Below are 115,343 nucleotides of genomic sequence, written 5' to 3' on the forward strand. Positions count from 1 at the left end.
CTGAAAGCATCTAAGCACGAAACTTGCCCCGAGATGAGTTCTCCCTTGTCCCTTGAGGACACTAAAGGAACGTTGAAGACTACGACGTTGATAGGTCGGGTGTGTAAGCGTAGCGATACGTTGAGCTAACCGATACTAATGAACCGTGAGGCTTAACCTTACAACGCCGAAGCTGTTTTGGCGAAGAGAAGACGAACAATATTCAGCCTGATACAGATTAACAGAATTTGCCTGGCGGCTTTAGCGCGGTGGTCCCACCTGACCCCATGCCGAACTCAGAAGTGAAACGCCGTAGCGCCGATGGTAGTGTGGGGTCTCCCCATGTGAGAGTAGGACACTGCCAGGCATCAATTGCGTGAAGAGGCCATCCGGAAGGATGGCCTTTTTGCGTTTTTGTCCCTTCGAAAACCTCTTTTTTATCACCTGCATATCGCTCAGGATCATGATCTTGCTAACCAAATACGTGATCTGAATCCCATATTGAAAAGTAACAATTATGTAACATAATTGTTTGCTAATCGTATTGTCTTTGTGACGTGTCACGCCCGACGGACGAGCTATCACTCTATGCAGGAGTACTACTACAATGACCGAAACGAGCGTAACTGCGCGTGACTCAGGAACGGCCAGCGATACAAAACGGCGTGTATGGGCTATTGTCGGCGCCTCTTCAGGCAACCTGGTAGAGTGGTTTGATTTCTACGTTTATTCGTTTTGTTCTCTCTACTTTGCCCACATTTTCTTCCCGGCAGGTAATACCACCACCCAGTTGCTGCAAACCGCAGGCGTATTCGCAGCAGGCTTCCTGATGCGACCCATTGGCGGCTGGATCTTTGGTCGTATTGCCGATCGTCGGGGCCGTAAAACCTCGATGCTTATCTCAGTTTGTATGATGTGCTTCGGGTCACTGGTTATTGCCTGTCTTCCGGGTTATGACACGATTGGGACCTGGGCTCCGGCACTGCTGTTACTGGCCCGCTTATTCCAGGGCCTGTCTGTGGGCGGTGAATACGGCACCAGTGCAACCTACATGAGTGAAGTTGCAGTAGAGGGACGTAAAGGGTTTTACGCGTCATTCCAGTACGTGACGCTTATTGGGGGGCAGCTTCTTGCGCTACTCGTGGTGGTCGTACTGCAACAGGTGCTGAGTAATGAGGAACTGCGAGCCTGGGGCTGGCGGATCCCGTTCGCGCTGGGTGCGGTTCTCGCCGTGGTGGCACTGTGGCTACGTCGTCAGCTTGATGAAACTTCGCAAAAAGAGACGCGAACCCTGAAAGAAGCAGGATCCTTTAAGGGGCTGTGGCGTAACCGGAAGGCTTTTTTAATGGTGCTGGGCTTTACCGCCGGCGGTTCGCTGACGTTTTACACCTTCACCACCTATATGCAGAAGTATCTGGTGAATACGGCGGGTATGCATGCCAATACCGCAAGCCTCCTGATGACCGCAGCGCTGTTTGTCTTCATGCTTATCCAGCCTTTAATTGGTGCGCTCTCGGATAAAATTGGTCGCCGTACCTCAATGTTGATCTTCGGTGGACTGGCAACGCTCTTTACGGTACCGCTGCTGTCGGCATTGCAGAACGTAACCTCTCCGTATCTTGCCTTCGTACTGGTGATGTGTGCGCTGATTATTGTCAGCTTCTATACCTCCATCAGCGGTATTCTGAAAGCCGAGATGTTCCCGGCGCAGGTCAGGGCGTTGGGAGTAGGCTTATCTTATGCCGTGGCTAACGCTCTGTTTGGTGGATCGGCGGAATATGTGGCGCTGTCGCTGAAATCGGTAGGTTTTGAGTCGGCGTTCTTCTGGTATGTCACGCTGATGGGCGCACTGGCGTTTGTGGTATCCCTGCTGCTACATCCCAAGGGGAAAGGTCTGCGCCTGTAGGTGTTTCCTGTAAAAAAGCCCCGAAGTTCGGGGCTTTTTTCATTACAGAATTCGGCTGATAAGTTTATCAATACGAATACGGCGTAGTCGGCGGATAAGTTTCCGCACCTTCACCGGGTAATCGGCAATGCTTTGCAGATCCCGATAGTGGTTCACGACGGTGGTATGTTTGCGGATCAGTTCCAGCTCGTGCTGACGCACACTCGCAAGCTTATGCTTAGGATCGTGGATAAGAATGGCGTTTTCCAGGTCAAGGCGCCATGCTCGCGGGTTCAGGTTGTTCCCGGTGAGCAGCATCCACTCGTTATCCACCCACATCCCTTTCAGATGGTAGGTGTTGTCATCATCTTTCCATAAGCGCACAACCAGTTGATCGGTATTGACGTAATACTGCAGGCGGCTCAGGAAACGGCGCAGGTTGATCTCATACAGATACGGTAACGCACCGATGATTTTAAAAGGCTCATTTTCCGGGATATAGAAGTCGTTCGCCGTCTTATCCCCGACGATGATCTCCACCTTTTTGCCATCGCGCAGCAGCGAAATGATATTACGCACCAGGACGGCAGGCAGGTTGAAGTACGGCGTGCAGATGGTCAGCTTATGTTCAGCGCACGGCATCAAATGGAAAATGGTTTTATTGAGCACGCTCGATTTGCCAAGCCCCACCAACGGGGTGACAGAAAGCTGGTCGTTATCCGCATCGCCATGGAACACATAACCGGAGTCGCGCAGATCCTGGCGATAAAGGCGTATATCGTTCTTAATATCCGGGCTTTTGGCGCGTTCGGCTACGTCGAGGCGATTCACACCGCGCCCGGCAACCAGGTTACGGTCTGCCCACTCGAACATGATGTTAGCCAACTGCGGATTACGGATGCAGTGGTAACGGTCGTAACGGTATTTGTCGTGCTGATGCAGGTAGACGTCATTGAGACTGGCGCCGCTGTACATCACGCTGTCATCGATGATGAATCCTTTAAAGTGCAGTACACCCAGCGCTTCACGGGTATTCACCGGAACGCCGTATACCGGCACATCCACGCCCGGATTTTCCTGGACCATGCGATAGTACCAGTCGGCGTTGGTGTTCGCAGCGGCGGCTCCGATACGGCCACGCTGCGCACGGTGCCAGTCAACCAGCACGCGGACATCTAATTCAGGACGCTGACGTTTCGCGTCGTAGAGGGCTTGCAAAATACCTTTCCCGCCATCGTCCTGCTCAAGATAAAGGGCAACGATGCAAATACGGCGAGTGGCGCTGGCGATTTTCGCCAACAATGCTTCCCGAAAATCCGCAGGAGCATAAAAGAACTCGACATCATCAACTGACTGAGAGAGCTTAGGTAGTTGAGCAAGGTGTTGTTGATGTTTATTACGCTTAAATTTTGACAACATCACAGTGCGTTTCTTCTCTGTTTATTGAGGGGTCTTCTGTACTATGCAGACGACAGAAGCGGGTAATAATACCACCACTACCCGCGAAAGTGGTCAACATTTCCAGCAGCTTACTCACGATTCTCATCAGAAGTCAGCCTGAGCGACAAGCCGACAATCCCGTCTTCCAGCTGGATATCGACGTGAAAACCCAGCTTGCGCGCTAGCGCAATCATTCCCTGATTGTTCGGCATGGTAATACCGTTCAGGCGCTGTAAACCGTGCTCACGTGTATAGGCAATGAGTTTTTCCAGTAGCTGCCGGCCGAGCCCCAGCCCTTTGAGGTCTGAGCGCACCAGCACGGCAAACTCGGCGTCAATATTATCCGGATCGGAAATCGCACGCGACACGCCGAGGATCTCGGTTATCTCTCCAGATTGTCTGACGGCGACAAAGGCCATTTCTCGATCGTAGTCGATCTGGGTCATATTGGCTAAGTCGTCGTGGGTAAATTCGTTGATCTCACTGAAGTAACGATAATAGAGATCTTCTTTAGTGACCTGTGAGATAAAGCGCTGCAGGGCGGGTTCATCTTCCGGCAAAATCGGGCGGAACAGACAGCGATCCTTGTCCTTCAGAGTTATCCACTCTTCCAGCTGTTGCGGATAGGGACGAACCGCCAGCCGGCTCTCAGCATCCCCGGTGAAGGGGGCTATCTCCAGCGTTACATCAAGTGCGGTGAACTCGTTACCGGAGGCGAGAAGCGGGTGGATGTCCAGCCGCTGGATCTCCGGGCAATCGACAATCAGGTTCGACACCTGCACCAGGAACTGGCTGAGTCCTGGGATATCCAGCGTGCGTAACGCGCTGCGGCCACGGATCTTTTTGCCTTTAATTGCCTGGATCACCAGATAACGCGCCAGGTTCATGTTAAGCGGCGGCAGCGCCACGGCAGCCTGATCGCGCGCGCGCCACTCGACGCCCCCTTCTCCCAGCATGATCAGTGGGCCGAAGACCGGATCCTGTTCCACGACGACCCGTAGCTCCTGGGCACCGGCACGGTTGGCCATGCTTTGCACCAGCAGACCATGAATGCGCGCCTGCGGCCAGGTGAGTTTAACTCGGTCGATGATGGCGTCCGCCGCCTGCTGCACCTCTGTGGCGGTTCGCAGATACAACATGACCCCCTGAACTTCCGATTTATGCGGAATATCCGGCGAGCGCAGCTTGACCGCCACCGGGTAACCAATCTGTTCGGCAATATGAACGGCTTCGGCGCTGTCGGTTGCGATCCAGGTGGGAAGAGTGCTGAGCCCATAGGCTTTCAGCACCGGCTGGACCTCATGGGTATCCAGGGATGAGGCGCCATCGGCCAGCGCCCGCTGGATCAGTTTGTGTGCTTCCGCGGTGTTAGCCTTCAGGTTCAGCGGCAGCGTTGGCGTTTCACGCAGCTGTTTCTGGTTACGCCGGTATTCCACCATGTGCATGAACGCGGTGATGGTCCCTTCCGGTGTACGATAAGTAGGGATCCCCGCGTCGCTGAACAAACGACGAGCTTCCTGTGAGGAGAACTCTCCGCACCAGTTGGTCAACACCGTAACGTATTTACCACGTGGATGGTTTTTCAGTACCTCAATTAGTGCGAGTGCACTTTCTGTACCCGGCGCGGCGGCGCTGGGTGAGTGAATGACCAGCAGCGCGTCGTAGTCCTGGCTGTCGAGCAAAATGTTGAGCGTAGTGCGGTAGTGCTCACTACTGGCATCATCGCGCAGATCCAGTGGATTGGCTGCCTCTACGCTCTCGGGCAACGCTTTACGCAGGCGATCGCGAGTTTCATCGCTGAGCGTGGCAAGCTTGCCGTTGCGTGACCACAGCTCGTCCAGCGCCAGGGCGGCAGGTGCCGCGCCGTTGCTGACTATCATCAGCTTGTCACCGCGCAGCGGGCGCATATGGCTCAGGGTTTCGACGGCGGAGAAAAGCTCGTGAGTGTTCTGTACGCGCAGCAAACCGGCGCGCTGGATAGCGGCATCCCAGGCGGGATCCATTCCGGAATTCACGTGCAGCAACCGCTGTGCTTCCGGGCTGCGGCCGCTCTTGATAACCAGAATCGGTTTATTGCGTGAGGCGCTTCGCGCGGCAGAGACAAAGCGGCGAGCATCGCTCAGATGCTCCAGATACAGCAAAATGGCGCTGGTTTTACTGTCGCGGGCAAGGAAATCAAGCAGGTCGTCAACGTCTATGTCCAGGCTGTCACCGAGGGCGATAAACCAGGAGAAGCCCATTTCGCGCTGCTGTGCCCAGTCGAGAATGGTGTTGGAAACGGCGGCAGACTGAGAGATGAACGCCAGCTTGCCACGGCGGATTGGTACTGGGGAGAAACTGGCGTTAAGACCCTGCCAGGGGGCCAGTAGTCCTAAACTGTTTGGCCCCAGAAGCCGCATCTGATAGCGACGAGCGCAGGCCTTCAATTCAGCAAACTGTTCCGGTGGGGAAGAGAGAATAATGCAGGTCTTACAGCCTTTTTCGCCCAGCGCTTCCAGTAGCTCAAGGTTACGCTTCGCATGAGTACAAAGTACCGCCAGGTCGGGGGTGAACGGCAGGCTTCGAATATCGGGCCAGGCCAGTACTCCGTGAACGGCTTTCCAGTTCGGTGTAACCGGGAGCACCGGGCCGCTAAAGCCACCCGAGAGCAGGTTGCGCATCATCAGATACCCCGCTCGCTGGGGTTTCATTGAGGCGCCAATCACGGCGATAGACTTAGGTCGAAGTAGCGCTTCCAGCCCACGTTGGCTCATACCGGTCTTCCTTTGCGTAGTGACCGAATGATTCTAAACGCTTTCTTCCACTTCTGCTGTGATGCTTCCCTTATGCTGCGTTTTTCCTGCCAGATAACGGGTACGAAAACGCGTAAAGTGGTCGCTGAGGGATGAGGCGGCTTCGGTGTCTTCCGCCAGCGACAGCAACGCCACGGCGACTTCCGCCGTGCAGTACTGGCCATCCGCATGGGCTTCACGCAGGTGATAAGCCGTGACCCGCGACAAATCAACCGAGATAATCGGCAAATTATCCAGATACGGACTCTTGCGGAACATCTTTCGCGCTTCGGTCCAGGTACCGTCGAGCATAATAAACAGCGGCGGTTTGCCTGAAGGGGGGGCTGCGATGACGCTGCGCCCTGCGTCGGCATAAGAGGCCGGGAACACCACCATTGGCTGATAATCCGGATGGCGGATAAGTTCCAGCAGCGCTGCGGGTGGCTCGGTGCGCGACCACTGGAAGGCTTCGGTATCTGGCAGAATGTCCGCAATCAGACGGCCAGTATTGCTGGGTTTCATCGGTTCAGTATCGAACATCACCAGGCAAAAACGGCTGCGGGCAGGCTGCGGTGAGATAGTTTCACACAGGCATTGTTTTAGCGGCAGCAGACAGCGCTGGCAGCGGCGAATGCGGTTGCCACGGGCAAGGAAAGGGCGGGTTGCTCGTGCAAGACGTTCAGCACGTAACCGGAGAACAGCGTTATCTATCATGGGAATTCTGGCAGGAAAAACGCTATTGTCGCAGAGGTTAAAACGGGGCACAAGTTGTGCCCCGAGAGGATTATGCCTGAGTGGCTTCGTTCAGCCATTCGTCGAATGGCCCTTTTGGTACGGCGCCGTTCAACATGTCGAGGACTTCGCCGTTTTTGAAGACCATAATGGTCGGGATGCTGCGAATGCGGAAACGGGCGCTCAGCTCCGGCTCGGCCTCGGTATTGACCTTCACGAAGCGGATTTTGCCGCTGCGCTCTTCGGCAACGTCTTCAAAAATAGGCGCAAAACTGCGGCACGGGCCACACCATGGTGCCCAGAAATCGACCACGACGGGCAGGTCGTCTTTCAGCAGCTTATCAAGGGTTGCGCCGGTGGCATTAATCACGTCGCCGTCAAACAGCTCGTGACCACAGCGTCCACACTTCGCGGTATCGTTAATACGATCGTCCGGGATGCGATTGAGCGCCTGACAGCTGGCACAAACGGTATTCATAGCTAACCTCTGGCTTATTGGGAGACGAACTGGCATTGCTGCCAGGATGTTTCTGTAATGTTACATATTATCAGCGAGTGACGCCCAATGAACAATGTGGTTTATTCGATGAGTACAATAGTCAGGGTCTTTTGTATGAATTAATGGCGAAGTGAGGATACATCGGGTAATCTTCGCGCTTCGCGCAGCGCAGGTAGGAGAATAAAGATGAGCGACGAACTGAAGAATAAAAGCGGCAAGGTCAAAGTGATGTATGTCCGCAGTGATGATGACTCGGATAAACGCACGCAAAATCCGCGTACCGGTAAAGGTGGCGGCCGTGCTGGCACATCCCGTACTGAAGGCGGTCGTCGTCCTAATCGTGAGGGGAAACCCGCACAGCCTGCTCGCGAGCGTAGCCGCGAACGTAACAACGACCGTGGTGAACGCGGCGGTGACGCCTCTCCGTGGCGTACCGTTTCCCGAGCACCGGGTGATGATGCTCCGGCAAAACCGGATCACGGCGGGATCAGCGGCAAGAGTTTTATCGATCCAGAAGTGCTGCGTCGTCAGCGCGCTGAAGAAACCCGTGTATATGGCGAGAACGCCTGTCAGGCCCTGTTCCTGAGCCGCCCGGATTCTATCGTACGTGCCTGGTTTATCCAGAGCGTAACGCCGCGCTTCAAAGAAGCCCTGCGTTGGATGGCGGCAAACCGTAAAGCATATCACGTGGTTGATGATGCCGAGCTGGCGAAAGCCTCCGGCACTGAGCACCACGGCGGCGTGTGTTTCTTAATCAAAAAACGTAACGGTACCACCGTACAGCAGTGGGTCAGCAAAGCGGGCGAAGAAGACTGCGTACTGGCGCTGGAAGACGTAGGCAACCCGCACAACCTTGGCGCGATGATGCGCAGCTGCGCGCACTTTGGCGTGAAAGGTGTCGTGGTTCAGGATGCCGCCCTGCTGGAATCCGGTGCGGCTATTCGTACTGCAGAAGGTGGCGCAGAGCACGTTGAGCCGATCACGGGCGACAGCTTTATCGATACGCTGAGTGAATTCCGCAACGCGGGCTACACCATCGTTTCTACTTCCAGCCACAAAGGCACGCCGCTGTATCAGGCGACCCTGCCGAAAAAAATGGTGCTGGTACTGGGTCAGGAACGTGATGGCCTGTCCGAGGCGGCAATCTCCAGCGCTGATCTGAGTGTCTCCATCGAGGGCACCGGCAACGTCGAGAGTCTGAACGTCTCCGTCGCCACCGGCGTACTGCTCGGTGAGTGGTGGCGTCAGAACAAAGCCTGATAAGAAAAGCCAGCGATAACGCTGGCTTTTTTTTACCCTTCGTTTGCCGGTAGCACCGGCATCCAGTCAATTGGCATTTCACCCCGCTGCGACAGCCACTCATTCGTCAGAACAAAATGGTTTGAACCGAAGAAACCGCGGTGCGCCGAGAGCGGTGACGGGTGTGGCGCTTTCAGCACGTGGTGACGCTGCTGGTCGATAATGGCCCCTTTCTTCTGCGCGTGTGAACCCCACAGCAGGAACACCACGCCTTCGCGATGCTCGTTAATCAGGCTAATCACTTTATCGGTAAACGTCTCCCAGCCCAGAGAGGCATGGGAATGCGCCTGTCCGGCACGTACGGTCAACACGGTGTTCAGTAGCAGCACGCCCTGGCGTGCCCAGCTTTCCAGATAACCGTGGTTTGGTCGGGTAAAGCCGGGGATCGTCGCCTCAAGCTCTTTATACATATTGAGCAAAGAGGGTGGGGTAGCGACACCTGGCTGTACGGAAAACGCCAGCCCGTGCGCCTGGTTTGGGCCGTGATAAGGATCCTGACCCAGGATAACGACTTTTACCTCACCCAGTTCCGTATAACGAAACGCGTTAAACACATCTTTCTGCGGCGGGTAAATGGTCATCCCGGACTGGCGCTCGTTCGCAACCGTCTGCAGGGTGTTTACAAAATAGGGCTGCTGTTTTTCGTCAGCAAGGACATCGTGCCAGGTTAAAGAGGTCGTCATCACGCGCTCCTGAAAGGGGGAATGGCGATAGCTTAACTGCTTCTTTCGGCATAACAAAATCCGCACCAGCAAAACATCATGATTAGCTTAAAAAAATTTGAAAACTTATGAAAATATTTGTGTGACCGGGATGGCGTAACTTGATGTAAAACAACTATTTCCGCTTATGACCTTTTTTGTGGTGTGGTTTTTATTGATTTAAATCAATGAATGCAGGCTAATCGACTGTTATACATACACTCAAGCAATAATGGTTTTACCAATTGGCCGCGCAGGCCAATAGAACGAATATGTTGAGCCCAAGGGAGGCATTAAATGATTACCGGTATCCAAATTACTAAAGCAGCAAACGACGATCTCCTGAATTCATTCTGGCTGCTGGACAGCGAGAAAGGTGAAGCGCGTTGCCTGGTGGCAAAAGCGGGTTTCGCGGAAGACCAGGTGATTGAACTCAGCAAACTGGGTCAAATCGAATATCGCGAAATTCCAGTAAACGTACAGCCGGAAGTGCGCGTGGAAGGTGGTCAGCACCTGAACGTGAACGTTCTGCGTCGTGAAACTCTGGAAGATGCCGTTAAGCACCCGGAAAAATATCCGCAGCTGACCATCCGTGTTTCTGGCTACGCAGTGCGTTTCAACTCACTGACTCCGGAACAGCAGCGCGACGTTATCGCTCGTACCTTCACCGAAAGCCTGTAATTTTTCAGGTGACGGAATGAAAAACGCCGGGAAATCCCGGCGTTTTTTTATTCTTCAGTTGTCGGCGTTGGGGTGCCGCTACCGCTCGGCTTACGACGTTTACCAATATTCCTGGTATCACGATGGCGCTGCTTCACGCGCGGCTTCTCTTTGCTCTCTTTTTTCTTCTCTTCGCGTTTGGCGAGCACTTTCTTCGACGGCTTGCCCTGCAGTTTTTCGCTCGGCACGCGGGTGGTCGGACGCAGCTCATCGATAACGCGGGACTTCAGCGGCTCTTCGACGTAGCGGCCGATTTTACCTAGCAGCAGGTGATCGTGCGCTTCTACCAGCGAGATAGCGGTACCTTTGCGACCAGCTCGGCCGGTACGGCCAATACGGTGCAGATAGGTATCGCCGGTGCGCGGCATATCAAAGTTAAAGACGTGGCTGACGTCGGCGATGTCGATGCCGCGGGCGGCAACGTCGGTGGCAACCAGCACGTTCACTCGTCCATCGGTCAGACGCTTAATCGCTTCGTTACGCTTTGCCTGCACCATCTCTCCTTCGAGATAGCAGTTGTTAATCCCCGCTTCGCGCAGCCAGGTCGCCAGCTCATGCACGCGCTCGCGTTTACGCACGAAGACGATAGAGCGGGTTGCTTCCGGCTGTTTCAGCAGGTGAACCAGCAGCGCGGTTTTGTGTTCAACGTTGTCGGCACGATAGTACCACTGGTGAATTTTCTTGCGCTCGCGGGTAGACGGCGTTGCGGAAACTTCGACCGGATCCTCCAGCAGACGCTCGGCAAAATCTTTGATAGCGTCGCCTTCAAGCGTGGCGGAGAACAGCAGGGTCTGCTTGCGCCAGCGGGTTTCTGCGGCGATATATTCGATATCCTGAGCAAAGCCCATGTCCAGCATACGGTCTGCTTCATCAAGGATGAGCGTCTCAACCGCGCGGCAGTCGAAGTTTTCCTCTTTGATGTACTGGATAAGGCGCCCGGTGGTGGCGACAACGATATCCTGGTTTTCGCTGAACACTTCCGCGTGGTTCATAAACGCGACGCCGCCGGTAATGGTGGCGATATCAAGATGCGTATTGGCGGCTAATTCACGCGCATGGTCAGCAACCTGCATCGCCAGCTCACGGGTCGGCGTCAGGATCAGAATGCGCGGCGGCCCGGATTTTTTACGCGGAAAGTCGAGCAGGTGCTGCAACGCGGGCAGCAAAAATGCCGCTGTTTTACCGGTACCGGTCGGCGCAGAACCGAGGACATCACGGCCATCGAGCGCAGGCGGTATAGCGGCAGCCTGAATGGCGGTCGGGCGAGTGAAACCTTTATTCTGGAGGACATCCAGAAGGCTTTCGTCGAGTTCGAGTTCGGAAAAAGTCGTTACAGTCATGATCTACCTCTGTGTGGGGCGCTGATTATAGACGTTACGGCTGTAATGTTCATCTGTTTGTGTGGCTATCGGTTCTCAGGTATTGTGCATAACCCTAAGCTAATACTGATTTACCCGCCAGGTGCCTGATATGTCCCAGTCTAAATCCACGCTGCGTCGTAATGGATTTACCTTCAAACAATTTTTCGTTGCTCACGACCGCTGTGCCATGAAGGTCGGAACCGACGGTATTCTGCTCGGCGCATGGGCACCCATCGCCCGGGTTAAACGGATCCTCGATATCGGTACCGGCAGCGGGCTGCTGGCACTGATGCTGGCGCAGCGTACTGATGCCAGCGTCACGCTTGATGCCGTAGAGCTGGACGACGGCGCGGTGATGCAGGCGGTGGAAAATATCGCTGAATCTCCGTGGGCTTCACGCATCAACGTCCATCATGCCGCTATTCAGCGCTGGATCACTGAACAAAATAGCCGTTATGACCTTATCGTCAGCAACCCGCCGTACTATGAGCAGGGCGTAGAGTGCGCCACGCCAGAGCGCGAGCAGGCTCGGTATACCACCACGCTCGATCACACCACGTTGCTAAACTGTGCAGCGGATGCCATCACCGAGGAGGGCTTCTTCTGCGTGGTACTGCCGGAGGCGATTGGTGCGGAGTTTACCCAAAAAGCTGAGTCACTGGGCTGGAATTTGCGTCTGCGCACCGACGTTGCGGAAACTGAATTAAAACTTCCGCATCGGGTGCTGCTGGCGTTCTCACCACAGGCCGGTGAGGTGTTCACCGACCGGCTGGTTATCCGTGGGCCAGAGCAGCAGTACTCCGAAGGGTATACCGCACTGACCCAGGCATTTTATCTGTTTATGTAGTTTGGCGGTGCCAGTACTGACGGCCCGGAGTCTGCTAACTGCTGCGGGTGATCGAGGGTAAAGTGCAGCCCTCGGCTCTCTTTGCGCATCATCGCGCAGCGGACAATAAGCTCGGCAACCTGCACCAGATTTCTCAGCTCCAGCAAGTTGTTCGACACGCGAAAACGCGCGTAGTACTCATCCAGCTCCTGCTGTAAAAGCGTAATGCGGCGCAGCGCGCGCTCCAGACGTTTTGTGGTACGCACAATACCGACGTAATCCCACATGAACAGCCTCAGCTCGTGCCAGTTGTGCTGGATCACCACCAGTTCGTCCGGATTCTCCACCCGGCTTTCATCCCAGTCGGGCAGGGCATTTTCCGCGCGGATATCAGACAAACGTTGTTTGATGTCCTCCGCGGCGGACCAGCCGTAAACCAGGCACTCAAGCAGTGAGTTTGACGCCATTCGGTTTGCCCCGTGCAGACCGGTGTAGCTCACCTCGCCAATGGCATACAGCCCGTCGACGTCGGTTCGTCCGGCATCATCAACCATCACACCGCCGCAGGTGTAATGTGCCGCGGGAACAATCGGCATAGGTTCTTTGGTGATGTCGATACCCAGCCCCAGCAGCTTGTCGTAAATCATCGGGAAATGATGACGGATGAACTCCTCTGGCTGGTGGCTGATATCCAGATACATACAGTCAGCGCCGAGGCGCTTCATCTCATGGTCGATAGCTCTGGCGACAATATCGCGCGGTGCCAGCTCGCCGCGCTCGTCGAAGTCTGGCATAAAGCGGGTGCCGTCAGGACGTTTCAGCACAGCACCTTCACCACGCAGTGCTTCGGTGAGCAGGAAATTTCGCGCCTGTGGGTGATAGAGCGCTGTTGGATGGAACTGATTAAATTCGAGGTTAGCGACCCGACACCCGGCGCGCCACGCCATCGCGATGCCATCACCTGAAGAGATATCCGGATTCGTGGTGTACTGATATACCTTCGATGCGCCACCGGTCGCCAGCGCAACGGATCGCGCCTGACAGGTTTCGACCTTCTCGGCATTGCGGTTCCAGATCCACGCGCCCACGACGCGTCGATGCCCCGGCAGGCCGATTTTATCGGAAACAATCAGGTCAACGGCGTTATGCCTTTCAAGAATGCGGATATTCGGGTGTGCCAGCGCTTTGCTGACGAGGGTGGTTTCCACCGCTTTGCCGGTGGCGTCGGCGGCGTGAAGAATGCGTCGATGGCTATGGCCTCCCTCGCGGGTCAAATGATAACCCGGCTCTCCGTTCGCCTGAACGTGGGTATCAAAGGCCACCCCCTGGTCAATAAGCCACTGTACGCAGGGTTTAGCATTGCTGGCGACAAACGAGACGGCATGGCGATCGCAAAGGCCAGCTCCCGCCACCAGGGTGTCATCAACGTGTGATTCAATGCTGTCAGTTTCATCAAACACGGCGGCGATGCCGCCCTGGGCGTAGAATGTCGAGCCTTCACTGACGGGACCTTTGCTCAGCACAATGACAGAGCTGTGTTCGGCAAGGCGCAGTGCCAGCGATAATCCTGCGGCGCCGCTGCCAATGATTAGGACATCACAAGCATGATCAGGGGTAGTATTCATGATGGTTGTTTAATTTACTAAACACGGTTTGGCGAGCATAGCACCATGTTGTCGGAATCAGCACACTTTTTTTCCTGGTTAGGTTAAAAAGGCTAAACAGCGTAGGTGTGATAGAAGGTATGTAAAATAAAGAAAATATTTTGCGAAGCAGATCGTTAGCTTCAGTTTTTATGATGAAATAAAGCCTGTCTTACGCTACTCTGCTGGCTTATTGCGGGTTTTCATCGCAATCTGACGCATGTTAAGGGTTGGTGGACTTATAATGAGAGATAATGAGCGGTCTGCGGACTATTAACAAAAAAACTAAGGCGTAACGGAACTTTATGATTATCAGAAACTCTAACCGGTTGCTTGCTCATGATGCAGTGATGGGATGGCATTCTGATTACGCATGGGAATTTGATTTGGGGAGATATTACCTCGGATGAGCGAGCAGTTAACGGATCAGGTCCTTGTTGAACGGGTCCAGAAGGGAGATCAGAAAGCGTTTAATCTGCTGGTAGTTCGCTATCAGCATAAAGTCGCGAGCCTGGTTTCCCGCTATGTACCGTCGGGCGATGTGCCTGATGTGGTGCAAGAGTCTTTTATTAAGGCCTATCGTGCGCTGGATTCTTTCCGGGGAGATAGTGCTTTTTATACCTGGTTGTATCGTATCGCGGTGAACACCGCTAAGAACTACCTGGTCGCTCAGGGTCGACGCCCGCCATCCAGTGATGTTGATGCTATTGACGCAGAAAACTTCGAAAGTGGCGGTGCGCTGAAAGAAATTTCGAACCCTGAGAACTTAATGTTGTCAGAAGAACTGAGACAAATCGTTTTTCGTACCATTGAGTCGCTTCCGGAAGATTTACGCATGGCGATAACCTTGCGGGAGCTGGATGGCCTGAGCTATGAAGAGATAGCCGCTATCATGGATTGTCCGGTGGGTACTGTTCGTTCGCGTATCTTCCGGGCGCGAGAAGCTATTGATAATAAAGTTCAACCGCTAATCAGGCGTTGACGATAGCGGGATACTGGAAAAGGTATTTAGGCATGCAGAAAGAAAAACTTTCCGCTTTAATGGATGGTGAATTGCTGGATAACGAGCTGCTCAACGAGCTGAGTCGTTCTCCTGAGATGCAAGAAACGTGGGCAAGTTATCATCTCATCCGTGATTCGCTGAGAGGCGACACCGGTGATGTGCTCCATTTTGATATCTCCTCCCGCGTAATGGCCGCCATTGAAAGCGAACCGGCACGTCTGTCTACACCGCTGATCCCTGAAGCGCAGCCTGCGCCACACCAGTGGCAAAAAATGCCGTTTTGGCAAAAAGTGCGCCCGTGGGCCAGCTCACTCACCCAAATGGGCGTTGCTGCCTGCGTATCGCTTGCAGTCATCGTCGGTGTGCAGCACTATAACGGCCAATCTGAATCTTCCCAGCAACCTGAAGCACCGGTATTCAATACATTACCGATGATGGGCAAAGCCAGCCCGGTCAGCCTGGGCGTACCTTCTGAAGCGACGACGGCCAGCACTGGCCAGCAACAGCAGGTACAGGAGCAGCGTCGCCGCATTAATGCAATGCTGCAGGACTACGAATTGCAGCGTCGTTTGCACTCCGAACAGCTTCAGTTTGAACAGGCACAAACCCAGCAAGCGGCTGTTCAGGTGCCAGGATATCAAACTCTAGGAACGCAATCGCAGTAATGAAGCAACTTTGGTGTGCCATGTCCCTTGTGGTTGGTAGCCTGTTCTTCTCCGTCAACGCCTCGGCAGATGTCTCGTCCGGGGCGTTGTTGCAGGAAATGAACCAGGCCAGCCAGTCACTCAATTACGAGCTGTCTTTTGTCAGCATCAGCAAGCAAGGCGTTGAGTCGCTGCGCTATCGTCATGCTCGTCTGAATAATCAGCCACTTGCTCAGCTATTGCAGATGGACGGTCCCCGCCGTGAAGTAGTGCAGCGTGGGAACGAAATCAGCTACTTTGAGCCGGGGCTTGAGCCTTTCACGCTGAACGGCGATTACATCGTCGATTCGCTGCCGTCGCTGGTTTATACCGATTTCAAACGTCTGGCGCCTTACTACGACTTCATCTCCGTCGGGCGGACGCGTATTGCCGACCGGCTGTGTGAAGTTATCCGCGTTGTGGCGAAAGACGGTACCCGCTATAGCTACATCGTCTGGCTCGATTCCGAAAGCAAACTGCCGATGCGCGTCGACCTTCTCGACCGCGATGGTGAAACCCTCGAGCAGTTCCGGGTGATCGCGTTTAACGTCAATGCTGCCGTTAGCGACACGATGGAAAGCCTGTCGAAGGCCAACCTGCCGCCGCTGCTTTCGGTACCGGCAGGCGATAAAGTCAACTTCAACTGGGCGACAACCTGGTTGCCTCAGGGCTTTAGTGAAGTCTCCAGTAGCCGCCGTACGCTGCCGACGCTGAACATTCCGGTTGAGTCTCGCCTGTACTCTGATGGCCTCTTTAGCTTCTCTGTGAATATCAGTCGCGCTACCCCTGCCAGCAGTGAGCAAATGCTGCGTACGGGTCGCCGTACGGTGACGACGTCCGTGCGTGATAATGCTGAGATCACCATCGTTGGTGAAATTCCACCGCCGACGGCGAAACGCATTGCCGACAGTATCAAATTCAAGGCTGCGCAATGATTAAAGAGTGGGCTACGGTCGTCTCCTGGCAGGGGGGGATCGCACAGGTAAGCTGTGACGTGAAAGCCTCCTGCAGCAGCTGCGCATCGCGGGCAGGCTGTGGCAGCCGGGTATTGAATAAGCTCGGTCCGCAGACCAGCCATACGATTACCGTGCCGAGCGAAGCCCCGCTTGTCGTTGGGCAAAAAGTGGAGCTGGGCATTGCCGAAGGCAGCCTGCTGACCTCGGCGCTGCTGGTGTATATGTCACCGCTGGTGGGGTTGTTCCTCGTCGCTGGCATTTTCCAGATGCTGTTCCAGAGCGACCTTGCCGCACTTTCCGGCGCCGTACTCGGCGGCGTTGGTGGCTTCTTGCTGGCGCGAGGTTTATCGCCTAAGCTTGCCGCCAGAGAGGCGTGGCAGCCCATTATTTTAAGCGTGGGATTGCCACCAGACCTCGTCCGTGTAGATACTTCACCTGCAGATTCAGGCCAGTGATTGCGCTGGCTTTATGAGTTTTTACTACCCGCTTCTGACACCATCTGTTGTTCCCGCTAACCTGACTGTAAGAGCATTTCCTGGTTGTGGTGATGTAGTGTAGAATGCGGCGTTTTCGAACGACAAAACGTCAGGCACAGTACAGCGGCCTCCAGGTATTCGTAAGGCATAAATAATTAATATATGAAGAACATACGTAACTTTTCGATCATTGCTCATATCGACCACGGTAAGTCGACGCTGTCTGACCGCATCATTCAGATTTGCGGTGGCCTTTCTGATCGCGAAATGGAAGCGCAGGTTCTCGACTCCATGGACCTGGAGCGCGAGCGCGGCATCACCATCAAAGCGCAAAGCGTGACACTCGATTTTAAAGCCGCCGACGGCGAGACTTATCAGCTTAACTTTATCGACACCCCGGGCCACGTGGACTTCTCTTATGAAGTTTCTCGCTCCCTTGCGGCGTGCGAAGGCGCACTGCTGGTGGTTGACGCAGGACAGGGCGTAGAAGCCCAGACCCTGGCCAACTGCTATACCGCGATGGAAATGGATCTGGAAGTGGTTCCGGTTCTCAACAAAATTGACCTGCCAGCCGCCGATCCCGATCGCGTAGCGGAAGAGATTGAAGACATTGTGGGTATCGATGCTCACGATGCGGTGCGTTGCTCTGCGAAAACCGGCGTTGGCGTACAGGACGTTCTTGAGCGTCTCGTCCGCGATATCCCGGCACCGGAAGGCGATCCGGATGCACCGCTGCAGGCACTGATCATTGACTCCTGGTTCGACAACTACCTGGGCGTTGTCTCCCTGGTGCGTATTAAAAACGGCACCATGCGTAAGGGTGACAAAATTAAGGTGATGAGCACCGGTCAGGTGTACAACGCCGATCGTCTCGGCATCTTTACGCCGAAGCAGGTCGATCGTACCGAGCTTAAGTGCGGCGAAGTAGGCTGGCTGGTTTGTGCGATTAAAGACATCCTGGGCGCGCCGGTGGGGGATACCCTGACCACGGCACGTAATCCTGCTGACAAAGCGCTGCCGGGCTTTAAAAAGGTGAAACCGCAGGTCTACGCGGGTCTGTTCCCGGTAAGCTCTGATGACTACGAAGCCTTCCGTGATGCGCTGGGTAAACTCAGCCTGAACGACGCCTCTCTGTTCTATGAGCCGGAAAGCTCGACGGCGCTGGGCTTCGGCTTCCGCTGTGGCTTCCTCGGCCTACTGCACATGGAGATTATCCAGGAGCGTCTGGAGCGTGAATACGATCTGGATCTCATCACCACGGCGCCGACCGTAGTGTATGAAGTGCAGACCACCAACAAAGAAGTTATCTACGTAGACAGCCCGTCCAAGCTGCCGCCGCTGAATAACATTGATGAGCTGCGTGAGCCTATCGCTGAGTGTCACATGCTGCTGCCGCAGGAATTCCTCGGCAACGTGATCACCCTGTGTATCGAGAAGCGTGGCGTTCAGACCAACATGGTTTACCACGGTAACCAGGTGGCGCTGACCTACGAAATCCCGATGGCGGAAGTGGTGCTCGACTTCTTCGACCGTCTGAAGTCCACCTCCCGCGGTTATGCGTCGCTGGACTACAACTTCAAACGTTTCCAGGCGTCCAACATGGTGCGCGTCGATGTACTGATCAACGGCGAGCGTGTGGATGCGCTGGCGCTGATCACGCACAACGACAACGCGCCATACCGCGGTCGTGAACTGGTTGAGAAGATGAAAGAACTGATCCCACGTCAGCAGTTCGATATCGCGATTCAGGCGGCCATCGGCAACCACATCATTGCTCGTTCTACCGTGAAACAGCTGCGTAAAAACGTACTGGCTAAGTGCTACGGTGGTGACGTGAGCCGTAAGAAAAAGCTGCTGCAGAAACAGAAAGACGGTAAGAAGCGAATGAAGCAGGTCGGTAACGTCGAACTGCCACAGGAAGCATTCCTCGCCATTCTGCACGTCGGTAAAGACGGTAAATAACCAATAAGGAGTTGGCATGGCGAACATGTTTGCCGTAATCCTGGTGATCGCAACCCTGGTGACGGGGTTGTTATGGTGCCTGGATAAGTTCATTTTCGCACCGAAACGCCGCGAACGTCAGGCCGCGGCGCAGGCGGCAACCGGCGATCAGCTGGACAAGAAAACCCTGAAGAAAGTGAGCCCGAAACCGGGCTGGCTGGAAACCGGTGCTTCGGTGTTCCCGGTGCTGGCGATCGTACTGGTGGTGCGCTCATTTATCTATGAGCCTTTCCAGATCCCGTCAGGTTCGATGATGCCAACCCTGCTGATTGGTGATTTCATTCTGGTTGAGAAGTTTGCTTACGGCGTTAAAGATCCTATCTACCAGAAGACGCTCATCGAAACCGGTCATCCGAAGCGCGGCGATATCGTGGTATTCAAATATCCGGAAGATCCGCGTCTCGACTATATCAAGCGTGCAGTCGGTTTGCCGGGCGATAAAGTGAGCTACGATCCGGTGGCGAAGGAAGTGACTATCCAGCCAGGCTGCCTTTCAGGCCAGGCCTGTGGCAACGCGCTGCCGGTGACGTATTCCAACGTGGAGCCGAGCGATTTTGTACAGACCTTCGCTCGTCGTAACGGCGGAGAAGCAACCAGTGGATTCTGGCAGTTGCCAAAAGGCGAGAGCAAAGAGAACGGTATCCGTCTGAACCAGCGTAAAGAGACGCTGGGTGAGGTGACTCACAACATTCTGACGGTGCCAATCGCGCAGGACCAGCTGGGGATGTACTACCAGCAGCCAGGACAGCCTCTGGCAACCTGGATTGTTCCGCCGGGACACTACTTCATGATGGGTGATAACCGCGATAACAGCGCCGACAGCCGTTACTGGGGCTTCGTCCCGGAAGCTAATCTGGTGGGTAAAGCGGTTGGTATCTGGATGAGTTTCGACAAGCAAGAGGGTGAATGGCCGACTGGCGTTCGTCTGAATCGCATTGGCGGTATCCATTAATCCATCGCTTAACGTTCACGTTGCCGTCAAAAAGGCGGCAACGTGAATTATTTAAGATATATATCCCTCCGAACTAACGACATCCCCCACGGTTACGTATAGAATATTCCCCCGAAACTTTAGGTTGTCTCCCCTTCGGGAGCCACGGCACACGAAACCGCGTTGGTTCTTTATTTTCAGGTCGGTTTCGTGTGCTGCATTTTTGACGCATTCATTTATTGGTATCGCATGAACCCCATCGTAATTAATCGGCTTCAACGGAAGCTGGGCTACACTTTTCATCATCAGGAGTTATTGCAACAGGCATTAACCCATCGCAGTGCCAGCAGTAAACATAACGAGCGCCTGGAATTTCTCGGTGACTCCATTTTAAGTTATGTCATTGCTAACGCGCTGTACCACCGCTTCCCGCGCGTCGACGAAGGCGATATGAGCCGGATGCGCGCAACGCTGGTTCGCGGCAACACGCTGGCAGAAATTGCCCGCGAGTTTGAACTGGGCGAGTGCCTGCGCTTAGGGCCTGGCGAACTGAAGAGCGGCGGCTTCCGTCGTGAATCGATTCTGGCGGATACCGTAGAAGCCTTAATTGGTGGCGTGTTCCTTGACAGCGATATTCAGACCGTCGAGCAACTGATCCTCTCCTGGTACCAGACCCGTCTGGACGAAATTAGCCCGGGCGATAAACAAAAAGATCCGAAAACCCGTTTGCAGGAATATTTGCAGGGTCGCCATCTTCCGCTGCCGTCGTATCTGGTGGTGCAGGTTCGTGGCGAAGCACACGATCAGGAATTTACTATCCACTGCCAGGTCAGTGGCCTGAGTGAACCCGTCGTAGGTACCGGTTCCAGCCGTCGCAAGGCGGAGCAGGCTGCCGCCGAACAGGCGCTGAAAAAACTGGAGCTGGAATGAGCGACGAAAACGAAAACACATATTGCGGATTTATTGCCATCGTAGGTCGCCCTAACGTTGGTAAATCCACCTTACTGAACAAACTGCTTGGGCAGAAGATTTCCATTACTTCCCGTAAAGCGCAGACCACGCGTCACCGCATCGTGGGGATCCACACGGAAGGGGCTTATCAGGCCATCTACGTTGATACCCCGGGTCTGCACATGGAAGAGAAGCGTGCTATCAACCGCCTGATGAACAAAGCGGCCAGCAGCTCTATCGGCGACGTTGAGTTGATTATCTTCGTAGTGGAAGGTACCCGCTGGACACCAGACGACGAAATGGTGCTGAACAAGCTGCGTGAAGGCAAAGCGCCGGTTATCCTCGCGGTGAACAAAGTGGATAACGTGCAGGAAAAAGCGGACCTGTTGCCGCACCTGCAGTTCCTCGGCAGCCAGATGAACTTCCTCGATATCGTACCGATTTCAGCAGAAAGCGGACTGAACGTGGATACCATCGCCAACATCGTGCGTAAGCATCTGCCGCAGGCGATTCACCACTTCCCGGAAGACTACATCACCGATCGTTCTCAGCGCTTCATGGCCTCTGAGATTATCCGTGAGAAGCTGATGCGCTTCCTCGGTGCTGAACTGCCGTATTCTGTTACCGTTGAAATTGAACGTTTCCAGACCAACGAACGCGGTGGCTATGACATCAACGGCCTGATCCTCGTTGAGCGCGAAGGGCAGAAGAAGATGGTTATTGGTAACAAAGGTACCAAGATAAAGACCATCGGTATTGAAGCCCGTAAGGATATGCAGGAGATGTTCGAAGCGCCGGTTCACCTCGAACTGTGGGTGAAAGTGAAATCTGGCTGGGCCGACGACGAACGCGCGCTGCGCAGTCTCGGTTACGTAGACGACCTCTAAGTAAACCCCGATGGAAGGCTGGCAGCGCGCTTTTGTCCTGCATAGTCGTCCCTGGAGCGAAACCAGCCTGATGCTGGACGTCTTCACGGAAGAGTCGGGTCGCGTGCGCCTTGTTGCAAAAGGCGCACGTTCAAAACGTTCAAATCTGAAGGGCGCCTTACAGCCCTTCACGCCGTTACTCGTTCGCTTTGGCGGGCGCGGTGAAGTCAAAACCCTGCGCAGTGCCGAAGCCGTTTCTCTGGCACTACCGCTGACCGGCATTGCCCTCTACAGCGGCTTATACGTCAACGAACTCATTTCTCGCGTGCTCGAACAAGAGACGCGCTTCTCTGAACTCTTCTTCGATTACCTGTACTGTATCCAGGCCCTGGCGGGTGTCAGCGGTTCGCCGGAGCCGGCGCTGCGTCGCTTTGAGCTGGCGCTGCTTGGGCACCTTGGCTACGGCGTTGATTTTCTGCACTGTGCGGGCAGCGGTGAGCCGGTGGAAGACACCATGACCTACCGCTATCGTGAAGAAAAAGGCTTTATTGCCAGTGTGGTCATTGATAACAGCACGTTTACCGGGCACCATTTAAAGGCACTCGCCAGCCGCGAGTTTCCGGATACCGACACCCTGCGCGCGGCGAAACGCTTTACGCGCATGGCGCTAAAACCCTGGCTTGGCGGCAAACCGCTGAAAAGCCGGGAGCTGTTTCGGCAGTTCACTCCAGCGCTGCGGGTGAAGGAACAGGATGCACCAAAACCAAAATGAAAAATTCGAGGATTGTCATGGCTGAATTACTGTTAGGCGTCAACATCGATCATATTGCCACCCTGCGCAACGCGCGCGGCACTGCGTATCCAGACCCGGTGCAGGCTGCATTTATTGCCGAGCAGGCAGGTGCAGACGGTATCACCGTGCACCTGCGTGAAGACCGTCGTCACATCACCGATCGCGACGTCCGCATTCTGCGCCAGACCCTCGACACGCGTATGAACCTGGAGATGGCGGTCACGGAAGAGATGCTGGCGATCGCCTGCGAAACCAAACCGCATTTCTGCTGCCTGGTTCCGGAGAAGCGTCAGGAAGTGACCACGGAAGGCGGCCTCGACGTTGCCGGTCAGCTCGATAAAATGCGTGATGCCTGCAAGCGCCTGGCCGACGCCGGGATCCTTGTGTCACTGTTTATCGATGCCGATGAGGCACAGATTAAAGCCGCTGCGGACGTTGGCGCACCGTACATTGAAATTCACACCGGCTGCTACGCCGATGCCAAAACCGACGCCGAACAGGCGCAGGAGCTGGCTCGCATCGCTCGTGCCGCTCGCTATGCCGCAAGCCTGGGCCTGAAGGTTAACGCCGGACATGGCCTGACCTACCACAACGTGAAAGCCGTAGCGGCGCTGCCGGAAATGCACGAACTGAATATCGGTCACGCCATCATTGGTCGCGCGGTGATGAGCGGCCTGAAAGACGCTGTGGCTGAAATGAAGCGCCTGATGCTGGAAGCCCGTCAATAATGGCGATTCTGGGCCTCGGCACCGACATCGTTGAAATTGCCCGTATTGAAGCGGTGATCGCCCGAAGTGGCGATCGCCTCGCCAGACGCGTACTGAACGACAATGAGTGGCAAATCTGGGAAACGCATCAGCAGCCGGTGCGTTTTCTGGCAAAGCGCTTTGCGGTGAAAGAGGCGGCGGCGAAAGCCTTCGGTACCGGCATTCGCAACGGGCTGGCGTTCAATCAGTTTGAAGTTTACAACGACGAGTTGGGTAAACCGAAGCTGCGTCTGTGGGGAGAGGCAAAGCTGCTGGCAGAACGTTTAGGTGTCGCCAGCCTGCATGTTACCCTGGCGGATGAACGTCACTACGCCTGTGCGACGGTGATTATCGAAAATTAGATTTTATCGGCGTGGTGCAGCACGACAAACTTGTCCCATAGCTGCTCTTCGCTTTCAACGTGTGCCGGATCTTTCAGAATGGTATTGGGGATCGGGCACACTTTCTGGCAGGTGGGTGTTTCGTAATGCCCAATGCACTCCGTGCAGCGATCGCTGTTAATCTCATAAATGCTCTCGCCCATCGAAATTGCCTCATTCGGGCATTCGGGCTCGCACATATCGCAATTGATGCATTTTTTGGTGATTAACAGCGCCATCAGGAATTTCTCAGAAACAACACAAACAGGGCGGGCATTATACGCCCATTCTCTGTTCAGACCAGTTTTTTCACCAGTGCTTCGCTATGGCGAATGCGTCCCGGCGCATGTTCAAGATCCTGCTGAACCAGCGCCATAAACAGCAGATCGGTCAGCATCATCTGGGCGCTGGTGGAGGAGATAGCGGCGCTGCGCGTCGCCTGCTCTTCGGCAATGGTGTACAGACAGTGGCTGGCGCGTTGCTGCAGGGCGTTAGGAGAAAAGCCGGTGATCGCCAGAATCTTTCCACCTACCTGTAGCGCTTCATCGGCGGCAAGGTTGATCTCGCGACGTTCGCCGGAGTAGGAAATAGCCACCAGCAGAGAGTCAGGATCCATTGCCTGAACCACCGCCAACAGGGCGTGCATATCCTGCTCTGCCACCGCGTTGAGGCCAATTTTCATCAACTTCCAGCTAAAGTTGCGTGCAACAAGACCCGATGCGCCGATGCCGGTCACAATAATACGGCGGGCATTGCGCAGAAGCGCGACGCTTTCCAGCAGCTTATCTTCGGTATTCACGTCGAGTGAGGCATGCATTGCCGCCACGTTATCGTTGATGAGCTTTTCACCCACCAGGCGCAGCGGATCGTCGCCGCGAATCTGGTTATGCACCGGCACCGAGTGCGGATTCGGGTTGCTGGCAAGCGCTTCGCTCAGTGCCAGCTTCAGCGCCGGAAAGCCTTTAAAGCCTAATTTTTGGGCGAACTTGACGACGCTGGACTGGCTGACGCCAGCCTCGGCGGCCAGCTGCTGAGAGCTGAGGTGACGCGCGTGGTCAGGCTGGGTGAGGATAAAATTCGCCAGCTTTTTATCGCTCTGCGCCAGGCTCGGATAGCGCTGCCGGATGCGGATTAAACAATTCATTGACGCTCCACAGATCGTGCCTGTCAGAATTTTTTATTCGATTATAAGGGATAAACAAGAATAATGACATTGTGTTACGTTTGCGCAAATGTGAGGTTAACTATGCCAGGATGTGTTTCAATCCTGGCAAACTGATTTAGCAATGGAGTTTGAGCCGTCCTATGCGTCGCGTTGTGTTTTTCGATCTTGATGGAACCCTGCATCAGCAGGATATGTTCGGCAGCTTTATGCGCTATCTGCTTCGTCGGCAGCCTCTTAACCTGTTGCTGGTGATCCCGCTTTTGCCGGTCATTCTGCTGGGGCTTTTATGCCAGGGTCGCGCTGCGCGCTGGCCAATGAGTCTGCTGCTGTGGGCCAGCACCTTCGGCCATAGCGAGGCGAGCCTGAAGAAGAAAGAAGCGCAGTTCGTTCACTGGTTCCGCCAGCACGTCGTCGCCTTCCCGCAGGTGCATGCCCGGCTGACCAATTATCTGACCGAGTCCGATGCCGACGTCTGGTTAATTACCGGTTCGCCGCAGCCGTTGGTGGAGCAGGTCTATTTTGATACCCCATGGCTGCCGCGCGTGAATCTCATCGCCAGCCAGATTGAGCGCAAATGCGGTGGCTGGGTGCTGACTATGCGTTGCCTTGGCCACGAGAAGGTCGCACAGCTGGAGCGTAAAATCGGCGCTCCGCTGCAGCTTTACAGCGGCTACAGCGACAGCAATCAGGATAATCCGCTACTCTTTTTCTGTCAGCACCGCTGGCGGATCACGCCTCGTGGTGAGCTGCAACAGCTGGAATAACATCACCCGTGATACTTCAAGCCGAATTATTCAGGGAAGATTGTGTATAATGCGCCCCGCCAAAATTTCTGGAGTGCCTGAGACGTGTCCGACAATGAACTGAACCATGAATACTGGATGCGCCACGCGCTGGGGCTGGCAAAGCGAGCCTGGGAAGAGGGTGAAGTTCCGGTAGGCGCGGTGCTGGTGCACAACAATCAGGTGATTGGCGAAGGCTGGAACCGCCCGATCGGTCGTCACGACCCGACGGCCCATGCCGAAATCATGGCGCTGCGCCAGGGCGGTTTAGTGCTGCAAAACTACCGTCTCACCGATACCACCCTGTATGTGACTCTTGAGCCATGCGTAATGTGTGCCGGGGCGATGGTACACAGCCGCATCGGCACCCTGGTATTCGGCGCCCGAGATGCTAAAACCGGCGCGGCCGGTTCGCTGATGGATGTCCTGCATCACCCGGGAATGAATCATCGGGTAGAGATTGTTGAAGGTATTCTGAGTGAAAGCTGTGCGGCAATGCTGAGTGATTTCTTCCGCCAGCGTCGGGCGGAGAAAAAAGCGCTGAAGAAGGCGGCAGATCCCGCCGCGGGGGATCAGTGACGCGGCACGTCCACGATCATATTGGGCACTTTCACCTGGATCTGCCCCGAATGTTCGTCCGGGAATAGCGACAGGAAAGGCAGCACCCCGGCGCTTCTCTGATTCAGCTCCTCTACCGATACCGCAGGATAATCTTGCGCAATCCGCATGGCCTGCTCCGCTTTCTTCTCTTTCTCGATCAGATAGCCGACCAGGCTTATCTGGTATTTACGGATGTTCTCAACGTAAGCGTAAGCCTCGTGTCCACGAGCGTAGCCATAGGTTAACCTGCTGTAGTACGGTTTCAGGCTGAGCAGCGGCAGGCGCTGCTTCACTTCCGCCCAGCTGTCCGGATTCCCTTTTTGTTTCGCCGTCAGCGCCCGGGCATCCAGCATATGTGCGTAACCCATATTGTAGGCCGCCAGCGCAAACCAGATCCGCTCATCCGGCGGTACGGTGTCCGGCACTTTGGTCATCATGTCCTGCAGATAACGCATTCCGCCGCTGATACTTTGCTCGGCGTCGGTACGATCGGTCAGCCCCAGGCTCTGTGCGGTATTTTTGGTCAGCATCATCAGGCCGCGAACCCCGGTTGGAGAGGTTGCTAACGGATCCCAGTGTGATTCCTGATAAGAAATCGCCGCCAGCAGGCGCCAGTCAATCTCCTGCGCGTACTTCTCAAACATCGGTCGCAGGTCGGGGAGGGTACTGTCTACCGCCCGCAGGAAGGTGCGGGTATCGACGTAGTCAAACCCGTCTCCGTGACCGAGGTATTTCTCTTCAAGGCGGGCTAAGGTACCGTCTTCATTAATGTTATTAAAGAAGTCGAGCATGGCGGCCGGAAGCGTATTGTCTTCGCTGCGAAGCGTAAACCAGGTGACCGGCTGTTCGTCGGTGACGTCGAGTGCGACGGCAAGTTCCGGATGCACTCGCTGGTACAGGCTGATGGCAACGGAGTCGGCAATGGTGTAGTCGAGTTTACCTTCTATCACGTCGTCCATTAACGCGACGCTGCCGCGTTTGTCATCCACGGTCCACGACAGGCGCGGGTACTTTTTCTCTTTCAACGCCTGCAAATCATTGATCGCCACGTGGCCGGGGGCAATGGTCAACTGCTGCGCGGTCACGTTCTCAAGCGAGCGCGGGCGGTAGTTCCCCACCTTATAGACCAACTGCTGGGAAACGGAGTAATACGTCGGACCGGCCTGGTAGTTTTTCAGGCGCTCAACATTATACACCAGCCCCGCGGCCAGCATATCGGCCCGGTCGTGGTCGAGATCGTCAAACAACTGGCTGATGTTTTGCCGTACGGTCACTTTCAGCTTCACGCCGAGGTAATCCGCAAACTGTCGGGCCAGCTCGTAATCGAGGCCGGAGTCTTTGTCGTTGATGTTGGTCCAGGTGAGGGGAGAGACGATGGTACTGACGCGCAGCTCCCCCCGCGACTGGATAGCGGCGATACGGTTGTCGGCTTTGCCGAACCAGGGGATAGAAGGCCATAAGGCCGCTGCCAGCAGCAGTGTAACAATGCCGATAAGCAGATAATTAATCTTTAATTTTTTCAATTAGTTAATTCTCTGCGCTGAAGTGTCGTCAGTCAGCAGTTACCATAGTGATGGCCTGGGAGTGAGAGTCATGTGGACGGCATTTTGCTTAACAATAAGACAGTTGGCAACTTATTCCGGGGATTAGTCACACCAATTGTCAAAATGACAGCCTGATTTTATTTCGACGCAAACGGTTACGTAGCCGCCCAGGATCCTCTATAATGGCGCCCGTTTTCCCCTTGCGTACACTGAAACCCAGAAGACGAGAGACTTAATGATGGAAATTCTGCGTGGTTCGCCTGCACTGTCTGCATTTCGTATCAACAAACTGCTGACGCGCTTCCAGGCCGCCAATCTGCCGGTAAGCAATATATATGCTGAATATGTCCATTTTGCCGAGCTTAGCGCTCCGCTCTCCGGTGACGAGTTCTCCCGACTGGAGCGTCTGCTTCAGTATGGCCCGAAGCTTAGCAGCCATACTCCTTCAGGAAAGCTGCTGCTCGTTACCCCTCGCCCTGGCACTATCTCCCCCTGGTCTTCCAAAGCAACTGACATCGCCCACAACTGCGGACTGGAGCAAATTGCTCGTCTGGAGCGCGGTGTTGCCTGGTACATTGAAGCCTCGACGCTCAGCACGGAACAGTGGGATGCGGTGGTCGCAGAACTACACGACCGGATGATGGAGAGCACCTTTACCTCTCTGGAAGCGGCGCAGAGCCTGTTTGCTCATCATCAGCCGGCTCCGGTTGCCAGCGTCGATCTGCTGGGTCAGGGGCGTCAGGCGCTGGTGGATGCCAACGTGCGCCTGGGGCTGGCGCTGGCGGAAGACGAAATTGATTACCTGCAGGACGCCTTCGTTAAGCTGGGCCGCAACCCGAACGATATCGAACTGTATATGTTTGCGCAGGCCAACTCTGAGCACTGTCGCCACAAGATTTTTAACGCCGACTGGATTATCGACGGCGAAGAGCAGCCAAAGTCGCTGTTCAAAATGATTAAGAACACCTTTGAGAAAACCCCGGAGCACGTGCTCTCCGCTTATAAAGATAACGCCGCGGTGATGGAAGGTTCTGATGTGGGCCGATTCTTTGCCGACCACGAAGCCGGGCGCTACGACTTCCATCAGGAGCCGACGCACATTCTGATGAAGGTGGAGACGCATAACCACCCGACGGCTATTTCGCCGTGGCCGGGTGCGGCGACGGGCTCCGGCGGTGAAATCCGCGATGAAGGGGCGACCGGACGCGGTGCCAAGCCAAAAGCGGGCCTGGTGGGCTTCTCGGTGTCTAACCTGCGTATCCCGGGCTTTGAACAGCCGTGGGAAGAAGATTTTGGTAAGCCGGAGAGGATCGTTACCGCACTCGATATCATGACCGAAGGTCCATTGGGCGGCGCGGCGTTCAACAACGAATTCGGTCGTCCGGCGTTGAACGGTTATTTCCGTACCTATGAAGAGAAGGTGACCAGCCATAACGGCGAAGAGCTGCGCGGCTACCACAAACCTATCATGCTGGCGGGCGGTATCGGCAACATTCGCGCTGAGCACGTGAAGAAAGGCGACATCCCGCCGGGCGCGAAGCTAATTGTCCTCGGTGGTCCGGCGATGAACATCGGCCTTGGCGGCGGTGCAGCGTCTTCTATGGCTTCCGGCCAGTCCGACGCCGATCTCGATTTTGCTTCCGTGCAGCGCGACAACCCGGAAATGGAGCGCCGTTGCCAGGAAGTTATCGACCGCTGCTGGCAGATGGGCGACGCCAACCCGATCCTGTTCATTCACGATGTCGGTGCGGGCGGTTTGTCTAACGCGATGCCGGAGCTGGTGAGCGACGGGGGGCGCGGTGGCCGCTTTGAGCTGCGCGACATCCTGAGCGATGAGCCGGGTATGAGCCCGCTGGAAATCTGGTGTAACGAATCCCAGGAACGCTACGTGATGGCGGTCGCAGCCGACCAGCTCCCGCTGTTTGATGCGCTGTGCAAACGCGAACGCGCGCCGTACGCGGTGATCGGTGAAGCGACGGAAGAACTGCACCTGACGCTAAACGACAGCCACTTCGATAACCAGCCTATCGATATGCCGCTTGATGTGCTGCTCGGTAAAACGCCGAAGATGACCCGCGATGTCACCACGCTTGCTGCAAAAGGCGAGCAGATTGACAGAAAAGGCATCACCGTGGCTGACGCGGTTAATCGCGTACTGCATCTCCCGGCGGTGGCCGAGAAGACCTTCCTCGTCACCATCGGCGACCGTACCGTTACCGGCATGGTGGCGCGCGATCAGATGGTCGGGCCGTGGCAGGTACCGGTAGCCAACTGCGCGGTGACTACCGCAAGCCTCGACAGCTACTACGGCGAAGCGATGGCGATGGGCGAACGAGCCCCGGTGGCGCTGCTCGACTTTGCCGCCTCTGCCCGTCTGGCGGTGGGGGAAGCACTGACCAACATTGCGGCGACGCAGATTGGCGATATCAAACGTATTAAGCTCTCTGCCAACTGGATGGCCGCCGCGGGTCACCCGGGCGAAGATGCAGGTCTGTATGAAGCGGTTAAAGCGGTGGGCGAAGAGCTTTGCCCGGCGCTGGGGCTGACCATTCCGGTGGGTAAAGACTCGATGTCGATGAAAACCCGCTGGCAGGAAGGCACTGAAGAGCGCGAGATGACGTCACCATTGTCGCTGGTCATCACCGCATTTGCCCGCGTTGAAGACGTGCGTCGTACCGTTACGCCGCAGCTTGCCACTGAAGACAACGCCTTACTGCTTATCGATCTTGGCAACGGTCGCAACGCGCTGGGCGCAACAGCGCTGGCGCAGGTGTACCGCCAGCTGGGCGATAAGCCTGCCGACGTGCGCGACGTGGCGCAGCTCAAAGGTTTCTTCGATGCCATGCAGGCGCTGGTGGCCGGGCGTAAGCTGCTGGCTTACCACGACCGCTCTGACGGTGGTCTGCTGGTGACGCTTGCCGAGATGGCCTTCACCGGTCACTGCGGCGTTGAGGCCGACATTGCCGCGCTTGGTGAAGATCGTCTGGCGGCGCTGTTCAATGAAGAGCTGGGGGCGGTGATTCAGGTGCGGGCGGCGGATCGCGAAGCGGTAGAAACGCTGCTGGCATCCCATGGCCTGCAGAACAACGTTCATTACCTCGGTAAAGCGGTGGCGGGCGATCGCTTCACCCTTACTGCCAACGGTCAGCCGGTGTTCAGCGAAAGCCGTACCACGCTGCGTATGTGGTGGGCTGAAACCACCTGGCAGATGCAGCGTCTGCGTGATAACCCGGAGTGTGCGGATCAGGAGCACGAAGCCAAACGCCATGACAACGATCCGGGTCTGAACGTTAAGCTCACCTTCGACATCAACGAAGACGTTGCGGCACCGTATATTGCCCGCGGCGCACGTCCGAAAGTCGCGGTTCTGCGTGAGCAGGGCGTGAACTCACACGTTGAAATGGCGGCGGCGTTCCACCGCGCTGGGTTCGATGCCATCGACGTTCACATGAGCGACCTGCTGGCCGGGCGCACCGGTCTTAGTGATTTCCATGCGCTGGTGGCCTGCGGTGGCTTCTCATACGGCGACGTGCTGGGCGCAGGCGAGGGCTGGGCGAAATCTATCCTCTTCAACAGCCAGGTGCGCGACGAGTTTGAAACCTTCTTCCATCGTCCGCAGACGCTGGCGTTAGGTGTGTGTAACGGTTGTCAGATGATGTCTAACCTGCGTGAACTGATCCCGGGCAGTTCGCTGTGGCCGCGCTTCGTGCGTAACCACTCCGACCGCTTTGAAGCACGCTTCAGCCTGGTGGAAGTTACCAACAGCCCGTCTCTGCTGCTGCAGGGGATGGCCGGTTCACAGATGCCGATTGCCGTTTCTCACGGTGAAGGGCGTGTAGAAGTACGCGATGGCGCACATCTCGCCGCGCTCGAAAGCAAAGGGCTGGTGGCGCTGCGCTATGTCGATAACTTCGGTAACGTGACAGAAACCTATCCGGCGAACCCGAACGGTTCCCCGAATGGCATCACCGCGGTCACCAGCGAAACGGGCCGCGTCACCGTGATGATGCCGCACCCGGAACGCGTATTCCGTACCGTGGCAAATTCATGGCACCCGGAAAACTGGGGCGAAGACAGCCCGTGGATGCGTATCTTCCGCAACGCACGTAAACAGCTGGGCTAATAGCCTCCTGGAAGACAAAAGCCTCTGACCTGGTCAGGGGCTTTTGTATTTGTGATGCTTAAGCGAAACCACTGTCGGGAAATTGCGACATCGGCAGAAAATGAGTGTCTCTATTTTGCGACATATAACTTGTTGTTTTTATTTATATTATAATTGTGCGTCTATAAGCGTCGCTAATTGGCGACGCATTGATTAAAAATCAATCTCTTCATTGATTTGCTGAATTTGATATAAAATACATATATATCATGATGTTAATAAATTGTTTTGTAATGTGGCACGTATAGTGCATAATCCTGCGCAGTGGCTCATTCACCTTCTTATGTCAGCCCCTTCGGGACGTGCTACATAAACTTCGAATGACGCACAAAAAGGTGCCTGCCGTCCAACATCTGATATCAGCTACGCTATATCAACCTCCGGGCGAAACGTCGAGTTAGGCACCGCCTTATTTCATGACAAAGCCGGGTTTTTACCCGGCTTTGTTGTATCTGCAGTACATCCTCAGTTAACCTTCCAGCATGCTTCTACGTTGAGACAATCTCATTGAAACGCTGGTCACTTTTCCCCCGTTCGCTGCGTCAGCTGGTTATGCTGTCATTTATCCTGATCCTGCTACCGTTGCTGGTCTTAGCCTGGCAAGCGTGGCAGAGCCTGAACGCCCTGAGCGCGCAGGCGGCGCAGACGAACCGCACCACGCTGATTGATGCGCGACGTAGTGAGGCGATGACTAACGTGGCGCTGGAAATGGAGCGTAGCTACCGGCAGTACTGCGTGCTGGACGACGCGACCCTTGCGAAGGTGTATCAGAGCCAGCGTCGTCGCTATGCCGAGATGCTGGAAGCGCACGCGGGCGTACTGCCTGACGATAAGCTCTATCAGTCCCTGCGTCAGGATCTTGACGCACTGGAACAAATTCAGTGTAAGAACAGCGGCCCCGACGACGCTTCGGCGGCACGGCTGGAGGCCTTCGCCAGCGCTAACACCGACATGGTGCAGGCCACGCGTACGGTCGTGTTCTCGCGTGGGCAACAGCTACAGCGGGAAATCGCCGAGCGCGGACAGTTCTTTGGCTGGCAGGCGCTGGTACTGTTTCTGGTGAGCCTTGCGATGGTGCTGCTGTTTACCCGCATGATCATCGGCCCGGTCAAGGGCATTGAGCGAATGATCAATCGCCTCGGAGAAGGGCGCTCGCTTGGCAACACGGTAAGCTTCAAAGGGCCGCGCGAGCTGCGTTCGGTCGGGCAGCGGATCGTCTGGCTGAGTGAACGCCTTGCCTGGCTTGAGTCGCAGCGGCATCAGTTTTTACGCCACCTGTCGCACGAGCTGAAAACACCGCTTGCCAGTATGCGTGAAGGCACCGAACTGCTGGCCGATCAGGTGGTTGGCCCGCTGACCACCGAGCAAAAAGAGGTGGTCGATATTCTGGATGACAGCAGTCGTAATCTGCAGAAACTCATCGAGCAACTGCTCGACTATAACCGCAAGCTGGCCGATAGCACGGTTGAGCTGGAGTCGGTGGAAATCGCGCCGCTGGTGGAAATGGTCATCTCCGCCCATAGTTTACCGGCGCGGGCTAAAATGATGCATACCGACGTGGCGCTGGATGCACCAGTCTGTCATGCCGAACCGATGCTGCTGATGAGCGTGCTGGATAATCTCTACTCCAATGCGGTGCACTACGGGGCTGAATCCGGTAACATTTACATCCATAGTCGCGCGATAGACGATCGGGTACGTATCGAAGTGGTGAACACCGGAACCCCGATACCCGACGCCGAACGCGCCATGATTTTTGAGCCATTTTATCAGGGAAGTCATCAACGTAAGGGTGCCGTCAAGGGCAGTGGGCTGGGGCTAAGCATCGCCAGAGACTGTGTGAAGCGTATGCACGGTACACTGACGCTGGTGAATGGCGTGACCGGCGATGTCTGTTTTCGCATCGAACTCCCGGTTCGCGGGCCGGAATAAATAATCGAATGAATTACAGTCTGGTGAACATGTCTCAATTCTTAGCGTCTGTTTTTAACGCGGTGCGTTTGCGCCGCTTGTGGTTGCCTGGTGTATCGGGCCTGCTGCTGGCGGGCTGTGTCTCTGGCATAAATCATCATGCGTCAGATGCGCTGGAAGAGAAGCTGCCGCAGCAGCAGCTGGCTGATTTTCTGTCAACGGACTGCGCGGATATCTGGTCGCTGAGTGGTGAAGTGACCGTTAAAAACCCGCTCTACTGGCTGCGCGGCATGGACTGTGCCGACCGGCTGACGCCGGAGCAGTCGCGTACCGAAGCGCGTATGCTCGATAAGAGCAACTGGCAGGAGGCGTTCAAGCGCGGCATCCTGCTGGGCAATGCCAAAATAACCCCGGTTGAGCGCCGCGGACTGGTTACCCAGGTCGACGCGTTGAACGGGCAGATCCCTTCGCAGGTACGCCCGCTGTATCAGCTCTGGCGCGACGGTCAGGCCCTGCAGCTGCAGCTCTCTGACGAACGCTCCCGCTATGCCAAATTGCAGCAGTCGAGCGACGGTGAGCTGGATACGCTGCGCCAGCAGCAACAGCATCTGCGCACCCAGCTTGACCTCACCACCCGCAAGCTTGAAAATCTGACGGATATCGAACGCCAGCTCTCCACCCGCAAACCGGCGGGTAGTTTTAATCCTGATGCCTCCCATACCGGAGATACCACGCCTGCGGCAAAAGATGATGCAGCGCAACCCGATGAGGATAAACCATAATGAGTCGTACACCTGCTCGCCTGCTGCTGGTTGATGACGATCCTGGGCTACTGAAGCTTCTGGGGATGCGCCTCACCAGCGAAGGTTACAGCGTGGTCACGGCCGAAAGCGGCCAGCAGGGATTGCGCGCGCTTGGCCGGGAGAAAATCGACCTGGTTATTAGCGACCTGCGAATGGATGAGATGGACGGCCTGCAGCTGTTCGCCGAGATCCAGAAGGTTCAGCCCGGGATGCCGGTGATTATCCTCACCGCGCATGGTTCAATCCCGGAGGCGGTCAGCGCCACCCAGCAGGGGGTATTCAGCTTCCTGACCAAACCGGTGGATCGCGACGCGCTGTATAAAGCCATCGACGAGGCGCTGGAACAGTCTGCTCCGGCGGCCGATGAGGCGTGGCATGAAGCTATTGTCACTCGTAGCCCGCTGATGCACCGCCTGCTGGAGCAGGCGCGAATGGTGGCACAGTCAGATGTCAGCGTGCTGATTAACGGTCAGAGCGGTACCGGGAAAGAGATCTTCGCCCAGGCTATTCACAACGCCAGCCCGCGCGGCAAAAAACCGTTTATTGCTATCAACTGTGGCGCGCTGCCGGAGCAGCTGCTGGAGTCTGAACTGTTTGGTCACGCCCGCGGGGCGTTTACCGGCGCGGTAAGCAATCGTGAAGGGCTGTTTCAGGCTGCGGAAGGCGGCACGCTGTTCCTCGATGAAATTGGTGACATGCCGATCCCGCTGCAGGTGAAGCTGCTGCGTGTTCTGCAGGAGCGTAAGGTCAGACCGCTTGGCAGCAACCGCGACATCGACATCGACGTGCGGGTTATCTCGGCAACGCACCGCGATCTGCCGAAGGCGATGGCGCGGGGGGAATTTCGTGAAGATCTGTTTTACCGCCTCAACGTGGTGAACCTGAAGATCCCAACCCTTGCACAGAGAACCGAAGATATTCCGCTGCTGGCGAATCATCTGCTGCGCCAGTCTGCAGACAGACACAAACCCTTTGTGCGGGCATTTTCCACCGATGCGATGAAGCGCCTGATGGCCGCAAGCTGGCCGGGTAACGTGCGCCAGTTAGTCAACGTGATTGAGCAGTGCGTAGCGCTGACTTCTTCACCGGTCATCAGCGATGCGCTGGTGGGGCAGGCGCTGGAAGGCGAAAACACCGCGCTGCCCACCTTTGTTGAAGCGCGTAATCAGTTTGAGCTGAACTATCTGCGCAAATTGCTGCAAATCACGAAAGGCAACGTTACCCACGCGGCACGTATGGCAGGTCGCAACCGGACGGAGTTCTACAAACTGCTGTCCCGCCACGAACTCGATGCCAACGATTTTAAAGAATAGCCCCGCAACCTGGCTGCGGTTATGATACCGTGAGCAATCGGTTACGCGTATAACAACAGGAACACCATGAAAAAGATTGATGCGATTATTAAACCCTTCAAGCTCGATGATGTACGTGAAGCGCTGGCGGAAGTTGGCATCACCGGGATGACCGTGACGGAAGTGAAAGGCTTTGGTCGTCAGAAAGGCCACACCGAACTGTATCGCGGCGCTGAGTACATGGTCGACTTTTTGCCGAAGGTCAAAATTGAAATTGTGGTGACTGACGATATCGTCGATACCTGCGTGGACACCATTATTCGCACGGCGCAGACCGGCAAAATTGGCGATGGTAAGATCTTTGTCTTTGACGTGGCGCGCGTTATCCGTATCCGCACCGGCGAAGAAGACGACGCGGCTATCTAACAGCGCTAACAGATTTGTAGACTCGGGTAAGGCACCACTGCCGCCCGGCGAAATAAAAAGCCCCTCGGTAGAGGGGCTTTTTACATTACAGTACTTTATGCGGGCCGAAGCATTCGTAGTGAATGTTCTCGTTTTTCACGCCCAGTTCAACCAGCTGCTTCGCGGCGAACTGCATAAAACCGACCGGGCCGCAGAGGAAGAACTGGGTCTGCGGATCGGAGAACTGACCTTCCAGCGGGCTTAGCGCCATCATCCCTTCGCTGTCATAGCGATCGCCCGCCTGCGGAGCGCGATACCAGGTGTGTGCGTTAAAGTTTGCCAGTTTGCTGCCGTGTGCGGCCACTTCATCGGCAAAGGCATGGACTTCACCATTTTCAGCCGCGTGGAACCAGTTAACCTGCGCCTGATGACCATTTTGCGCCAGGGTGTCGAGCATCGCCAGCATTGGGGTCTGACCTACGCCAGCAGAGATAAGCGTCACCGGGGTACCAGGCTTAACGCTCATAAAGAAATCACCTGCCGGAGCGGCCAGATGCACGACATCACCGACGTTGGCTTCGTTGTGCAGCCAGGTTGAAACCTGCCCACCGTCTTCGCGTTTCACCGCAATGCGATACCCCTTGCCGTCCGGTTTACGGGTCAGTGAATACTGACGGATTTCCTGATGCGGAAAACCTTCCGGCTTCAGCCACACGCCCAGATATTGGCCCGGCTGGTAATCTGCCACTGGCTTGCCGTCGACCGGTTCGAACTCAAAGCTGGTGATAAGCGCGCTGCGCGGCGTTTTGTTGACGATACGAAACGCGCGAGTCCCTTCCCAGCCGCCCTGTTTATCGGCGTTCTGTTGATAGATTTCTGCTTCGCGGTTGATGAACACGCCCGCCAGTACGCCATAGGCTTTACCCCAGGCATCCAGCACTTCCTGACCCGGGCTGAACATCTCGTCGAGAGTGGCCAGCAGATGACCGCCGACAATGTTGTACTGCTCTGGCTTAATCTGGAAGCTGGTGTGCTTCTGGGCAATCTTCTCTACCGCGGGCAGCAAAGCAGGCAGATTTTCAATATTGCTGGCGTAGGCGGCAATGGCGTTGAACAGCGCTTCACGCTGGTCGCCGTTACGCTGGTTGCTCATATTGAAGATCTCTTTCAGCTCCGGGTTATGGCTGAACATGCGGTCATAAAAGTGGGCGGTGAGTTTTGGTCCGGTCTCAACCAGTAAAGGAATGGTGGCTTTCACGGTAGCGATGGTTTGAGCGTCGAGCATGTCTGCTTCCTTGTGTGTATTCTTAATGGTGTATTTTAAATGCATCTTATAAAAAATAACCCTGTGTTGTAAATGGTTCTTTGTAACTTTGCGCTTCATTGGTTACAACATGAAAAATACACATCACAAACCTGAAAAGAATTCCCTTGAAAATGAGAAGTGCTTTATTCGTCAGGCCTTTGTTCTATCAGTGCGTAATCGTTTGCGTAAAATCCTTTGTCAAGACCTGTTATCGCAGAACTAATCAGTTATACTGTGGGCCGTTGTCCAAACTGGACCCCTTTCCAGGGTTGAAATTCTATCGTTAGCTGAGTCAGGAGATGCGGATGTTAAAGCGTGAAATGAACATTGCCGATTATGATGCCGAACTGTGGCAGGCTATGGAGCAGGAAAAAGTACGTCAGGAAGAGCACATCGAACTGATCGCCTCCGAAAACTACACCAGCCCGCGCGTCATGCAGGCTCAGGGTTCTCAGCTGACCAACAAATATGCTGAAGGCTATCCGGGCAAACGTTACTACGGTGGTTGCGAGTACGTAGATATCGTTGAGCAGCTGGCTATCGACCGTGCGAAAGAACTGTTTGGCGCAGACTACGCTAACGTGCAGCCGCACTCCGGTTCTCAGGCTAACTTCGCGGTCTACACCGCGCTGCTGCAGCCGGGTGACACCGTTCTGGGTATGAACCTGGCGCAGGGTGGTCACCTGACTCACGGTTCTCCGGTCAACTTCTCCGGTAAGCTGTACAACATCATTCCTTACGGCATCGACGAGTCCGGTAAAATTGACTACGAAGACATGGCCATGCAGGCTCAGACCCACAAACCGAAGATGATTATCGGTGGCTTCTCTGCTTACTCCGGCGTAGTTGATTGGGCAAAAATGCGTGAAATCGCTGACAGCATCGGTGCGTATCTGTTCGTCGATATGGCGCACGTTGCGGGTCTGATTGCCGCAGGCGTTTATCCGAACCCGGTTCCGCACGCTCACGTTGTGACCACCACGACCCACAAAACCCTGGCGGGTCCACGCGGTGGCCTGATCCTGGCGAAGGGCGGCGACGAAGATCTGTATAAAAAACTGAACTCTGCCGTGTTCCCAAGCGCGCAGGGCGGTCCTCTGATGCACGTTATCGCGGCGAAAGCGGTAGCGCTGAAAGAAGCGATGGAGCCAGAGTTCAAAGTTTACCAGCAGCAGGTTGCTAAAAACGCCAAAGCGATGGTGGAAGTGTTCCTGAACCGTGGCTACAAAGTGGTGTCTGGCGGTACTGAAAACCACCTGTTCCTGCTGGATCTGGTTGATAAGAACCTGACCGGTAAAGAAGCTGACGCTGCCCTGGGCCGTGCCAACATTACCGTGAACAAAAACAGCGTGCCTAACGATCCGAAGAGCCCGTTTGTGACCTCTGGTATCCGTATCGGTTCTCCGGCAATCACTCGTCGCGGTTTCAAAGAAGCGGAAGCGAAAGAGCTGGCTGGCTGGATGTGTGACGTGCTGGACAACATCAATGATGAAGCCACCATCGAGCGTATCAAAGGTAAAGTTCTGGATATCTGCGCCCGTTTCCCGGTGTACGCATAATTCTGGCTCTGCCATAAAAAAAGGCCGCGAAAGCGGCCTTTTTTAATATTAACGTCTATCAATCGATATGGCACCAGGGCCGGTTATCGCGAGCAGAATAAACGCCCCGGCAATGCTGATGTTCTTGTAGAAATTAATCATGTTTGGTAGCACCGCATCACCGCTCATATCCCAGTAGTGGTGACCAATGATCGCGGTGCCGATGGTGTAGAATACGAAAATCACCGCCAGCGGGCGGGTAAAGAAGCCCAGGACAATAAGAATGGCTGCCGGCACTTCCATGATGATGGCGATAATCGCTGCAAGCATCGGCATCGGGGCGCCAGAGGCCGCCATGTACTGTACCGTACCGTCAAACCCGGTGAGCTTAGGGTAACCGAAAATAATAAACAGCAGCACGATGGCAATACGCGCTATCAGCAGTAACAGATGGCGTGACTGACCAAATTCGAAGTAACGAAGCGAGTTCATAGCAGGTCCATCCTGTAAACGTGTGTAATTTAAACCTAATACACATTTTCCCGCTTCGCCATGCTGTGTGAAGAGTTATCCCTCTCCCGCCAGGAGAGGGAAGGGTAAGGATGAAGCACTAAGGTGTCTGACGCAGCGTTAAGCCCACGTCGCCACCAGGGTGTACCGCCAACAGGCTCTCTTTCGAATAGCCGCTCTCGTTCATCAGGCACACGCAGGCGGCGTCGAAAATCGCCAGTACCAGCAGGATTGAGGTGGTCGCCAGCATGTCGAGCGGATCGGCCTCGCGCTGAACACCCGTTGAAATCACCAGTCTGGAAGCCTGGGCTATCGCCGATGCCGGGTTTTCCGTCACACTGATAACCGGCACATGGCGGCTTACCAGCCCCGGCAACAGTCGGGTGAGCTCGTCGGAGTTACCGCCACGCGACAGCATAATGACCAGATCGTCGGCCTGCAGAAAACCCAGATCCCCATGAGCGGCGTCGGTGGCGCTGAGATAAATCGCCGGGCGCTCGACGCAGGCGAGCATATGAGCAATCTTGCGGGCGGCAATGCCAGAAGTGCCAACGCCGGTGACCACAATTTTGCCTTTACAGCCGCGCAGCTCCGCCATCAGCGATTGCCAGAGTGGCTCACTCAAATGCTGCCCAAGGCCCGCCAGCGCCTCGCTGTAGAGCTGCCATGTTCCGCTGGCCTGTTGCCATGCGCTGGTCATGCTCCCTCCTGCATCAGCTGACGGTACTTCATGTGATCCTGATACATCTCATGGAACACCTGATACTTACGGTCATAGTACTGCTTGATGCGGTTCGTCTGCGGGGTCACCGTTTTGCCAATGCGACTCATCGCCGACATGGCTTCCGGGAAGGAATCAAACACCCCGGCTGCCACCGTTCCCATCATCGCACCGCCGAGCAGCATGGCCTCGCTCTCTTCCGGCAGCAGCATGGCGCAGCCAGTGGCGTTGGCGTGCTCCTGAACGAAGATCGGATTCTTGGTCCCACCGCCGCTCGCCATAACGGTATCGATGGCATAGCCGCTCTGATTCATGGTTTCAATAATATGGCGGGTCCCGAGGGCGATAGCCTGGATAGTTGCCAGATAGTGCAGCGCCATATCTTCCGGCGTGCGCGACAGTTTCAGGCCGGTCATGGTGCCGGTCAGGGTCGGGTTTGCACGCGGCGAACGGTTGCCGTGGAAGTAGGGCAGAATGTGAATATCGCGGGTCAGGAAGGCAATATTCTCCGGTTCGCCCGCCATTTTACGCAGCAGCGCATTCAGCACCTCATAGATGGTCTGCCCCTGCGCTTTGGCCTGCGCCAGCAGCGTTTCGTAGCACGGGTGCGACTGAATAATATGGTCGATGAGCGCCCCGGTGGCGGACTGACCGCCTTCGTTCAGCCAGTAGTCTGGCAGCACGGCGGAGTAATAAGGCCCCCAGACGCCACCAATAAAGCGCGGTTCTTTGGAAATGGCCATATGCCCCGTCGAGGTGCCGCCAATCAACGCGATACGGCGGTCGAAATCAGCCACCTCTCCCGATACGCCGCAGGCGCCCAGCGTGCCGAGCGTCCCGGCGTGGGCATCAATAATGGACACGCTGACTGCGGTACCGGGTATCAGCCCCATTTCGCTGGCCGCACGCTGGGTCAGACCGTGACCGAGCGGCTCGCCCATGGTTTTTACATAGCGGCCAATTTTTTCTGCGTCGTGCTCGAGCAAATCTTCCAGCCCAATCTGGCGGAAGTAGCTCGCGTCCCACTTATCTTCATGGCCCATGTAGGTCCACTTACAGACGGTGGAGCACAGCGAACGTGTGTCGTCGTTGGTGGCGCGCCAGGTGAGGAAATCAGGCAGATCGAAGTAGTATCCGGCGTTGGCCCAGGTGTTCGGCATGTGCTGTTTCAGCCACAGCAGCTTCGGCGTCTGCATCTCCGGTGAAATAATGCCGCCTACGTAATCCAGCACGCGGTGGTGCAGGGCGTTGATGCGGTCGGCCTGGGCGATGGCGCGGTGATCCATCCACACAATAATGTTCTGCTCGCTGCGCCCGGATGGGCTGATGGTCAGCGGCTTGCCCTCTTTATCGAGCACTACCAGTGAACAGGTGGCGTCGAAGCCCAGGCCTTTGACCTGGATAGGGTTGATATCTGCCTGATTCACCGCGTCGCGCACGGCGTTACACACGGCCTGCCAGATGTTATCCGAGGATTGCTCAACGAAATCTGCCTGCGGACGGTAAATCTCGATGCTACGGCTCGCCTGGCCCACCATTCTGCCGTTCAGGTCAAAGACCCCTGCGCGGGCGCTTCCGGTACCTACATCCACACCAATGAAATAACTCGCCATAATTCTTCTCCTGAAATCAGGCTTTACGATTCTGTAATGCGATAAAGAGGATCAGCACAGCGCCCCACAGCGCCATGGTCAGATAGCTGCTGATCCCCAGCAAATTAAAGCCGCTTTCCAGCATTTGCAGCACAATCAAGGCCAGCACCAGACCAATCACCCGGCCAAATCCGCCGTCCGGATTGATGCCGCCCAGCACGGAGGCAAGGATGGTGACCAGCAGGTAAGATTCGCCGTAACCCGCTTTAGCAGAGTTGAATTTTGCCATCATCAGAATGGCCGCCACCCAGCCCATCAGCGCCGAAATGATATACACGGCAATCTGCACGCGGACAGTGTTGACGCCGCTGTAGCGGGTGGCCTGTTCGTTCGAGCCGACCAGATACAGGCTGCGCCCAAGCGTGGTGTGCTCCAGCAGTACCCACAGCAGCACCGCGACCAGTAAGAACAGCAGTAGCGCGACGGGAATACCCAGCACCATTGCACTGCCGAAGAACTGAATCACCGCCGGGAAGCCGGAGATGACGGTGCCGTTAGAGAGCAGAATGTTAAGCCCGGAAATCAGCGTCATGGTGCCGAGCGTGGCAAGAATCGGCGAGACGCCCACCCAGGCAATCAGCGCGCCGTTCAGGGTGCCGATGGCGACTGCCACCAGCAGGCCAGCGAGCAGCGCGAGGACGATAAACAGTGGGTTATCCGGCTGTATGACAATGACCGCTGCCATCGCCAGCGAACAGGCGTTGGCCCCGGCGATGATCGACAGGTTGATCCCGCCGGTCAGCATGGTCACCCCCATCCCCAGCGCCAGCATGCCCAGAATCGGCAGCTGTGAGCTGATGGACTGGAAATTGGCAACGCTGAAGAAGCGGCCACCCAGCAGCAGTGAAAAGGCGACGGCAACGACGATAATGATCACGCACTGCAGGCGGATGATGGCATCACCGGGTAATAATCTGGCGAACGTTTTCATCTCAGAGCTCCCTTGCAAGTTTGCGTTTTTCATTCCAGGCCGTGGCGCTGATGCTGACCAGGATAATGGCGCCACTGAAAACCGTGTGCCAGTAAGACGAGACGCCGAGCAGCGTCAGACCATTTTGCAGGAAGGCCAGCAGGATAACGCCAAGCAGCGTGCCGATGAGCGTACCGCGCCCGCCGCTCATACTGGTTCCACCCAGCACTACCGCCGCCAGCACCGTCAGTTCATAGCCAAGCAGTGAGTTAGGGGCCACCGACTGGGTTATCTGCGCCTGTACTACAGCGGCAATCCCGGCGAGGATCCCCATATAGCCATACACACAAAAATGCAGCTTTAGCAGGTTCAGCCCTAAACGTGAGGCGGCGTCGCGGTTGCCGCCCATGGCGTAAATCTGCCGTCCGAGACGGGTGCGGTTCATCAGTACGGCGGTGAAGATAATGGTGCCCGCAAGGCACAGCAGGGGCAGCGTCAGACCGTAGTCATAACCATCCGCTGCGGTGAAGGAGAACCAGTTGATGCCGGTCATAAACCAGTCCGGGAAACCGTACAGCCAGGTGCCCTTGGTCACGTACACCAGCATGCCGTAATAGACGTTAAGCGTGGCGATAGTAATGATGATCGCCGGGACGCGCAGCCAGTACACCAGAAAACCGTTCACCAGCCCCAGCAGTAGCCCGACGCCCACGGCAATCAGCAGCGCCAGCGCAAAATTACCCCCGTGGGCAATCACCCAGGTTGCCATTACGTACTGGGCGATAGCGGTCATTGCCGGGAAGGAGATATCGATTCCACCTGAAATCAGCACCACAAACAGCCCACAGGCGAGAATGCCAAGAATGGCATAGCTGGTGGCAACATCCGTCAGGTTACCGAGTGATAAAAACTCGTCGGTGCCCGCACTCAGGCCCACGGCAAGCGCAACCACCAGCAGGCCGAGCCAGAATTCGTGATGCCCCAAAAGGCGTGAAAAACGTGCGTTATTCATTGACCACCTCAGCAATATCCTCTTCACGGCAGCGATGAGGATTAAATTCCGCCACCAGCTCACCACGGCGCATGACCAGCACGCGGTGGCTGTTGTAATAGGCCTCCGGGATCTCATCGCAAATCATCAGCACCGCCATACCCTGTTCGGCAAGGCTGCGGGCAATCTGATAGATCCCCTCTTTGTTGGCGATATCGACGCCAACGGTGGGGGAGTCGAGGATCAGGATCTGCGGTTTTGTGGCAACCCATTTGGCGATAGCAATACGCTGGGCGTTACCGCCGGAAAGTGTTTTTACCGGTAACTGTGGGTCGGAGACTTTAATATTCAGCTCGCGAATCAAATCAGCGACCAGAGTCTGCGCTTTCTGGTGATCGAGCAGGCCGCTGCGGGTATGAAGCTTGTCGAACACCGTCACGATGGTGTTGTCGTAGATAGACTGCTCCATGATAAGGCCCTGGGTCAGCCGGTCTTCCGAGACGTAGCCAATGCCGTGTTTGATAGCATCGTGGTTATTGCGAAGCGTCACCGGCAGGCCGTCGATACGCATCTCACCGCTTTCCGGGTGGGTCATACCAAACAGACTCAGGCACAGCTCGGTGCGTCCGGCACCCAGCAGGCCAACGATGGAAACAATCTCACCGCGTCTCAGCTGAAGATTGATATTACGGTATTTACCTTTCCGGCTAAGACCGCGCAGCTCCAGCAATGGCTGCTGATCAACCAGCGGTTTTTCCGGCAGCGGGCTGTAGTGGAAGCGCTGTCCGGTCATCAGGAAAGCCAGCTCGTGGCTGTCGAGATCCTGAGCCGGCCAGGTGCCAACCAGTTTTCCGTCGCGCATTACGCTAATGCGGTCTGCGACTTCCATCACCTCATCCAGACGATGGCTGACGAACACCACGCAAATACCGGCGGCTTTAAGTTCGTTGACCACCCGCAGCAGGCCGTTTACCTCCTGGCGGGTGAGGGAGGCGGTGGGTTCATCCATTATGACCAGACGCGCGTCGGCGGCAATCGCCCGACAAATCGCGACCAGCTGGCGGTCGGCAATCGACAGTTTTTCTACTTTTTTATCTGGATCGATGTTCACGCCAATGCGTTGCATCGCTGCCAGTGCCTGTTTTTTCATGGCACCAGGGCGTACCCAGATATCACCGCCCGGCAGATACCGGTTCACGGCGATGTTTTCCGCGACGCTAAAATTGGGGAACAGTGAGAGATCCTGATAGATAACCTGAATACCGTAATGGGCGGACAGCGACGGTGTCAGGTGGTGAAACAGTTTACCGTCAAGCTGGATCTGCGCCCCTTTCTCCGGATGATACACTCCGGAAATAACTTTAATGATCGTACTCTTACCGCAGCCGTTCTGCCCTGCCAGACAGTGAACTTCACCTTTTTTCAGCGTCAGGCTGACGTTATCCAGCGCCAGCACGCCCGGGAATTGCTTGCTGATATTCTCAAGAGTGATAAATGCGGTGGTGTCTGTCATGGACAATACCCCTGCAAGCGCCCCGAGGGGGCGCTAATGTGAGTCCTGATAGTGATTGCCGGCCGGACGGCCGGCGTTGTGGTTCCCTGGTGTGGGCAGTAAGCCTCAGAAACCGAGTGATTGTGCGTTATCTTTGGTGACTTCGAGGATCTTGTTAAAGCGGATCACTTTCTTCTCCATGTCGACGTCGGCTTTCCCTAAACCTTCGATACTCAGATCCTTAGTGACGGGTTTACCCTGCAGCAGCTGATCGGCCACGGTAACCAGCGCGAAACCTGCATCTTTTGGATCCCACAGCAGTGCTTTCTTGATGTCGCCACGAACGAGGTAAGGCGCCGCCTGTCCAGGCATGGCAATGCCGACAACCGCGACCTTATCCTTCGCCCGTTTCTTCTGTACGGCCTGACCGGCACCGATAGGGCCGAGCGAACCGAAGCCGATGATGCCTTTCATCTGCGGATAGGTCTTCATCAGATCAAGCGTGGTGGAGTAGGACTTATCAATGCTCTCCGCCACCGGCAGACGTGAAGTCACTTCAAACATCTCCGGATACTTCTCTTTCTGGTACTTAATTGCAGAATCGGCCCACGCGTTGTGCAGCGGCACGGTTAACGACCCAACGTAAATGGCGTAACCCCCTTTGCCCCCCATGTCTTTCGCCAGCTCATCGACGTTAGCCTGCGCGTATTTCTCGCTGTCGATGGTCTCGATATCCCACTGACCAATCTGCTGGTCCGGAGATTCGTGAGTCAGCACGACAATGCCTTTATCGCGGGCTTTTTTCAGCACCGGCTCAAGCACTTTGGCATCGTTCGGCACCACGATAATGGCGTTAACGTTCTTGGCGATAAGGTCTTCAATAACCTTGACCTGCTGCGCCGGGTCAGGCGTCGAAGGACCTGTCTGATAAGCGTTAACATCGAGCTTTTTCGCTGCTTCGTTAACACCTGTTTCCATACGGTTAAACCACGGAATACCGGTGACTTTCGCCACCACCGCGATTTCATATTTTTCCGCCGCAAAGGATGGACCGGACAACATGCAAGCAGAAACCAGAGTGGCACTGAGTAATGCGAGTTTGAATTTCATAGTTGTACCTTTTGGGGAGACAGAGGCATGTCACGGACGCGAGGTTATCAACGAAGGGAAGTGGAAATGAATCCTGATTTTCAGGAATGTGACGCATGCCCAAAGTTGTGATCTTATGGGAAATACATAGTTAAATATTGGTTAAATTTGGCGATAATCTTATTCTTATCATGGGTATTAATGTTGCATTAAACGGTTATTTAAACATTTAATTAACAATCTGTTATCAAATTTAGCTTAGGTCGTAGTCATGAACTGCCGTCTGACGGCAGTTCATGAGATAAAATGTTTCTAATTTGTGAACTGAATCGAGACAAGGGAAGTGTCAGTATTACGCCTCATCATTAAGTTGTGACTCGACGTACAGATAGCCGATACCCAGGATCTGCTGCGCACGGCTCAGTTTGCCAAAGCTGATGCGCGTGGCTTTGCTGCCAGGACTGTCATCCCGATCGAAGGGATTAAAGCCGATTTGCCGGATGATGGTGTGGAGCCACTCCTCACCAAACGAACAGCTACGCCCATACAACCAGATCTGGTTAATATTCAGAATATTAAGGAAGTTATACAGGCTGAGCCCGACAGCATTGGCGGCATTCTCTACCCATGCCTGAATCCGCACGTCGCCGCCGCGCCAGGCTTCAAGCAGCGCGCTGGTGGTCAGCGCATCCGGGTTGAGAGCCGGGTTGGGCTGCGTTTTCAGCCATACGCGCGCCTGCTTTTTCAACGCACTAAGCGAGGCGACCGTCTCCAGACAACCGTAGCGGCCGCAGTCGCAGGCGCTGCCGTCCGGGTCGACGATGGTGTGGCCAATCTGGCCGCTGCCGTAGAGGCTCCCGCGCCACACCTGGTCGTGAATGACGAACGATGAACCAATCCCGTAATCGACGTTGATAACGCAAAAATCCCGAAGCCCGGCCGGGTTTTGCCACTTCTCCGCCAGCGCCAGCATCACGCAGTCGTTGTCCAGACGAACCTGAACGCCGAGGCGCTCCTCCAGCAGATACTTCATTTCCACCGGTGTTTTCCAGCGCCCCTGCGGCATGGTTTGCGAAACGCCGGTGACCGGATCCACCTGGCCATGAACCCCAAGCGCGAGGTTGATGCGCTGCTCCGGATAGCGCTGGCGGTAGTGACGCCAGTGTTGGGCGATGTTGTCCAGAAGCTCCCGCGGCGACTCGGCATTAAACGACTGACGGCCCGGCTCTCCTACCGGCAGCAGACGCGCATCGGCGAGCTGGCTCTCAATGCTGGTGGGCGTAATGTTCATACACAGGGTCCACGGACCGGTGAGCGGGATCTGGAAGCTGCCGCTGTTGAGGCCACGGGCGCTGAGATTTTCCGTCGAGTGGCTGATGCGCCCCTCATCCATCAGCTCCTGCAGAATGTTGCTCACCGCCGGAATAGACAGCCCGGTAAGCTGCGCCAGCTGTGACTTTCTGAGCTGTTTTTCCCGCCACAGGTGGGTCAGGAAAATCGCTTTGTTTACCTGCCGTACACGGGCGTTATTTAAACCAGGTCGCAACATACACTTAACTCCCTTAACTGTAATGCGTGAGCATCGCCTGTTTCCTGCGCAATGTTGCCCACTACACTCGCCGTATCATTTCATTTCACTTTACTTTATTTAGTGGAGAGCAGCATGTACGGTTCAGTAAAAGTGTGGCAGGAGACGCTTTCACTCCCCACGTGGACAACCGGGGCGGAAGACACCAACCCGATGTTTCTGGAAAAACGCGTTTATCAGGGTTCTTCCGGCGCGGTCTATCCCTACGGCGTTATCGATACGCTGACCGGCCAGCGCGAAATGCGCGAATACCGGGCCGTGTGGATGGAGAACGATTTTATTCGCGTCATGCTGTTACCAGAGCTTGGCGGACGCATTCATCGCGCCTTCGATAAGGTGCAGCAGCGCGATTTTGTCTATTACAACGAAGTTGTGAAACCGGCGCTGGTCGGTCTGCTGGGGCCATGGATCTCCGGCGGTATCGAATTCAACTGGCCACAGCACCATCGACCGACCACCTTTATGCCGGTCGATTTCACTATCCAAAGCCGTGAAGGTGGCGCGCAGACGGTGTGGATGGGCGAGGCCGAACCGATGCGCGGCCTGCAGGTAATGACCGGCTTCACGCTCTACCCGGATAAAGCGCTGATTGAAATCACCGGCAAAGTGTTCAACGGCAACGCCACACCGCGCCACTTCCTGTGGTGGGCGAACCCGGCGGTGAAAGGGGGCGACGACCATCAGAGCGTGTTCCCACCGGACGTTACCGCGGTCTTTGACCACGGCAAGCGCGACGTCTCGGCGTTTCCGATTGCGACCGGCACCTACTACAAGGTGGACTACTCGGCCGGGGTGGATATCTCCCGCTACAAAAACGTCCCGGTACCGACTTCCTACATGGCGGAGAAATCCGACTACGACTTCGTGGGGGCTTATCACCACGGCGAACGCGGCGGTCTGCTGCACGTCGCCGATCACCACATCTCTCCGGGTAAAAAGCAGTGGTCATGGGGCTACGGCGACTTCGGTCAGGCGTGGGATCGTAATCTGACCGATGAGAACGGCCCGTACATTGAGCTCATGACCGGCGTTTTCACCGATAATCAGCCTGATTTCACCTGGCTTGCCCCGTATGAAGAGAAAGTCTTTGTGCAGAACTTCCTGCCGTACAGCGAACTGGGCACGGTGCAGAACGCCAGTACCACTCTGGCAATCAAACTTGAGCGTGAGGGGGGGCAGCTCCGTCTCGGGGTTTATGCCATTGCGTCGCTGAATGACGTTGTGGTCGAACTCAGCGCCGATGATTCACCGCTGTGGGAAATGGCGCTGTCGCTTAAGCCGGGTGAAAGCTGGCAGGAAACCCTCGATGACCGCTGGCCGCAGCGGCTGACGCTCAGCGTTCGCGCGGCAAACGGCGACACGCTGCTTGACTATCAGGAACATATCGCAGAAGAAACACCGCTGCCGGATCCCGCCAGCGCCCCGGCGATGCCCGAAAACATCAGTAACCTTGATGAGCTCTATTTCATTGGTCAGCATCTGGAGCAATACAACCACGCCAGCCGCTTTGCCGCAGATTACTATCGTCGGGCGCTGGAGCTGGACCCGCAGGATTATCGCAATAACGTGGCGCTCGGCACCCTGGCGCTGAACAGCGCCGACTGGCTGCTGGCGGAACAATGCGCGCGAGCAGCGCTGGCGCGGGCGCATCGTCTGAATAAAAACCCGCGCGATGGCGAGGCCAGTATGCTGCTGGCGGCGGCGCTGGAGCGCCAGGGTGACGATGCGACGGCTCGCGAACACTATTTTAAAGCCAGCTGGAGCGGGAACTGCCGCGATGCGGCCTGGTGGTCGCTGGCGCGTCTTGCAGCGAAGACGAACCACTGGCAGGAGGCGCTGGCGCATGTTGAGCAGAGCCTGCAGTTTAACGGCAGCAACACGCTGGCGATGGGCCTGAAGGCGCTGGCTCTGGCGCAGCAGCAGAGCAAGGACGCTGCGCTTACGTATATCGCCGGTGCGCTTGAGCAATATCCTCTGAACTACACGCTCTATTACGCCCGCTGGGCCATCAGCGGTGAAGCATCGGCGCTTGCGGCGCTGCGTAACGTTACCGGGCAGCGCGGGGCTAACGCCTGTCTGCTGGCGGGCTGGCTGAGCTCTCTTGGTCAGTATGCTGCCGCTCGCGAAATGCTTGCCGCGCTCGAAAGCCCGGAGACGCTGCCGCTTCTCTGGCAGGCGTCGCTGACGGACGAAGTCAGCGTGCGTCAGCAGCTCATCGCTGAAGCGGAAGTCCGCCACGGCAGCCGGGTGCGTTTCCCGAACTCACTTGATGAAGTACAGATGCTGCAGGCGCTGGACGATGCACCTTTCGCCCGCTATCTGCTCGGCTGTTTCTGGTACAGCAAACGACGCTATGACGCTGCGGTGACCTGCTGGCGGGCAACGCTTGAGCAGCGTCCGGACTTCGCACCCGCTCATCGTCTGCTCGGCATTTATGCCTGGAACAAAAATCAGGATGCTCGCCAGGCGCAGGCGGCGATGCAGCGTGCGGTAGAACTTGAGCCGGATAACGCCCGCTTCTTGTTTGAACTCGATTTCCTTAACAAACAGCTCGGTGAGCCGATGGAAACTCGCCTGGCTCGTCTGGAAAGTAAGCAGTCGGTGGCGCTCAAGCGTGACGATCTGACCGCCGAACTGCTGAGCCTGTGGAACGGCAGCGGCAACTATGCGGCGGCGGCACAGGTGTTGCAGGCGCGCGAGTTCCACCCCTGGGAAGGGGGCGAGGGGAAGGTGACGGGTCAGTATCTGCTGAACCAGCAGCACCGGGCGCTGGAAGCGATAGCGGCCGGGGAGTGGGGCACCGCGCAGTCGCTGCTGACCGCGGCGCTGCGTTACCCGCATAACCTGGGCGAAGGGCGTTTGCCGGGGCAAACCGACAACGATATCTGGTATCTGCTCGGCTATTGCGCTCTGCAGGCCGGAGAACAGGAGCTTGCGCAGCATCACTTCCGCCAGGCGTCCCTGGGTGACGGAAGCCTCGACGCCGGTCGCTATTACAACGACCAGCCGGCGGATTATCTCTTCTGGCAGGGGATGGCGCTGCGGGCATTGGGCCACCATGCGCAGTCCAAACGTCTGTTCCGTGGCTTTGGTGAATGGGTGAGCGCGCATCAGGATGCCATTCCGGATGCTGACTTCTTCGCGGTCTCTCTGCCGGATCTGGTGGTGCTGGATACGCCGCCTTCTCATCGCCACCGTCAGCACTGCCTGTTTATCGAGGCGCTTGGCTACCTTGGCGAAGGAAATGTCACCGCCTGCGAGGACGTCATGACGCGCCTGTTGGCGATTAACCCGGCTCATGACAAAGTGCATTTGCTTCGCCATGCGCTGATCTGCGGAATTTTCGCATAACACATCACGTGGGCGAGGCCGGTTCTCGCCCACCACCCTCTGTTACCTGCGTTTCCCTATAAAATAAGAGGAACATCTATGAACAATGCGCAGACACAACTCAATATGGGCTACGTCTGGACGATTTGTCTGGTCGCCGCCTGCGGTGGATTACTGTTTGGTTACGACTGGGTCGTGATTGGTGGGGCAAAACCGTTTTATGAAGCCTGGTTCTCGATTACCGACCCGGCGCAGTCAGGTTGGGCGATGAGCTCGGCGCTGGCCGGATGCGTGTTCGGCGCGCTGATTTCCGGCTGGTGCGCCGATAAACTGGGGCGTCGCCTGCCGCTTATTTTCTCGGCAATTTTATTCAGCGCCTCGGCGCTCGGCACCGCCCTTGCCAGCAATTTCGACATGTTCATTATCTACCGCATCGTCGGCGGCGTTGGGATCGGTCTTGCCTCAGCCCTCAGCCCGTTGTACATCGCGGAAGTCAGCCCGGCGGAAAAGCGCGGACGTTTTGTCGCCGTTAACCAGTTGACCATCGTGATTGGTGTACTGGCGGCGCAGCTGGTGAATCTGATGATTGCCGATCCGGTGCCGGGTGGCGCAACTCAGCAGATGCTGGTGGAAACCTGGAACGGCCAGGTAGGCTGGCGCTGGATGTTCGGTGCCGAGCTGGTTCCGGCGCTGGCATTCCTGGTGCTGATGTTTTTTGTGCCGGAATCACCGCGCTGGCTGATGAAGGCCGGGAAACCAGAACGAGCCAGAGCTATGCTGGAGCGTATTGGTTCAAAAGCCTATGCCGCGCAGACGTTGCAGGAGATAGGACAGACGCTGCAGCAGGATAATCACAAGGTTGCGTATTCCACGCTGCTGCAGCCGCAGATCAAGCCGATTGTTATCATCGGTATGGTGCTGGCGGTGTTCCAGCAGTGGTGCGGGATCAACGTTATTTTCAACTATGCGCAGGAGATTTTCGCCTCTGCCGGGTTTGACATTAACGGCACGCTTAAGTCGATTGTGGCAACCGGGATCATCAATCTGGTCTTCACCATTGCCGCGCTGCCGCTGGTGGATAAGATCGGCCGCCGCAAGCTGATGCTGCTGGGCGCGTCTGGCCTTACCCTCATTTATGTGCTGATAGCGGGTGCGTATGCGATGGGCGTGATGGGCTGGCCGGTGCTGGTTCTGGTGCTGGCGGCGATTGCCATTTACGCCCTGACGCTGGCGCCGGTAACCTGGGTGCTGCTGTCAGAGATTTTCCCGACCCGCGTGCGGGGTCTGGCGATGTCGCTCGGTACGCTGGCGCTGTGGGTGGCCTGTTTCCTGCTGACATACAGCTTCCCGCTGCTGAACGCGAGTCTTGGGGCGGCCGGGAGCTTCCTGCTGTACGGCGTTATCTGCGCGATGGGTTATCTGTACATCCTGCGTCATGTTCCTGAGACCAAAGGCGTCACCCTTGAGGCGCTGGAAGCCCGCCTGGCCAGGCTGCATCAGAAACCCACCTCTGGCGTGAACCGGGAATCACTGCGCTGATGAGCGAGATTATTACACTGGAAAACGCGCATCTGCAGATGCGCGTTGATCCGCAGGGGGGCAGGGTACTGAGCCTGTTCTCCCGTACCTTCCAGCGTCCGGTATTGTACGAGGCCGCCGAGCCGGGTGCGCTGTTCCCCATGCTGCCGTTGGCAAACCGGGTGGCCGAGAACCGTTTCTGGCTACAGGGGCGGGAAGTCATTTTGCCGCAAAGCCCGGCTGACGCACAGTTTTTCCTGCATGGTGATGGCTGGTTAAAGCGTTGGCAGGTGGTGGCCCAGAGCGCCGATGGCTGTGAGCTGCAGATTGAAAGCCAGCACGACTGTGGCTTTGATTACCAGGCCCGGCTTCGCTACACGCTGACTGAAAACGCCTTGCAGGCCGAACTGCACCTCACTCACCGGGGTGAACGCCCGATGCTCTATGGGTTAGGTTTTCATCCGTGGTTTCCGTTTTCATCGGGCACCCGGGCGCAGTTCAGCGCCAGCGGTTACTGGCCGGAAGGGGAGGATCATCTTCCTCGCGAATGGCAGCCGATACTGCCGCCTGCGGCCGATTTCAGCCAGCCACAGTCGGGATGTGATGAATGGCTTAACGTCTGTTATTCCGGCTGGAACGGACAGGCTCGCCTGCTGGATGATGTGATGTGCATCACGCTTCTCGCGCAAACTCCGTGGCTGATGCTGTTCAGAATGTCGGGTCAACCATTCCTGTGCCTCGAGCCGCAGAGCCACCCGGTTAACGCCCACCGTCAGCCGGGTCAGCCGGGTTTGTTGATGCTGCAAAAGGGCGAGTCGGCCCGCTTTGCGATGACGATAATGGCTACTTCAGCAGCATAATCGTGTTAATCCAGTGTTAATCAGCATCTTGCGCCCGCCAGTGTTTATCGCCAGACTATCGCCACCATCTGGGAGGGAATCATGGTCTTGCACTCCACGCGCTGGCTGGCGCTTAGTTACTTCACCTACTTTTTTTGCTATGGCGTTTTTCTACCGTTCTGGAGCGTCTGGCTTGCCGGAACTGGTTTGACCCCGGAGACTATCGGCGTGCTGCTTGGTGCCGGACTGGTCGCCCGTTTTCTGGGAAGCCTGCTGATTGCCCCTCGGGTCAGCTCCCCTTCACGTCTGATTACCGCCCTGCGGGTTCTTGCTCTGTTGACGCTGCTGTTTGCCCTCGCTTTCTGGGCGGGAACCCAGGTCGCGTGGCTGATGGTGGTGATGGTCGGTTTCAACCTCTTCTTCTCACCGCTGGTACCGCTCACCGATGCGCTGGCAAATACCTGGCAAAAGCAAATCACCATGGACTATGGCCGGGTACGGCTATGGGGATCCGTCGCTTTCGTGATTGGTTCAGCGCTGACCGGAAAACTGGTGAGCATGTTCGATTACCGGGCGATTCTGGCGCTGCTCAGCATTGGTCTGGTATCGATGCTGCTCGGCATGCTGCTGCGTCCGTCGGTGGCGCCGCAGGGTGAAAGTCATCATCACGAAGAGGGGGCTGGCCCCGACTGGCGGTTGCTGATAACCCAGAATGGGCGTTTCCTCGCTTGTGTATGTTTACTGCAGGGCGCACACGCGGCCTACTATGGCTTCAGCGCGATTTACTGGCAGGAGGCGGGCTACTCGGCCTCGGCGGTGGGTTATTTGTGGTCGCTGGGCGTGGTGGCGGAAGTGGTTATCTTCGCGCTGAGCAAGAAAGTGTTCCGTCGCTTCAGCGCCAGCGACCTGCTGCTGCTCTCCGCCGTTTGCGGCATTGTGCGCTGGGGACTCATGGGCTGGACCACCGAACTGCCGTGGCTGATTGTGGTGCAAATCCTCCACTGCGGTACTTTCACCGTCTGCCATCTGGCGGCGATGCGCTACATATCGGCGCGCCAGAGCCGGGAAGTCATTCGCCTGCAGGCGGTGTACTCCGCGGTGGCGATGGGGGGGAGTATTGCCGTGATGACCGTTTTCGCCGGGTTCCTCTACCAGCATTTACATCAGGGCGTGTTCCTGGTGATGGCGCTGGTGGCCGTTCCGGCACTGTTTGTCCGCCCGAAAGTGGCGGCAGTCTAGTCATCCCGATGCTATGCATGGCTCTTATCCGTGCATAGCATCCTCTGTGCTAATCATTTTCCATCGTTTGTGAAAAATCATTTGATTGAAAGTTCCAGTAATTTCCCACGGTTTACTTTGACAACGCCTTCCTCTTTTAAAATGCAAATAGCCTTATGAATTGAACTACGGGAGATATGGCTTCGACGTAGAATGAACGAGTAAATTGATGTCTGGGTCCTCGACTCAGTGCTCATTTCCCAAATATATTTCAAGTGCTGAACAACGATACTATATACATCTTTTTGTTCGATCATGTTGGATCGGCGATACCATTGGTATATTGAATGAGTCAGCAAGTCAAAGGCATAGCCCCATAGATCTTTTTCATTAAATATAGCATTGGTGTCATGTATTGATAAACTCCACATCTCGCAATCCGTATCGCATCTGAAATAGTGAGTTTTTTCTTTCATCTTCATCTGCAGTAATCCAAGAATTGCTGGGCCAGTGACTGTGTTGGTTAAGACGTCATCAGACTTTCTGTAAACATTGACACTTCCCTGAATCAGGTAAAATATCTGCTGATGGCTCTCAACATCAAAACGCTGTCTTTTCTTTCGGTAAATCAGACATGATGACCCACAGTCCTTAATTGCCTCGCCAATAATAGTTATGGCTTCATTTTTCTCGGGCATAATACAATCCTTATTTCCTTACGCTTCCACAACTTGCGTAATTACTCTGTCAAAATAGGTGCCCACCAACAATCATTGGTATGAAGGAACTATGCGCCGCAGTTCATCCTGGCAAACACGCTATCAGGGGGGTTATGAGGAAGGAGTCCCTTCCTTGTAAAGTTGTAAATTTAATATGTGTTTCATGGGGTATATTAGAAGATGTGTATATAGTGTGTGCTTTACTACGCTGGGGAAGTCTAACCATTTTTTTTGGTTATTCCAGATATAATTATGTTCAAAATAACACAATAAATGACTATTCAAGAATAACGTTCTTTGCATGTTTGAATTGGTTCTTTTTTTAATTAATAAATAAAGTCTCAGTAACTGATTGTTTTTTAAAGTGACAGTATGTTTGCAAATAAACATTGTGTTGGGTTATGAAAGTAATGTAATTAAGAAGGATAGCCAGGTTGGTAAGTGAAATTATCAACTGCTTTTAAGGTGTAAGGTGAGAATAATTCTTAGTCAATAACACTAAGAGATTAGACCTCCGTCCATTCATTGTGAGTGGGTAAGACTATCTCTGATTAGTGACTACATCATCCGTATGACGAAAGCTCATATTTCATTAAAAATATATGTATTTTTAGATAGTGATTAACATGTTTATTTTTAGTCAATGGTCGTAATGGCGGGATGAGACCTCGTTTTTAACAGATCGATTTGTTTTATTTTATACAATTGAGGAATTGATGTGACTCTGACAAGTATAGTGGAACAAGATAAGCTATTACCTGAATAAATTTTGTGACTCAGTGCAAAGTAATGCACAGAAATAAGCGAAGTTGTAATGATTTAAATGTTTACATTAACTTGTTGGTAGGTTATCTCAAAAATATGAAATATACGGTGGAAAAATTAATCCCGGAATCTATGATCCGTAACCGCGTCATCGAACTGGGTCGTCAGATTGAAAAGGATTATAGCGGCGAAGACAACAATTTAGTGGTTTTGGGATTGTTGCGTGGCTCATTCATCTTTATGGCAGATCTCTCTCGCCAAATTGGCGTAGGGCACAGCATCGATTTCTTGACGGTTTCGAGTTATGGGGATGGTATGTCTTCCTCGCATAAAATCGACATTATCAGAGATTTAAGTGAAGAGATTCAGAATAAACACGTACTCATCGTAGAAGATATTATAGACACGGGGATCACCCTGAGTCAGGTCTGCGACTACTTGATGCAAAAAAGACCAAGGTCGTTAGAAATTTGTGCGTTGTTTAATAAACCATCACGGCGAGTAATCAATGTTGAGGTCAAATACATTGGCTTGAGTATTCCAGATGAATTTATCGTGGGATATGGCCTGGATTATGCCCAAAAACACCGACATTTACCGTATGTTGGTAAGGTGATAATGGCAGAGTGAGTATCAATTCAAAGAAGGTTGTAATGAAGGGAAGTACTAAAACGATGAAGGAAATCGCTATTGAGGCCTGTGTCTCCGTGGCGACTGTGTCGCGTGCCTTAAATCACCCTGAAAAAGTTGCAGTAAAGACGCTGCAGAGAATTGAAAAAGCAATAACCGTTATTGGGTACGCAACCCATAAAGTTAAAAGAATTATAAATCCAGAACAGCCTAAAATAATACTGGTTGTTATTGGAAGTCTCTCTTTACATTTAATCAAAGAAACCATTGATGGAATAGAGATAAACGCCGCGCAACATGGCTTTAAAGTGCTAATCAATAATGTGGGGCAACCACAATGTTCGGTAGAAGATATCGTTAACTTAACTCGAGCCACACAGGTGGATGGTCTGTTGCTCTTAGGTCTTACTATTCCTTGCAAAATTGATGAAGTAGATGAGTTGAAGCTTATCCCTATGGTCATGGCAAATGAGTTTTCACTAAGTTGTCGTGTTCCATCACTTCATGTTGATAGCCTTGCGGTTGCTTTTGAAGTTGTGGAGTATTTCTTTCACCTGGGGCATACGCAGATTGCCTGTATCTTAGGTGAGGATCAGGGGCAAACGACGCGTAATTTGTTGCATGGTTACACACGCGCACTACAACGCTATCAGCTCGAATGCGATCATCGCTTTGTCATTAATAGTGACCTCACCTATGAGGCAGGGAAAAATGCGTTCTCTACGTTGATGGACTTACCTGAACGGCCGACGGCGATTTTTTGCCAGAGCGATACGGCGGCGCTGGGTGTTGTTCGTGAGGCGAAAAAAATGGGGATATCCGTTCCAACAGATATCTCCGTTATTGGCTTCGGCAATACGGCCCTGGCGAAGTTCAGCTCCCCTGCGTTAAGTACCGTAAATTTACCCAACACGCTGATTGGCCAAACGATGGTGCAACTGCTGGTAAATAAAATAGAAGGGGATCCTGGCTCGGCCTATTCAAAGATTTTTGCGCATGAAGTCATTATGAGAGAGAGCACAGCACCTCTTGCGGAAATGAAGAGGGTTGAGACGGTGGAGCCTGAGTTCAGGGCTGCAACCGTTTAGGACTCCAGCATCTTACAGATATGCTGCTGCTGATGCTCACTCAGGGGTTCACCTGCGTGGATGAGCGGCGGCGAAAACAGCGGCAGAGCGATGGCATAAGGGGTGACGATAAGCGCTATGCCTTTTGCCACACCTTGTTTCTGGAAGCTTTCTGCTGACTGATATTTGATGTTGAGCGGCAGCAGGGTTAATTCGCGCAGTTGCTGCTCAATTTCGCTCTCCAGCTGCGGGTTGTCTCCCGTCAGCAGCACCACCTGTTTTTCCTGCAAATCACGTTCCTGCATCAGCCCGGCGCCGAAAATTATCGCTACCAGCGCCGACTCCTCCGGCGGAAAACGAATGCCGAAATCTGCTTCGAAATCCTGTAACGCAAGTGACGTGGTGCGCATCAGCCGTGGGTAGAGGTGCAGAATTTCATCCGGCAGGCTGTTATCAATGCCGATGTTGAACATGCAGCGATTCAGCGCCTGCGAAAGATGGATGTAAAGCTGGTCACGCAGGCTTTGCTCATCGCTGAAGCGACGGCCTGCCAGCAGTTGAAAGCGAGCAATCAGGCGGAAGATTGCCTGCTGCAGACGTCTGTCGTGCTGGTGCCCGTCGTGTACCGGGTCCGGTGTGCGCAGCATCATAAACAACAGCGCCAGGAAGTAGTGCTCATTATGGTGCGGTGGCTGAGCGATACGTCGCCGCCAGTGACGCAGAATTTCTGCTGCCATCTGATACTCACCGCGCGCCTGAGTCCACAGCTGCTGGGCAATACTAAAGTCGGGCGTCTGGCCCTGGTGGTGCTGCAGTAGACAATACGGTAAATAGAGGCGCAGAAACTGCACGTCACGACACTCAAACTGGCGCTGCAAACCCCGCGCGCAGCGGTTAATCAGCGCATGAAGATTGGTATCATCATACAGCGTACGGGCGATCCCCTGCTGTTTAAGCATTGTTTTGAGCGTCGGGGTAAACTGGTGGCTTATAAATGCCGGGCAAAGGCGCTGCGCGCGACGCAGCCAGTGCAGCAGGCACAGGCGCTGGTCGAGAGGCGTACCTTCAATCCGGTAGCCGCCGTCAGCGGTTGTTGTGATGGCGAGGTGATGGTAGCGGCGAAGCTCTTCGCCAGTATCGGCAATATCCTCCAGAGTGACCTCATCATCAGCCTGATTAATCTGATTGATGGATCCCCGACTGAGTGCCTTGCCTGACAGCAACAGCATCAACAGCATCTGGCAGCGGCGCTGCGGACTGGAAAGCACAGATGGCGTTTCAATCATATTCATCATCTGTATGGTTCCAGTTAGGGGTTTTTGATAAGAATAGTGAAAGGATCGAATAGCGAAAGCGCACCCGCCGGTGTTTGCGCAAGGATTGCTGGCGTAGTTCACAGAATTTTTCACGTGAGGAAGACATGAACAGAGTGAAACAATGCGTCGTTAGCGCATTTTTCATGGTTTTATCATTACCTGCCCTGGCGCACCCGCACAGTTTTATTGATATCCAGACCGGAGTGGTGGTGAAAAACGGCCAGTTTACCGGCTTATCCATGCGCTGGAAGATGGATGAAATCACCTCGGCGGATCTCCTCTATGATGCGGGGAATGCCAAACCGGGGGATGAAGTCTGGAAAAAGCTCGCGGCAGAGGTGATGGCGAATGTGCTGGGGCAGCACTACTTCACTGAAGTCTGGCACAACGGAAAGAAGGTGAAGTTCGAGAACCGGCCCGACGGCTATGGGCTTGCCCGGGAAGGGCATCAGGCGGTGCTGACCTTTACGCTGCCGCTGGCAGAGCCGCAACCGCTGGCGGGGCAAACCTATACTTTTTCAACCTATGATCCCACTTACTACGTTGATATGACGTGGAAGAACGACCACGATATTAGTTTGCCAGCGGCGCAACAAAACGCTTGCCGGGTGACGCTCACCACGCCGGAGCCTAACGAGAAAATGACCACCTATGCCTTGTCCCTGGATAAAGCCGACGCTCCGCCGGAAGACATGGAGCTGGGTCAGTACTTTGCACAAAAGGTAACGCTTAAATGTCAGTAATCTCTGCAGGCTCTGGGCGGACAAAACGCTGGTGGCAACTCTGGCCGCTGGCACTTGGGCTGGTGCTGATGATGGCGGCAGGTATCGTGCTGTGGCAGATGTGGCCGCAGGTGATGATGAAAAGCATTGTCTGGCAGCGTGAGCTAAATCTGAAAATGAGCGGGCTTCTGAAAGCGGTGGCGGATAACCCCCATAAGGCGGGCTGGTCGTTGCTCATTTTCAGTTTTATCTATGGCGTACTGCATGCGCTCGGGCCGGGGCATGGGAAAATTGTTATCACCACCTGGCTTGCGACCCATCCCTCGAAGCTGAAATCAAGCATTGGGCTGACGCTCGCGGCTTCACTGCTGCAGGGGGTGGTGGCGGTAGCGCTGGTTGTTGTGGTGCTGACGCTGCTGCAGCTGCCAGCACGGCAGCTGCACCTCAGCAGCTTCTGGCTTGAACGCGGTAGCTATGCCCTGGTGGGTGTTCTGGGGCTGATGCTCTGCTGGCGGGCGGTGAAAAAACTGCGTGTGCTGCTGCGTAAGCCGGTATTTAAAGCTTTTACGATCCAGCATGTGCACCATGAACACTGCGGCTGTGGGCATCAACATCTTCCTTCGCCGGAGCAGTCGGCCCAGGGCAACGACTGGCGCGCCAGGCTGATGATTGTGTTATCGATGGGGATGCGGCCCTGCTCGGGCGCAATTATGGTGCTGCTCTTCAGTAAAGTGATTGGCGTGTTTAGCTGGGGGGTGGCCTCGGCGCTGGCAATGGCGGCCGGAACCTCAATCACCATTTCATCTCTGGCATTGCTGGTACACAGTTTTCGCCAGCTGGCGGTCAGGCTAAGCGGCAGCAGTGCACCGGTATTGTGGCGGCAGGTGGGGTTAGCAACGCTGGCATTAGCCGGAGGCGTGATCTTACTGGCGGCAGCGGTCGTGATGTGGATGAGTGTGGTGCCGGTGGGAAGGGGATTAAGACCGTTTTAAAAGCGCCGGATAAGACGCGTCAGCGTCGCATCCGGCACCACAACAGATTAACGCTTGAGGGCTTCGCTCAGCTCATCACGCATGTTAGCCAGCATGGCTTTCACGATGCGCGGGTTACCAGCCACCACGTTGCCGGTCGTCATGTAGTTGTGACCACCGGTGAAATCGCACACCAGCGCGCCAGCTTCACGAGCAATCAGTTCACCAGCAGCGAAATCCCACGGCTTCAGGCCAATCTCGAAGTAACCATCAACGCGGCCGGCGGCAACGTAGGCCAGATCCAGGGCTGCAGAACCGGTGCGGCGGAAGTCAGCGCATTCGGTGTACAGTTTGCCGAGGATATTCATGTACGCGGTAGCGTGCTGTTTGGCTTTGAACGGGAAACCGGTCGCCAGAATGGTGCCGTCCAGATCGCGAGCGGTGCTGTTACGCAGACGGTAGCCGTTCAGCTGAGCGCCCTGACCGCGGGTTGCGGTGAACAGTTCGTTACGCATCGGATCGTAAACAACCGCGACTTCAGTACGGCCTTTGATGCGTACAGCGATAGATACGGCGAAATGCGGCAGGTGTTTTACGAAGTTGGTGGTGCCATCCAGTGGATCGATAACCCATTGAACATCCTGATCTTCGCCTTCATGCTCACCGCTTTCTTCGGTGATGATGGTGTGCTGCGGGTAAGATTTGCGAATAGTTTCGATAATAATCGCTTCTGCGGCTTTATCGACGTTGGTCACAAAATCATTGCTGCCTTTCTGGCTGGTTTCTACGCTGTCCGGCATTTCGTAGTGTTTGGCAATTACATTACCCGCCTTGCGCGCTGCGCGCACGGCGATGGTCAACATTGGATGTTGCATCGGTCACTCTCACTGGATGTTAAAGAACGGGGAAACTAAAACGGCGCAGAGTATAGCAGCGAGTTCGGAATATGTCTCACACTTATGGTAATATCGGCGAATAATCTTCAGACGCTGAAAAACTATGCTGCAAAATATTCGAATCGTGCTGGTGGAAACCTCTCACACCGGCAACATGGGCTCTGTCGCCCGCGCTATGAAAACCATGGGTTTAACGAATCTGTGGCTGGTGAATCCGCTGGTGAAACCAGATTCTCAGGCTATCGCCCTGGCCGCCGGAGCCAGCGATGTGATTGGTAACGCACAAATCGTCGATACACTTGACGAAGCGCTGGCAGGCTGTAGCCTGGTGGTCGGTACCAGTGCGCGTTCCCGCACGCTGCCGTGGCCGATGCTGGATCCGCGTGAATGCGGGCTGAAAAGCGTCGCGGAAGGTGCACATGCGCCGGTGGCGCTGGTGTTCGGCCGTGAACGCGTGGGCTTAACCAACGATGAGCTGCAGAAGTGCCACTATCATGTGGCGATTGCCGCGAACCCGGAGTACAGCTCCCTGAACCTGGCGATGGCGGTGCAGGTAATCTCCTATGAAGTGCGTATGGCCTGGCTGGCGACGCAGGAGAAAGGTGAAAGCGCTGAGCATGAAGAGACGCCGTATCCGTTGGTTGACGATCTCGAACGTTTCTACGGACACCTTGAGAAAACCCTGCTGACGACCGGCTTTATCCGCGAAAGTCACCCGGGGCAGGTGATGAACAAACTGCGCCGTCTGTTCACCCGCGCGCGTCCGGAAAGCCAGGAATTGAACATCCTGCGCGGGATGCTGGCATCGATTGAACAGATGAATAAAGAGCGCACGGATCGCTAAATACCTGACTAATTTAGTCAAGTAAATAGTTGACCAATTTAGTCAGGAATGTCAGACTTGGCCCTGCTATGCAATACCCCCATTTTACTATAAAAAACCCCGGGCAGGGGCGAGTTTGAGGTTAAGTAAGACATGAGACTGACATCTAAAGGGCGTTATGCCGTGACCGCGATGCTGGACGTTGCGCTCAACTCCGAATCGGGCCCGGTTCCGTTGGCAGATATTTCAGAACGTCAGGGAATTTCGCTTTCCTACCTGGAGCAGCTGTTCTCCCGTTTGCGTAAAAATGGCCTGGTTTCCAGCGTACGTGGTCCAGGCGGCGGTTATCTGTTAGGTAAAGATGCGGGCAGCATTGCTGTTGGCGAAGTGATTAGCGCTGTTGACGAATCCGTTGATGCTACCCGTTGTCAGGGTAAAGGCGGCTGTCAGGGCGGCGATAAGTGCCTGACGCACGCGCTGTGGCGCGATCTGAGCGATCGCCTGACCAGCTTCCTGAACAACATCACGTTGGGTGAACTGGTCAATAACCAGGAAATCCTTGATGTTTCCGGTCGTCAGCATAGCCACGAATCCCATCGCAGCAACCGCACTCAGGACGCGATCAACGTCAAACTGCGTGCGTAATGACCTTCGGGTAAAAATTATAAAGATTTAGAGCCAGGCCGGGGCATCCGTGCCCCGTTAATACGGCCGTACATCAGGTCGGTTGCCTGGTTCCTTGCATTGAGTGATGTACGGAGTTTAAGAGCAATGAAATTACCTATCTATCTCGACTACTCCGCAACCACGCCGGTGGACCCGCGTGTTGCCGAGAAAATGATGCAGTTTCTGACCCTGGACGGAACCTTTGGTAACCCGGCCTCTCGTTCTCACCGCTTTGGCTGGCAGGCCGAAGAGGCGGTAGATATTGCCCGTAACCAGATTGCTGAACTGGTGGGTGCCGACCCGCGTGAAATCGTCTTCACCTCCGGTGCGACCGAATCTGACAACCTGGCGATCAAAGGTGCTGCCAACTTCTATCAGAAAAAAGGCAAGCACATCATCACCTGCAAAACCGAACACAAAGCCGTGCTGGACACCTGCCGTCAGCTCGAGCGTGAAGGGTTTGAAGTGACCTACCTGGCGCCGCAAAGCAACGGGATCATTGACCTGAAAGAACTCGAAGCGGCGATGCGTGACGACACCATCCTCGTTTCCATCATGCACGTGAACAACGAAATCGGCGTGGTACAGGACATCGCGACTATCGGCGAAATGTGCCGTGCGCGCGGTATCATCTACCACGTTGATGCGACCCAGAGCGTGGGCAAACTGCCTATCGATCTGAGCCAGCTGAAAGTTGATCTGATGTCCTTCTCTGGCCACAAAATCTACGGACCGAAAGGTATCGGCGCGCTGTACGTTCGTCGTAAACCGCGTATCCGTATCGAAGCGCAAATGCACGGCGGTGGTCATGAGCGCGGCATGCGTTCTGGTACTCTGCCCGTTCACCAGATCGTGGGCATGGGCGAAGCCTACCGCATTGCGAAAGAAGAGATGGACACCGAGATGGCGCGCCTGCGCACTCTGCGTGACCGTCTGTGGAACGGCGTGAAGGATATGGAAGAGGTTTACCTCAACGGCGACCTGCAGCAGGGCGCTCCGAACATCCTGAACGTCAGCTTCAACTATGTTGAAGGCGAGTCGCTGATCATGGCCCTGAAAGACCTGGCCGTGTCCTCTGGTTCTGCCTGTACTTCTGCAAGCCTCGAGCCATCCTACGTGCTGCGCGCGCTGGGTATGACCGATGAGCTGGCGCACAGTTCTATCCGTTTCTCTTTAGGTCGTTTCACTACCGAAGAAGAGATTGACTACACCATCAAGCTGGTTCGCAACTCCATCGGCCGTCTGCGTGACCTTTCTCCGCTGTGGGAAATGTTCAAGCAGGGCGTGGATCTGAACACCATTGAATGGTCACATCACTAATCGGTATATAAGGAGAATTCAATCATGGCTTACAGCGAAAAAGTTATCGATCATTACGAGAATCCGCGCAACGTCGGTTCTTTCGACAACAGCGATGAGAGCGTGGGTAGCGGCATGGTCGGTGCACCGGCTTGTGGCGACGTGATGAAGTTGCAGATTAAAGTCAACAATGAAGGTATCATTGAAGACGCGCGTTTCAAAACCTACGGCTGCGGCTCAGCGATTGCTTCCAGCTCGCTGGTTACCGAGTGGGTGAAGGGCAAATCCCTGGACGAAGCGCAGGCGATTAAAAACACCGATATCGCAGACGAACTCGAACTGCCGCCGGTGAAAATTCACTGCTCTATCCTGGCAGAAGATGCGATCAAAGCCGCGATTGCGGATTACAAAAGCAAACGTGAAGCAAAATAATAAATAGTTGAGGTCTTTTATGTCGATTACCCTTAGCGACAGTGCTGCAGCACGAGTAAATTCCTTCCTGGCTAACCGTGGTAAAGGCTTCGGCCTGCGCTTAGGCGTACGTACTTCGGGCTGTTCAGGCATGGCTTACGTACTGGAGTTTGTTGACGAACCTTCTGCTGAAGATACCGTGTTCGAAGACAAGGGCGTGAAGGTGGTTGTCGATGGTAAAAGCCTGCAATTCCTCAACGGCACTCAGCTGGACTTCGTTAAAGAAGGCCTCAACGAAGGGTTTAAGTTTACTAACCCGAACGTGAAAGATGAGTGCGGTTGCGGCGAAAGTTTCCACGTTTAAGTGCATCTCCCGATAACCCCACCTCGTGTGGGGTTTGCTTTACCACGTTAACCCTGAGATTGTTATGGATTACTTCACCCTCTTTGGGTTGCCGACCCGCTATCAGCTCGACACGCAACTTCTCGCGACGCGATTCCAGGATCTGCAGCGCCAGTTCCATCCGGATAAATTCGCCAGCCGCCCGCAGTCTGAGCAACTGGCTGCCGTTCAGCAGTCGGCGACCATCAACCAGGCCTGGCAGACGCTGCGCCACCCGCTTGCCCGCGCGGAGTATATGCTCTCGCTGCACGGTTTTGATTTAGCGAGCGAGCAGCACACCGTTCGCGATACCGCGTTCCTGATGGAGCAGCTGGAGCTTCGCGAAGAGCTCGACGAGATTGAACAGGCAAAAGACGAAGCCCGTCTTACCGCCTTCATGAAGCGAGTCAAAGGCATGTATAACGACCGCCATCAGCTGATGGTGGAGCAATTGGATAACGAGACGTGGGACGTAGCAGCGGACACTGTGCGTAAGCTTCGTTTTCTCGATAAACTGCAAAGCAGCGCTGAACAACTCGAAGAAAAGCTGCTCGATTTTTAATTTCGGAAGCAATTATGGCCTTATTACAGATTAGTGAGCCGGGTCTGAGCGCCGCGCCGCACCAGCGTCGTCTGGCGGCGGGCATTGACTTAGGCACCACCAACTCCCTGGTCGCGACCGTACGCAGCGGCCAGGCGGAAACCCTCGCCGACGGTGAAGGTCGCCATCTCCTGCCGTCCGTGGTGCAGTACCACGCGGATGGTCATATCGTGGGCTATAAGGCTCGCGAGACCGCGGCACAGGATCCGGCGAATACCGTAAGCTCCGTCAAACGCATGATGGGTCGCTCGCTTGCCGATATTGAGGCGCGTTACCCGCATCTGCCGTATCAGCTTAAGGCAAGTGAAAACGGCCTGCCGATGATCGATACAGCTTCCGGCGTGGTTAACCCGATTCGCGTTTCCGCCGATATCCTGAAAGCGCTGGCGGCACGTGCCACCGAAACGCTGGAAGGCGAGCTGGATGGCGTGGTCATTACTGTTCCAGCCTATTTTGACGATGCACAGCGTCAGGGCACCAAAGACGCGGCCCGTCTCGCCGGGCTGCACGTTCTGCGCCTGCTGAACGAGCCGACGGCGGCCGCGATTGCCTACGGCCTCGACTCCGGTCAGGAAGGGGTGATTGCCGTTTACGATCTCGGTGGCGGCACCTTTGATATTTCGATTCTGCGCTTAAGCCGCGGTGTGTTCGAAGTGCTGGCAACCGGCGGTGATTCCGCCCTCGGCGGCGACGATTTCGACCACCTGCTGGCCTCACTCCTGCGCGAGCAGGCGGGTATCAGCGATCGCAGCGATGCGCGCATTGAGCGCCAGTTCCTCGATGCCGCGACGTCCGCTAAAATTGCGCTGAGCGACGCCGAAGAGACTCGCGTTGCCGTTGCTGGCTGGGAAGGCACCGTTACCCGCGAACAGTTTAATGACCTCATCGCTACGCTTGTGAAGCGCACGCTGCTTTCTTGTCGCCGCGCGCTGAAAGATGCGGGCGTTGAAGCCGAAGAGGTACTGGAAGTCGTGATGGTTGGCGGCTCCACCCGTGTCCCGCTGGTGCGTGAGCGCGTGGGCGAGTTCTTTGGTCGCACTCCGCTGACCGCCATCGATCCGGATAAAGTCGTGGCCATCGGCGCGGCGATTCAGGCCGACATTCTGGTGGGTAACAAGCCGGACAGCGAAATGCTGCTGCTCGACGTTATCCCGCTCTCTCTGGGTCTCGAAACCATGGGTGGCCTGGTCGAGAAGGTTATCCCGCGTAACACCACCATTCCGGTGGCCCGCGCGCAGGAGTTCACCACCTTCAAAGACGGTCAGACCGCGATGGCTATCCACGTCATGCAGGGTGAGCGTGAGCTGGTGCAGGATTGCCGCTCGCTGGCGCGCTTTGCGCTGCGTGGGATCCCGGCCCTGCCGGCCGGTGGGGCGCATATTCGCGTTACTTTCCAGGTCGATGCCGACGGTCTGCTGAGCGTCACGGCGATGGAGAAATCCACCGGCGTGGAGGCTGCTATTCAGGTGAAACCGTCTTACGGTCTTACCGACACCGAAATTGCGTCAATGATTCAGGACTCCATGAGCTTCGCCGAGCAGGACGTGAAAGCGCGTATGCTTGCCGAGCAGAAAGTGGAAGCCGCCCGCGTGCTGGAGAGCCTCAATGGTGCTCTGGCCGCTGATGCCGCGCTGTTAAGCGCCGCAGAGCGTCAGCTTATCGACGAAGCCGCCGCGCACCTTAGCGTGGTTGCCCAGGACGATGACGCCGATGCTATTGAACAAGCCATTAAAAACGTAGACAAGCAAACCCAGGAATTTGCTGCTCGCCGGATGGACAAATCTGTTCGTACCGCGCTGAAAGGCCATTCCGTGGACGAGGTTTAATATGCCAAAGATTGTAATTTTGCCTCATGCGGACCTCTGTCCGGATGGCGCTGTCCTGGAAGCGAATACCGGTGAAACCATTCTCGACGTTGCCCTGCGTAACGGTATCGAAGTGGAACACGCCTGCGAAAAATCTTGTGCCTGCACCACCTGCCACTGCGTTGTGCGTGAAGGTTTTGACTCCCTGGCGGAAAGCTCGGAAGACGAAGACGACATGCTGGATAAAGCATGGGGTCTGGAGCCGGACAGTCGCTTAAGCTGCCAGGCGCTGGTGACCGATGAAGATCTGGTCGTGGAATTCCCACGCTACACTATCAACCACGCACGCGAGCATTGATCTATGGGACTGAAATGGACCGACAGCCGCGAAATCGGCGAAGCGTTGTACGACGCATACCCGGATCTCGATCCGAAGACCGTTCGCTTCACGGATATGCATCAGTGGATCTGCGACCTGGAAGATTTTGATGATGAACCGAACGCATCCAATGAAAAAATTCTGGAGGCGATTCTGTTAGTCTGGTTAGATGAAGCAGAATAATTCATATTGCGGGCTGCCTTCTGGCGGCCCGTTTGCTAATAAGGATAAAAATAATGACTACTGCGATGAAGATTACGTTGACGACTCAACCCGCTGATGCACGCTGGGGTGAGAAAGCCAGCTACAGCATCAACAATGATGGCATTACCCTACACCTGAACGGCAAAGATGATTTAGGTCTTATCCAGCGCGCGGCGCGTAAAGTTGACGGCATGGGTATTAAGCATGTCGCACTTGCGGGTGAGGGCTGGGATATCGATCGTAGCTGGGCCTTCTGGGCAGGCTACAAAGGGCCGAAAGGCAGCCGTCAAATCGAGTGGGCCAACCTCAGCGAAAGCCAGCAGAAAGAGTTGGAAAGCCGCCTGCAGATTATCGACTGGGTGCGTGACATCATCAACGCGTCTGCGGAAGACGTGGGCCCGTCCCAGCTGGCGCAGCGTGCAGTTGATCTGCTGTGCAGCGTTGGTTGCGACAACGTTCGCTACCGTATCACCAAGGGTGAAGATCTGCGCGAGCAGAACTACATGGGGATCCACACCGTGGGCCGTGGCTCTGAGCGTGCTCCGGTACTGCTGGCGCTCGACTACAACCCGACCGGCGATGAGAACGCACCGGTATTCGCCTGCCTCGTGGGCAAAGGCATTACCTTTGATTCCGGCGGTTATAGCCTGAAGCAGAGCGCGTTCATGGACTCGATGAAGTCTGATATGGGCGGCGCGGCGCTGGTGACCGGGGCACTGGCATTTGCCATTACCCGTGGCCTTAACAAGCGCGTGAAGCTGTACCTGTGCTGTGCGGATAACATGGTAAGCGGCAACGCCTTTAAGCTTGGCGATGTCATTCATTACCGCAATGGTAAAAATGTAGAAGTGATGAACACCGACGCCGAAGGCCGTCTGGTGCTGGCTGATGGCCTGATTGACGCTTCTGCGCAGAAGCCGGAGCTGTTGATCGACGCCGCAACGCTGACCGGTGCGGCGAAAACCGCGCTGGGTAACGACTACCATGCGTTGTTCAGCTTCGACGACAAGCTGGTGAATCGCCTGATGGCGAGCGCGGCGGCGGAGAACGAGCCGTTCTGGCGTCTGCCGCTGGCGGAATTCCACCGTAACCAGCTGCCGTCTAACTTTGCAGAGCTGAACAACACCGCCAGCGCAGCCTTCCCGGCGGGTGCCAGCACCGCAGCCGGTTTCCTGTCGCATTTTGTGGAAAATTATCACGAAGGCTGGCTGCACATCGACTGCTCCGCAACCTATCGCAAAGCAGCCGTAGAGCAGTGGGCAGCCGGGGCAACGGGCCTTGGTGTGCGCACTATCGCGAACCTGCTGACCGCGTAGGCCGGATAAGCGTAGCGCCATCCGGAAAAATATTGGCGGGGGCGCTTCGTTTCCCCGCCATAGAGTCACTACTGAATTTGTGGTCTTATGTCCGAAACCAAAAACGAATTAGAAACCCTGCTGGAGAAAGCCGCCACTGAAGCGGCGCATCGTCCGGCATTTTTCCGTACGCTGCTCGAGTCCACGGTGTGGGTGCCGGGAACCGCAGCGGAAGGTGAGCAAATTGTCGAAGACAGTGCGCTGGATCTGCAGCACTGGGAAAAAGAAGACGGTACGACGGTTATCCCGTTTTTCTCTTCGCTGGAAGCGCTGCAGCAGGCGGTGGAAGAGGAGCAGGCATTTGTCGTGATGCCGGTGCGTACCCTGTTCGAAATGACGCTCGGCGAAACGCTGTTCCTCAACGCTAAACTCGCAACCGGCAAAGAGTTTACCCCGCGTGAAATCAGCCTGCTGATTGGCGAAGAGGGCAATCCGCTCAGCACTCAGGAAGTGCTGGAAGGTGGTTCTTCGCTACTGTTGTCTGAAGTAGCCGAGCCGCCAGCGCAGATGATTGACTCGCTGACCACGCTGTTTAAAACCCACAAATCAGTGAAGCGTGCGTTCCTGTGCTCCATTAAAGAGCGCAGCGACGAGCAGTCGAACCTGCTGATTGGGATTGAAGCGGACGGGGATATCGAAGAGATCATTCACGCCGCCGGAAGCGTGGCGACGGATACCTTACCGGGCGACGAGCCGATTGATATCTGTCAGGTGGTGAAGGGTGAGAAGGGCGTCAGCCACTTCCTTACTGAGCACATCACGCCGTTCTATGAACGACGCTGGGGCGGCTTCCTGCGCGATTTTAAAACCAATCGTATTATATGATTGAAAAAGGCGGCTTATTAGCCGCCTTTTTGTTGGGGATTACTTCGCCGGCTCAACCGGTAAATCACTACGAGCACCCCATTCGCTCCAGGCCCCGTCATACAGCGTAACGTCTTTGGCGTCGAGCGTTGCGAGCGCCAGTACCACGACCGCGGCGGTGACGCCGGACCCACAGCTGGCAATAATCGGCTGACTTAAATCGATATCCTGGCCTGCAAAAATCGCTTCCAGTTCGTCGGTGGTTTTCAGCTCACCGTTGATGACTAAATCGCCCCACGGCACGTTGCGGGCGCCGGGAATATGGCCGCGACGCAGGCCAGGACGCGGTTCATCGGCCTGTGCATTGAAGCGAGGAGCCGGGCGCGCATCGACAATTTGCGCGGAGCCTTCGTGGCTGGCGAGCAGGACGTCGGTCAGGCGTTTGACGGCACCTTCGGTCATTGTGGCGTCAAATTCACCTTCCGGTGGCACGACATTACCTTGCTGAAGCAGCAGGTCGTCGCGCGTCCATCCGGCGAGACCACCTGCGAGAATGGAAACGCGCTCTACGCCAAACGTGCGCAGCATCCACCAGGCGCGGGGCGCAGAAAAGAGATTGCCTTCGTCATACACCACCAGATGTTTATCACTGCTAACACCCAGCTCGCGCATCGCCACGGCAAACGCCTCCGGGCGCGGCATCATGTGCGGCAACGGACTATTGTGGTCAGAAAGGGCTTCAATATCGAAATACACCGCGCCAGGAAGATGGCCGGCCCGATATTCGGCGGCCATGTCGCGCAGGTGCTCCTGCCCGGCCGGCGCCATTCGGGCGTCGAGGATCTGCACATCGGGGTCGTTAATATGCTCGGCGAGCCAGTCGGCTGCGACAAAGAATGACGTACTCATGGTTGCCTCCCGCAAATATCACTCCCCAGATTGTCGGCGTTTTTACCGGAGGCGACAAGCGCACTTCCCGTGAATTGTTAGCCAGGTTACATAAACCTGAGGAATAACCCGAGAAAAATTAGGAAATTGTCAGCTACTGGTAAAAGTGCGTTAAGCGCATAATACTGAGTTGACGAAAACAAACGACCCACTGGCCAGAGGTTAAAGGATGAAACCGTTACGTTTGGCAGCGCTCTCGCTGGCGCTGATTGCCGCATTTTCGCTCACCGGGTGCGATAAACCCGACACATCGGCGTCCACCGCCCCGGCCGCTGCAACTGATGCCAAAACCTCCGCCAAACCTGACGGCGCGACGCTGGCTAAACTGGCGACGCAGAGCGAAGGTAAGGCGTTGACCCTGCTTGATGCTTCCGAAGTGCAGCTCGACGGTGCCGCAACCCTGGTGCTGACCTTCTCTATTCCGCTGCAGCCGGATCAGGATTTCTCGCGTACCGTCCATCTGGTGGATAAGAAAAGCGGCAAGGTCGATGGTGCCTGGGAGCTGGCGCCGAATCTGAAAGAGCTGCGCCTGCGCCACCTTGAGCCAAAGCGTAATCTGGTGCTCACCGTTGACCCCGAACTGCAGGCTCTCAATAAAGCCACGCTCGGTCAGGGTATCGAAAAAACTATCGATACCCGTGATATTCAGCCAAGCGTCGGTTTTGCCAGCCGTGGCTCGCTGCTGCCGGGCAAGGTGGTGGAAGGGCTGCCGGTTATGGCGCTTAATGTTGATAATGTCGACGTCAATTTCTTCCGCATTAAACCGGAATCGCTTGCGGCCTTCGTCAGCCAGTGGGAATACCGCAATGCGATGAGTAACTGGGAATCTGATGAGCTGTTGAAAATGGCCACCCTGGTCTACACCGGTCGTTTTGACCTGAACCCGCAGCGAAACACCCGTGAAAAACTGCTGCTGCCGCTGCGCGATATCAAACCGCTGCAGGAGGCCGGGGTCTATATCGCGGTGATGAATCAGGCCGGAAAATACAGCTACAGTAACGCGGCGACGCTGTTCACTCTGAGCGATATCGGCGTTTCTGCTCACCGTTATCACAACCGGATTGATGTCTTTACCCAGAGCCTGGAAAACGGCGCGGCGCAGTCCGGTATTGACGTACAGCTTCTCAATGCCAGCGGTCAGCCGCTGGCTCAGGCCACCAGCGATGCCCAGGGCCATGCCCAGCTACAGACTGATAAAGAAGCCGCGCTGCTGCTGGCGCGCAAAGACGGGCAGACCACGCTTCTGGATCTGAAGCTTCCGGCACTCGATCTCTCTGAATTCTCGATTGCAGGTGCGCCGGGCTACAGCAAGCAGTTCTTCATGTTTGGCCCGCGCGACCTCTATCGTCCTGGCGAAACGGTTATCCTGAACGGCCTGCTGCGCGACAGCGACGGTAAGCCACTGACTGAACAGCCGGTGAAACTGGAAGTGGTGAAACCGGATGGCCAGGTGATTCGCTCGGTGGTGAGCAAGCCGGTCAACGGGTTGTATCAGTTTACTTATCCGCTCGACAGCGGAGCGGCGACCGGCATGTGGCATATTCGCGCCAACACCGGCGACAATCAGCAGCGTGAATGGGATTTCCATGTTGAAGATTTCATGCCGGAGCGAATGGCGCTCAACCTGACGACGCAGAAGCAGCCGCTGGCCCCTGCCGATGAGGTGAACTTTGAGGTGACGGGTTACTACCTGTACGGTGCGCCCGCGAATGGCAACACTCTGCAGGGCAAGTTGTTCCTGCGCCCGTTGCGTGACGCGGTGGCAGCGCTGCCGGGCTATCAGTTTGGTGATATTGCCGAAGAGAATCTCTCCCGCACCCTCGATGAAGTACAGCTGGCGCTGGACGACAAAGGCCATGGGACGGTGAATACCGCAAGTCAGTGGCAGGAGAGCCATTCCCCTCTGCAGGTGATTTTGCAGGCAAGCCTGCTGGAATCCGGCGGTCGTCCGGTTACTCGTCGTGCCGAACAGGCAATCTGGCCTGCACCGGTATTGCCGGGGATCCGCCCTGAGTTCGCCGCCAAACCGGTCTATGACTACCGGACAGATACCACCGTCAATCAGCCGATTGTGGATGAAAACAGCGATGCAGCATTCGACATTGTCTACGCCAACGCGCAGGGGCAAAAACAGGCGGTCTCTGGCCTGAAAGTACGCCTCGTCCGCGAACGCCGCGACTACTACTGGAACTGGTCAGAAAACGATGGCTGGCAGTCCCGCTTCGACCAGAAAGATCTGGTAGAAGCGGAGCAGGCGCTGGATCTGAAAGCCGATGAAACCGGGAAAGTGAGCTTCCCGGTAGAGTGGGGCTCTTATCGCCTGGAAGTGAAAGCGCCTGACGATACCGTCAGCAGCGTCCGCTTCTGGGCGGGTTACAGCTGGCAGGATAACAGCGATGGCACCGGCGCGGCGCGTCCTGACCAGGTGACCATGAAGCTCGATAAACCAGCCTACAAACCGGGCGACACCATCAAATTGCATATTGCGGCTCCGGCGGCAGGTAAAGGCTATGCGATGGTGGAATCCAGCCAAGGGCCGCTGTGGTGGCAGGAGATCGACGTCCCGGCGGAAGGTATGGACTTGTCCATCCCGGTTGATAAGGCGTGGAACCGCCACGATCTCTACCTCAGTACGCTGGTTGTGCGCCCTGGGGATAAATCAAAATCCGCCACGCCAAAACGTGCCGTCGGCCTGCTGCACCTGCCGCTTGGCGACGAAAACCGTCGTCTCGATATCCATCTCGACAGCCCGGCGAAAATGCGCCCCAACCAGCCGCTGACCGTGAAGGTGAAAGCAACCAGCAAATCAGGCGAACTGCCGAAGCAGGTCAACGTGCTGCTGTCGGCGGTCGACAGCGGGGTGCTGAATATCACCGACTACGTCACTCCCGATCCGTGGAATGCATTCTTCGGCCAGAAGCGCTATGGCGCGGATATCTATGATATTTACGGTCAGGTCATCGAAGGCCAGGGGCGTCTTGCCAGCCTGCGTTTTGGTGGTGATGGCGATGAGCTAAAACGCGGCGGTAAACCGCCGGTTAATCATGTGACTATCGTTGCCCAACAGGCGCAGCCGGTGATGCTCGACGACAAAGGAGAAGGGACCGTCACGCTGCCAATCGGTGATTTCAACGGTGAGCTGCGGGTGATGGCGCAGGCGTGGAACGCCGACGACTTTGGCAGCAGCGAAAGTAAAGTGGTCGTTGCAGCGCCGGTGATTGCCGAAATGAACATGCCGCGCTTTATCGCCGGTGGTGACACCACGCGTCTGGTGCTGGATATCACCAACCTCACTGATGCACCGCAAACGCTTAACGTTCAACTGACAGCTGCGGGGCTGCTGGCGCTTGAAGGTGGACAGCCACAGCCGGTGAAACTGGCTCCGGGCGCGCGAACCTCGCTGTTTATTCCGGTACGTGCCGGGGAAGGGTTTGGTGACGGAGAAGTAAGCGCCGTGGTCAGCGGCATGACTCTGCCGGGCGAAACGCTGCCTGCGCTCAATAAGCAGTGGAAGCTCGGCGTACGCCCGGCGTTCCCGGCGCAGACCGTTAACTCCGGCGTGGCGTTGCAGCCAGGCGAAAGCTGGAGCACACCGCAGACGCATATTCAGGGCTTCTCTCCGGTAACGCTTGAAGGGCAACTGCTGCTGAGCGGTAAACCGCCGCTGAACCTGGCGCGCTATATCCGTGAATTGAAGGCATATCCCTACGGCTGCCTGGAGCAAACCGCCAGCGGCCTGTTCCCTTCGCTCTACACCAACGCCCAGCAGCTGAAAAGCTTAGGCATCGTCGGTGACAGCGATGACAAACGCCGCGCCGCGGTGGATATTGGTATTTCTCGTCTGCTGCAAATGCAGCGTGATGACGGTGGTTTCGCGCTCTGGGATCGCGAAGGGCCGGAAGAGTACTGGCTTACCGCCTACGTGATGGATTTCCTCGTGCGTGCCGGTGAGCAGGGCTACAGCGTTCCGGCAGAAGCGCTCACGAAGGGTAATAATCGTCTGCTGCGCTATCTGCAGGAGCCGGGGCTGATGACCATTCGCTACAGTACCGATTCTCAGGCCAGCCGTTTTGCGGTGCAGGCCTATGCGGGGCTGGTGCTGGCGCGTCAGCAAAAAGCGCCCCTCGGCGCACTGCGTGAAATCTGGGATCGTCATGCCCAGGCGCGTGCAGGTTTGCCGCTGATGCAGCTTGGTCTGGCGCTGAAAATGATGGGGGATGCGCCACGCAGTGAAGCCGCGTTGAAGCTGGCGCTCACTACGCCGCGTAATGATAAAAAAGGCTGGATGGCGGACTACGGCAGCCCGCTTCGTGATAACGCCCAGATGCTGTCGCTGCTGGAAGAAAACAAGCTGCTGCCGGATGCGCAAAACACGCTGCTGAATACCCTTTCACAGCAGGCATTTGGTGAGCGCTGGCTTTCCACCCAGGAGATGAACGCGCTGTTCCTGGCAGCCAAAGGATTGCAGGATCTGCCGGGCAACTGGCAGGCGCAGACCTCGCTTACGGCCGAACCGCTGGCGGGAGATAAAGCGCAAACCCGTAACCTGACTGGCGATCAGCTGGCGGCACTCAACGTCACCAATACCGGCACACAGCCGCTGTGGCTGCGCCTCGACAGCAGCGGCTACCCGACCAGTGCACCGCAGGTGGCAAGTAACGTGCTGCAGATTGAACGCCAGTTCCTCGGCACCGACGGGCAGCTGAAGTCGCTTTCCTCGCTGCGCAGTGGTGACCTGGTGCTGGTGCATCTGCAGATCAAAGCCAACCGTAATGTACCGGATGCGCTGGTGGTTGATTTGCTACCGGCCGGGCTCGAGCTGGAAAACCAGAACCTGGCCAACAGCGCGGCCAGCCTGCAGGACAACGCCAGCGAAGTGCAAAACCTGGTGAACCAGATGCAGCAGGCGGACATTCAGCATATGGAGTTCCGTGATGACCGCTTTGTGGCGGCGGTAGCGGTGAACGAGTATCAGCCAGTTACGCTGGTGTATCTCGCGCGTGCGGTGACCCCGGGCGCGTACCAGGTGCCGGTCCCGCAGGTCGAATCGATGTATGTACCGCAGTGGCGGGCGAACGGCGCGGCGCAAGGGCCGCTCATCGTCGCACCGTAATATGTCATTGCTGCGTATCCGAAAAACCCGCTGGCTTTGGCTGGCGGGTCTTTTTATTGCCCTCTGGCTGGCTATCTGGCTCGCCGATCGTATCTGGCCGCTGCCGTTGAAAGAGGTGGCTCCTGCACGGGTGGTGGTTGCCGAAGACGGTACACCGCTGTGGCGTTTCGCCGATGCCGAAGGGATCTGGCGCTACCCGGTGACGCTGGACGAGGTTTCTCCCCGTTATCTTGATGCGTTGATCCAGTATGAGGATCGCTGGTTCTGGGATCATCCCGGTGTGAATCCGCTGTCGATCGCTCGGGCGGCCTGGCAGGATCTGACTTCCGGGCGTGTGGTTTCCGGCGGGAGCACGCTGACCATGCAGGTGGCGCGCCTTCTCGATCCCCACCCCCGAACCTTTGGCGGCAAAATCCGCCAGCTGTGGCGGGCCATGCAGCTGGAATGGCATCTGTCCAAGCGCGAGATCCTCACTTTATACCTCAACCGCGCCCCGTTCGGCGGCACGCTGCAGGGGATTGGCGCGGCGAGCTGGTCCTATCTCGGTAAACCGCCGTCGCAGATGAGCTACTCGGAAGCGGCGCTGCTGGCGGTACTGCCGCAGGCACCGAGCCGTTTACGCCCGGACCGCTGGCCAGCACGCGCCCAGGCGGCGCGCGACAAAGTGCTGGCAAGGATGCTGACCCAGGGCGTCTGGTCACAAAAGGTGGTTAACGAAGCGCGCGAGGAGCCGGTGTGGCTGTTCCCGCGGCAGATGCCGCAGCTGGCACCGCTGTTTTCACGCAAGGTGCTGAATCAAAGCCAGGCCGGGAAAGTGGTTACCACTCTCGATGCCAGCCTGCAGCGTCAGCTTGAAGAGATGGCGTTGAACTGGAAATCTCGTCTGCCGCCGCGCAGTTCGCTGGCGATGGTGGTGGTCGATCACACCGATATGAAGGTTCGCGCCTGGATTGGATCGGCGGATATCAGCGACGACAGCCGTTTTGGCCATATTGATATGGTGTCGGCTGTCCGCTCACCGGGATCGGTGCTGAAGCCGTTTATCTACGGCATGGCGATGGATGAAGGGCTGATTCACCCGGCTTCGCTATTGCAGGACGTACCCCGACGCTTCAGTGATTATCGCCCCGGAAATTTTGACAGCGGCTTTCATGGCCCGGTCAGCATGAGTGAAGCGCTGGTACGTTCGCTGAACCTGCCCGCCGTGCAGGTGCTTGAAGCCTATGGGCCGAAGCAGTTCGCCGGGCGGTTACGTAACGCCGGCCTGCCGCTCATTTTACCGGCGGGGGCGGAACCGAATTTATCGCTGATCCTCGGCGGTGCCGGAGCGAGGCTTGCCGATATTGTGGCGGCTTACAGCGCCTTTGCGCGTCATGGTAAAGCCGGACGCCTGCGTCTGCTGCCGGGCGATCCGTTGCTTGAGCGCCCGCTGTTGTCTCCGGGCTCTGCGTGGGTGATTCGGCGCATCCTGGCCGGGGAAGATAGCCCGCTGCCGGATACCGCGCTCCCGGCGGTGGTTCCGCTGGCGTGGAAGACCGGCACCAGCTACGGCTACCGCGATGCCTGGGCTATCGGGATTAACGCCCGCTATGTGATAGGTATCTGGACCGGGCGACCAGACGGTACGCCGGTGGTGGGCCAGTTTGGCTACGTCAGTGCTATCCCGCTGTTAAATCAGGTGAGTAACCTGCTGCTCTCCAGAGCGACGGCGGGGCGAGGTGGACTGACGGTTGACCCGCGTCCTGATTCAGTCAGTGCAGCCACGGTGTGCTGGCCGGGAGGGCAAACGTTGCCCGCGGGTGACAGCAACTGTCGTCGCCGACTGGCGACCTGGCTTGTCGACAGCAGCCAGCCGCCAACGCTGCTGCTGCCGGGGCAAGAAGGGATGCGCGGGATCCGCTTCCCTGTCTGGCTGAACGACGAAGGAAAACGCGTGGCGGCCGATTGTCCCGGGGCGGTAGAGAAAACGCTGGAGGTTTGGCCGCTACCGCTGGAGCCCTGGCTGCCAGCCAGTGAAAAACGCGCGGCGCGCCTGCCGCCGGCATCGAAAAGCTGCCCTCCGCTCAGAGAGCAGAACATCGTCCCGCTGGTGCTTTCCGGGGTGCAAAATGGAGCGGTGATAAAACGTTTACCGGGGGAGAGCAGGGCGTCGCTTGCGCTGCAAACTACTGGTGGAGAGGGGCGGCGCTGGTGGTTCATCAACGGTGAGCCGCAGGAAGCAAGCGGTGCCAGCGCCACGCTACAACTTGATAAATCAGGTGAGTATCAGCTTCTGGTGATGGATGAGGCTGGACAAACGATCACCGCGGTGTTTACCTTGCAGTGATTTCGGGACCCGCTGACGGCAATATTGTGTTGCTAAAAATCAGCTTATTTTAAAAAAATGTTACCTTCATCCATAGGCAAGCGCATTTTTGCTCTTTATAATTCGCGCCAGATTTTTACCGCGTAAAGCGCAACATCATAGAACAACACTTGAGGTAATCATGGCTATCGAACGTACTTTCTCTATCATCAAACCAAACGCGGTGGCAAAAAACGTGATTGGCAATATCTTTACTCGCTTTGAAGCGGCGGGTTTCAAAATTGTCGGTACCAAAATGCTGCACCTGAGCGTTGAACAGGCTCGTGGCTTCTACGCCGAGCACGACGGCAAGCCGTTCTTCGACGGTCTGGTTGAATTCATGACTTCCGGCCCGATCGTTGTCTCCGTGCTGGAAAGCGAAAACGCGGTACAGCGTCACCGTGATCTGCTGGGCGCAACCAACCCGGCGAACGCGCTGGCGGGTACTCTGCGCGCTGACTACGCTGACAGCTTCACTGAAAACGGCACCCACGGTTCTGACTCCGTTGAATCTGCCGCCCGCGAAATCGCCTACTTCTTTGGCGAAGGCGAAGTCTGCCCGCGCACGCGCTAATTGATTTACTGATTGCCGCGCGCAGACGTGGCATTCATGCGCCATAATTTGTACAATGCAACGCCCCCAATTTGCGGGGCGTTTCTTTTTAACCCTCCACGGGCCATAACGTGTAACAACGAGGCCGGAAAATATTATGTCTGAATTAGTTAACACCACTGAAGTCGTCACGCCTGCGGTTCCTAATAAAAATGGAAAAATCAACCTGTTGGATCTGAACCGCCAGCAGATGCGTGAATTCTTTAAAGATATGGGCGAGAAGCCATTTCGTGCCGATCAGGTCATGAAGTGGATGTACCACTATTGCAGCGATGACTTTGATGAGATGACTGATATCAACAAAGTCCTGCGCGGCAAACTGAAAGAAGTGGCGGAAATTCGTGCTCCGGAAGTTGTTGAAGAGCAGCGCTCCTCCGATGGCACCATCAAATGGGCGATTGCCGTCGGCGATCAGCGCGTTGAAACGGTCTACATTCCGGAAGAAGACCGCGCTACGCTGTGCGTCTCTTCACAGGTAGGTTGTGCATTAGAGTGCAAGTTCTGCTCTACGGCGCAGCAGGGCTTTAACCGTAACCTGCGGGTGTCGGAAATTATCGGCCAGGTGTGGCGCGCGGCCAAAATCATTGGTGCGGCCAAAGTCACCGGCACCCGTCCTATCACCAACGTGGTAATGATGGGGATGGGCGAACCGCTGCTCAACCTGACCAACGTCGTCCCGGCCATGGAAATCATGCTTGATGATTTCGGTTTTGGTCTGTCTAAACGTCGTGTCACGCTTTCCACCTCAGGTGTGGTTCCGGCGCTGGATAAGCTCGGCGATATGATTGATGTGGCGTTAGCTATCTCTTTGCACGCTCCGAACGACGAAATTCGTGACGAAATTGTACCTATTAACAAAAAGTACAATATTGAAACGTTCCTCGCCGCCGTGCGCCGTTATCTGGAGAAATCCAACGCGAACCAGGGTCGCGTGACCATCGAGTATGTGATGCTCGACCACGTGAACGACGGTACCGAGCACGCGCATCAGCTGGCTGAGCTGCTGAAAGACACGCCGTGTAAGATAAATCTGATTCCGTGGAACCCGTTCCCGGGGGCACCGTATGGTCGCAGCTCCAATAGCCGTATCGATCGCTTCTCTAAAGTGCTGATGGAATATGGCTTTACCACCATCGTGCGTAAAACCCGTGGTGATGATATCGACGCGGCCTGCGGGCAGCTGGCGGGCGACGTTATCGACCGTACCAAACGTACCATGCGTAAACGTATGCAGGGTGAACCTATTACGGTAAAAGCCGTCTGATAGGCTGAACCGCGCGTTTCAGATGAGGCGCGCGGTTCAACTGGTGATGGATTAGGCAAAATGCATCTGCAACGTTAATAATTACGGTGCGTTTCCGTCTCTATTAAGGCAGTATGTAGCGGTTCAATAACTTATACTCGTCATACTTATAGATAAGCTTATTCGCGGTGCTGGGCATCCGGCATCAGACTCTTTAATTTCACGTACCAGCAGTTGTAGCGAATGAATACTGAAGCCAACCACGACCAACAAGCAGCACAAACCACGGGTACACGTCTGCGCAACGCCCGTGAACAACTCGGACTCAGCCAGCAAGCGGTCGCTGAACGCTTGTGCCTGAAGGTTTCCACGGTTCGCGATATTGAAGACGATAAGGCTCCTGCCGATCTGGCTTCAACGTTCCTGCGTGGTTACATCCGCTCCTATGCCCGTCTGGTGCATATCCCGGAAGAAGAACTGTTACCGATGATGGAGAAGCAGGCACCGGTCAGAGCCGCGAAAGTGGCACCGATGCAGACCTTCTCCCTTGGCAAGCGTCGTAAGAAACGCGACGGCTGGCTGATGAGCTTCACCTGGCTGGTGTTGTTCGTGGTTATCGGCCTGACGGGCGCATGGTGGTGGCAGAACCACAAAGCGCAGCAGGAAGAAATCACCACGATGGCCGATCAGTCTTCCGCAGAACTGAACGCCAACGACAGCAGCAGCTCTCAGAACGTCCCGCTGGATACCAGCGGTGGCGCTCAGGCCCCGGATACCGCAGCGGCCTCAACCGCACCGGCAACGCCGGTTGAAGCTCCGGCTCCGCAGACCCAGGCTCCGACGGCACCCGCCGCGCAGGCTCCGGTTACTCAGGCCAACAACAATGCGGTTGTAGCGCCTTCACAGGCAAACGTAGAGACTCAGGCACCGGCAACTGCGGCATTGCCGACTGACCAGGCCGGTGTTGCAGCGACTACCGCTGCGGCCGATCCTAACGCGCTGGTGATGAACTTTACCGCTGACTGCTGGCTCGAAGTGAGCGATGCAACAGGCAAAAAACTGTTCAGCGGGCTGCAGCGTAAAGACGGCACGCTTAACTTAGCCGGAAAGGCGCCTTACAAGTTTAAAATTGGTGCTCCGGCAGCGGTGCAGATCCAGTACCAGGGGAAACCGGTCGATCTCAGCCGCTTTATTAAAACTAACCAGGTTGCGCGCTTTACGTTGAACGCCGAAACCGCACCGGCACAGTAATTAGTAAGACGCGTAATGCGGGAGATTTTTCATGCATAACCAGGCTCCAATTCAACGTAGAAAGTCGACACGCATTTACGTTGGGAACGTGCCGATTGGCGATGGGGCTCCCATCGCCGTACAGTCAATGACCAATACCCGCACCACGGACGTTGCTGCGACGGTCAATCAGATTAAAGCGCTGGAACGCGTTGGTGCAGATATTGTCCGCGTTTCCGTGCCGACAATGGACGCCGCCGAGGCGTTCAAGCTCATCAAACAGCAGGTTAACGTCCCGCTGGTCGCCGATATCCACTTCGATTACCGTATTGCTCTCAAAGTCGCGGAGTACGGCGTGGATTGCCTGCGTATTAACCCGGGCAACATCGGTAGCGAAGATCGTATCCGCCAGGTTGTTGACTGCGCGCGCGATAAAAACATTCCTATCCGTATCGGCGTGAATGCCGGATCGCTCGAAAAAGATCTGCAGGAAAAATACGGTGAACCGACCCCGCAGGCGCTGCTGGAATCGGCGATGCGTCACGTGGATCACCTCGATCGTCTCAACTTCGACCAGTTCAAAGTGAGCGTGAAAGCCTCTGACGTGTTCCTGGCCGTTGAGTCGTACCGCCTGCTGGCGAAGCAAATCGATCAACCGTTGCACCTCGGGATCACCGAAGCCGGTGGCGCACGTGCCGGATCGGTCAAGTCGGCGATCGGTCTTGGCCTGCTGCTCTCTGAAGGGATCGGCGACACGCTGCGTATTTCGCTGGCGGCGGATCCGGTTGAAGAGATCAAAGTCGGATTCGATATCCTGAAGTCCCTGCGCATCCGTTCCCGCGGCATCAACTTTATCGCCTGCCCGACCTGCTCGCGTCAGGAGTTTGACGTCATTGGGACCGTCAATGCGCTGGAGCAGCGTCTGGAAGACATCATCACCCCGATGGACGTTTCCATCATCGGTTGCGTGGTGAATGGCCCAGGTGAAGCGCTGGTATCGACTCTCGGCGTAACCGGCGGCAACAAGAAAAGCGGCCTGTATGAAGACGGCGTGCGTAAAGACCGACTGGATAACGAAGACATGATTGCGCAGCTTGAAGCGCGTATTCGTGCTAAGGCAAACCAGCTGGACGAGACGCAGCGCATCAACGTGCAACAGCTTGAAAGTAAATAACGAGATGGGAAGCCGCTGGCTTCCCGTGTATGATTGAACCCGCGGGCGCGTGAGCGCAGTGGGTTCATTTTTGTATATAGAAAGAGAAAAAACGTGGCAAAAAACATTCAAGCCATTCGCGGCATGAACGATTATCTGCCTGGCGAAACCGCCATCTGGCAGCGCATTGAAGGCACACTGAAGCAGGTGCTCGGCAGCTACGGTTACAGTGAAATCCGTTTGCCGATTGTAGAGCAGACCCCGTTATTCAAACGCGCAATTGGTGAAGTGACCGACGTGGTTGAAAAAGAGATGTATACCTTTGAGGACCGCAACGGCGACAGCCTGACCCTGCGTCCGGAAGGTACGGCGGGCTGTGTACGCGCCGGCATCGAGCATGGTCTGCTGTACAATCAGGAACAGCGCTTGTGGTATATCGGGCCGATGTTCCGCCATGAACGTCCGCAGAAAGGGCGCTATCGTCAATTCCATCAGCTGGGTTGCGAAGTCTTTGGTCTGCAGGGCCCGGATATCGACGCCGAGCTCATCATGCTGACCGCCCGCTGGTGGCGCGCGCTGGGTATTGCGAACGACGTCAGCCTCGAACTGAACTCTATCGGTTCACTCGAAGCCCGCGCCAACTATCGCGATGCGCTGGTCGCCTACCTGGAACAGCATCAGGAAAAGCTCGACGAAGACTGCAAACGTCGCATGTACACCAACCCACTGCGCGTGCTGGACTCTAAAAACCCGGAAGTGCAGGCGCTGTTGAACGATGCGCCAGCGCTGAGTGATTACCTGGATGCCGATTCCAAAGAACACTTTGCCGGGCTGTGTAAACTGCTCGACGACGCCGGTATTGCGTATACCGTCAATCAACGTCTGGTTCGTGGTCTTGATTACTATAATCGTACCGTTTTCGAATGGGTCACTAACAGCCTCGGTTCCCAGGGAACCGTCTGCGCCGGTGGCCGTTACGATGGTCTGGTAGAACAGCTGGGTGGTCGCGCGACTCCGGCCGTCGGTTTCGCGATGGGTCTTGAGCGACTTGTTTTGTTAGTTCAGGCAGTTAATCCGGAATTTAAAGCCGATTCTGTTGTCGATATATACCTGGTGGCTTCCGGAACGGATACGCAGAGCGCAGCAATGCGTCTGGCGGAGCAGATCCGTGATGCGGTCCCGGGCGTTAAACTGATGACTAACCACGGTGGCGGTAACTTTAAAAAGCAGTTTGCTCGTGCCGATAAGTGGGGCGCTCGCGTCGCACTGGTTCTGGGTGAATCTGAAATTGCCGACCGCAACGTGGTCGTGAAAGATTTACGCTCCGGCGAGCAAACCACCGTAACGCAGGATAGCGTTGCTGCGCATTTACGCACACTTCTGGGCTAATCTCCCGGGAAACATCATTCAGGAGAAGGACTGCGTGGAAATTTACGAAAACGAAAACGAACAAGTCGACGCGATTAAACGTTTCTTTGTAGAAAACGGTAAAGCGCTGGCTGTTGGGGTAATTCTCGGGGTAGGTGCGCTGGTTGGCTGGCGCTACTGGACGTCGCATCAGGCAGACTCTGCCAGAGAGACATCCCAGTCATATGAAACGGCGATTACCGCACTGAATTCAGGTAAACCTGACGCCATTGCGGCCGCTGAGAAATTCGCGGCGGAATCAAAAACCAGCTATGGTGCTTTTGCTTCCCTGGAGCTGGCACAGCAGTTTGTTGATAAAGGCGAACTTGATAAAGCAGAAAAACAGCTGCAGCAGGGGCTGACCGCCGCTTCCGATGATAATCTGAAGTCGGTCATCAACATGCGTCTGGCGCGCGTTCAGCTGCAGCTTAAGCAGCAGGATGCCGCCCTGAAAACCCTCGACGGGATTAAGGGTGAAGGCTGGACCGCTATCGTCGCGGATCTGCGCGGCGAAATCCTGCTCAGCAAAGGCGATAAGCAGGGGGCGCGTACCGCCTGGGAAGCGGGCGTTAAGAGTGATGCTTCACCGGCGCTCAGCGAAATGATGCGCATGAAAATAAATAATTTGTCCATCTGAGAGGGACGCGATGCAATTGCGTAAATTACTTTTGCCAGGACTGCTTTCAGTAACGTTGCTGAGTGGTTGCTCTTTGTTCAACAGCGAAGAAGACGTTGTGAAAATGTCTCCGTTGCCGACTGTTGAAAATCAGTTTACGCCTTCTACCGCGTGGGATACCTCGGTAGGAAGCGGTATTGGTGACTTCTATTCCAACCTGCACCCTGCGTATGCCGATAACGTCGTGTATGCCGCAGACCGTAAAGGCACCGTTAAGGCGATGAACCTCGGTGACGGTAAAGAAGTCTGGTCCGTGAATCTGGCAGAAAAAGACGGCTGGTTCTCTCATGCTCCAGCACTGCTCTCCGGCGGCCTGACGGTCTCTGGCGGTCATGTTTATGTGGGTAGCGAAAAGGCTAAAGTTTACGCGCTCAATACCAGCGATGGTACCGTAGCGTGGCAGACGACCGTTGCCGGTGAAGCGATGTCGCGTCCGGTTATCAGCGACGGCATGGTGATTGTGCATACCAGCAACGGCCTGTTGCAGGCGCTGAACGAATCTGACGGTGCCGTGAAGTGGACCGTTAACCTCGATATGCCTTCTCTGTCGCTGCGTGGCGAATCTGCCCCGGCGGTAGCGTACGGCGCTGCCATTGTGGGTGGTGACAACGGGCGCGTGAGCGCGGTGATGCTCCAGCAGGGCCAGCTTATCTGGCAGCAGCGTATCTCCCAGGCAACCGGCCCGACTGAAATCGACCGTTTGAGCGACGTTGATACCACTCCTGTTATCGTTAACGGCGTGGTTTACGCGCTGGCGTATAACGGTAACCTGACCGCGCTGGATCTGCGCAGCGGCCAGATCATGTGGAAACGTGAGCTGGGCTCGGTAAACGACTTCATCGTCGATGGTGACCGCATTTACATGGTTGACCAGAACGATCGTGTGCTGGCGCTGACTACCGAAGGCGGCGTGACCCTGTGGACGCAAAGCGATCTGCTGCATCGTCTGCTGACCTCTCCGGTGCTGTATAATGGCAGCCTGGTGGTCGGTGACAGCGAAGGTTACATGCACTGGCTCGACCCGCAGAACGGCAGCTTTGTCGCTCAGCAGAAGGTCGACAGCTCTGGTTTCCTGACCGACCCGGTTATCGCTGACGGCAAATTGCTGATTCAGGCGAAAGGCGGCACGGTGTACGCAATTACGCGTTAATCCACGCGGGTTGTGAGTTATACTAGACGGCTCCTGGGCACCAGGGGCCGTTTGACTTTGTAAAACGGCGCGTGAAGCGACGTGATATTGAATTTGATGAGGCATTTAACATGGTACCTGTGGTCGCGCTTGTCGGGCGCCCTAACGTAGGAAAATCCACGCTTTTTAACCGCCTGACGCGTACCCGTGACGCGCTGGTTGCGGATTTCCCGGGTCTGACTCGTGACCGTAAGTACGGTCGTGCTGAAGTGGAAGGGCGTGAATTCATCTGTATCGATACCGGCGGAATTGATGGCACAGAAGATGGTGTAGAAACCCGCATGGCGGAACAGTCGCTGCTGGCGATTGAAGAAGCTGACGTCGTGCTGTTTATGGTGGATGCGCGCGCTGGCCTGATGCCGGCGGATACCGCGATCGCTAAGCACCTGCGTTCTCGTGAAAAACCGACCTTCCTGGTGGCGAACAAAACTGACGGTATCGATGCCGATCAGGCCGTTGCCGATTTCTGGTCTCTGGGTCTTGGCGAAATTTATCCAATTGCGGCCTCTCATGGTCGCGGTGTTACCAGCCTGCTGGAAACCGTGCTGCTGCCGTGGGTTGACGAAGTTAATCCGCCGGAAGAAATCGACGAAGACGCTGAGTACTGGGCGCAGTTTGAAGCCGAACAAAACGGCGAAGAAGTCGAAGAACCGGAAGACACGTTTAATCCGCAGGATCTGCCGATTAAACTTGCTATCGTCGGTCGCCCGAACGTAGGTAAGTCTACACTTACTAACCGTATTCTCGGTGAAGAACGCGTGGTGGTGTACGACATGCCGGGCACCACGCGCGACAGTATCTACATTCCGATGGAACGCGATGAACGTGAGTACGTACTCATTGACACCGCGGGCGTGCGTAAGCGCGGTAAAATCACCGATACGGTAGAAAAGTTCTCGGTTATCAAAACGCTGCAGGCGATTGAAGACGCTAACGTAGTGCTGCTGGTGATTGACGCCCGCGAAGGGATTTCCGATCAGGATCTCTCGCTGCTGGGCTTTATCCTCAATAGTGGGCGCTCACTGGTTATCGTGGTTAACAAGTGGGACGGTCTCAGCAACGAAGTGCGTGAGCAGGTAAAAGAGACCCTCGACTTCCGTCTGGGCTTCATCGATTTTGCCCGCGTACACTTCATCTCTGCGCTGCACGGTAGCGGCGTGGGTAACCTGTTCGAATCCGTACGCGAAGCCTACGACAGCTCTACCCGTCGCCAGAGTACCGCGATGCTGACCCGCATTATGAATATGGCGGCAGACGACCATCAGCCGCCGCTGGTGCGTGGACGTCGCGTGAAGCTGAAATATGCTCACGCCGGTGGTTACAACCCGCCGATTGTCGTTATTCACGGCAACCAGGTGAAAGACCTGCCGGACTCCTACAAGCGCTATCTGATGAACTACTTCCGCAAATCTCTGGACGTAATGGGGACTCCGATCCGCATTCAGTTCAAAGAGGGTGATAACCCGTTTGCGAACAAGCGTAACACCCTGACGCCGAACCAGATGCGTAAGCGTAAGCGCTTAATCAAGCACATCAAGAAAAGCAAATGATGATTTACTGAAAATCATCCGCTTTCACAAATCCAGAAGCCCGCATTATGTCGGGCTTTTTTATTTTCCAGGAGTGTTTAAACTTTCGCACGGCTAATATGGTGGTAAATGATGGTTTTTTGCACCGTACGTTATTAGAAAATTCTATATCATTGAATCAGACGATATAGAGATTTGTTGATTCACCGCTAAATAAAGTTGGCTGGCCCTGATATTTATTAGGAAAAACCTGATGTTAGCCGGGAAATAGCAAGACAATCTAACCTCAATAAACAGCATTTTTGGTTTAAGATAAAGTCCCATTCAGGCGTAAGAAGGAAGAAGGATTAATCCACTGAAAGGACAAATTAAATGGCTGTTCCTGCATATATCTGGCTTTATAACGCCACTGGAACTTTGATTCTGGGAAGTAGTGATGTTCTGTTGCGTGAGGGCTCTATTGAAATGCAGAGCTTTAATCACGGTGTGCACATCCCTTACGATAATACCTTTGGAAGACTCACCGGCACACGTGTGTACGACCAACTAAGTTTTACCAAAGAGTTAGATAAAGCCACACCTTATCTGAACCGCGCAGTCTGTCAGGGGGAAACGCTCCAGCAGGCGATTATTAAATGGTATCGGACTAATGACGCAGGTATAGAGGAGGAGTTCATGCACATCATTATGAAAAATGTCAAAGTGGTGGCGGTGACGCCAGTGATGCATAACTTTAAAAACACTGGCGGCCAGATGAACAATCCTACTGAATCGGTTTCTTTGGCATATGAAAGTATTACCTGGATCTACCTCGACGGGAATATTTCATATACAGACTCATGGAACCAACGAGTGGTAGCTTGATGATCAATTGCAGAGTCGATTTTAATCATCTTTATGACGAAAGTCGCGTGGCTCGGCTGGATGTAAGCGGCGTCGGTTCGTTCCCGGTTTTTTCCGGGTTGGGTGATTTAGCCAACAAGCCTGAATGCTCATACATGACGAATGCTACTGTACCGCCTGGAAGTTACTGGATTGTCGAACGACCATCTGGTGGCATGTTTTCCCACAGTCAAACCTGGTTTAAACATGCGTTTACGGGCAATAATTATTACGATTGGTTTGCCCTGTACCGCAAAGACGGCGTAGTGGATGACTACATGACATTTGATGTAGACGGATCACATCATTATCAACGTGGTCATTTCCGTCTGCATCCCCCACGACCAGACGGTTCAGGCATTAGCGAGGGCTGCATAACCTTTTTCCTTTCTCGCGACTTCTATGTCGTGCGCTCTGCGCTGTTAAAAGCTCACCGTCACCGCATTTTGCAGGGGGATAAGCTCTGGACTTATGGTGATATTACGGTGATTGGTAATGGCTCAGGGAGTTGTAATGTCACGTCCGAGTAAATGGTCGTTACGTATGCTGGCATTTTTGGTTATCGCATTTGTTTTGATGCTCTCAGGGATATTCGATCCGCTCGCCGAAAGCCTGAAATATATCGTCACGAATCTGATGAATTACATCCCGACGGAGAAAGTAGAGCCATACCCTGACCGTGTGGAAGAAAATTATTTTATAATGTACTTATTATTCAATATGTTAACTGCTGCTGTGGTTGTTTGTGTAGCGGAGAAGTTGGTTTGGTTATTTCGGAATACTTAAAGTGGTCAGGTAGTACCTGGTATCCTTAGTGTATGTGTTCTTCTGCGTAATCACTCATGCCTGTGCACGGCAAATTCTCGATCGCTTTGATGTCAATCAATATCCTTTTTTTGCCAACATAAAATCTGAGAAAGTAGACTGTTGTCGAGTTTTCATCTCAAAGTCTGCTTTTTGGTGCTAGAGAAAACTAGCGTCAGGTTATTATGGGATGAAATAACACTTCACCGACGGTAAGAATTGGCCAGATACATAACTGGTCAGCATACCTGTCGGCGTTTACTGCACCACAACACACCTTCCTGGGAGAATTATGCAATCCTCTGCTCATCAAAAAGAGAGCCGAACGTTCTTCGGTCATCCTTATCCGCTTGGCTCACTGTTCTTCACCGAAATGTGGGAGCGTTTCTCGTTTTACGGTATTCGCCCGCTGCTGATCCTGTTTATGGCGGCAACCGTCTATGAAGGCGGCATGGGGCTGGCACGCGAAAACGCTTCTGCCATTGTCGGTATCTTCGCCGGGACCATGTACCTGGCAGCGTTGCCGGGCGGCTGGCTCGCGGATAACTGGCTAGGCCAGCAGAAAGCCGTCTGGTACGGTTCTATCCTGATTGCGCTGGGACACCTGTCGATTGCGCTTTCCGCGGTCATGGGCAACAGCCTGTTCTTTATCGGTCTGATGTTTATCGTTATCGGTTCTGGCCTGTTCAAAACCTGTATCTCGGTGATGGTCGGTACGCTTTATAAGAAAGGCGATGCGCGTCGTGACGGCGGTTTCTCGCTGTTCTACATGGGCATCAACATGGGCTCATTTATTGCGCCGCTTATCTCTGGCTGGCTGATTAAAACCCACGGCTGGCACTGGGGCTTTGGCATCGGCGGTATCGGGATGCTGGTGGCGCTGGTTATTTTCCGCGTGTTTGCCGTTCCGTCGATGAAACGCTACGACCGCGAAGTTGGCCTTGATTCCACCTGGAACAGCCCGGTAGTAAAACGTAACGGCGTGGGCGCGGGCCTGCTGGCGGTGGTAGCTGCCATTGCCGTTATCGTGACGTTGATCATCCAGGGCGTGATTGTGATTAATCCGGTTGCGGTCGCCAGCACGCTGGTTTACGTGATTGCGGCCTCCGTGGCGCTCTACTTTATTTACCTGTTCATGTTCGCGGGGCTCAACCGTAAAGAGCGCGCCAGGCTGCTGGTCTGCTTTATCCTGCTGGTTTCTGCGGCGTTCTTCTGGTCTGCGTTTGAGCAGAAGCCTACGTCGTTTAACCTGTTTGCAAACGACTATACCAACCGCATGATCGGCGATTTCGAAATCCCTGCCGTGTGGTTCCAGTCCATTAATGCGCTGTTTATTATTCTGCTGGCGCCGGTATTTAGCTGGGCCTGGCCGATGCTGGCGCGTAACAACATTCGCCCGAGCAGCATTACCAAGTTCGTTATTGGCATTCTGTGTGCGGCAGCGGGCTTTGGTCTGATGATGCTGGCGGCGCAGAACGTGCTCAGCAACGGTGGGGCGGGTGTTTCTCCGTTCTGGCTGGTGGGCAGCATCCTGATGCTGACCCTGGGTGAACTGTGTCTGAGCCCGATTGGCCTTGCAACCATGACGCTGCTGGCGCCGGAAAGAATGCGTGGCCAGATGATGGGGCTGTGGTTCTGTGCCAGTGCGCTGGGTAACCTCGCGGCCGGTCTGATTGGTGGTCATGTGAAAGCCGATCAGCTTGATATGCTGCCAGATCTGTTCGCCCGCTGCTCTGTGGCGCTGCTTATCTGTGCGGCGGTACTGATTGTGCTGATCGTGCCAGTGCGTCGTATGCTGGCTAACGCTCAGACGAGCAGCGAGCAGAAACCGGTGACTAACGTCTGATATCATGCCGAAGCGGCCGGGGCTGGAATGATGCCCTGGCCTTCGCGCAACGTGGTAAAATGGGGACAGCGTAATTCACCCGAGGAGTTGTGATGTCGATAATCTGCCCGGATTGCCATGCAGAGCTGGAGCCGCAAAACGGCCTGGCGCATTGCGAAAACTGCCATAAAGATATCAATCTGGAAGCGCGTTGCCCGGAGTGTCATCAACCACTCCAGGTGTTAAAAGCATGCGGAGCGGTAGATTATTTCTGCCAGAACGGGCATGGGTTGATCTCGAAAAAACGCGTTGAATTCGTGCCGGTTTAAACCGGCTTTTTCTTGCGCGTTTTCTTCACCGGCGTAATGCCGGTCACTTCACTGGCTATCCAGCCGTCAGCCACGCGCGTATTCAGCGTATCTCCCGCCTTAACCTGTTTGGTTTGCTTCAGCGCTTTTCCGTCGGCTGCGGTCGTCACGCTGTAGCCGCGCGCGAGCGTTGAGAGCGGACTGACGGCTTCGAGATGGGTAACGGCATTGCCGAAGCGTTCGCGGGTGACGCTGAGCTTATCGCGAAGCGTTTGCGCCAGGCGGTACTCCAGCTGCTGAATGCGTGTTTGAGCACGGTGAATGCGTGGCTGCGGATTATGCTGGTTCAGACGCTGCTGCGTGCGGAGCTGGCGCTGCCTGGCGCTCTTCAACTGGTTTTCCATCGCCTGATTCATTCGCTGACGCAGGCGTTCCAGCAGCGTTTGCTGACGTGCGAGGCGCAGCTGCGGATGCTGTTGCTGCAAACGATGGTGAAGCTCGGTGAACCGACGGTGGCGGTGCGCCAGGTAATAGTCCATCGCCATTTCCAGACGCTGCTGCCCGCTTTGCAGCTGACGTAGTAGTTCAGTCTGGTTGCGGCTGACTATCTCTGCCGCTGCCGAAGGAGTTGGTGCGCGCAGGTCGGCAACGAAGTCGGCGATGGTGACGTCGGTTTCATGGCCGACGGCGCTGACCACCGGGATGCGGCTGGCAAAAATTGCCCGCGCCACGCGTTCATCGTTAAAACTCCATAAATCTTCAAGCGCTCCACCGCCACGACCGACAATCAATACGTCACATTCGCCGCGCTGGTTGGCAAGCTCAATGGCGCGAACGATTTGCCCTGGGGCATCGTCACCCTGTACGGCAGTCGGGTAAATAATGACCGGTAAGGAAGGGTCGCGCCGTTTTAGTACGTGAAGAATGTCGTGCAGCGCCGCACCGGTTTTAGAGGTCACCACGCCGACGCAGGTGGCCGGGGAGGGTAGTGCCTGTTTAAACTGCTGCTCGAACAGCCCTTCAGCGGCAAGCGCAGCTTTAAGCTGTTCATACTTCTGCTGGAGTAAGCCTTCACCCGCTGGCTGCATGCTTTCGACAATAATCTGATAGTCGCCGCGCGGTTCATACAAAGTGATGTTGGCGCGGACTAATACCTGTTGCCCGTGCTGCGGTCGAAACGTCACCCGACGGTTGCTGTTGCGAAACATCGCGCAGCGCACCTGGGCGTTATCGTCTTTGAGGGTGAAGTACCAGTGACCGGAAGCGGGTTGGGTGAAGTTAGAGATTTCGCCGCTGATCCACACCTGTCCCATTTCTTGTTCCAGCAGCATTCTGACCGTCTGATTGAGGCGGCTGACAGTATAAATTGCGGGTGATTGGGAGGGTAACATGTGAGCGAGATCAAATTCTAAATCAGCAGGTTATTCAGTCGATAGTAACCCGCTGACAGGGGAGCGCAAGTATTTTTTGCAAAAAAGTGTAGATGCAATCGGTTACGCTCTGTATAATGCCACGGCAATATTTAATATCACCCCAGGTAGAGATATTGCCCATGCTACGTATCGCCAAAGAAGCACTGACGTTTGATGACGTCCTCCTCGTTCCCGCTCATTCCACCGTTCTGCCGAATACCGCTGATCTCGGTACCCAGCTTACGAAAAACATTCGCCTGAACATTCCTATGCTTTCTGCAGCAATGGATACTGTGACTGAAGCGCGTCTGGCTATTGCCCTGGCGCAGGAAGGTGGCATCGGCTTTATTCATAAAAACATGTCTATCGAACGCCAGGCGGAAGAAGTTCGCCGCGTGAAGAAGCATGAATCCGGTATCGTCACCGACCCGCAGACCGTCCTGCCGACGACTACACTGCGTGAAGTGAAAGAACTGACCGAGCGTAATGGTTTTGCTGGTTATCCGGTAGTGACCGAAGCCAACGAGCTGGTGGGTATCATTACTGGCCGTGACGTCCGCTTCGTGACCGACCTGAACCAGGCCGTCAGCGTTTACATGACTCCGAAAGAGCGTCTGGTTACCGTTCGCGAAGGCGAAACTCGTGAAGTTGTGCTGGCGAAGATGCACGAGAAGCGCGTTGAAAAAGCGCTGGTGGTCGACGACAGTTTCCACCTGCTCGGCATGATCACCGTTAAAGATTTCCAGAAAGCAGAACGTAAACCGAACGCCTGTAAAGACGAGCATGGCCGTCTGCGCGTGGGCGCCGCGGTTGGCGCAGGTGCGGGTAACGAAGACCGCGTTGACGCGCTGGTTGCCGCAGGCGTTGACGTGCTGCTGATCGACTCCTCCCACGGCCACTCCGAAGGCGTTCTGCAGCGCATTCGTGAAACCCGTGCTAAATACCCGAATCTGCAAATCATCGGCGGTAACGTCGCGACGGGCGCTGGCGCTCGTGCTCTGGCAGAAGCCGGTTGCAGCGCGGTGAAAGTTGGCATCGGCCCTGGCTCTATCTGTACTACCCGTATCGTTACCGGTGTTGGTGTTCCGCAGATCACTGCGGTTTCCGACGCGGTTGAAGCGCTGGAAGGTACCGGTATTCCGGTTATCGCTGACGGCGGTATCCGTTTCTCCGGTGATATCGCGAAAGCCATCGCTGCAGGCGCTGCTGCTGTCATGGTGGGCTCCATGCTGGCGGGTACCGAAGAATCTCCGGGTGAAATTGAACTCTACCAGGGGCGTTCCTACAAATCTTACCGTGGAATGGGCTCCCTGGGCGCGATGTCCAAAGGCTCTTCCGACCGTTACTTCCAGAGCGATAACGCTGCTGACAAACTGGTTCCGGAAGGGATCGAAGGTCGCGTTGCCTATAAAGGCCGCCTGAAAGAGATAATTCACCAGCAGATGGGCGGCCTGCGCTCCTGTATGGGTCTGACCGGTTGTGGTACTATTGACGAACTGCGTACTAAAGCGGAATTCGTACGTATCAGCGGCGCGGGCATTCAGGAAAGCCACGTTCATGACGTGACTATCACCAAAGAATCCCCGAACTACCGTCTCGGATCTTAATGATTTCTGCGCCCGGTGCTTTCACCGGGCGCTGACTTTTACTCATTGCCATTTGCCTCGGAACAACCGTCAATGACCGACAATATTCATAAGCATCGCATTCTTATCCTCGATTTTGGTTCTCAGTACACTCAGCTGGTCGCGCGCCGCGTGCGTGAGCTTGGCGTTTACTGTGAGCTGTGGGCCTGGGATGTGACTGAAGCCCAGATCCGTGAATTCAATCCAAGCGGTATCATTCTTTCCGGTGGCCCGGAAAGCACCACTGAGCAGAACAGCCCACGCGCGCCGGAATACGTATTTAACGCAGGCGTACCGGTGCTTGGCGTATGCTACGGCATGCAGACCATGGCGATGCAGCTCGGTGGCCACGTTGAAGGTTCTAACGAACGTGAATTCGGCTACGCGCAGGTTGAAGTGAAAACCGACAGCGCGCTGATTCGCGACATCGAAGACGCACTGACCGCTGACGGCAAACCGCTGCTGGACGTCTGGATGAGCCACGGCGATAAAGTTACCGCTATCCCGGCTGACTTCGTGACCGTAGCCAGCACCGATACCTGCCCGTTTGCCATTATGGCTAACGAAGAAAAACGCTTCTACGGCGTGCAGTTCCACCCGGAAGTGACTCACACCCGTCAGGGCCTGCGCATGCTGGAGCGTTTCGTTCGCGATATCTGCCAGTGTGAAGCACTGTGGACTCCGGCTAAGATCATCGACGACGCCGTTGAACGTATCCGTGAACAGGTTGGCGACGATAAAGTGATCCTCGGCCTCTCCGGCGGCGTTGACTCTTCTGTCACCGCAATGCTGCTGCACCGCGCGATTGGCAAAAACCTGACCTGCGTCTTCGTCGATAACGGTCTGCTGCGTCTCAACGAAGCAGAGCAGGTCATGGACATGTTCGGCGACCACTTCGGTCTGAACATCGTTCACGTGGAAGGCGAGCAGCGCTTCCTGGACGCGCTGAAGGGTGAGAACGATCCGGAAGCGAAACGCAAAATCATCGGTCGCGTATTCGTTGAAGTGTTCGACGAAGAAGCGCTGAAGCTGGAAGACGTCAAATGGCTGGCGCAGGGGACTATCTACCCTGACGTTATCGAATCTGCCGCTTCTGCTACCGGTAAAGCACACGTCATCAAATCTCACCACAACGTGGGCGGCCTGCCGAAAGAGATGAAGATGGGTCTGGTTGAGCCGCTGCGTGAGCTGTTCAAAGACGAAGTACGTAAAATCGGTCTGGAGCTGGGCCTGCCGTACGACATGCTGTTCCGTCACCCGTTCCCGGGTCCGGGCCTCGGCGTTCGCGTACTGGGCGAAGTGAAGAAAGAGTACTGCGACCTGCTGCGTCGTGCGGACGCTATCTTCATTGAAGAGCTGCACAAAGCCGATCTGTACAACAAAGTGAGCCAGGCGTTCACCGTGTTCCTGCCGGTCCGTTCCGTTGGCGTGATGGGCGATGGCCGTAAGTACGACTGGGTGGTTTCCCTGCGTGCGGTAGAAACCATCGACTTCATGACGGCGCACTGGGCACACCTGCCGTATGATTTCCTTGGCCGTGTATCCAACCGCATCATCAACGAAGTGAACGGTATTTCCCGCGTCGTGTACGACATCAGCGGCAAACCGCCAGCAACGATTGAGTGGGAATAATCCCCCACAAATAGCATCAGGCGGCCATGTGCCGCCTTTTTTTATTTCAAGGAAGCAGATTAGCGCTGAGGGGTTGTCTCGGTGGCAGGCTGGCTGGATTGCTGGGCTTCTTTTTTATCCTGGTGGTGGTACCAGGCGCCGACGGAGGAGTAGACGAAGCGGCCAAAGAAGAAAAAGAAGCTGATGAGGAGTACGATCCGCGTCATTCGACCGTTAAATCGATGTCGTTTTCGCATACTGGTGGCCTGGCTCACAAAGGGTTCCTTGAAAAATACCCGCATTCGGGCGATAGCGATATTAAGGCATAGTGTGACTTCAGGGTCAACGTTGAGGGATGTAAAAATATATCGCCCAAACATTAGTTTATGTTATGTAAACTAATTAATAAATTCACATCCTTGATTTTTATGGCGATCTGAAGCAAGAAAATTCTAAATTATAAATTCGAGCTGCTATTTTTTTGACTTATGTCAAACACCCCATATGGGCGCCTACTAGAATCTTCCATCCGTACCGCGCAGCAGTTGGTTTCGCGGGAAATATGGTCAGGTTGGATGCCTGTCTGAATATACCCGTCAGGATATTGGGTAATCCGTCGAGCATCTATGAATTTGTTCACGTTATATCGTAATTACCGGGATAAATGGTGGGCGTTACCGCTGATTATTCCGCTGGTATTACTTCCTGTTATTAATCTTGCTAATACGTTTACTCCACTGGAAGGTGGGATCGTCGCACTGTATTACCTGCCGCTGGCATTTATGCTGAGCCTGATGCTCTTTTTCGGCTGGGCAGCGCTGCCTGGAATGTTCCTTGGATTGTGGGTGCATACCACCCGTGGCCTGTCCCTGGGTGAGTCGCTGGGCGTGACCCTCCACTTTCTGATCCCGGTCATTCTGAGCTGGGGCGGATACCGGGCCAGCGTGCCTCGTCGTCACCACGTGTCCCACGGTAACGTCCGCTTGATGTCGCAGCGTCTGTTCTGGCAGATGTTTTTTCCGGCAACGATATTTCTCGTGCTGTTTCAAATTGCGGTTTATCTTGGCCTGCATCCCAGCCGCGAGCAAATGGAAGGTATTAGTCCGCTGAGTCTGCGTACCTTGATAAACTATCAGGCGCTGCTGGTGGGGTGTATCACCGGGGTGCCGCTCTGTTATTTGTTGATCAGGATTATTCGTCACCCGATATATCTTCGCGGATATATTTCCCAGATCCGTCTGCAGTGTGACCCGAAAGTAAAATGGCCTGAAATTCTGCTGTGGGCAGCCGCACTTATTGTGCTGATGGGGATGCTGCTGTGGCCGATGAATACCAGCAGTACGATTTTTAATACAAATTATACGCTGTCATTATTATTACCAGTGATGCTCTGGGGAGCCATGCGGTTTGGTTATCGCTTTATGTCGCTGGTCTGGACGCTGGTACTGATTGTTTCTATTCATTTTTATTATCGCTATTTGCCCGTTTATCCGGGCTACAGTAATCAGTTAGCCATCACCTCATCGAGCTATCTGGTGTTCTCATTTATCGTGGTGTATATGGCCATGCTGGCAACGCGTCAGCGCCTGACCCACGAGCGGGTACGGCGGATGGCATTCCTCGACCCGGTGGTACACATGCCAAACCTGCGGGCGCTGAATCGCTCGTTGGCGATGACACCGTGGTCAGTGCTGTGTTTCCTGCGGGTACCGGAGCTGGAGGTGCTGGGACGCCATTACGGCGTCATGATGCGGATCCAGTACAAACAGAAGATCGCCGAGTGGCTAAAAGTCGTGATGGAAGAAGACGAGCAGGTCTACCAGCTCTCCGGCCACGACCTGGTTATCCGTCTTAATACGGAAGGCTATCAGCGTCGTATTGAGCAGCTCGATGAGCGGGCGAAGCAGTTTCGCTTTAGCTGGGACGGGATCCCGCTACAGCCGCAGATTGGCATCAGCTACTGCTACGTTCGCTCTCCGGTTACTCACCTTTATTTGCTGCTCGGCGAGCTCAGCACCATTGCCGACCTTTCGTTGACTACTTTTCATCCGGAGAACCTGCAGCGCCGCAGTGCAATGCATCTGCAGCAGGGGCTGAAAGATAAAGTGGTGATGATGAATCAGATCCAACAGGCGTTAGAGCAGGATAAATTTCGTCTGATGGCGCAGCCTATCATGGGGGTTCGCGGCGATAACTACTTTGAGATCCTGCTTCGGATGGAAGGGGAGGAGGGCCAGTTGCTGAGCCCCGATAACTTCCTGCCGATAGCCCACGAGTTTGGCCTGTCGTCGCGCATTGATATGTGGGTGCTGGAGCAGACGCTGGCCTTTATGAGCCGTCATCGCCAGGAACTGCCGGGCGTTCGCTTTGCTATCAATCTGTCGCCTTTTACCGCCTGCGGTACACAGGTGGCTAAAGCCGTTCAGCGGCTGCTGAAAACCTGGTCGGTTGAGCCCTGGCAGCTCATCTTTGAGCTGACGGAAAGCCATTCTCTGGCACATCCGGAACAGGCTCGCCAGACCATGGCGGAGTTACAGGAGCTTGGGTGCCGGGTGGCAATAGACGATTTTGGAACCGGCTACGCCAGCTACGCACGGCTTAAAAACGTCAGTGCCGACATCCTCAAAATTGACGGCAGTTTTATCCGCAATATTGTCGACAGCAGCCTCGATTATCAGATTGTGGCCTCTATCTGCCATCTGGCGAGGATGAAGAAAATGCTGGTGGTCGCGGAGTACGTAGAAAACGAAGAAACCCGTCAGGCGGCGATGTCGCTGGGGATTGATTATCTGCAGGGCTACGGCATTGGCAAACCAGAACCGCTGGAGAGTCTGGTTGCCAGTGCCGATGTGAACGCCGCTTAGGCGGCGATCACCGGAGCATCTTCCTCTTTAATCTTAAGCCACCAGCCGGTCACCGACTCCCAGTACTGCTGCTCTTTCTCCAGATCGAGCAGTACCAGGGAGTTCTGGCTGAACCAGTCATGAGGGAAGCAGAGCGTCCAGTGGTGGGCTTCCGTCGTCAGGGTCAGCGTGGGGGGCGTGGTTGTCGCCTGACGCTGATTGTTCAGCAGCACGCCGAGGCGTAGCAGCTGGATCATCGGCAGGAATTGCTTTTTCTTAAACAGCGTAAAGCGCGGGATCTCATCGAGCTTGATGGCTTTACGGTGGCAGCGCACCAGCGTCGCCATCAGCGTTTGTTGCTCCTGGTTAAAGCCCGGCAGATCGCTGTTTTGCAGAATGTAGGCCGAGTGGCGGTGCATTCCGCTGTGATTGATGTTGAGCCCCACCTCGTGCAGCATCACTGCCCATTTCAGCAGCGCTGCCAGCTGCGGGTTGGCGAGTTTTGGGTTTTGCGCTTCCCACTGATCGTACATCTGCATCGTGGTTTCCAGCACGCGGCGCGCCTGTTCCCGGTCGATGTTGTAGTGGTTCGCAAGGCTCTGCGCCGTACGGCTGCGAATATCCTGATGGCGGAAACGACCTTCCATCTCATACAGCACGCCTTCGCGCAGCGCGCCATCGGACAGCCGTAGCTCTTTAATCGCCAGCGCATCAAACACGCCGCAGAGGATAGCGAGCCCCGGCACGAACACCGCTTTACGCTCGTCAGAGAGCCCCGGCATGCTGAGCGCTTCAAAGTTTTTATGCTTCAGTAATTCGTCTACCAGCATTTCAAGACGTTCCGGCGTCACGAAACCGTCTTTCTCACCCATCGCCAGCAGCACCTCGTGGGCAGCTTTGATGGTGCCGGAAGCGCCGAGGGCGACATTCCAGCCGTGAATGCGATACTGCCAGGAGAGGGTCTCCAGCTTCTGGCTTGCCGCGAGGCGCGCACGCTGAAAGTTCTCTTTGTTGATAACGCCGCCCGCGAAGAACATCTGCGCGAAGCTCACGCAGCCCATGCGACGGCTTTCTACCAGTTGGGGTTCGAAGTCTTCACCAATGACCATCTCGGTGGAGCCACCGCCGATGTCGATAACCAGCTTGCGGCCTTTTTCCGGCTGGGTATGTTCCACTCCCATGAAAATCAGTCGCGCTTCTTCGTTACCCGAAATAATTTCGATGGGATAAGGGATAACCTTTTCCGCACGTTTAAGAAATTCCTGCGCATTCAGCGCCACGCGCAGCGTGTGTGTACCCACAATGCAGACGCTGGAGGGGGAGAATCCCTGCAGTCGTTCGGCAAAGAGGGAGAGGCAGCTAAGCCCACGTTCCATCGCTTCTTCGCTGAGCATGTTGTTTTCATTCAGACCATCAGCCAGATGTACTCGTTGCTTCAGGCGGCCAATAATCTGCATCGCGCCGTCAACCACGCGGGCGATGACCATATGAAAACTGTTTGAACCGAGATCTACCGCGGCGAATTCCTGTGGCCGCGGGGAGTTGTCGTGTATGGGCATAGGTTAATCGGGTTGCTCAAGTGATTTGATATAGTCATAAATCGCTAATTGTGCGCGTACTTTACGGCGATTACCGCGCGGAACATAGCGATTACTCAGTTCTTTATCAACATAACGCGCCTTTACAGTGTCGCTGAACAGGAGATCGATAATATCGAGGATCTGCTGTTTGAGACGCGGGTCAAGCAGCGGCGCCGCCACTTCAATACGATAGTCGATGTTGCGCGTCATCCAGTCGGCGGATGAGAGATACACGTTTTTATCGCCACCGTTCTCAAAAATATAGATCCGATCGTGTTCAAGGTAACGGTCAACGATGCTAATTACGCGAATATTCTCGCTGATGCCCTCAAGCTCCGGGATGAGCGAGCACATGCCGCGGATCAGCAGGTTAACCGGTACGCCGGAGCTGGAAGCGGCATACAGCCGGTCAACCAGCCCTTTGTCCACGAGGTTGTTGAGCTTGAGCGTAATGCCGGAAGGCAGGCCGTTCTGCGCGTTGGCAATCTCTTTGTCGATCATCTCGTACAGCAGGCGGCGCGAGTTTTGCGGCGACACCAGCAGATACTCGAAATTCACCGGGCGGTACGGGTTTTCGATAAAGTTGAACACCCGGCGTACCTCGTTGGTGATGCGCGCATCGGCGGTCAGCAGCGAGTAGTCGGTATAAATACGCGCGGTTTTCTCGTTAAAGTTACCGGTGCCGATGTGGGCGTAGCGCACCACGTCATCACCCTCTTTACGCGAGATAAGGAACAGCTTGGCGTGAATTTTAAGGCCGGGCGCTGAGAAGATAACGTGCACCCCGGCGGCGGTCAGACGCTTCGCCCAGTGGATGTTGGCTTCTTCGTCGAAGCGCGCCTGCAGCTCCACGACCACGGTAACTTTTTTGCCGTTATGCGCCGCGTGGATCATGGCATCAATAATGCGTGAGTCTTTGGCGACGCGGTAAATATTGATTTTGATAGCCAGCACGCTCGGGTCGAACGACGCCTGACGCAGCAGTTCCAGCACGTGCTCAAAGGTGTGGTACGGATAGTACAGCAGCACGTCGCGTTCACGGATAGCGTCAAAGCCGTTGCGGAATTTATCAAACCACAGGTGACGCAGGCGAGGCAGCGGCTTGTTCACCAGATTGCCCTTGCCAACATTCGGGAAGCTAATGAAATCTTTAAAATTGTGGTACCGTCCGCCCGGGACGATGGAGTCAAGACGCGAAATAGTCAGCTTTTCACGCAGCATTTCGACCATCGCATCCGGCATATCGCGCTGGTAAACAAAACGCACCGGCTCTGCGGTGAGGCGTTGTTTCAGGCTTGAGGACATCAGCTCCATCAGGCTCGATTCCATCTCGTGAACGAGGTCATACTCGGCATCACGGGTCATCTTCATCGAGTAGGCATTCAGCGCATCGTAATCGAAGAAGCCTTTGAAGATGTCATCGAGGCAGTAGCGCAGGATGTTGTCCAACAGGATCATTGGTTTGCGGCGGCGCGGGGTTTCTGGCGGCAAATTCACAAAGCGCGGGACTTTATCTGACGGAATTTCAAGCAGCGCATATTCGATGTTATCGCCGCGAATAATCTCCACCGCCAGATAGGTGTAATCATCTTTCAGGAACTGTACGAGGTCAGTTTCCCGGGTAATCAGGATCGGGGTAATGTGCTGGCGAAGATACTGCTTAAAGTAGTGACGCAGCCAGTTTTGCTGATTGACCGACAGCTGGCGTTCGTTAATCAGGAAAATTTGATTACGCGCCATCTCGAGCAGCAGCTCGTTATACAGGCTGTCAAACTCCTGATCCGCTTTCAGCACACGGGTCTGGATTTTACCTAACAGGTGTCGGGAATGGGCCGTTAAACCTTGTTCTTCACTGATGATAATACGGCGCTTAAGCTCGGCAAATCGAACTTTATAGAACTCATCAAGGTTGTTGGAATAGATGCCCAGAAAGCGCATGCGTTCAATAAGCGGGTTACTCTTATCGGCCGCTTCCTGGAGTACACGTTCGTTGAAGGATAACCAACTGAGTTCTTTCTCGATATAAAGCTTTTCCTGGCCCATTACTACTCACACTCCGGTTCGTTCACGGGACGCGGTAAATCCGTCTCCATGCTTATATTGCTAGCTTTGTCAGGCGATGTCCAACTGTGCCAGATAAGTATGACAGTTTTCCGGCATTACGCTGGCGCATAGCGAAAAAGTGAAGGGTTTCAGACGGTAATAGCGGGAATGGCCCGGGGCAAAGTACATACCACGGGCACAGAGGAGGCATTATTCGGCGGCGTAGCCCTGCGGCGGCAGCGGGTGACCATCCATCCAGGCCTGACCATCACGCATTTGCAGTCGGCCATCGACAAACCAGCTTATGACCAGCGGGTAAATCGCGTGCTCCTGCACTTGTACGCGGGCGGTGACGTCGTCTTCATCATCACCGGCAAATACCGGGACCTTCGCCTGCAGAATAACCGGCCCGCCATCGAGTTCGTCGGTGACAAAATGCACCGACGTACCATGCTCTTCATCGCCGTTCTCCAGCACCTGGCGGTGCGTGTAAAGACCTGGATATTTCGGTAGCAGAGAAGGGTGAATATTCAGCAAACGGCCCTGATATTGCGCAACAAACTCCGGGCTCAAAATGCGCATATAACCCGCGAGCACCACAATGTCCGGGGCGTAAGCATCGATTTCGCGGATGAGCTCGCGGTCAAAGGCATCACGGCTGGCAAACTGATTCGCCGCAAGTGCATGGGCGGGGATCCCGGCATCACGCGCGCGTTCAAGTCCGAACGCGTCGGCCTTGTTGCTGAATACGGCGCGAATAGCGCCGTTAATCCGTTGCTGTTCGCAGGCGTCAATGATGGCCTGCAGGTTGCTACCATTGCCGGAGATCAGCACGACGATATTTTTCATTCAATGACCACACGCTCTTCGGAATCGGAGTTTTTGATATACCCGATTTTCCACGCGTTTTCACCTTTCTCTTTGAGGAATGCCAGTGCTTTGTCTGCTTCTGCTGCCGGCAGGGCGATAACCATCCCGACGCCGCAGTTGAAGGTGCGATACATTTCGCGACGGCAGACGTTGCCGTTTGCCTGCAGCCAGTGGAACACCGCCGGCCACTGCCAGGAGGATTCGTCGAGTACCGCCTGGGTGTTATCCGGCAGGACGCGCGGAATGTTTTCCCAGAAGCCGCCGCCGGTCAGGTGGGCGATGGCGTGGACGTCCACTTCTTCAATCAGCGCAAGAATTGATTTCACGTAGATGCGGGTCGGGGCCAGCAGGTGGTCGGCCAGGCTCTGTCCGTCGAGCTGGGTAGCTTCCGGGTCGCACTTGCTGACTTCGAGGATTTTACGCACCAGCGAGTAGCCGTTAGAGTGCGGGCCGCTGGAGCCAAGGGCGATCAGCACGTCACCGTCGGCCACTTTGGAGCCGTCGATGATTTCGGATTTCTCAACTACGCCAACGCAGAAGCCTGCCACGTCGTAGTCTTCGCCGTGATACATGCCCGGCATCTCAGCGGTTTCACCGCCGACCAGCGAGCAGCCCGACTGCAGGCAGCCTTCGGCAATGCCGTTAATCACGCTTGCAGCGGTGTCGACGTCCAGCTTACCGGTGGCGTAGTAATCGAGGAAGAACAGCGGCTCTGCGCCCTGAACCACCAGATCGTTAACGCACATCGCCACGAGATCGATACCAATGGTATCGTGGCGTTTCAAATCCATCGCCAGACGCAGCTTGGTGCCTACGCCGTCGGTACCGGAAACCAGCACCGGTTCACGATATTTCTGCGGCAGCGCACACAGCGCGCCAAAGCCGCCGAGCCCTCCCATGACCTCCGGGCGGCGGGTTTTCTTCACCGTGCCCTTGATACGGTCGACCAGAGCGTTACCTGCGTCAATATCAACACCGGCATCTTTGTAGCTAAGAGAGGTTTTGTCGGTCACAGCGAAATCTCCACGCGTTTCTTGCGATAGAAGTAAAAAACGGCGCCATTCTAACAGCCAAAGCAAACGTTTGCGAGCCTGCTTTACGTTCATTTTTCATCAGCCGTTATTTTCTGCATTTCTGTCGATATCGTCCGTGAACTTGATACCGTTCACGAAAATGAAACCGGGTACATTCTTCTTCTTGCATCGTGGGCACGGGCACAACATCATTCACTGAAACCGGTTTCTGTGGCGTCAACATGACGCGAACATGCTGAAAGAGGGAATACGAATGTCTGGATTTAAAGCAGGATTCTTATGGGGTGGGGCGGTTGCGGCGCATCAGCTGGAAGGCGGCTGGAAAGAGGGCGGGAAGGGGGTCAGCGTTGCGGACGTCATGACCGCCGGTGCGCACGGCGTTCCGCGACAAATTACCAACGGCGTACTGCCGGGGAAAAACTACCCAAACCACGAGGCGATTGATTTTTATCACCGCTACAAAGAAGACCTCAGGCTGTTTGCCGAAATGGGTTTTCGCTGCTTCCGAACCTCTATCGCCTGGACGCGTATTTTTCCGAACGGTGATGAACAGCAGCCAAACGAAGCCGGGCTACAGTTCTACGACGACCTGTTTGATGAATGCCTGAAGCTTGGTATTGAGCCGGTGATTACGCTCTCCCACTTCGAGATGCCTTATCACCTGGTGACCGAGTACGGTGGCTGGCGTAACCGTAAGCTGATTGATTTCTTTGTGCGTTTTGCCACCGTGGTTTTTGAGCGCTACCAGCACAAAGTGAAATACTGGATGACGTTCAACGAAATCAACAACCAGGCGAACTTCCACGAAGATTTTGCCCCGTTCACCAACTCCGGAATTCACTACCAGCCGGGTGAAGATCGTGAGCCGGTTATGTTCCAGGCGGCGCACTACGAGCTGGTGGCGAGCGCTCTGGCGGTGCAGGCGGCGCGGAAAATCAATCCTTCATTACAGATTGGCTGCATGATTGCGATGTGCCCGATTTACCCGCTGACCTGCGCGCCGAACGACATGATGATGGCGATGAACGCCATGCACCGACGCTACTGGTTTACCGACGTTCACGTGCGCGGCAAATATCCGCAGCACCTGCTCAACTACTTTGAGCGTCGCGGATTTGAGCTTGATATTACTGCTGAAGACCACGCCATTCTGGCGAAAGGGGGCGTCGACTATATTGGTTTCAGCTATTACATGTCGTTTACCACCAAGGCGACGGAGGATAACCCAACCCTCGACTACGACGAATCCACAAGCCTGGTCGCAAACCCTTACGTGCAGAAGTCAGACTGGGGCTGGCAGATCGACCCGGTTGGGCTGCGTTATTCGTTGAACTGGTTCTGGGATCACTATCAGCTCCCGTTGTTCATTGTGGAAAATGGCTTTGGCGCCATTGATGTGCAGGAAAGCGACGGTACGGTGAACGACCAGTACCGCATTGATTATCTCTCTGCGCATATCCGCGAAATGAAAAAGGCGGTGGTGGAAGATGGCGTGGATCTGATGGGCTACACCCCGTGGGGCTGCATCGACCTGGTATCCGCTGGCACCGGTGAAATGAAGAAGCGCTATGGCTTCATTTATGTCGATAAAGATAACGAGGGCCATGGCAGCCTGGCGCGTAGCAGGAAAAAATCTTTTGACTGGTATAAGAACGTGATTGCCAGCAATGGTAATGAACTTTAACTGCCAGGAGCGCTGGGCTTAACTGACCTGATGCGCTGATCTATAAAAAGCCGGAACGATGTCCCGGCTTTTTTTCGTATATTTTCTAATATGTAACGAGCTGTTAATCACTTTGCTTGATCGCGGTCAAGCATTACGGGTATGGCGTAATCCGAAAAAAGCGGTATAATCCCGCGATTTTTTTTGTGGCCGACACTCAGAGGAGTATGAGAATGAAGATCGTGGAAGTGAAACACCCACTCGTCAAACACAAGCTGGGCCTGATGCGTGAGCATGACATCAGCACTAAACGCTTTCGTGAACTGGCCTCTGAAGTCGGCAGCTTACTGACCTATGAAGCAACTTCTGATCTGGCGACCGAGAAGGTCACCATTGAGGGCTGGAACGGCCCGGTAGAAGTTGAGCAGATCAAAGGTAAGAAAATTACCGTTGTACCTATTCTGCGTGCCGGTCTTGGCATGATGGAAGGCGTGCTGGAGCACGTACCGAGCGCACGTATCAGCGTGGTGGGTATCTACCGTAATGAAGAAACCCTCGAGCCGGTACCGTACTTCCAGAAGCTGGTCTCTAACATCGACGAGCGTATGGCGCTGGTGGTTGACCCGATGCTGGCAACCGGTGGTTCCATGATTGCAACCATCGACCTGCTGAAGCAGGCGGGCTGCACCAGCATTAAGGTGCTGGTTCTGGTTGCTGCTCCGGAAGGTATCGCTGCGCTGGAGAAAGCGCACCCGGACGTTGAGCTGTACACCGCCTCCGTCGACCAGGGACTCAACGAGCACGGATACATTATTCCGGGGCTTGGCGATGCCGGCGATAAGATTTTTGGTACTAAATAAGTGATTCACTAAAAAGAGCCGACTTTAAGAGTCGGCTTTTTTTTGAGTAAAACAACACACTACTAATAACAACACAGAGGAAAACGCTATGACGCGCCGTGCTATCGGGGTGAGTGAAAGACCGCCGCTCTTACAGACAATCCCGCTTAGTTTGCAGCACTTGTTCGCTATGTTTGGCGCAACCGTGCTGGTGCCAGTCCTGTTTCACATCAACCCGGCTACCGTACTGCTGTTTAACGGCATCGGGACGCTGCTGTATCTCTTTATCTGTAAAGGCAAAATTCCGGCCTACCTGGGATCGAGCTTTGCATTTATCTCCCCGGTGCTGCTTTTGCTGCCGCTGGGTTATGAAGTGGCGCTGGGCGGCTTCATTATGTGCGGCGTGCTGTTCTGTCTCGTCTCGTTTATTGTGAAAAAAGCGGGTACCGGCTGGCTGAACGTCATGTTCCCACCGGCGGCGATGGGTGCCATCGTCGCGGTTATCGGTCTGGAGCTGGCGGGCGTTGCGGCGAATATGGCGGGTCTGCTGCCAGCGGACGGACAGTCGGCAGATTCCAAAACCATCATCGTGTCGCTGGTGACTTTAGGCGTCACCATTTTTGGCTCCGTGCTGTTCCGTGGCTTCCTCGCCATTATCCCCATCCTGGTGGGCGTACTGGTGGGTTACGCGCTGTCGTTCTCAATGGGGATGGTCAACACCCAGGCGATTGCCGACGCACACTGGTTCGCCCTGCCAACGCTGTACACCCCGCGCTTTGAATGGTTTGCCATTTTCACCATTCTGCCTGCGGCGCTGGTGGTGATTGCCGAGCACGTAGGGCATCTCGTGGTCACGGCGAATATCGTCAAAAAAGACCTGATCCGCGATCCGGGCCTGCATCGCTCCATGTTTGCGAACGGTTTCTCCACCATCATCTCCGGCTTCTTTGGCTCAACGCCAAACACCACCTACGGGGAAAACATCGGCGTGATGGCGATCACCCGCGTGTACAGCACCTGGGTTATCGGCGGCGCGGCAATCATCGCGATCCTGCTTTCCTGCGTGGGTAAACTTGCGGCGGCGATCCAGATTATCCCGATCCCGGTGATGGGCGGCGTGTCGCTGCTGCTGTACGGGGTGATCGGTGCTTCCGGTATTCGTGTGCTGATCGAATCTAAAGTCGACTACAGCAAAGCACAGAACCTGATCCTGACCTCTGTGATCCTGATTATCGGAGTCAGCGGCGCGAAGGTGCACATCGGTGCCGCAGAGCTGAAAGGCATGGCGCTGGCCACCATCGTGGGCGTGGCGCTGAGCCTTATCTTTAAGCTTATCAGCGTACTGCGTCCGGAAGAGACGGTACTGGATGCAGAAGACAGCACCGAAGTGAAGCATTGATCCTTTAACCGGGCGGGATCCTCGCCCGGTTCTCTCCCGCTATAAAACTGTGTTAAACTCTTCGCGTTTTTGTGTAAGCCCATGTTGAGGTCGCTCTGAACACACCGGCACAGCTCTCTCTGCCACTTTATCTACCTGACGATGAAACGTTCGCAAGTTTCTGGCCGGGCGATAACCCTTCTCTTCTTGCTGCGTTGCAGAATGTTCTGCGTCAGGAGCACAGTGGTTATATCTATTTCTGGTCACGCGAAGGCGCGGGTCGCAGCCATTTGCTGCACGCGGCCTGTGCAGAACTGTCGCAGCGTGGCGAAGCCGTAGGTTATGTTCCACTGGATAAACGCACGTGGTTTGTTCCCGAAGTGCTCGAAGGCATGGAACAGCTTTCGCTGGTTTGCATCGACAATATTGAGTGCGTAGCCGGGGACGAACAGTGGGAAATGGCGATTTTCAATCTCTACAACCGGATCCTCGAATCGGGTAAAACGCGCCTGCTGATTACCGGCGATCGCCCGCCGCGCCAGCTCAATCTTGGGCTTGCGGATCTCGCGTCCAGGCTGGACTGGGGGCAAATCTACAAGCTGCAGCCGCTGTCTGACGAAGACAAACTGCAGGCGCTGCAGGTACGCGCTCGGCTGCGCGGTTTTGAAATGCCGGAAGACGTGTGCCGGTTCCTGTTAAAGCGTCTGGACAGGGAAATGCGCACGCTGTTTATGACCCTCGACGAGCTCGACAAGGCCTCGATCACCGCTCAGCGCAAGCTGACGATCCCCTTCGTAAAAGAGATCCTCAAACTGTAGCGCCATCCGGCAATATTGCCCGGCGGCGCTTCGCTCGCACCTACCGTCCATCCTCAGCCAAATCATTAAGCAAATGCTGCATCAGCAGCGGGATCGGCCTGCCTGATGCCACGCTTCTCCCTCCTTCGCGCCATAAGGCCGTACCGCTGACGTCAAGGTGTGCCCATGGGATCTCTGGCGGGCAGAAGTGGTGCAGCAACCACGCCGCTGAAGCGCTGATCGCGGCGTTATTGGTCGGGGTATTACACAGGTCGGCAATCGCGCTGTCGGTCTGTTTTTTCAGTCTGGCATCCAGCGGCAGCGACCACACTTCATCCCCCGACTTTTTCCCGGCGTGGATGAGATGCTCCCGTAACGTTTCATCCTGGGTCATCAAGCCGCTGAGCTCGTAGCCAAGCGCTTTCACCACCGCGCCGGTGAGCGTTGCCATATCGATAATGTACTGCGTTTTCGGGTGGCGCTGGCTCGCCCAGGCGATGGCGTCTGCCAGTACCAGCCGGCCTTCGGCGTCGGTGTTGTTGATTTCAACCGTCATGCCGTTGCAGGCCCGGGCGACGCTTCCGGGCTGCATCGCCTCCGGCCCGATGGCATTTTCAGCCAGCGCCAGTACGCCCATCACTCGCACCGGTAGCGCCAGGGCGGCGATGCTCTGCATCAGCCCCAGCACGTTGGCGGCGCCGCACATGTCGTACTTCATGGTGTACATGCCCGCGCCTTCTTTCAGCCACAGGCCGCCGGTATCGAAGGTGATGCCTTTACCCACGTAACTGCGCACCGGGCCTTCGGGGATGCCGTCATAATGGATCGCCAGCAGACGCGGCGGGCGCGATGAGCCCTTGCCTACGGCATGCAGCAGTCCCAGCCCCTGGTCGACGATGGCCTTTTCATCCAGCACTTCACAGCGAAGCGCAGGGTAGGCGACGCACAGGCGCTGCGCTTCTTCCACTACGTACTGCGGTGTACATTGTTCGGAAGGTAAATCAGCCAGCCTGCGGGCGGCGATCATTCCCAGGGCAATGACATGCTGCTGGTGAACCCGCGTTTCCAGCTCTTCATGCTGCCCGGGAAGGCAGAACAGGTCGAGATGCTGGAAGCGCGGTTTATCGACCGATGTACGACGCAGGCCTAAATCCTCAAGGTTCCAGTCGAGGTTAAAAACAAAACGTAATGCCTGGGCGAAGGCGCTGGTATCGGCGGCGAGCGATGCATCAAGCAGCAGTCGCGGGGCAGTGGGTACTTTACACAGCGGACGTAATGCAGCGGTGAGGCTGTCGGTTATCGGATCCTGCCACTCCTCTTTGGGGATAAGCGTGATCCGCGCGAAAGGTGCACAGCCAAAACAGGTGTCAGCCACTGTGCCTTTCAGCGCCCGCTGCGCCATGTCATCAATAAGCTGGTCGTTAGCCAGCGTCAACTGTGCAAGCAGGGGGCTGCCCGGCCAGCTGACCAGATGCGCCCCGTTGCAGAGGGCATCGGGTTCAGTGATTAAGCGATAATCCAGCATGAGTTACTCCTCGATGGGGGCGCGAATACGCGCGGCGTAGGCCTGCATCCATTCGTCGTCCACCGGCTGATAATGGGTTTTCTCGCGGATACGTTCGGCGCGGAACACGGTGAGCGGCTGTTTCTCCGTTGCGACAACGAACGAGAACGTTTTGATGTTAGTTGCGGCACCGAACTCACCCTGGCGGTTCATGCACACCACGGAGAGATCGCCCGCGCGGCCGAAGCGCGACATCAGCTTATCCTCAAGCTCGCAGACCACGGAATCCGCTGCCTGCTGGGGGCTCATGCCCTGCGCCATGCGGCGCACAATTTCATAGCTGGTACAGCCTTTCATTAGATCTTCGCCCACGCCGGTAGCGGTGGCGGCACCGGTTTCGCTGTCACAGTAAAAACCGGAGCCGATGATCGGCGAATCGCCGAGTCGGCCGCGTTTTTTCATAAACAGGCCGCTGGTGGAGGTGGCGACGCTCATGGAACCGTGCTTATCAAGGCCAATAACGCCGACGGTGTCGTGACCATCGTAGGGGCTGAGGCCTTTATCCAGCGTTTCCCGGCAGCGCTTGCGGTAGTGCTGCAACGCACGTTCGGTCAGCATCTCTTTGCTGCTGAACCCCTGGCTCAGCGCCCATTCGCGAGCGCCCTGGCCCACCAGCAGGCTGTTATAGCGCTGACGGCTTAAGGCATACGCTACCTTTACCGGGTTGGCGATATCGATAAGATTCCCGATGGCGCCGAAGGCCAGTGTGTCACCGTCCATATAAGCGGCATCCAGCTCCACGTCACCATTTTCTGTCGGCAGGCCGCCAAAGCCCACCGACTTGTAAAACGGAAAATCCTCAACGGCGGTAACCGCGTTCACCACGGCGCTGGCGGTGCTTTTCCCCGCCTTCAGCTCCGCCGCCGCTTCCGTTACGCCTTCCAGCGCCATTCTCCAGGTGGCAATCATTCCCCACATCGTTTACTCCTGTTTTGCCAGCGAGGTTTCTGTTTCAGCGGTCGAGGTCGTCTCGGCCGCGCGATACTGTTTGTCGACAATGCGCATGAAGGGCAGGTACAGCATGGCGCCAATCAGCAGATTGAGTAACTGCATGACGCTACCGCTGAGGTGCCCGGTCACGATAAAACCGCTAATGACCGGCGGCAGCGTCCAGGGAATAAACACCCCGGTCGTTACCGCAACGGCACCGATTTTCATCGCCACGTACTGAATGGTAACCAGCACCAGCGGTACAAGGTTGAAGGGGATCAACATAATCGGGTTCATGATGACCGGCAGGCCAAACAGAATCGGCTCGTTGATGTTAAAGAGGGAAGCCCCGGCCCCGAGGCGCGCCACTTCGCGCATGTTTTTACTGCGGGCGAAAATCAGCATCGCAATCACCAGTGATAACGTCGCCCCGGCGCCACCCATCCAGATCATATCGAAGAACTGTTCGGTAATGATGTGTGGGGGCGTCACGCCTGCCTGAATTGCCGCGATGTTGTCGGTCTGGTTTTCCATCCACAGCGGGCGAATGATGCCGTTAATCATCGAGCCGGAGTTGATGCCGACTGACCACAAAATGGTGATGCTGAAGACGGTCATCAGCGCGCCAAAATAGGAGGTCCCATAGTGGCGTACCGGCGTGGCAACCACTTCATAAATAAACTGATGAATGGTGTGATAGTGGGTGTTTTCAAACAGGATGCGGATAGCCAGCACCAGAATCATCACCAGTAGCGCGGGGATAAGCGCGGCAAAGGATTCCTGCACCGCCGGTGGTACGCCTTCCGGCATCTTGATGACCAGCTTTTTGCGCTTCAGCCAGCAGAACAGTTCGGTCCAGATGAGTGAGCCTATCATCGCCACAAACAGCCCTTTGGTGCCGATCCACTCTACCGGCATCACGGTGATCCCGCCGTTTTCGGCAACTTTGAGGAAAGGGGTGAGGATCAGGAAGCATACCAGAGAGAGGATCCCGCAGGAGATCCGGTCATCGCCGTAGTGCTCTGCCAGGCGAAAAGCCACCAGGAAGCTGATGAACAGCGACATCGTGGAGAACACCGCATTAAACGGGATCTCGATGATCGCACTCCAGCTGGCACCGAAGGCTCCGGCCATAAACTGCTGGTAGGCTTGATTCGGAAATGAAGAGATCACCAGCAGGATGGATCCCACGATGATAAATGGCATGAATGATACATAGGCACCGCGGATCGCCCCGAGGTGGCGCTGCTGCGCGGTTTTTGCCGCCAGAGGCATCAGTTTCGCTTCTAAAAATCCCAGAACATTGTTCATTGTGAACTCCGTACAAGATCAGACGTTATTGTGTGTGTTATGTATGAGGGATTATGGGAGAAAGCGGTGGGTTGAAAGTTGAATCTGCTCACATTGTGTTCTTATTAATCATATAAATCTCATATGATTAGTTATGTATTCTGAGGAGTGGGGATGGAAATTAAACTGCATGCGAATGCCACAACAACGCCTCGCACTCGTAAATATCTGCAGGAATCTGACAAGAGTGACCGCGAACTGGCGCGGGAGCTGGGTATCTCTGTCACTACGGTTCGTCGCTGGCGTAAACGCAGCCAGATTTCTGACCACCACACGACGCCACATCTGGTACACAAAGCGCTGAGACAGGAGCAGGTGGTGATGATAAATGCGCTGCGCGACGTGCTGCGTGCGCCGCTTGATGAGCTGCTGTTTATTGTGACTGAAGGACTGGGGATTTCACTCTCCCGGGCCACGCTTAACCGTTATCTGCGTCCGGCCCATGAAGGACGGAAACAGGCACAGCTACAGGGGAAAAAGGCGCTAAAAGCGGGGATGCAAGCTAATACGCTGCACCTGCATTACCGCCTGCTGGCACTGTCAATGGACGACGGCGGTGAGAGCCACCTGCTGTGGGCGCAGGAGCCGGTCAGCGGCTGGTGCTTTGCTCGGGTGTTTTCTGGCGTCTCACAGGCGTTAGTCAGCGACTGGCTGGATCAGGTGCTTATCGTCTGTCCGGCTGCTATTCAATGTGTTGAGACTGATTCGGCGAAATGTTTTCAGTTCACCCGTGCCGATCTTGTCATGAAATCCACCGGCAGCGGTGAGGGGGCTGCGGTGCAGATCCCGGGCTTGCTGTCAGATCTTATCCCGGCGATGGATACCCTGGATGATACGGTGCAGCGGCTGTGTCGTTTATGGAATACCGGTAAGGCGCAGAAAAAGCTGGGAGAAAACACGCCGCAGGCCTTTCTCGAAGCGCTGCGGCGTATGGCTTCCGCTTAGAGGATGTCGAGAACCTGCTCCGGCGGGCGCCCAATGCGCGCCTTGCCGTTTTTCACAACAATAGGACGTTCGATAAGCTTAGGATGCTCAACCATGGCCATGACGATGGCTTCCTCTTTGAGCGCCGGATCTGCAAGCCCCAGAGAGACGTAGAGATCTTCTTTGTCACGCAGCAGTTCGCGCGCGCTGCTCATTCCCAGCATTTTCACCAGATTGCGTAGTGTTGCAGCATCCGGCGGGTTATCGAGGTACAGCACGACGTCTGGCTCAATCCCCTTGCTCTGCAGCAGGCTCAGCGTTTCACGGCTCTTGGAGCAGCGAGGGTTGTGATAAATAGTGACCGTGGCGTCAGACATGGTTTCTCCTTACATTTTGCTATACGGACGGAAGCGTTCCTGCAGGTCCCGGAACTGGTCGATGCGCGCATCATACCGTGCCTGCTGCAGACTACCCAGCTTCACTTGAGAACTGGCGCTGCTCAGCATAGAAATGGCCTGATCGAGCCTTCCTACCAGCGCCATGTTTTCGGCGCGCGCTGCCAGCTCCTGGTCCCGGTTGCCAAGGGCGGCTTCTGCCTGGGCCAGCAGATCCCAACCGTTGGTGTCGTCTTTATAGGTGAAAGTATAGCGATTAAGAATGGTGGCGGCTTCGCCTGGCTGACCGGCCTGTAAATAGGCGTTGGCCAAGTTCAGTTGCAGCACCGGATTCGTTTTCAGCTCTTTGGCGTTTTTCAGACGGTTAATCGCATCGGCGTTTTTTTTCTGCCCGAGAT

Annotated in this window: 100 protein-coding genes and 2 rRNA genes (1 of these 102 running past the window's edge); 68 read left to right on the top strand and 34 right to left on the bottom strand. The window is 55.4% G+C overall.

Annotated features, from left to right (window positions below; genetic code table 11):
• The 3 genes from C7387_RS00060 to C7387_RS00070 all read left to right on the top strand — a co-directional run.
• A 23S ribosomal RNA gene (locus tag C7387_RS00060) occupies window positions 1-160 on the top strand; the annotation flags it as partial.
• A 70-nt stretch (window positions 161-230) separates the two neighbouring features.
• Window positions 231-346: ribosomal RNA gene (gene rrf / locus C7387_RS00065) — 5S ribosomal RNA — on the top strand.
• A 240-nt stretch (window positions 347-586) separates the two neighbouring features.
• The gene (locus tag C7387_RS00070; RefSeq protein WP_006821233.1) at window positions 587-1,885 is read left to right on the top strand and encodes an MFS family transporter; all 1,299 of its coding nucleotides are present in this window, start codon (window positions 587-589) and stop codon (window positions 1,883-1,885) included.
• Between the two features lie 42 nt (window positions 1,886-1,927).
• Here C7387_RS00070 and pssA read toward each other — a convergent pair whose 3' ends face one another.
• The 4 genes from pssA to trxC form a co-directional block, all read right to left on the bottom strand.
• Complete coding sequence (pssA, locus tag C7387_RS00075) at window positions 1,928-3,283, bottom strand: CDP-diacylglycerol--serine O-phosphatidyltransferase (RefSeq protein WP_120815801.1); 1,356 nt, start codon at window positions 3,281-3,283, stop codon at window positions 1,928-1,930.
• A 110-nt stretch (window positions 3,284-3,393) separates the two neighbouring features.
• On the bottom strand, window positions 3,394-6,057 hold the full coding sequence (locus C7387_RS00080; protein WP_120815802.1) for a bifunctional acetate--CoA ligase family protein/GNAT family N-acetyltransferase: 2,664 nt from the start codon (window positions 6,055-6,057) through the stop codon (window positions 3,394-3,396).
• A gap of 33 nt (window positions 6,058-6,090) precedes the next feature.
• On the bottom strand, window positions 6,091-6,789 hold the full coding sequence (gene tapT, locus C7387_RS00085) for a tRNA-uridine aminocarboxypropyltransferase (protein WP_038254995.1): 699 nt from the start codon (window positions 6,787-6,789) through the stop codon (window positions 6,091-6,093).
• A gap of 70 nt (window positions 6,790-6,859) precedes the next feature.
• The gene (trxC, locus tag C7387_RS00090) at window positions 6,860-7,285 is read right to left on the bottom strand and encodes a thioredoxin TrxC (protein ID WP_006821228.1); all 426 of its coding nucleotides are present in this window, start codon (window positions 7,283-7,285) and stop codon (window positions 6,860-6,862) included.
• A 207-nt stretch (window positions 7,286-7,492) separates the two neighbouring features.
• Here trxC and C7387_RS00095 point away from each other — a divergent pair, with 207 nt between their 5' ends.
• Entirely contained in the window at window positions 7,493-8,566 is a 1,074-nt protein-coding gene (locus C7387_RS00095) for a tRNA/rRNA methyltransferase (protein WP_038254991.1), read from the top strand.
• 32 nt (window positions 8,567-8,598) lie between these two features.
• Here C7387_RS00095 and ung read toward each other — a convergent pair whose 3' ends face one another.
• A complete protein-coding gene (gene ung, locus C7387_RS00100; protein WP_006821225.1) occupies window positions 8,599-9,288 on the bottom strand; it encodes a uracil-DNA glycosylase in 690 nt (229 codons plus the stop codon).
• Between the two features lie 315 nt (window positions 9,289-9,603).
• Between ung and grcA the strand changes: the two genes are divergently transcribed.
• Window positions 9,604-9,987, top strand: a complete 384-nt coding sequence (gene grcA / locus C7387_RS00105; RefSeq protein WP_120815803.1) for an autonomous glycyl radical cofactor GrcA — start codon at window positions 9,604-9,606, stop codon at window positions 9,985-9,987.
• A gap of 47 nt (window positions 9,988-10,034) precedes the next feature.
• Here grcA and srmB read toward each other — a convergent pair whose 3' ends face one another.
• Window positions 10,035-11,366 (bottom strand): ATP-dependent RNA helicase SrmB, encoded by a 1,332-nt coding sequence (gene srmB / locus C7387_RS00110; RefSeq protein WP_006821223.1) that lies wholly within the window; start codon window positions 11,364-11,366, stop codon window positions 10,035-10,037.
• Between the two features lie 130 nt (window positions 11,367-11,496).
• Here srmB and trmN point away from each other — a divergent pair, with 130 nt between their 5' ends.
• The gene (trmN, locus tag C7387_RS00115) at window positions 11,497-12,234 is read left to right on the top strand and encodes a tRNA(1)(Val) (adenine(37)-N(6))-methyltransferase TrmN (protein ID WP_120815804.1); all 738 of its coding nucleotides are present in this window, start codon (window positions 11,497-11,499) and stop codon (window positions 12,232-12,234) included.
• Here trmN and nadB read toward each other — a convergent pair.
• Entirely contained in the window at window positions 12,219-13,838 is a 1,620-nt protein-coding gene (gene nadB / locus C7387_RS00120) for an L-aspartate oxidase (protein WP_120815805.1), read from the bottom strand. The genes trmN and nadB overlap by 16 nt on opposite strands.
• Before the next feature lie 368 nt (window positions 13,839-14,206).
• On the opposite strand from nadB, the gene C7387_RS23320 reads away from it, so the two are divergent.
• The 12 genes from C7387_RS23320 (at window position 14,207) to acpS (ending at window position 23,624) form a co-directional block, all read left to right on the top strand.
• On the top strand, window positions 14,207-14,266 hold the full coding sequence (locus C7387_RS23320; RefSeq protein ID WP_350338173.1) for a hypothetical protein: 60 nt from the start codon (window positions 14,207-14,209) through the stop codon (window positions 14,264-14,266).
• On the top strand, window positions 14,263-14,838 hold the full coding sequence (rpoE, locus tag C7387_RS00125) for an RNA polymerase sigma factor RpoE (protein ID WP_006176728.1): 576 nt from the start codon (window positions 14,263-14,265) through the stop codon (window positions 14,836-14,838). Before C7387_RS23320 ends, rpoE begins: the two co-directional genes overlap by 4 nt.
• 32 nt (window positions 14,839-14,870) lie before the next feature.
• The gene (rseA, locus tag C7387_RS00130) at window positions 14,871-15,524 is read left to right on the top strand and encodes an anti-sigma-E factor RseA (RefSeq protein ID WP_006821220.1); all 654 of its coding nucleotides are present in this window, start codon (window positions 14,871-14,873) and stop codon (window positions 15,522-15,524) included.
• Entirely contained in the window at window positions 15,524-16,477 is a 954-nt protein-coding gene (gene rseB / locus C7387_RS00135; RefSeq protein ID WP_006821219.1) for a sigma-E factor regulatory protein RseB, read from the top strand. The genes rseA and rseB overlap by 1 nt, the downstream gene beginning before the upstream one ends.
• A complete protein-coding gene (gene rseC, locus C7387_RS00140) occupies window positions 16,474-16,953 on the top strand; it encodes a SoxR-reducing system protein RseC (protein ID WP_006821218.1) in 480 nt (159 codons plus the stop codon). The genes rseB and rseC overlap by 4 nt, the downstream gene beginning before the upstream one ends.
• A 183-nt stretch (window positions 16,954-17,136) precedes the next feature.
• Window positions 17,137-18,936, top strand: a complete 1,800-nt coding sequence (gene lepA, locus C7387_RS00145; protein WP_006821217.1) for a translation elongation factor 4 — start codon at window positions 17,137-17,139, stop codon at window positions 18,934-18,936.
• 16 nt (window positions 18,937-18,952) lie between these two features.
• On the top strand, window positions 18,953-19,927 hold the full coding sequence (gene lepB, locus C7387_RS00150) for a signal peptidase I (RefSeq protein WP_006821216.1): 975 nt from the start codon (window positions 18,953-18,955) through the stop codon (window positions 19,925-19,927).
• A 228-nt stretch (window positions 19,928-20,155) separates the two neighbouring features.
• A complete protein-coding gene (gene rnc / locus C7387_RS00155) occupies window positions 20,156-20,836 on the top strand; it encodes a ribonuclease III (protein ID WP_038255011.1) in 681 nt (226 codons plus the stop codon).
• The gene (gene era, locus C7387_RS00160; protein WP_006821215.1) at window positions 20,833-21,744 is read left to right on the top strand and encodes a GTPase Era; all 912 of its coding nucleotides are present in this window, start codon (window positions 20,833-20,835) and stop codon (window positions 21,742-21,744) included. Before rnc ends, era begins: the two co-directional genes overlap by 4 nt.
• 10 nt (window positions 21,745-21,754) lie before the next feature.
• A complete protein-coding gene (gene recO, locus C7387_RS00165; RefSeq protein WP_006821214.1) occupies window positions 21,755-22,495 on the top strand; it encodes a DNA repair protein RecO in 741 nt (246 codons plus the stop codon).
• A gap of 17 nt (window positions 22,496-22,512) precedes the next feature.
• Window positions 22,513-23,244: a pyridoxine 5'-phosphate synthase gene (gene pdxJ / locus C7387_RS00170; protein ID WP_038255009.1), complete on the top strand. Its 732-nt coding sequence runs from the start codon at window positions 22,513-22,515 to the stop codon at window positions 23,242-23,244.
• Window positions 23,244-23,624, top strand: coding sequence for a holo-ACP synthase (gene acpS, locus C7387_RS00175; RefSeq protein WP_006821212.1), 381 nt, complete (start codon window positions 23,244-23,246; stop codon window positions 23,622-23,624). The genes pdxJ and acpS overlap by 1 nt, the downstream gene beginning before the upstream one ends.
• Here the strand turns inward: acpS and C7387_RS00180 are convergent.
• On the bottom strand, window positions 23,621-23,881 hold the full coding sequence (locus tag C7387_RS00180; RefSeq protein WP_006821211.1) for a YfhL family 4Fe-4S dicluster ferredoxin: 261 nt from the start codon (window positions 23,879-23,881) through the stop codon (window positions 23,621-23,623). The two genes, acpS and C7387_RS00180, sit on opposite strands and share 4 nt — an antisense overlap.
• Window positions 23,882-23,937: 56 nt before the next feature.
• Window positions 23,938-24,786 (bottom strand): MurR/RpiR family transcriptional regulator, encoded by an 849-nt coding sequence (locus C7387_RS00185; protein WP_006821210.1) that lies wholly within the window; start codon window positions 24,784-24,786, stop codon window positions 23,938-23,940.
• Window positions 24,787-24,947: 161 nt separating this feature from the next.
• On the opposite strand from C7387_RS00185, the gene yfhb reads away from it, so the two are divergent.
• Window positions 24,948-25,571: a phosphatidylglycerophosphatase C gene (gene yfhb / locus C7387_RS00190; protein ID WP_420855479.1), complete on the top strand. Its 624-nt coding sequence runs from the start codon at window positions 24,948-24,950 to the stop codon at window positions 25,569-25,571.
• Between the two features lie 84 nt (window positions 25,572-25,655).
• Window positions 25,656-26,168: a tRNA adenosine(34) deaminase TadA gene (gene tadA / locus C7387_RS00195; RefSeq protein WP_038254982.1), complete on the top strand. Its 513-nt coding sequence runs from the start codon at window positions 25,656-25,658 to the stop codon at window positions 26,166-26,168.
• Here the strand turns inward: tadA and mltF are convergent.
• Window positions 26,162-27,712: a membrane-bound lytic murein transglycosylase MltF gene (mltF, locus tag C7387_RS00200; protein WP_006821207.1), complete on the bottom strand. Its 1,551-nt coding sequence runs from the start codon at window positions 27,710-27,712 to the stop codon at window positions 26,162-26,164. The two genes, tadA and mltF, sit on opposite strands and share 7 nt — an antisense overlap.
• Window positions 27,713-27,968: 256 nt before the next feature.
• On the opposite strand from mltF, the gene purL reads away from it, so the two are divergent.
• The 5 genes from purL (at window position 27,969) to glnB (ending at window position 36,327) form a co-directional block, all read left to right on the top strand.
• The gene (gene purL, locus C7387_RS00205) at window positions 27,969-31,856 is read left to right on the top strand and encodes a phosphoribosylformylglycinamidine synthase (RefSeq protein WP_120815807.1); all 3,888 of its coding nucleotides are present in this window, start codon (window positions 27,969-27,971) and stop codon (window positions 31,854-31,856) included.
• Between the two features lie 546 nt (window positions 31,857-32,402).
• Window positions 32,403-33,827 (top strand): two component system sensor histidine kinase QseE/GlrK, encoded by a 1,425-nt coding sequence (gene qseE, locus C7387_RS00210; RefSeq protein WP_038254979.1) that lies wholly within the window; start codon window positions 32,403-32,405, stop codon window positions 33,825-33,827.
• 29 nt (window positions 33,828-33,856) lie between these two features.
• Window positions 33,857-34,588 carry a two-component system QseEF-associated lipoprotein QseG gene (gene qseG, locus C7387_RS00215; protein WP_170155400.1) on the top strand — a complete coding sequence of 244 codons (732 nt, stop codon included), beginning with the start codon at window positions 33,857-33,859 and terminating at the stop codon, window positions 34,586-34,588.
• Window positions 34,588-35,922, top strand: coding sequence for a two-component system response regulator GlrR (gene glrR, locus C7387_RS00220; protein ID WP_006821202.1), 1,335 nt, complete (start codon window positions 34,588-34,590; stop codon window positions 35,920-35,922). Before qseG ends, glrR begins: the two co-directional genes overlap by 1 nt.
• Window positions 35,923-35,988: 66 nt before the next feature.
• Window positions 35,989-36,327 carry a nitrogen regulatory protein P-II gene (gene glnB, locus C7387_RS00225; RefSeq protein ID WP_002914032.1) on the top strand — a complete coding sequence of 113 codons (339 nt, stop codon included), beginning with the start codon at window positions 35,989-35,991 and terminating at the stop codon, window positions 36,325-36,327.
• Between the two features lie 85 nt (window positions 36,328-36,412).
• Here the strand turns inward: glnB and hmpA are convergent, their stop codons facing one another.
• Complete coding sequence (gene hmpA / locus C7387_RS00230; protein ID WP_120815809.1) at window positions 36,413-37,591, bottom strand: NO-inducible flavohemoprotein; 1,179 nt, start codon at window positions 37,589-37,591, stop codon at window positions 36,413-36,415.
• 326 nt (window positions 37,592-37,917) lie between these two features.
• Between hmpA and glyA the strand changes: the two genes are divergently transcribed.
• Window positions 37,918-39,171: a serine hydroxymethyltransferase gene (gene glyA, locus C7387_RS00240; protein WP_120815810.1), complete on the top strand. Its 1,254-nt coding sequence runs from the start codon at window positions 37,918-37,920 to the stop codon at window positions 39,169-39,171.
• A gap of 48 nt (window positions 39,172-39,219) precedes the next feature.
• On the opposite strand, the gene C7387_RS00245 is transcribed toward glyA, so the two are convergent.
• The 8 genes from C7387_RS00245 to C7387_RS00280 form a co-directional block, all read right to left on the bottom strand.
• Window positions 39,220-39,642, bottom strand: a complete 423-nt coding sequence (locus C7387_RS00245; RefSeq protein WP_006821198.1) for a DoxX family protein — start codon at window positions 39,640-39,642, stop codon at window positions 39,220-39,222.
• 118 nt (window positions 39,643-39,760) lie between these two features.
• On the bottom strand, window positions 39,761-40,360 hold the full coding sequence (locus C7387_RS00250; RefSeq protein WP_120815811.1) for a KpsF/GutQ family sugar-phosphate isomerase: 600 nt from the start codon (window positions 40,358-40,360) through the stop codon (window positions 39,761-39,763).
• A complete protein-coding gene (locus C7387_RS00255) occupies window positions 40,357-41,994 on the bottom strand; it encodes an FGGY-family carbohydrate kinase (protein WP_006821196.1) in 1,638 nt (545 codons plus the stop codon). The genes C7387_RS00250 and C7387_RS00255 overlap by 4 nt, the downstream gene beginning before the upstream one ends.
• Before the next feature lie 16 nt (window positions 41,995-42,010).
• Window positions 42,011-42,964, bottom strand: a complete 954-nt coding sequence (locus C7387_RS00260) for an ABC transporter permease (RefSeq protein ID WP_038254965.1) — start codon at window positions 42,962-42,964, stop codon at window positions 42,011-42,013.
• A 1-nt stretch (window position 42,965) separates the two neighbouring features.
• Window positions 42,966-43,955, bottom strand: coding sequence for an ABC transporter permease (locus C7387_RS00265; protein ID WP_038254962.1), 990 nt, complete (start codon window positions 43,953-43,955; stop codon window positions 42,966-42,968).
• Window positions 43,948-45,447: a sugar ABC transporter ATP-binding protein gene (locus C7387_RS00270; protein ID WP_006821193.1), complete on the bottom strand. Its 1,500-nt coding sequence runs from the start codon at window positions 45,445-45,447 to the stop codon at window positions 43,948-43,950. Before C7387_RS00270 ends, C7387_RS00265 begins: the two co-directional genes overlap by 8 nt.
• A gap of 105 nt (window positions 45,448-45,552) precedes the next feature.
• Window positions 45,553-46,536, bottom strand: coding sequence for an autoinducer 2 ABC transporter substrate-binding protein (locus C7387_RS00275; protein WP_006821192.1), 984 nt, complete (start codon window positions 46,534-46,536; stop codon window positions 45,553-45,555).
• A gap of 331 nt (window positions 46,537-46,867) precedes the next feature.
• On the bottom strand, window positions 46,868-48,064 hold the full coding sequence (locus tag C7387_RS00280) for an ROK family transcriptional regulator (RefSeq protein WP_120815812.1): 1,197 nt from the start codon (window positions 48,062-48,064) through the stop codon (window positions 46,868-46,870).
• A gap of 114 nt (window positions 48,065-48,178) precedes the next feature.
• Here C7387_RS00280 and C7387_RS00285 point away from each other — a divergent pair, with 114 nt between their 5' ends.
• The 4 genes from C7387_RS00285 (at window position 48,179) to C7387_RS00300 (ending at window position 55,029) form a co-directional block, all read left to right on the top strand.
• Entirely contained in the window at window positions 48,179-51,454 is a 3,276-nt protein-coding gene (locus C7387_RS00285) for a DUF5107 domain-containing protein (protein WP_120815813.1), read from the top strand.
• A 78-nt stretch (window positions 51,455-51,532) separates the two neighbouring features.
• The gene (locus C7387_RS00290) at window positions 51,533-52,972 is read left to right on the top strand and encodes a sugar porter family MFS transporter (protein WP_006821189.1); all 1,440 of its coding nucleotides are present in this window, start codon (window positions 51,533-51,535) and stop codon (window positions 52,970-52,972) included.
• Window positions 52,972-53,811: an aldose 1-epimerase gene (locus C7387_RS00295; RefSeq protein WP_120815814.1), complete on the top strand. Its 840-nt coding sequence runs from the start codon at window positions 52,972-52,974 to the stop codon at window positions 53,809-53,811. Before C7387_RS00290 ends, C7387_RS00295 begins: the two co-directional genes overlap by 1 nt.
• Before the next feature lie 81 nt (window positions 53,812-53,892).
• Window positions 53,893-55,029 (top strand): 3-phenylpropionate MFS transporter, encoded by a 1,137-nt coding sequence (locus C7387_RS00300; RefSeq protein WP_006821187.1) that lies wholly within the window; start codon window positions 53,893-53,895, stop codon window positions 55,027-55,029.
• Between the two features lie 77 nt (window positions 55,030-55,106).
• Here C7387_RS00300 and C7387_RS00305 read toward each other — a convergent pair whose 3' ends face one another.
• Window positions 55,107-55,706 (bottom strand): helix-turn-helix domain-containing protein, encoded by a 600-nt coding sequence (locus tag C7387_RS00305; RefSeq protein WP_120815815.1) that lies wholly within the window; start codon window positions 55,704-55,706, stop codon window positions 55,107-55,109.
• An 882-nt stretch (window positions 55,707-56,588) separates the two neighbouring features.
• Between C7387_RS00305 and hpt the strand changes: the two genes are divergently transcribed.
• Window positions 56,589-57,122: a hypoxanthine phosphoribosyltransferase gene (gene hpt, locus C7387_RS00310; protein ID WP_006821185.1), complete on the top strand. Its 534-nt coding sequence runs from the start codon at window positions 56,589-56,591 to the stop codon at window positions 57,120-57,122.
• Between the two features lie 23 nt (window positions 57,123-57,145).
• Entirely contained in the window at window positions 57,146-58,210 is a 1,065-nt protein-coding gene (locus C7387_RS00315; protein WP_120815816.1) for a LacI family DNA-binding transcriptional regulator, read from the top strand.
• Here the strand turns inward: C7387_RS00315 and csiE are convergent.
• The gene (csiE, locus tag C7387_RS00320; RefSeq protein WP_120815817.1) at window positions 58,207-59,484 is read right to left on the bottom strand and encodes a stationary phase inducible protein CsiE; all 1,278 of its coding nucleotides are present in this window, start codon (window positions 59,482-59,484) and stop codon (window positions 58,207-58,209) included. The genes C7387_RS00315 and csiE overlap by 4 nt on opposite strands.
• Before the next feature lie 125 nt (window positions 59,485-59,609).
• Between csiE and C7387_RS00325 the strand changes: the two genes are divergently transcribed.
• Both C7387_RS00325 and C7387_RS00330 read left to right on the top strand, forming a co-directional pair.
• Window positions 59,610-60,248 carry a DUF1007 family protein gene (locus C7387_RS00325; RefSeq protein ID WP_038254953.1) on the top strand — a complete coding sequence of 213 codons (639 nt, stop codon included), beginning with the start codon at window positions 59,610-59,612 and terminating at the stop codon, window positions 60,246-60,248.
• Complete coding sequence (locus tag C7387_RS00330; RefSeq protein ID WP_120815818.1) at window positions 60,239-61,219, top strand: nickel/cobalt transporter; 981 nt, start codon at window positions 60,239-60,241, stop codon at window positions 61,217-61,219. Before C7387_RS00325 ends, C7387_RS00330 begins: the two co-directional genes overlap by 10 nt.
• A gap of 47 nt (window positions 61,220-61,266) precedes the next feature.
• Here the strand turns inward: C7387_RS00330 and suhB are convergent, their stop codons facing one another.
• A complete protein-coding gene (gene suhB / locus C7387_RS00335) occupies window positions 61,267-62,073 on the bottom strand; it encodes an inositol-1-monophosphatase (RefSeq protein ID WP_087943292.1) in 807 nt (268 codons plus the stop codon).
• Window positions 62,074-62,197: 124 nt separating this feature from the next.
• Between suhB and trmJ the strand changes: the two genes are divergently transcribed.
• From trmJ to sseB, 11 genes are all read left to right on the top strand, one after another.
• Entirely contained in the window at window positions 62,198-62,938 is a 741-nt protein-coding gene (gene trmJ / locus C7387_RS00340) for a tRNA (cytosine(32)/uridine(32)-2'-O)-methyltransferase TrmJ (protein ID WP_006821178.1), read from the top strand.
• A gap of 132 nt (window positions 62,939-63,070) precedes the next feature.
• The gene (gene iscR / locus C7387_RS00345) at window positions 63,071-63,562 is read left to right on the top strand and encodes a Fe-S cluster assembly transcriptional regulator IscR (protein WP_006821177.1); all 492 of its coding nucleotides are present in this window, start codon (window positions 63,071-63,073) and stop codon (window positions 63,560-63,562) included.
• 126 nt (window positions 63,563-63,688) lie between these two features.
• A complete protein-coding gene (iscS, locus tag C7387_RS00350; RefSeq protein WP_006821176.1) occupies window positions 63,689-64,903 on the top strand; it encodes a cysteine desulfurase in 1,215 nt (404 codons plus the stop codon).
• A gap of 24 nt (window positions 64,904-64,927) precedes the next feature.
• Complete coding sequence (gene iscU / locus C7387_RS00355; RefSeq protein WP_005120408.1) at window positions 64,928-65,314, top strand: Fe-S cluster assembly scaffold IscU; 387 nt, start codon at window positions 64,928-64,930, stop codon at window positions 65,312-65,314.
• A gap of 19 nt (window positions 65,315-65,333) precedes the next feature.
• Window positions 65,334-65,657: an iron-sulfur cluster assembly protein IscA gene (gene iscA / locus C7387_RS00360; protein WP_038254951.1), complete on the top strand. Its 324-nt coding sequence runs from the start codon at window positions 65,334-65,336 to the stop codon at window positions 65,655-65,657.
• A 64-nt stretch (window positions 65,658-65,721) separates the two neighbouring features.
• The gene (gene hscB / locus C7387_RS00365; RefSeq protein WP_038254950.1) at window positions 65,722-66,237 is read left to right on the top strand and encodes a co-chaperone HscB; all 516 of its coding nucleotides are present in this window, start codon (window positions 65,722-65,724) and stop codon (window positions 66,235-66,237) included.
• A 14-nt stretch (window positions 66,238-66,251) separates the two neighbouring features.
• A complete protein-coding gene (gene hscA / locus C7387_RS00370; RefSeq protein WP_006821173.1) occupies window positions 66,252-68,102 on the top strand; it encodes a Fe-S protein assembly chaperone HscA in 1,851 nt (616 codons plus the stop codon).
• A gap of 1 nt (window position 68,103) precedes the next feature.
• On the top strand, window positions 68,104-68,439 hold the full coding sequence (gene fdx, locus C7387_RS00375) for an ISC system 2Fe-2S type ferredoxin (protein ID WP_006821172.1): 336 nt from the start codon (window positions 68,104-68,106) through the stop codon (window positions 68,437-68,439).
• A 3-nt stretch (window positions 68,440-68,442) separates the two neighbouring features.
• A complete protein-coding gene (gene iscX / locus C7387_RS00380) occupies window positions 68,443-68,643 on the top strand; it encodes a Fe-S cluster assembly protein IscX (protein ID WP_006821171.1) in 201 nt (66 codons plus the stop codon).
• A 53-nt stretch (window positions 68,644-68,696) separates the two neighbouring features.
• The gene (pepB, locus tag C7387_RS00385) at window positions 68,697-69,980 is read left to right on the top strand and encodes an aminopeptidase PepB (protein WP_038254949.1); all 1,284 of its coding nucleotides are present in this window, start codon (window positions 68,697-68,699) and stop codon (window positions 69,978-69,980) included.
• An 87-nt stretch (window positions 69,981-70,067) separates the two neighbouring features.
• The gene (gene sseB, locus C7387_RS00390) at window positions 70,068-70,844 is read left to right on the top strand and encodes an enhanced serine sensitivity protein SseB (protein ID WP_120815819.1); all 777 of its coding nucleotides are present in this window, start codon (window positions 70,068-70,070) and stop codon (window positions 70,842-70,844) included.
• A gap of 39 nt (window positions 70,845-70,883) precedes the next feature.
• On the opposite strand, the gene sseA is transcribed toward sseB, so the two are convergent.
• Window positions 70,884-71,732, bottom strand: a complete 849-nt coding sequence (gene sseA / locus C7387_RS00395; RefSeq protein ID WP_006821168.1) for a 3-mercaptopyruvate sulfurtransferase — start codon at window positions 71,730-71,732, stop codon at window positions 70,884-70,886.
• A 208-nt stretch (window positions 71,733-71,940) separates the two neighbouring features.
• Between sseA and C7387_RS00400 the strand changes: the two genes are divergently transcribed.
• The 15 genes from C7387_RS00400 to C7387_RS00470 all read left to right on the top strand — a co-directional run bounded on the left by C7387_RS00400 (window position 71,941) and on the right by C7387_RS00470 (window position 92,108).
• Window positions 71,941-76,884: an alpha-2-macroglobulin family protein gene (locus C7387_RS00400; RefSeq protein ID WP_120815820.1), complete on the top strand. Its 4,944-nt coding sequence runs from the start codon at window positions 71,941-71,943 to the stop codon at window positions 76,882-76,884.
• 1 nt (window position 76,885) lies between these two features.
• Entirely contained in the window at window positions 76,886-79,210 is a 2,325-nt protein-coding gene (gene pbpC, locus C7387_RS00405; protein WP_120815821.1) for a peptidoglycan glycosyltransferase PbpC, read from the top strand.
• Window positions 79,211-79,370: 160 nt separating this feature from the next.
• On the top strand, window positions 79,371-79,802 hold the full coding sequence (ndk, locus tag C7387_RS00410) for a nucleoside-diphosphate kinase (protein WP_006821165.1): 432 nt from the start codon (window positions 79,371-79,373) through the stop codon (window positions 79,800-79,802).
• Between the two features lie 136 nt (window positions 79,803-79,938).
• The gene (gene rlmN, locus C7387_RS00415) at window positions 79,939-81,105 is read left to right on the top strand and encodes a dual-specificity RNA methyltransferase RlmN (protein WP_006821164.1); all 1,167 of its coding nucleotides are present in this window, start codon (window positions 79,939-79,941) and stop codon (window positions 81,103-81,105) included.
• Window positions 81,106-81,327: 222 nt separating this feature from the next.
• The gene (gene rodZ / locus C7387_RS00420) at window positions 81,328-82,335 is read left to right on the top strand and encodes a cytoskeleton protein RodZ (RefSeq protein ID WP_120815822.1); all 1,008 of its coding nucleotides are present in this window, start codon (window positions 81,328-81,330) and stop codon (window positions 82,333-82,335) included.
• 31 nt (window positions 82,336-82,366) lie between these two features.
• Window positions 82,367-83,488 carry a flavodoxin-dependent (E)-4-hydroxy-3-methylbut-2-enyl-diphosphate synthase gene (gene ispG / locus C7387_RS00425; RefSeq protein ID WP_006821161.1) on the top strand — a complete coding sequence of 374 codons (1,122 nt, stop codon included), beginning with the start codon at window positions 82,367-82,369 and terminating at the stop codon, window positions 83,486-83,488.
• 93 nt (window positions 83,489-83,581) lie between these two features.
• Window positions 83,582-84,856: a histidine--tRNA ligase gene (gene hisS / locus C7387_RS00430; protein WP_120815823.1), complete on the top strand. Its 1,275-nt coding sequence runs from the start codon at window positions 83,582-83,584 to the stop codon at window positions 84,854-84,856.
• A 34-nt stretch (window positions 84,857-84,890) separates the two neighbouring features.
• Window positions 84,891-85,511, top strand: a complete 621-nt coding sequence (locus C7387_RS00435; protein WP_038255005.1) for a YfgM family protein — start codon at window positions 84,891-84,893, stop codon at window positions 85,509-85,511.
• 10 nt (window positions 85,512-85,521) lie between these two features.
• Window positions 85,522-86,700 carry an outer membrane protein assembly factor BamB gene (bamB, locus tag C7387_RS00440; RefSeq protein WP_006821159.1) on the top strand — a complete coding sequence of 393 codons (1,179 nt, stop codon included), beginning with the start codon at window positions 85,522-85,524 and terminating at the stop codon, window positions 86,698-86,700.
• Between the two features lie 110 nt (window positions 86,701-86,810).
• Window positions 86,811-88,289 (top strand): ribosome biogenesis GTPase Der, encoded by a 1,479-nt coding sequence (gene der / locus C7387_RS00445; protein ID WP_120816706.1) that lies wholly within the window; start codon window positions 86,811-86,813, stop codon window positions 88,287-88,289.
• 351 nt (window positions 88,290-88,640) lie between these two features.
• A complete protein-coding gene (locus tag C7387_RS00450; RefSeq protein ID WP_120815824.1) occupies window positions 88,641-89,132 on the top strand; it encodes an Hcp family type VI secretion system effector in 492 nt (163 codons plus the stop codon).
• Entirely contained in the window at window positions 89,132-89,680 is a 549-nt protein-coding gene (locus C7387_RS00455) for a DUF2778 domain-containing protein (RefSeq protein ID WP_120815825.1), read from the top strand. Before C7387_RS00450 ends, C7387_RS00455 begins: the two co-directional genes overlap by 1 nt.
• Complete coding sequence (locus C7387_RS00460) at window positions 89,664-89,936, top strand: hypothetical protein (RefSeq protein WP_120815826.1); 273 nt, start codon at window positions 89,664-89,666, stop codon at window positions 89,934-89,936. The genes C7387_RS00455 and C7387_RS00460 overlap by 17 nt, the downstream gene beginning before the upstream one ends.
• A gap of 310 nt (window positions 89,937-90,246) precedes the next feature.
• Window positions 90,247-91,800, top strand: coding sequence for a peptide MFS transporter (locus C7387_RS00465; RefSeq protein ID WP_120815827.1), 1,554 nt, complete (start codon window positions 90,247-90,249; stop codon window positions 91,798-91,800).
• Window positions 91,801-91,892: 92 nt separating this feature from the next.
• The gene (locus C7387_RS00470; protein ID WP_006821155.1) at window positions 91,893-92,108 is read left to right on the top strand and encodes a zinc ribbon domain-containing protein; all 216 of its coding nucleotides are present in this window, start codon (window positions 91,893-91,895) and stop codon (window positions 92,106-92,108) included.
• Here C7387_RS00470 and xseA read toward each other — a convergent pair.
• Window positions 92,105-93,478 carry an exodeoxyribonuclease VII large subunit gene (xseA, locus tag C7387_RS00475; RefSeq protein ID WP_120815828.1) on the bottom strand — a complete coding sequence of 458 codons (1,374 nt, stop codon included), beginning with the start codon at window positions 93,476-93,478 and terminating at the stop codon, window positions 92,105-92,107. The two genes, C7387_RS00470 and xseA, sit on opposite strands and share 4 nt — an antisense overlap.
• A gap of 161 nt (window positions 93,479-93,639) precedes the next feature.
• On the opposite strand from xseA, the gene guaB reads away from it, so the two are divergent.
• Both guaB and guaA read left to right on the top strand, forming a co-directional pair.
• The gene (guaB, locus tag C7387_RS00480) at window positions 93,640-95,106 is read left to right on the top strand and encodes an IMP dehydrogenase (protein ID WP_006821152.1); all 1,467 of its coding nucleotides are present in this window, start codon (window positions 93,640-93,642) and stop codon (window positions 95,104-95,106) included.
• A 72-nt stretch (window positions 95,107-95,178) separates the two neighbouring features.
• Complete coding sequence (gene guaA / locus C7387_RS00485) at window positions 95,179-96,756, top strand: glutamine-hydrolyzing GMP synthase (RefSeq protein WP_120815829.1); 1,578 nt, start codon at window positions 95,179-95,181, stop codon at window positions 96,754-96,756.
• A gap of 59 nt (window positions 96,757-96,815) precedes the next feature.
• Here the strand turns inward: guaA and C7387_RS00490 are convergent, their stop codons facing one another.
• Window positions 96,816-97,010, bottom strand: a complete 195-nt coding sequence (locus tag C7387_RS00490; protein WP_071777556.1) for a YfgG family protein — start codon at window positions 97,008-97,010, stop codon at window positions 96,816-96,818.
• Between the two features lie 351 nt (window positions 97,011-97,361).
• Between C7387_RS00490 and C7387_RS00495 the strand changes: the two genes are divergently transcribed.
• On the top strand, window positions 97,362-99,599 hold the full coding sequence (locus C7387_RS00495; protein ID WP_120815830.1) for a sensor domain-containing phosphodiesterase: 2,238 nt from the start codon (window positions 97,362-97,364) through the stop codon (window positions 99,597-99,599).
• On the opposite strand, the gene ppx is transcribed toward C7387_RS00495, so the two are convergent.
• The 4 genes from ppx to purM all read right to left on the bottom strand — a co-directional run bounded on the left by ppx (window position 99,596) and on the right by purM (window position 105,084).
• On the bottom strand, window positions 99,596-101,137 hold the full coding sequence (gene ppx, locus C7387_RS00500; protein ID WP_006821148.1) for an exopolyphosphatase: 1,542 nt from the start codon (window positions 101,135-101,137) through the stop codon (window positions 99,596-99,598). The two genes, C7387_RS00495 and ppx, sit on opposite strands and share 4 nt — an antisense overlap.
• Window positions 101,138-101,140: 3 nt before the next feature.
• Complete coding sequence (ppk1, locus tag C7387_RS00505) at window positions 101,141-103,201, bottom strand: polyphosphate kinase 1 (protein ID WP_006821147.1); 2,061 nt, start codon at window positions 103,199-103,201, stop codon at window positions 101,141-101,143.
• Window positions 103,202-103,411: 210 nt separating this feature from the next.
• On the bottom strand, window positions 103,412-104,050 hold the full coding sequence (gene purN / locus C7387_RS00510; protein ID WP_006821145.1) for a phosphoribosylglycinamide formyltransferase: 639 nt from the start codon (window positions 104,048-104,050) through the stop codon (window positions 103,412-103,414).
• Complete coding sequence (gene purM, locus C7387_RS00515) at window positions 104,047-105,084, bottom strand: phosphoribosylformylglycinamidine cyclo-ligase (protein WP_038254999.1); 1,038 nt, start codon at window positions 105,082-105,084, stop codon at window positions 104,047-104,049. Before purM ends, purN begins: the two co-directional genes overlap by 4 nt.
• A 274-nt stretch (window positions 105,085-105,358) precedes the next feature.
• On the opposite strand from purM, the gene C7387_RS00520 reads away from it, so the two are divergent.
• The 4 genes from C7387_RS00520 to C7387_RS00535 all read left to right on the top strand — a co-directional run bounded on the left by C7387_RS00520 (window position 105,359) and on the right by C7387_RS00535 (window position 109,803).
• Window positions 105,359-106,789, top strand: coding sequence for a 6-phospho-beta-glucosidase (locus tag C7387_RS00520; protein WP_120815831.1), 1,431 nt, complete (start codon window positions 105,359-105,361; stop codon window positions 106,787-106,789).
• Between the two features lie 212 nt (window positions 106,790-107,001).
• Window positions 107,002-107,628 (top strand): uracil phosphoribosyltransferase, encoded by a 627-nt coding sequence (gene upp / locus C7387_RS00525; RefSeq protein WP_038254935.1) that lies wholly within the window; start codon window positions 107,002-107,004, stop codon window positions 107,626-107,628.
• Window positions 107,629-107,716: 88 nt separating this feature from the next.
• The gene (uraA, locus tag C7387_RS00530) at window positions 107,717-109,006 is read left to right on the top strand and encodes a uracil permease (RefSeq protein WP_006821140.1); all 1,290 of its coding nucleotides are present in this window, start codon (window positions 107,717-107,719) and stop codon (window positions 109,004-109,006) included.
• Window positions 109,007-109,101: 95 nt separating this feature from the next.
• Window positions 109,102-109,803, top strand: coding sequence for a DnaA inactivator Hda (locus C7387_RS00535; protein ID WP_071777554.1), 702 nt, complete (start codon window positions 109,102-109,104; stop codon window positions 109,801-109,803).
• A 40-nt stretch (window positions 109,804-109,843) separates the two neighbouring features.
• Here the strand turns inward: C7387_RS00535 and C7387_RS00540 are convergent, their stop codons facing one another.
• From C7387_RS00540 to celB, 3 genes are read right to left on the bottom strand one after another with little or no spacing between them, the layout of a single operon-like run.
• A complete protein-coding gene (locus C7387_RS00540; protein ID WP_120815832.1) occupies window positions 109,844-111,307 on the bottom strand; it encodes a leucyl aminopeptidase family protein in 1,464 nt (487 codons plus the stop codon).
• A 3-nt stretch (window positions 111,308-111,310) separates the two neighbouring features.
• On the bottom strand, window positions 111,311-112,264 hold the full coding sequence (locus C7387_RS00545; RefSeq protein WP_120815833.1) for a glycosylasparaginase: 954 nt from the start codon (window positions 112,262-112,264) through the stop codon (window positions 111,311-111,313).
• A 3-nt stretch (window positions 112,265-112,267) separates the two neighbouring features.
• On the bottom strand, window positions 112,268-113,587 hold the full coding sequence (gene celB / locus C7387_RS00550) for a PTS cellobiose transporter subunit IIC (RefSeq protein WP_120815834.1): 1,320 nt from the start codon (window positions 113,585-113,587) through the stop codon (window positions 112,268-112,270).
• A gap of 153 nt (window positions 113,588-113,740) precedes the next feature.
• Between celB and C7387_RS00555 the strand changes: the two genes are divergently transcribed.
• Window positions 113,741-114,571: a helix-turn-helix domain-containing protein gene (locus C7387_RS00555; RefSeq protein ID WP_038254926.1), complete on the top strand. Its 831-nt coding sequence runs from the start codon at window positions 113,741-113,743 to the stop codon at window positions 114,569-114,571.
• Here C7387_RS00555 and arsC read toward each other — a convergent pair.
• Window positions 114,568-114,927, bottom strand: a complete 360-nt coding sequence (gene arsC / locus C7387_RS00560) for an arsenate reductase (glutaredoxin) (protein WP_006821134.1) — start codon at window positions 114,925-114,927, stop codon at window positions 114,568-114,570. The genes C7387_RS00555 and arsC overlap by 4 nt on opposite strands.
• A 9-nt stretch (window positions 114,928-114,936) precedes the next feature.
• Window positions 114,937-115,343, bottom strand: the final stretch of a protein-coding gene (gene bepA, locus C7387_RS00565) for a beta-barrel assembly-enhancing protease (RefSeq protein WP_120815835.1). The gene runs 1,057 nt beyond the window's last position; only the last 407 of its 1,464 coding nucleotides appear in the window; its start codon lies off the right edge, out of view; its stop codon occupies window positions 114,937-114,939.

It is taken from the genome of Yokenella regensburgei (genome assembly GCF_003634235.1).
Lineage (GTDB): Bacteria > Pseudomonadota > Gammaproteobacteria > Enterobacterales > Enterobacteriaceae > Yokenella > Yokenella regensburgei.

Bases quoted from the DNA above. Each gene is read 5' to 3' on its own strand.
- C7387_RS00070 (WP_006821233.1), top strand. From the start codon at position 587: ATGACCGAAACGAGCGTAACTGCGCGTGACTCAGGAACGGCCAGCGAT.
- pssA (WP_120815801.1), bottom strand. From the start codon at position 3,283: ATGTTGTCAAAATTTAAGCGTAATAAACATCAACAACACCTTGCTCAA.
- C7387_RS00080 (WP_120815802.1), bottom strand. From the start codon at position 6,057: ATGAGCCAACGTGGGCTGGAAGCGCTACTTCGACCTAAGTCTATCGCC.
- tapT (WP_038254995.1), bottom strand. From the start codon at position 6,789: ATGATAGATAACGCTGTTCTCCGGTTACGTGCTGAACGTCTTGCACGA.
- trxC (WP_006821228.1), bottom strand. From the start codon at position 7,285: ATGAATACCGTTTGTGCCAGCTGTCAGGCGCTCAATCGCATCCCGGAC.
- C7387_RS00095 (WP_038254991.1), top strand. From the start codon at position 7,493: ATGAGCGACGAACTGAAGAATAAAAGCGGCAAGGTCAAAGTGATGTAT.
- ung (WP_006821225.1), bottom strand. From the start codon at position 9,288: ATGACGACCTCTTTAACCTGGCACGATGTCCTTGCTGACGAAAAACAG.
- grcA (WP_120815803.1), top strand. From the start codon at position 9,604: ATGATTACCGGTATCCAAATTACTAAAGCAGCAAACGACGATCTCCTG.
- srmB (WP_006821223.1), bottom strand. From the start codon at position 11,366: ATGACTGTAACGACTTTTTCCGAACTCGAACTCGACGAAAGCCTTCTG.
- trmN (WP_120815804.1), top strand. From the start codon at position 11,497: ATGTCCCAGTCTAAATCCACGCTGCGTCGTAATGGATTTACCTTCAAA.
- nadB (WP_120815805.1), bottom strand. From the start codon at position 13,838: ATGAATACTACCCCTGATCATGCTTGTGATGTCCTAATCATTGGCAGC.
- rpoE (WP_006176728.1), top strand. From the start codon at position 14,263: ATGAGCGAGCAGTTAACGGATCAGGTCCTTGTTGAACGGGTCCAGAAG.
- rseA (WP_006821220.1), top strand. From the start codon at position 14,871: ATGCAGAAAGAAAAACTTTCCGCTTTAATGGATGGTGAATTGCTGGAT.
- rseB (WP_006821219.1), top strand. From the start codon at position 15,524: ATGAAGCAACTTTGGTGTGCCATGTCCCTTGTGGTTGGTAGCCTGTTC.
- rseC (WP_006821218.1), top strand. From the start codon at position 16,474: ATGATTAAAGAGTGGGCTACGGTCGTCTCCTGGCAGGGGGGGATCGCA.
- lepA (WP_006821217.1), top strand. From the start codon at position 17,137: ATGAAGAACATACGTAACTTTTCGATCATTGCTCATATCGACCACGGT.
- lepB (WP_006821216.1), top strand. From the start codon at position 18,953: ATGGCGAACATGTTTGCCGTAATCCTGGTGATCGCAACCCTGGTGACG.
- rnc (WP_038255011.1), top strand. From the start codon at position 20,156: ATGAACCCCATCGTAATTAATCGGCTTCAACGGAAGCTGGGCTACACT.
- era (WP_006821215.1), top strand. From the start codon at position 20,833: ATGAGCGACGAAAACGAAAACACATATTGCGGATTTATTGCCATCGTA.
- recO (WP_006821214.1), top strand. From the start codon at position 21,755: ATGGAAGGCTGGCAGCGCGCTTTTGTCCTGCATAGTCGTCCCTGGAGC.
- pdxJ (WP_038255009.1), top strand. From the start codon at position 22,513: ATGGCTGAATTACTGTTAGGCGTCAACATCGATCATATTGCCACCCTG.
- acpS (WP_006821212.1), top strand. From the start codon at position 23,244: ATGGCGATTCTGGGCCTCGGCACCGACATCGTTGAAATTGCCCGTATT.
- C7387_RS00180 (WP_006821211.1), bottom strand. From the start codon at position 23,881: ATGGCGCTGTTAATCACCAAAAAATGCATCAATTGCGATATGTGCGAG.
- C7387_RS00185 (WP_006821210.1), bottom strand. From the start codon at position 24,786: ATGAATTGTTTAATCCGCATCCGGCAGCGCTATCCGAGCCTGGCGCAG.
- yfhb (WP_420855479.1), top strand. From the start codon at position 24,948: ATGCGTCGCGTTGTGTTTTTCGATCTTGATGGAACCCTGCATCAGCAG.
- purL (WP_120815807.1), top strand. From the start codon at position 27,969: ATGATGGAAATTCTGCGTGGTTCGCCTGCACTGTCTGCATTTCGTATC.
- qseG (WP_170155400.1), top strand. From the start codon at position 33,857: ATGTCTCAATTCTTAGCGTCTGTTTTTAACGCGGTGCGTTTGCGCCGC.
- glrR (WP_006821202.1), top strand. From the start codon at position 34,588: ATGAGTCGTACACCTGCTCGCCTGCTGCTGGTTGATGACGATCCTGGG.
- glnB (WP_002914032.1), top strand. From the start codon at position 35,989: ATGAAAAAGATTGATGCGATTATTAAACCCTTCAAGCTCGATGATGTA.
- hmpA (WP_120815809.1), bottom strand. From the start codon at position 37,591: ATGCTCGACGCTCAAACCATCGCTACCGTGAAAGCCACCATTCCTTTA.
- glyA (WP_120815810.1), top strand. From the start codon at position 37,918: ATGTTAAAGCGTGAAATGAACATTGCCGATTATGATGCCGAACTGTGG.
- C7387_RS00245 (WP_006821198.1), bottom strand. From the start codon at position 39,642: ATGAACTCGCTTCGTTACTTCGAATTTGGTCAGTCACGCCATCTGTTA.
- C7387_RS00250 (WP_120815811.1), bottom strand. From the start codon at position 40,360: ATGACCAGCGCATGGCAACAGGCCAGCGGAACATGGCAGCTCTACAGC.
- C7387_RS00255 (WP_006821196.1), bottom strand. From the start codon at position 41,994: ATGGCGAGTTATTTCATTGGTGTGGATGTAGGTACCGGAAGCGCCCGC.
- C7387_RS00260 (WP_038254965.1), bottom strand. From the start codon at position 42,964: ATGAAAACGTTCGCCAGATTATTACCCGGTGATGCCATCATCCGCCTG.
- C7387_RS00265 (WP_038254962.1), bottom strand. From the start codon at position 43,955: ATGAATAACGCACGTTTTTCACGCCTTTTGGGGCATCACGAATTCTGG.
- C7387_RS00270 (WP_006821193.1), bottom strand. From the start codon at position 45,447: ATGACAGACACCACCGCATTTATCACTCTTGAGAATATCAGCAAGCAA.
- C7387_RS00275 (WP_006821192.1), bottom strand. From the start codon at position 46,536: ATGAAATTCAAACTCGCATTACTCAGTGCCACTCTGGTTTCTGCTTGC.
- C7387_RS00280 (WP_120815812.1), bottom strand. From the start codon at position 48,064: ATGTTGCGACCTGGTTTAAATAACGCCCGTGTACGGCAGGTAAACAAA.
- C7387_RS00285 (WP_120815813.1), top strand. From the start codon at position 48,179: ATGTACGGTTCAGTAAAAGTGTGGCAGGAGACGCTTTCACTCCCCACG.
- C7387_RS00290 (WP_006821189.1), top strand. From the start codon at position 51,533: ATGAACAATGCGCAGACACAACTCAATATGGGCTACGTCTGGACGATT.
- C7387_RS00295 (WP_120815814.1), top strand. From the start codon at position 52,972: ATGAGCGAGATTATTACACTGGAAAACGCGCATCTGCAGATGCGCGTT.
- C7387_RS00300 (WP_006821187.1), top strand. From the start codon at position 53,893: ATGGTCTTGCACTCCACGCGCTGGCTGGCGCTTAGTTACTTCACCTAC.
- C7387_RS00305 (WP_120815815.1), bottom strand. From the start codon at position 55,706: ATGCCCGAGAAAAATGAAGCCATAACTATTATTGGCGAGGCAATTAAG.
- hpt (WP_006821185.1), top strand. From the start codon at position 56,589: ATGAAATATACGGTGGAAAAATTAATCCCGGAATCTATGATCCGTAAC.
- C7387_RS00315 (WP_120815816.1), top strand. From the start codon at position 57,146: ATGAAGGGAAGTACTAAAACGATGAAGGAAATCGCTATTGAGGCCTGT.
- csiE (WP_120815817.1), bottom strand. From the start codon at position 59,484: ATGATGAATATGATTGAAACGCCATCTGTGCTTTCCAGTCCGCAGCGC.
- C7387_RS00325 (WP_038254953.1), top strand. From the start codon at position 59,610: ATGAACAGAGTGAAACAATGCGTCGTTAGCGCATTTTTCATGGTTTTA.
- C7387_RS00330 (WP_120815818.1), top strand. From the start codon at position 60,239: ATGTCAGTAATCTCTGCAGGCTCTGGGCGGACAAAACGCTGGTGGCAA.
- suhB (WP_087943292.1), bottom strand. From the start codon at position 62,073: ATGCAACATCCAATGTTGACCATCGCCGTGCGCGCAGCGCGCAAGGCG.
- trmJ (WP_006821178.1), top strand. From the start codon at position 62,198: ATGCTGCAAAATATTCGAATCGTGCTGGTGGAAACCTCTCACACCGGC.
- iscR (WP_006821177.1), top strand. From the start codon at position 63,071: ATGAGACTGACATCTAAAGGGCGTTATGCCGTGACCGCGATGCTGGAC.
- iscS (WP_006821176.1), top strand. From the start codon at position 63,689: ATGAAATTACCTATCTATCTCGACTACTCCGCAACCACGCCGGTGGAC.
- iscU (WP_005120408.1), top strand. From the start codon at position 64,928: ATGGCTTACAGCGAAAAAGTTATCGATCATTACGAGAATCCGCGCAAC.
- iscA (WP_038254951.1), top strand. From the start codon at position 65,334: ATGTCGATTACCCTTAGCGACAGTGCTGCAGCACGAGTAAATTCCTTC.
- hscB (WP_038254950.1), top strand. From the start codon at position 65,722: ATGGATTACTTCACCCTCTTTGGGTTGCCGACCCGCTATCAGCTCGAC.
- hscA (WP_006821173.1), top strand. From the start codon at position 66,252: ATGGCCTTATTACAGATTAGTGAGCCGGGTCTGAGCGCCGCGCCGCAC.
- fdx (WP_006821172.1), top strand. From the start codon at position 68,104: ATGCCAAAGATTGTAATTTTGCCTCATGCGGACCTCTGTCCGGATGGC.
- iscX (WP_006821171.1), top strand. From the start codon at position 68,443: ATGGGACTGAAATGGACCGACAGCCGCGAAATCGGCGAAGCGTTGTAC.
- pepB (WP_038254949.1), top strand. From the start codon at position 68,697: ATGACTACTGCGATGAAGATTACGTTGACGACTCAACCCGCTGATGCA.
- sseB (WP_120815819.1), top strand. From the start codon at position 70,068: ATGTCCGAAACCAAAAACGAATTAGAAACCCTGCTGGAGAAAGCCGCC.
- sseA (WP_006821168.1), bottom strand. From the start codon at position 71,732: ATGAGTACGTCATTCTTTGTCGCAGCCGACTGGCTCGCCGAGCATATT.
- C7387_RS00400 (WP_120815820.1), top strand. From the start codon at position 71,941: ATGAAACCGTTACGTTTGGCAGCGCTCTCGCTGGCGCTGATTGCCGCA.
- pbpC (WP_120815821.1), top strand. From the start codon at position 76,886: ATGTCATTGCTGCGTATCCGAAAAACCCGCTGGCTTTGGCTGGCGGGT.
- ndk (WP_006821165.1), top strand. From the start codon at position 79,371: ATGGCTATCGAACGTACTTTCTCTATCATCAAACCAAACGCGGTGGCA.
- rlmN (WP_006821164.1), top strand. From the start codon at position 79,939: ATGTCTGAATTAGTTAACACCACTGAAGTCGTCACGCCTGCGGTTCCT.
- rodZ (WP_120815822.1), top strand. From the start codon at position 81,328: ATGAATACTGAAGCCAACCACGACCAACAAGCAGCACAAACCACGGGT.
- ispG (WP_006821161.1), top strand. From the start codon at position 82,367: ATGCATAACCAGGCTCCAATTCAACGTAGAAAGTCGACACGCATTTAC.
- bamB (WP_006821159.1), top strand. From the start codon at position 85,522: ATGCAATTGCGTAAATTACTTTTGCCAGGACTGCTTTCAGTAACGTTG.
- der (WP_120816706.1), top strand. From the start codon at position 86,811: ATGGTACCTGTGGTCGCGCTTGTCGGGCGCCCTAACGTAGGAAAATCC.
- C7387_RS00450 (WP_120815824.1), top strand. From the start codon at position 88,641: ATGGCTGTTCCTGCATATATCTGGCTTTATAACGCCACTGGAACTTTG.
- C7387_RS00455 (WP_120815825.1), top strand. From the start codon at position 89,132: ATGATCAATTGCAGAGTCGATTTTAATCATCTTTATGACGAAAGTCGC.
- C7387_RS00460 (WP_120815826.1), top strand. From the start codon at position 89,664: ATGTCACGTCCGAGTAAATGGTCGTTACGTATGCTGGCATTTTTGGTT.
- C7387_RS00465 (WP_120815827.1), top strand. From the start codon at position 90,247: ATGCAATCCTCTGCTCATCAAAAAGAGAGCCGAACGTTCTTCGGTCAT.
- C7387_RS00470 (WP_006821155.1), top strand. From the start codon at position 91,893: ATGTCGATAATCTGCCCGGATTGCCATGCAGAGCTGGAGCCGCAAAAC.
- xseA (WP_120815828.1), bottom strand. From the start codon at position 93,478: ATGTTACCCTCCCAATCACCCGCAATTTATACTGTCAGCCGCCTCAAT.
- guaB (WP_006821152.1), top strand. From the start codon at position 93,640: ATGCTACGTATCGCCAAAGAAGCACTGACGTTTGATGACGTCCTCCTC.
- guaA (WP_120815829.1), top strand. From the start codon at position 95,179: ATGACCGACAATATTCATAAGCATCGCATTCTTATCCTCGATTTTGGT.
- C7387_RS00495 (WP_120815830.1), top strand. From the start codon at position 97,362: ATGAATTTGTTCACGTTATATCGTAATTACCGGGATAAATGGTGGGCG.
- ppx (WP_006821148.1), bottom strand. From the start codon at position 101,137: ATGCCCATACACGACAACTCCCCGCGGCCACAGGAATTCGCCGCGGTA.
- ppk1 (WP_006821147.1), bottom strand. From the start codon at position 103,201: ATGGGCCAGGAAAAGCTTTATATCGAGAAAGAACTCAGTTGGTTATCC.
- purN (WP_006821145.1), bottom strand. From the start codon at position 104,050: ATGAAAAATATCGTCGTGCTGATCTCCGGCAATGGTAGCAACCTGCAG.
- C7387_RS00520 (WP_120815831.1), top strand. From the start codon at position 105,359: ATGTCTGGATTTAAAGCAGGATTCTTATGGGGTGGGGCGGTTGCGGCG.
- upp (WP_038254935.1), top strand. From the start codon at position 107,002: ATGAAGATCGTGGAAGTGAAACACCCACTCGTCAAACACAAGCTGGGC.
- uraA (WP_006821140.1), top strand. From the start codon at position 107,717: ATGACGCGCCGTGCTATCGGGGTGAGTGAAAGACCGCCGCTCTTACAG.
- C7387_RS00540 (WP_120815832.1), bottom strand. From the start codon at position 111,307: ATGCTGGATTATCGCTTAATCACTGAACCCGATGCCCTCTGCAACGGG.
- C7387_RS00545 (WP_120815833.1), bottom strand. From the start codon at position 112,264: ATGTGGGGAATGATTGCCACCTGGAGAATGGCGCTGGAAGGCGTAACG.
- celB (WP_120815834.1), bottom strand. From the start codon at position 113,587: ATGAACAATGTTCTGGGATTTTTAGAAGCGAAACTGATGCCTCTGGCG.
- C7387_RS00555 (WP_038254926.1), top strand. From the start codon at position 113,741: ATGGAAATTAAACTGCATGCGAATGCCACAACAACGCCTCGCACTCGT.
- arsC (WP_006821134.1), bottom strand. From the start codon at position 114,927: ATGTCTGACGCCACGGTCACTATTTATCACAACCCTCGCTGCTCCAAG.